Genomic DNA, 88,770 nt, shown 5'->3' with positions numbered 1-88,770 from the left:
TGAACAATCGTGATTTCGTTGTGTGGACAGGGCATTTCGTGTCCCTCCTTTCGGTAGTTGGTGGACGGGGTGGCGTTTTACCACCTCATTTTGGGCAGAAAAAAAGCAGGCAACCTTTTTCAGATTTCCTGCTTGGTGTGCCGCTGTGTGGGCGGCGGGTATTAAGTTGTAAAAGTTCAGGACAAGTTGACCCGATGTGTGGGTGGCAAACTGGAAGTTTTTTCATCCGGCTATATTAGCACTTATAATCTCTCCATTTGGCTCAACCACTATTTCAATAATATGTCCCCAAAACATATCGTCGTCGTTGTAAAATAAAGATAAACTTCCATCTGGACTAACTGTTATTGAGCTAATTTCCATACGTTTTTTAAACAATTCTCTTGTGATTTTTTCTGTATCAATTTCATCTGAATCCTCCAGCCATTCATTTGCAAGTTCTGTTAGCTCTTGTGCAGCAAATGCACGATATTTATTATCATTATCCACAATATTATCTACTAATTCCTTTAATACTTTCATTGCCTGTTCAGCGGTATCTCCATCTTCCTCATCGGTTTTCAAATATACATTTGCCTCTACACCATTCCAATTTACAATTCCCTCAAACCATGAAAATTCTCTATCCAAGTCAAAAGAACCTAATTCATTTTCCATAGAAATTGGCTTAGCATAGTATTCTTTCAAAGCTTCCAATTTTTCATTTGAAGCATGTTCTTCAAGCACATTTATAAGCATATATCTGTTGTTTATATATTGTACCTGATATGGCTGCAATTTTTTCGGTATACATTTTCTGACAGCGACACGATAAATGCCAAATTGCTCAAATTCATATCCCCACCCATTGCGTTTATTGTCATTTTTTATAAGCCATTCAATACGACCTTTCTCATGAAAGAACTGACCTGTACGCAAATCTATGGACGCAAGAAAATCAATAGATGGTTTCAGCATATCTTTTATAATTGCTGCTCCTTTACACGATGCTTGCACTAAAATAAGCATTTCATATTCTTCTGTTTCGAATTCTTTCTCAAAATCTGTTTGTACTGACATAATTCTTTCCACCTTTCTTGGTAATTTACATAATCAAATTTTCTTTATTTTCCGAAAACTTCTAATTTGTTGTTGACTTCATTATACTTTATTCGACCGTCAAAGTATAGAGAGATTTTGTAAAACTTGTCGGCTGGGAACAGCTTGCAACGCAAGGTGTCCCCAGATGGCAAGTCCACAAAAGGGTAGCTGGCGGCAGCCAGCGCAGGGGAAGCGTAGCGTCCCCTGTATGATTTGGAGCAGACCATGACTGCGGAAAATCACAGCCCTCCGGCGAGGAGCCTTCGGAGAACGCAATGCACCAACCTTTGGGTGGTGTATAATTGCGCCCTTAGTAAACTAAGGGGTTTCCGGCTTCTCCCGTTCCAGCAGTTTTTTCAATAGTTCCTGCGTGTCCTGCCTGTGAAAAATGAGTTTCAACAACAGCATGACATCATCATCTGTCAGGCGTTCCGGCTCTTGCAGAAAACTTTCCAGCATACCGCCACGAGTACAGAGCCGGTGCGTCCGTTCCTTTCGGGTAAGCTGCTTTAACTGGTGCTGCAATGCCTTTTCATCATTGATGGCTTTCCGCAGTTTCTTTTCGCTTTTCTCCAGCTCCCGGTTTATCTTTTCCAGCTTTGAGGTATCAGGCAAGGGCAGCGTCCTCCTTTCCCGGTATCAGCACATAAATCCTGTTTGGTTCTCCAACGCCCTGACGCACCCGCATGATAAGTCCGGCGGTTTCCAGTTCATTCAAAGAACGCTTGACCGTCATGGGGCTGCGGGACAAGACTGCGGCAATGGCTGTGACAGGGAAGCGGACAAACAGGATTCCGTTCTCGTCCTCCTGTCCGTTGGATAGCATAGCGTCCAACATCCGGCAGTATATGACCTTTGCGGTGCTGCTGACTGGAAATCCTGTCAACGCTCTGGGAAAGGGCATACAGGGCGGCAATGGTGTGTCTATCGTCATAAATTCAAAATTCATTCGGTGTGTTCCTCCTTTTTCTTTGCTCGTTTGGATAAATAACGGGGGCAGTCAATCACAACCGCCCGGAAGCTCTGCCTGCACCCATGCTGGCATTTCCGGCATAATTCGTTGTAAGTGACACGCCCCCGGTCATTGAGGTAAAAAGAAAGCTCATGCTTCCTCTTTTTGCTCATTCTCGGCATATTGCGCTTCCTCCCGTTTTCGTGTATGGTTTCGGGGCGATTTTCGGCAAAATTACAGCCATAGAGCCGCCTAAAATCTCCCGAAGTATCAGCGATAGGGTAGACTATCCCCCTATCAGATTGTCGTGTTTCGGTATCATTTCGGTGTCAGTTCGCCAGTTCTCCCCGGTGTCGTTCCTCCCCTGAATCTCACAGCGGCGTATCGCTCCCTTTGGTACGCTCGTTTCGGTCAGGGTTCCTCCACATCCCTGCCAAAAGTCATGGCACTACATCGCCGGGGAAGCATATCCCACACAGGCTGGTCATTCGATTGGAATAATCCATCGATGAACTACCTGTATCATAGAACATTTTTGTGCCTCGTGCGGTATGTCCACAAAGTAGGAATTAAGGGTAAAAATCAGAAATTTCCACGATTGCGGAATTGATATGGTATAATCAATTCAACGGTTATAAATGTCGTTAGAAAGGGGGAACTGCTTCAATGAACGGAGCTACTACAATACAGGAACGGCTAAAAGATTTACGATTAAACAAAGGATTAAAACTGGAAGAACTGGCTGAGCAAACGGGTATTTCAAAATCGGCTCTTGGCAGTTATGAAAAAGACGACTATAAGGAAATCAATCATGGCAACCTTATCACGCTGGCAGATTTTTATGGGGTGTCCCTCGATTATCTCTTTTGCCGGACAGAGAACCGGGCGGAGATCAACACGCCATTAAGGGAGCTGCATTTGAGTGATGAGATGGTAGCACTTCTGAAAAGCGGTCGGATTAACAACCGTCTGCTGTGCGAACTTGCCACCCATAAGGACTTTATCAAGTTTCTTGCGGACATTGAGATTTATGTGGATGGGATTGCCACCATGCAGATTCAAAACCTCAACGCCCTTGTCGATACCGTCCGGCATGAAATCATTGAACGGTATCGCCCCGGCGAAGATGACCCGCATTTGAAGGTACTGCAAGCCGCCCATATCAGTGATGATGAGTATTTCAGTCACATGGTTCTGGATGACCTCAACCTCATTATCCGGGATATTCGAGAAGCCCATAAAAAGGACAGTGAGAGTGCGCCCCAGACCACCGTTGCCGATGAACTGAAAGAAAATCTGGAAGCGGTCGAAAACTTCAAGGGCAGCCGGGATGAAAAGCTGGTTGTCCTTTACTGCAAGCAGCTTGGTATCAACTACAAAAATCTGTCAGACGAAGAATTTCGCTGGCTCATTCGTATTCTCAAAAAGTCAAAGAAAATGGGAACGCCTATCAGCCAGAGGAAAAAACGGTAAAGAAAAACCGCTGTTGCATGGTTTGTTGGCTTCCATGTAGCAGCGGTTTTTGCTGGGATTATTCAGTTGAATTTTTAGAACGACAAACTTGAAGTTGTTAGTCGCTATCTTGTTTGCGGTTAAATTCAAAAACGACAGGTTCAAATTCAACTAAATGCTTATCTTGGGTGTTAGTTCCTTTAGGGTTCTCTATGCCGGTAACTTCATAGTATTCATCACTGTATTGTATTTTACTACCATCAAAATCTTTTTGAATGGATTTGACATATTCAAACGGATTTTCTATTGGTAACAAACTTAATGCCCGCTGTAGCTGTTGTGCCGCTGTCCTCTGCTCATCGGTCAGTATTTTTTCTTCGTTTGCCATGTGTTCTTCAAATTTATTTTTATCCATCCAAACGATTTGCTCCAATGGGTTAGCAGTACCACAAGCCAAGATTAAACGGATAAAATCTTCAAAATTTGCCGCTAATGGATATACATTTTGGTCTACACAACTTTCTGGATTGCAGGCAAATACCATTTCTCCATATTCCGGCAAAAAGCAATACAGAATACATCCTTCAAATCCGATTGGCTTTGCGTTGACGGGATAGCAAAAATACGGGTCTGCAATATCTCCATATTCTAAACCTAAAAGTCCCTTATCTATGGGAAGTGCCATATACTTTTCGTAAATCGTTTCCATTGATGTGCCTCCACAAAATTCCGATTTGTCATAATCATTCTATCATACCGTTATGAATAAATCATCTCATGCAAAACAATTTCTTCTGCCCGGTTGTGGATATTATTGCACCGCTGCACCCATTCCATTTGACGGGTACGCTTCAAGTCCTCGGTCACGCCCTCGGCAGCTTTCATCTGCTCCATGATAGTGTCTAACCGTTCCTGTGCCTGTTCGTTCAGGTCTGCAAGATATGTCCACAATTCTCCGGTCAGTATCAATGTGTTCAATCTGGCTGGGTGGACTTCTCTTAAATATTCCCGGTGCATCCGTCCATACTTTCCGATGGGGCGGCGTTCTTCCGACAGTTTCAAGTCCGGGATGTAGTAATCTCCGACAAGGATATAATCAATTCCGTTTTCCGTTATACTTGGTTTCAATTCGCTCATGTTCCTTACCTCCTGTGGAAGCAGGCTCGTCTGGTACTAACTCAATCACATCGGTAATCTCACAATTCAGCGTTTCACAGATACGGGCTAATGTGTCCATGCTGATGTGCTTTCCCTCTTTGCTCATGTTGGCAATCATATTCGTTGTCATACCAGCGGCAAGCCTTAAATCTTCTTTTCTCATATCACGCTCTAACAGTGTGTGCCAGAGCGGTTTATAGCTGATGTGCATATTGCTTTCCTGCCTTTCTATCCATACCACCGGGGCGGCTGCCCCGGCAGGAACTTTTCTCTTATTATAGCACCAATCTTGTGAAATCACAATTTATTCTTGTAGCCTGCCGCTGATACCGTCTGGATTGGTTTTTCCTTTCTTTTTGTTCCCTTTAATTAGCCATGAACTGCTTCATGCCCTGGGACTTTGCGCCGGGGTTATCGTTGCCGTAGCCCTCAAGCAGATTGATTGCACCCCAGATGCCAAGACCTGCGCCCAGAGCGATAACGAGAGTCTGAAGAACGGTTACTGCGCTATTGAAAAATGCCATAATATTTTCCTCCTAAAATTTGAAATCGTTTTGAGAATAAAAAAAGCCCTCCGTACTACCGGCATCAAAACCGGACGGAAGGCTTAGTTTGCGAGAATCTTTTCAAGGAACTCCTCGACGGTTATCACGCCAAGTTTCTGTTCCATTCTGCTTCTTGCATATTCAGTTTCACAATCATATATATCACCACCACCTTTCATAAGAAACAGCCAATACATTGACTGCAACAAATCATCACGAGAAGCACAGATCGTCGGTGAAAAAACGGCAGGTGAAACCTTCAGAACCTCTGCAAATTTCGCTGTGGTTTCTGCATTAGGGGTTCGAGCGTTTTTCTCATACTGAGCAATACGGACATCCGCTGTTTTCTCGGAATACCCCATCAGGAGTCCAAGCTCTTTCTGGGTAAGGCGGCGAAATCGTCTAACGAACTTCAAACGCTGCCCAATAGAGGTATCCGTGATCCACCAAGTCATTTTTTACACCTCGCTTTCTGCAAATTCTCGATATACAACCTCATTTTTTGCTCTGCGTTTGCCTACGGCTTCACTGGGAGCAAGGTCAGGGTAGGTTGCCTGCACTTTCTGTCTGCTTCTGCGGACAGTTTCAAACCCCGGAAAGCTGCGTCTATCCAGTTCCTTCAAAAACACAGGAACCGTCATGGCATGAATGTCAATGCCACGCAGACCGGAATAGTGTTCCAGTACCATCAGGTACAAATGATTGTCGGTATTTCTTGCTTTCTGGTCGTGTTCCAAGATGTTCTTAACCAGGGCAGATACCGTTTTCAGATTTTCCAAACAGAAACCTCCTTAATCCGCATCGACTACCACAAATTCATCACCTGCCTTGAGCTTCAACCTTCGACTCAGAAACTGCTCAATGTTGAACTCATTTCTCTTATCAAAGTCTGATGTGTACTTATAATTGGGGTGCTGCGTCAGATCGTACTTGTCAGAAAGAAACGGTCTGACACCACGCAACTGCAAAATACACTTGCTGCCATCCAGAACCGCAAGCTCATCTACGCTCGCAAGGTCTTTGCCACAATGTCAAGTGATGAATTCAAAAAAGGGCAAAAAAATAACCCCTCTCCATTAAAAGAAGAGGGGATATATGTGATACGAACTATAATTTGTTTGCCTTTCAGCGTATCCATAAAATCGCCGCCAAAAGGGCATAAGAAAAGCACCGCCGAAGCGATGCTCTTAAAGCCATATTGTTAAATGTGTCACTTGTTCCGCTTTCCCGTATTCTCTGTCCCTCGGACTTCTTCATGGTAGAAATAATCTACGATGACCGGATGTCCCTGCGGCACTCTGCCATAGGGCATTTCATTGTCAACAAAGGGGCAGTCATATTTCCTGGCCATCTCCCCGGCTTTTTCTTCCAAAGCCTTGAAATAGCTGCGGTTGTGTTTGTTATAGATTTCATCATAAAGCGGCACAAGGTCAGGACGTTTTTCTGCGATATAATCCATAATCGTCTTCTTAAAACCGCCTCGCAGGTTCAGGTTTTCCAGCCAGAACAGGTCGCACTGGTCCTTCACCCGCTCAAAAATCGCCTCGAAATCCGTGATGCCCGGAAAAACCGGCGCAACAAAACAGACGGTACGGATGCCTGCATCGTAAACCTGCTTCATGGCTGCCAGCCGCCGTTCGATGCTCACAGCATTGTCCATATCCTCTTTGAAATCCTCATCGAGCGTATTGATCGACCACGATACCGTGACCTGTCCCAGCTCCTTCAGCAGATCAATGTCACGAACCACAAGATCGGATTTGGTGCAGATTAAAATATCTGCGCCACTGCCTCGAAGCTGTTCCAGCAGTTTTCTGGTATTGCCGAACTGTTCCTCCTGCGGATTGTAGCCGTCCGTCACGGAGCCGATCACAATACGCTGTCCGGCAAATTTCTTTGGGTTTTTAATCTCCGGCCAGTGCTTTACATCAAGAAACGTACCCCATTCCTCCGTGTGCCCGGTAAAGCGCTTCATAAAAGACGCATAGCAATATTTACAGGCATGGGTACACCCCACATATGGATTGACCGAATAACCGCCCACCGGCAGGTTGGATTTCGTCATGATATTCTTTGTCTCGACTTCTCCAATAAGGATGCCGTTCATCTCTACTTTTGCCATTTTCTCTGTATCTCCAACACTTGATTGAACGCTTCCGGGAATTCCTGTACCATGTTTGCCTCGCCCACGATGGGAACAAGGTCTTCTTTCATAAAGGCAGGGATACCGAGCACATGAGCCTGTTCCACAAGGGAATACGCCCATTCTGGGGCTGTCCGTATTTTTTTGCTTTGCGCCCCGGTCATCGTTCCCACCACGATCCAGTCGATACCGGCGAGATCCACTTTACCAGGATCGTCAAACAATGGCTCAAAGGTAACGTGATAGTGCTTTGCCCGGATATTGGCCTTAAGCGTGTCGATGCGCCATAGCTCTGATTTTCTTGTGACAGTGACGCCAAACCATGCGTTTTCCAAGTCTGTCTCAAAATCCAGTAGGTCGGGGCGCTTTGACAAAAACAGGAATTGGTGCTGCGGGTTTTCCCGAATCTTTGCGAATACCTTATCCCGCCACTCCGGCTGCCATCCCGCCAAATCGCTCATGCCGGTCAGCAGGAAATTCTGCGGGCGCTTCTTTTCCATCAGCCGCAGCTTATTCGGAAAAAACTCCGGCTTGCTGAAGTCATCAATCATATGGTAACGCTTTACATTATTTCGGGCATAACAGTAGGAACAGCCTACGGTACAGCCGATGACCAGATTCATGTTTTGAATATTGTCCTTAATGCAGACGCTCATCAGAGAACACCCTCCACATTTTTCAGGATGCGGTGGAGATAGTTCTCCAGCTGCTCGATTTCTTCCTCAGAAAATCCCTTATAATAAATGTTACTGATTTCTTCTGTTACTTCATTATATTCTTGTTCCAGACCTTTGGCTTCTTCTGTAAGGAAAATGAGAATCTTTCTACGGTCTTTGTCGCCACGATCACGATAAATCAGATTTGCCGCCTCCATGCGGTCAAGCATACTGGTCAGCGTGGTCGTGGCAAGACCGGTCTCTTTTGACAGCTCACTGATGGGAACGCCATCCTTCTGCCAGAGGATATATAGAATCCTTCCCTGGGAGCCATTAAAAGCATCAATGTTTTTTTCGCTCAATATGCGTTCAAAAACACGTCCTCCGACCTGTTTGATCCGGGTTATCAAAAATCCGCCTTGTGTTTTCATATTGCCACCTCAAACCGCAAGGCGGCTATCCGCAGACAGCCGCCTTGTCCTTTCTTATTTCTGCTGCGCAGCCGCTAATTCAGCGTAACCTTTCCAGCCAAATACAGCATCCACATCTTCATCGCCGTAAACACCCTTGACATCGCAGAGGTGGACAACATGATCGTCCGCATCCATCGTCTGGGCAACAGTCGCATGAATGAGCAGCTTGCAAGGAACAGGAGCTTTGATATTTGTGCCCTCCACTTCCTGCATCGTCAGACCGACCTTAGTAGCCTTATCCGTATCACGTCCGGAGCAGGTGCCACAGCCAATCAGAGCGCCGGTCAGTTCAACTCCGGGAATGGCGAGAACAACTTCTTTCTTCTCAGCCAGCAGTTCAAGACTGTAAGCCCCTTTGTTCAGGGAGAACATGATCTTTCCGGGATTGGTGGACGCAAAAGCCCAGAATGCCAGAGTCGCAAGATTGGTGCTGCCATCCGGTTTCTCTGTACAGATCAGAGTCATGGAATTGGGAGAAGTATAAGCAGGCGCATTGCTGATATTGATTTTGTTCATTGTAGAAACCTCCTTGTTTGATTTCATTTAGGATTATACCATATAGGAATATCCTTTGTCAACTCTTTTTAGATTTTATATCAATTTCCCATATTTGTCAGGAATTGCCTTTTGTGATTTTGTATATAATTAGCCCTCCCCGGCATGGGGAGGGCTTCGCTGTTCTTATGCTGCAATCTCCGGGATTTCCCCGACAAAGTTATAAACGATTCTGACTTCCTGCACCTTCTGGCCGTCCACCTTCTTGACCTCGCCAATGAGAATCCGGCTGATGAGCCGGTTCAGCACCGCCTCGTCCAGTTCCTCAATGGCGGCATAGCGCCGGATTTCCTTGATAAAGGTGCGGACTTCGCTTTCCTGTGCATCCGCCCGGCTCTGCATCACCGCCAGATCGTGCAGGCGCTTCTGGTTGGCTTCCTGCTCCTGTTCCAGCGCCGCTGTCAGCTTCATAAACCGCTGCTCGGTGAGGACACCTTTGGCCTTATCCGTATACAGGCTTAAAAACATCCCGTCAATTTCCTGATTCCGGGCTTCCAGCCGTTTCCGTTCTTTCTCCGTCTGGGAAGCGTCCACCAGATACCGGCGCTCCATCCGGCTGCTGAGCCGCTGGTAAAACGCATCAGCGTCCTTCATGACCTGCGCCGCCAATTCCTGTATATCCTTCAGCACCAGATTATACAAATCCCTTGCTTCAATCTTGTGGCTGGTACAGGCGTTCCTACCCAGCCGGTTGTAAGTCTGGCAGATATAGTATGCCTTATCAATCGGCTCCCGCATCTCGCCGGTGAAGCGGTTCTTCCCGGTTCTGCCGACCTTTTCATACCGCACCTGCATGGACTTCCCACAGGTGGCGCAGTAGACCAGCCCGTGGAACAGGTTATAGAAGGGGCAGGCGTTGCCTTTCATAATGGTTGGCCTGCGGTCAATGATTTCCTGCACCTGTTCCCATTCCTCCGGCATCACAATCGCCTCATGGCAGCCCTCAATGACCTCCCATTCCTCACGGGGGATAATGTCATAGGTATTGGAGCGGATGCCTTTCTGGTGTGTCCGGCAGACAAGATGTGCTCCTTTATAAAAGGGATTCCGCAGGATATGGCTGATCCTTGCGCTCCCCCATGAATAGTAGTTCACGTCACATTCTGTATTGCTTTGTACTCTGGTGATGGGGATTTTATCTTCCATGAGCTGCTTTGCGATCCGCATACAGCCCCAGCCGTCCAGTGCCATATCATAGATTTTTCGGATCACCGGCGCTGTCTCCGGGTCAAGGATCAGATGTCCTTTGTCCTCCGGGTCGCGCATCAGGCCAAGAGGCGGCTGCCCGCCGCAGAACTTTCCCTGCTGGGAACGGGTCATGCGTCCCGCCAGCACCTTTTTGGAAATATCCCGGCTGTACATATCGTTCAGGATATTCTTAAATGGCGTGATGTCCATTTCCTGACGGGTCAGGCTGTCCACACCGTCCGTGATGGCGATATAGCGTACATTGTGTTTGGGGAAAAAGATTTCGATATAGCTTCCGGCTTCGATATAATTCCTGCCGAGCCTCGATAGGTCTTTCGTGACCACACAGCCGACCTTTCCCGCCTCAATGTCTGCGATCATGCGCTGAAAAGCAGGGCGGTTGAAGTTGCGGCCCGTATAGCCGTCATCCACATAATACTCATACTGGAACATCCCATGCTTTTCTGCGAAGTCCCGAAGCATGAGTTTCTGGTTGCTGATGCTCATACTCTCATTGTCGCCGCCGTCATCCAGAGAGATACGGCAGTAGAGAGCGGTGATTTTTTCATAGACTTGATTTTTTCTGCTCATAGCGTTCTCCTTCTATGAACAGGGACACGATACCATTATCGTACCATGTCCCTGTCCCTGAATCAACCGTTTTTACGCAGCTTTTTCTGCCATTTCCCGCTGATGACGCCATTCCTCGAAGTGTTCGCAGGTCTGGCGCTCAATGAGCTGCTCAAAGGCTTTCCGCATGGACTTCTCCCCGGAGAACTCCCGCACCACCACAAAACGGACTTTATTCTTCTGATTTTTGCTTTTTTCCATAGGCTACCTCCATAGAGAGACAAGCCGGACGGCAGCACCGGCAACGAACCCGGCAACGGGCTGACAACCATCCCGGCAACAGACCGCTGATTTTATGCGATCCACTCCTTCGGAAGTTCCAGCTGGCGGCATTCTTCCTCGGTCAGCTCCACAAATCCATCTTCGTTGCCGGGCAGTTCGTTGCCGGAAACGTCCCGTTCCCAGCCCCGCTGTCTGCCATATCCGGCGAACATCCGGGGATTGGAGAATGGTTTCCAGCCTGTCACCACCGTGTTCATGATCTCGTTGATATTGTGCAGCTGCCACCGCTTCGGCTCGTCATAGGTGTGGCCCAGCGCCTCCTTGAAAAGCTGTTTGGAGCAGACCATGCTGCCGGTGTAGTGTTCCAGAAAGCCCTGTATCTGCCCGGCCTCCGTGTCCTCCGGCATGAAATCCTTCTGCACCTCCACAAGCTGCCGCTGGATGGACTTGCTGAATTTCATGGAGTAGTGGCCGCTGCGGTAAACCGTCATGGCCTCCGCCCAGACCTGCAACAGGTAGGCTCTGGAAGCGTCCTCGTCCTCCAAAATGTGAACCTCCGCATTCTCCGGGTAAATCATGATGGGAAGGAAACGCCGGTTCCCGGCCCGGTCAAGGGGCAGGAAGTCCAGCGTGTTGGACGAACCGCCGAACACGCACTGCCGCAGCCGGTCTTTGGGTTGGGCCTCATAGGGTGTGCGGTAGGTTTCCTTCTGGCGGCTGATGAACGAGCGGATTTCCTCAATGCTTTTGGCGCTGCTGGTGGCCAGCATCTCCGACATCTCGATGATCCAGTGGCCTTGCAGCTTCAAAAACACCCGGTCATCGTCCAGCTTTTTCAGGTCATCGGAGAACCACTCGTCCCGGATCGCCAGCAGACGGAAGAAGCTGGACTTGCCAGCCCCCTGACCGCCCACCAGACAGAGCATTTCCTCATATTTGGAGCCGGGGCGGAATACCCGCCGGATCGCCCCCAGAAGGAAGTGCTTCAGCATTTCCTCCACATAGTCACTCTCGTCCGCACCTAAGAAGTGATGGAGACAGGAGCGGATGCGGGGCGTCCCGTCCCAGACAAGGCCGTTTAGCACATCCTGGATAGGATGGTAGCAGTTCTCATTCGCCACGATGGAGAGCGCCGCTGTCATCTTTTTCTCACTGGTCAGGCCGTAAGTCTGCTCAAAATAGAGAAGCAGATATTTCACGTCTGTATCTGTCAGGGCGCTGGTATTCCTGCGCCAGCCCAAATCCCGCACAATGTCCACCCGGTCAGTTAAGAGGTTCAGGCGGATTGCCCCACGCAGGAGAGGGTCATGGCAGAACACCGTCCGGCAGTTGCCGATGGTGTTGGCGGGCTGACCCTTCTCCGTGACAGAGAGGCTTTCCCGTACTTCGTCAACGCTCTGCTCCGGCGCTAAGGCTTCGGCTGCGCTCATGGCGGCCTGCCGGGTGGCTGGCGGTAAACTCTGATATTCGCTGCTCAATTTTTCTCACCTCTTTTCCACACTCAGCGACCACGCAGGCACGTTCCTCCATGCTGCCGGACAGGAGAATATCCAGCAGATACTCCGTGTACGGTTTCTTTTGCAGGGCCTCCACGAACAGCGGATTCCACGCTTCTTCCGGCGTCTGCGGGGCGTATTCCTGTTCCCATCGTTCCAGCAGATGCAGGTAATCGCATAGCACCCGGAAATATTTCTGCTCCGCCTGCCGGTAGCGCAGTTCTTCGCTGATTTTTCGTTTGACCGGCCTCCTGCGGGGCGGGTCATGGCCTTTGGCGTCATAGCGGACAGAGAAATCCTCCGCCAGCTTCAGAGCCGCCTCCTTGCTGCTCAGCCCGAACAGACGGGCGGTAAAATCAATCACATCCCCGTCCGCCTGACAGCCGAAGCAGTGGAACCGGCGGTCAACCTTCATGCTGGGATGTTTGTCATCGTGGAAGGGACAGCAGGCCATTCCATTCCTGCCTACCGGAACCCCATAAATTTCCGCAGCCTGCCTTGTGGTGACAGACTGCTTCACCGCTTCAAATACATTCGATTTTCTCACCTCCATACAGAGAAAAAGGCACCCGGTTTCCGCAGAAAATCGGGTGCCTCATAGTTCCATATCCTTCTTTTTTGTCGGGGCAATGCGCCCCTCCCGTTCCCAACGCTCCCGGTTTTTCCGGTCAGCATCCAGCTTGCCTTTCGCCAGCTTCTCCCGGATGGACTCCCTGGCTTTCTCCTTGATTTGCTCCTTACCGGCCCGCTTGACTTCCGGCTGCATAAGGGTCTGCTGGATTTTAGCCAGAGCAGTCTGCATGACATTTTTAATCTTGTGAATAACCCCATCCAGCCGGGCAGCTGCGTACTCACGTTCCTTCTTCGGTGCCTTCCGCTCTGGCGAAAGCACCCACTTTTTCGTTTCTTCCACCAGACGAATATCTTCTTTGTGTGTCTCCTGCCGGACGGTATCGGTCACCACCTCCACCGCCTTGTCGTAGGCCACATCGGCAACATCATCCAGCAGCGTCTCCACGTCCTCGATTTTGAGCGTCAGTTCTTCCAGTTTCTGCTCCTGCGCCGCCAACTGTTCCTTCTGCTTCATCAGGATATAGTCCTGCTTTTCCAGATACTCCCGCCCGCCGTAGGACGGCTCCTGATCCAGATGCAGCCCATGCCGCTTCGTGATGTCAAGCAGGATCGTCCGACAGACTGCATCGAAGGTCTGTTTCCGGTTGTTGTGCCTGCCTTTTGGCTTGTCCGGGTTCGGGAGAGGGATGCCCAGTTCCTCCAGCGCCTTCTCCTGCTGGGGACACAGTTCCCCGTAGCGGTTTTCACAGTCGAACACATGGCGCTCATGGATGTGGGGCGTCCCCTCGTCCAGATGGAGCGCCCAATCTAAGATGTGGATATGGGAACCGAAGCGGCGCTCAAATTCCTCATAGAACTCGTTGACGATACGAAAGAGCGTTTCCGGCGGAACGGATTCTTCCAGCGTACCGATCTGGTAGATGCTTTCCTCCGGGCAGGTCTTGTTGTTTTTCAGCAAGTCCACCACAGTGCGGTTGCGCTCGGTGTGCCGGGTTTTCTCATTCCGGGCGTTCTGCGCCTCCACATGGTCAGAATAATGCTCGTAGTAGTACATCCGCTCGATTTCCTCAAAGCTGAAATCCGGCTGCTCCGGGTTCTCCCGGAAGTCATGTGTGGTAAAGCCCCGGTAGCAGTCCCAGTAGATATTTTGTCTGGCCCGCTCTGCGTCAATGTGTTCGCTGTTCTCCACATCAAACCGGCGGTCATTGTGGCGGGGATTGTAGGTGCCATGCTTGCCGGAGCGCCCGTTGTGCCTTGTCAGTTTCAAACAATTTTCCTCCTTCCTGCGAAGATGTTCCGGGGACGGGGAAGGGCGGCGAAGCCGCAAATCCTGCGAAAGTCTGCGTCAGGTAATACCCAGTATAAGTTGACGCAGGCATCAACTTTCCCTGGGCAAGGCGCTTCGCCCTTGACCCGATGGGGCGGCTGCCCTCAACCCGCCAATGGGCGTTGCCCCTTGACCCCAGCAGTGCGCTGCCGCCCCTGCACCCAGGCACAAAGGGCTGGCTGCCCTCTGTACTCCCGCCCCGGCGAAGCTGGCTTCCGTCGCTAAAGCGGTTTCCGCCAGTTTCACCGGCTCCGCATCCACACAGTTACGCCTTTCAGCGGGAAGTGGATACGGAATACGCCTGCGGGGATTGCCGGTCAAAACGCCGGGTGCAGACCCGGCATTTTTGCCGTAATCGCCCCAATTTCAGGCAATTTTTTCTTCCGTTGTCACCACCTGAAAGCCATGCTCTTTTGCGTAGGCGCTGGCGGCGGCTTTCCGTTCCTCGCTGTACGGCGGGATGAGCCGGATTGACAGCCGGGACTTGTCCAATACATAGGTCACGCTACCCTCCGGCGTGCTGCGCTCCAACCGGCACAGCAACGGATACTTCCGGCTGAAATCGGCCAGCCTGCGCTTCAAGCTGGCGTTAAAAGTGTAGATGCTGGCAAGGTTCTCCGCCTCGTTCCAGTTGATGATGGTTTCTTTCTCATACTTAGACAGCTTCGTCATACAAATCCTCCTCATAATCAGTGTAAGATTTCAGCACACGCAGGCTGCGCTTGAGACGGCGGTACTCGTCCATCTCCATACGCAGATGGTGGTAAAAAGCCTCATACCAGCTTTCGTCCACCTCCGTCTCCATCTTCCGGGCCAGCCCCAGCATCCGGCGTTTCGCCTCCGGGTCAACCGTCAGGGCCGTCAGCCATTTCAGCCGCGTCATCGTGTTGTGGTGGCTGGGACAGGTGAAAGCATAGAGAATCTTCTTTTCTTTCATGCTCAGTTTCATAATGATATTCCTCCATTTCTTTGCTGCGGAGCCATGCGCCCCGCATGATAAACTTGTTTCTGTCCGCCGGTCTGCCTGCAAGCCGCTCCTGCCCGGAATTTCTCCCGGCGTATCGGCCTCTTTGGTGCGCTCGATTTCTGTCCTGGCGTCACTTCCCCGGAGGTCATACCCCTTGCAGTCGGTCATTCGATTTTCAAGGTTCAGTGCCTGTCTGCAAGAACCATTCTATCGAAAAAAGGGGGCTGCTCCCGTATATCCAAGACGTTGGAAAAACGCTCGAAATCCGCATATTTCCACGCTTATGGAATCGTGCTATAATGGGTGTATTCACTGAAAAAACAATAATGAGAGAGGGGGCATTGGATGTACACAAAGCTGTCAATCCCAGAGCGGCTCAAAGACCTGCGGGTGGTGGACAAGCACCTGACGTTGGAACAGCTGGCAGAGAAGACCGGCCTGTCCAGATCGGCTCTGGGGAAATATGAAAGCGATGACTATAAGGACATCAGCCCGTTTGCGATTGCGACACTGGCGGATTTTTACGGCGTGTCCGCCGACTATCTGATGGGGCTAACCGATAACAAGGAGGTTCCCAACGCTGATGTGCAGTCGCTCCATTTGAACGATGAGATGATTGAACTTCTGCGGAGCGGTAAGATTAACAACCGGCTTCTCTGCGAACTGGCTACACACCCGAACTTCCGGCGGCTGATGGTGGATATGGAAATCTGTATCGACCGGATCGCCAATATGCGGATGGAGCAGATGAATCTGGTGATGGAGGCCACCCGGCAGACTGTCCTCAGCAAATATGCGCCCGGAGAAGATGACCTCTATGTGCGGACTCTGGAACTGGGGCAGGTACAGGAAAGCGACTTTTACAGCCACGTCATGCACGATGACCTGGACAGCATTGTCCGGGATATACGGGAAGCCCACTTGAAGGACAAGACCACCGCCGACCCGCAGCCCACGCTGGATGACGTCAAGGAAAAGTTTGAACAGGCGCTCGAACAGGGCAGCCAAGAGGAAATGGTAATCCACGAATTTTGCGACAGAATGCAGATACCCTTCGAGAAGATTTCCTCGGAGGATTTCTCAGCTTTCCTGCGGATACTGAGCCTGTCAAAGATGCTCAAAAATCCCAACAACATGAGGGGGAAGGCCAAGCCGCAGCCGTACTATGCGCCCAAGCGGAAGAAACGTAGGTAGTGAAAAAGCCGTCCAACCTGTACCGTTGGACGGCTTTCGCCCATGTGGGCGGAATAAAATATGTTGTTGTACATTCGTTAGCTGACCGTTTTCATCAGTTTTTTCATAAATTTCCAAAGACGGATGCCATCTTTGAGGCCCAGCCGGTAAAAGAAGCATTCGCTTTCTGCACCGGAATCGAAGATGGAATCGCAGTAGTGCCTTACAGCGTTCTTCTGTTCCTCAGACAATGCGCTGATCGCTTTTTCATACTCGGTTTCCAAGCGAAGGTAGTCAGCTTTTTTCTCCTTGCCGGTTTCTGCCTCCCGCCATTTAGCGAACTGGCTCTGCATCCGCTCCTGAATCATCAAATCAACCAGTTTTTCTATATCTGTACCCATAAGCGCCCCTCCTTATGCTGGACGGATATAATTCCGGTATGTTTCCAAGACGGAATCCGACACACCGCTTTTATATACTTTGCGGATGTCGGAGATTTCCTCTTGCTTCAGCAGTTTCAGCCATTTCAGCAGTTCAGCCCTACCGTTTGCAAAGTTACAGTAGCGTCCATCGGCGTATTCGATACGGTATCTCATAGACAGGCACCTCCTTAAACATAAATCATCTCAGACCGGATGATTTCCTCTGCCCGGATGCGGATACTGTTCATGGCTCCGACCCAGGCCAGCTGATCACAGATTTTCAGTTCTTCGCTGACGCCATCCGCCGCCTGCATCTGCGAGATGATACACGCCAGCCGGTCATCGGCCTGCTCGTTCAGATCGGCAAGATACGTCCAGAGTTTTCCCGACAGAAGCAGTTCATTGTACTGGCCGGGACGGTGTTCTTGCAGAAACGCCTTGTGCATCCGTCCCCACCGCCCGATGGGGCGGCTTTCCTCCGGCAGCTTCAAGTCCGGTATGTAATAGTCTCCGACCAGCACATAGTCCAGACCGTTGCTGTCATCATGGATACGTTTTTTCAATTCCTCCATTGCGACCTCCTGTATTCAATTTGTACGAATCCAGTTGATCGTGTCCCTGTTCATCATGAAATTCAAGGCAACTGAACTCGTCACCATGAATTATGGCACATCTTTGCCTAACTTCTGATAATTCAAGCCGTAAGACGGGCTGTTACCTCTGGTGTTGGAGGTGTTGTAGGTGTCGATAGTTTCTTTTCCCAATGCCTGATTCAGTTCTTTGAGCGTGGTTGGCTCAGAACCACCCAGGAAAATTCGGGAATCCATGTTGCCGATGATGGTATCGGCATTGTCTTTATAAATGGCTTTCAGCTGTGATTGTGCCTGGAGGACAAGGCAAGCCGATATTTCACGGCTTCGGATTGTCGCTACCAGTTTTTCCAGATTGGGAATCTGACCGATGTTTGCCATCTCATCAATCAAGCAGCGCACATGAACCGGCAGTCTGCCGCCGTACACATCATCTGCTTTCTCGCACAACAAGTTGAACAGCTGTGTGTAAATCATGGAGATCAAAAAATTAAACGTCGCATCCGTATCTGACATAATCAGAAAGAGCGCCGTTTTCTTATCTCCGAGAGTATCCAACTGCAACTCGTCATAGGCAGTCACATCTCTGACCTCCTGAATATCAAAAGGAGCCAGACGAGCGCCGCAGGAAATCAAAATCGACTTAGCGGTCTTGCCGGCAGCCAGCTTGTATTTTTTATACTGACGGACTGCAAAGTGATTCGGCTTTTTCTTTTCCAGGGCTTCAAACATCAGATCCACCGGGTTCTGGAACTCCTCATCATCTTCCCGCACCTCCATTGCGTTCAGGAACTCAATCAGGGTGGAGAAATTCTGTTCCTCAACCGGAGCTTCATAGTGGATATATCCGATCAAGGCACAGTAGAGCAGCGTTTCCGCCTTCGTCCAGAACTCATCACCGGCTTTTCCATCACCCTTTGTGTTGGCAATCAGCGTTGTCACCAGTTTCAGAATGTCTTTTTCTGAATGGATATAGGCAAATGGGTTATAGTGCATCGACTTCTGAAAGTTGATGGTGTTGAAAATCTTGATGGTGTAGCCATGCTTCAAAAGGGCGTTGCCGCACTCAATCACGATGCTGCCTTTCGGGTCAGTGACCACATAGGAACTGTGCATCTGGAGAAGGTTTGGCTTCAACCAAAAGCGAGTTTTACCGGAACCCGAACCGCCGATAATCAGAACATTCTTATTTCGGGCATTGGCAGGATTCTTCGGGCGATTGCTCATCATCAGCCGCTCCGTTTTCGTCAGGATCACATTGTCCTCGAACTTTGGTGCAATAAACGGCTCAATATCTTTTGCCGTTCCCCAACGAGCAGAACCGTACTCAACATTGTGTCGGTACTTCTTTGCGTTTTTGCCTTTTAGATAGACAGCCAGCCGAAGTCCTGCGCCGCAGAGAATACCAATCAGCAAATCCAACGGGTGAAAGCTGGGAAACGGATTGTTCAGGGCTATCGGAAGGGCATGAAAAAAGCTGAGGATTTTCGCAGATGAATCTGCCCCCTCAGCCAATCTCCATGCTTCTCCTAAATTCGTAGCGAACAACCCTACCAGAAAATACGGTAAATTCAGAATCAGGAGCTTTTTCATTTTTCTCTTATCCATCACAGATCACGCTCCTGTTTCTTCTCTCGAACCTTCTTCGGAATCGCTGCGACAATTTCCTTGAACTTCTTCAGCTGCGCCAGAACGCTCGGCTTTTCATTCTTGGTTAATGCCCTTGCCTGATGTTCCTTGCAGATTGCATCCAAAGCATCTGCATCTTTAGAACGGACAAAAACAAGAAACCGGGGAGGATCAACGGACTTATCTTTTCTTACGGCAAAGTCCACGCCATACTTCTTGGCGAGCTTTTCAAAATCACGGATACTCTCTTTGTCGATCTCAACATTCGTAGCACCCTGATTCTGTCCCAAAAGCTGTTTCACGGATTGCTTTCCATGAACGGCAGGGTCTCGTGCCTTTTTCATCTTCACTTTTTCCCGGTGCTGCAAATACTTGCGGATACCGGCAATGATAGTGCGCCCCGTCAGCTTGGTTGTGCTGATCGCCAGGTTTACTGTTCTGTTTTCAACTTCTTCCTGCATGATTCATCACCTCCTGCAAGCAGTAGAGTGAACAGATTATCGTGCCATATCTCTGTGGTCGTAATACAGATTGCCCTTGGCAACTGCGGCATGGCTGATAATCTTGATATTGCCAGCTTTCTGGTTATCCAGAGCCTTCTGATAACCCACATCGCTCAAATACAGGCGATTTCTTTCGCCTTTCCAACCGACAGGCGATTCATCGGTCAGCACATCGAAAATAATCATGTGCTTGGTGGCGTCATCAAATCGTGCCAAGTCCATATAGGTATGTCCCTGGTACTCCTTGGCACCATCCTGAATCCGCTTTCGCTCCATCAGCTCTCCAATCGTCGAATTTCTTTGCATAAGAACCTCCTTACAGAACATCTCGGTCAGGGTTACTTTTGTGGGGAACCGAATCAGCTTTGACAGGTGCATCTTCTTTCTTCACCATGTCATCCGGCAGGGGAAGCGCCATAATGCTGCGCCCCATGCGTACAAAAGTCTCAGGCTGATGAAAGTGTTCCTCAAACTGCTTCATCAGTTCCGGGGACAGAGAACAAAAATCATCCTCGCCCAATCCCACAACCAGAAAATCACCGGCGATAATGTCATAAATATCGCCGTCATCATCACGCAGCGCACGGTTCAGTTCTTTGCCTACGAGTTTACCTTCGTCGTGCATCACCAGTGCAACCGGCTCATTGAACGGATAAGTTGCCTCAATATCGCCACCTACGGCTTTCTGCAAATCCTCCAGCTCACAGCCGATCTGCACAGCCTGCGGATACATGAACGGCTTTACCAGCAACACATTCATGGTATCTGCCTGTTCTTTCTGAACCTCCCGTTCCTCGGTCGTGCCGAACGCAACACCGGTAAAGTTTTCGGAGTCCAGAATGTACTCCGAATTGTAATAAGCGGCTCTAACCTGTTCCTCTGCCGCATCGTGAGATTCTGCTTGCACCGTAACCGTTTTCTCCAAGGTTTCGGTGATCTTCACATCGTATTCTTTCAAGTTTCGATACCTCCGTTTCTTTGGAAATAAGAAAAGCGACCATCCATGAACCTGTTACAGTTCATAAATAGTCGCATCCACATCGGCTAAAAGCTCGAACAAGCAAATATCGTCCAGTTCGCAAATCAGGGAACCCATGTCGAAGAAAATATCGTCCTCGCATTCCACCGTAGTAACCACGCTGCGGTGTTCGTTAAGACAAATGGCTTCTTCCTTGTCCATCGTGATCGTAGACATACAGGACACCACATAGAATGTCATATCTTCTGCTAACCACAGCTCCTTGCTCTGAATCGTGCGAACTTTTTCATCGCCGCTCATATCTTCTACATAGGACAGAAGCCGCACGGCTCTGCTGTTCAGAAGTACCTTTCCCTGATAGTCGATACCCTCACCAGCAGAGGACAATACTCGATACTCGCTAATCATCTCGGCATTTTTCTGAAACGACTTTGCCAGAAGCGCAGGAGAAATATCATCGAACTCCTCACTGTAGTTTACGAGCATATCTACCATATAATCAGGATCGCAAAGGTCGTAGAGTTCTTCCAAAGCGCCCTGAATGTTTTTGGGTGTAAACATTTTTTACCTTACCTTTCCATTGATTTTTCTCTTTTTTTCTGCCATTGCTCCAAAAGCTGAATGATTTTATCCTCCATCTGCTTGTTGGTATAGGACTTCGGGAAGTATTTTCGCAACGAATCCGTTTTGAAGGTTACTCTGTCCAGCTCTCCCTTCTTGATTTCATTCATAATCTCGCACATCGCATCCAGCGTACACTCGCCCTCCTGTGCGAGCTTTTTAATTCGCTGTGCTTGCGAAAGGGAAGGAGCTGCTTGAGCATAATCCATTGCAGAAAGAAAATCCTTCTGTTCTTCACTTGCCAGATAGGAAAGCTCCACCGCAGGATTGAATTTGATCTGACCCGTATCTACCATATCCAGCAGTTCCGGAATCAGTTCGGTCAGACGGATATAACGGTGTACCTGATTTCTGCTTTCTCCTGCCTCCTGACCGACTATATCCATTGCCTGCAACTTCATCCCAACTTGGGATGAAGTTAAATCGGTGCGTTGACCTTGATGTTTAATCGCATCCAGCTTCATCTTATAAGCAAATGCTCTTTCACTCGGCAGGATACTCTCCCTCTGCAAATTCGCATCAACCATCAAAATAATGGCTGCATCATCGTCCAGGTCACGAACAATCGCAGGCATGGTTTCCTTACCCGCAAGCTCCGATGCCCGGTGCCGCCTGTGACCAGAAACGATTTCATAACCACCGTCGGGGTCAGGACGGACAATCGCAGGAGTGAGAACTCCGAAATCTCGGACGCTCTCTGCCGTTTTCATCATTTCTTCATCATCAACCACACGGAAGGGGTGTCCCTCAAAGGGGTGTAGCTCAGAAAGCGGAATTTCCTGCACACGCTCCTGCTGGGCTTCAGCTCTGGATTGATCGGTGGAGAAAATATCATCGTACCCCTTCAAGCTGATGTTTGCGCCTTTTTTCTGCATTGTTTAACACCTCCTTCGTCAGAATTTTATAGGCTTCGGCAACTTTGCCTTTGGGATCATGCTTGAAGATACTGGTTCCCTCTGCGCTGATTTCCTCTGCACGGACAGAGCGGGGAATGTCGGTCTTGTAAACCTTCAGCTTTCCGCCGTAGCTCTCCCGAATCAGATTGCTGATGTCTTTGGAGTAGTTGGTGCGGCTGTCCACCATCGTCAGAAGAATCCCTTCAATCCTCAGTTTCGGGTTGATTTGCCTCTTGACCTTGTTGATGGTTCCAAGCAGCTGTTCCAGACCCTTTGCAGGAAGGTATGCTGCCTGAACCGGTATCAGCACATTGTCGGCAGCTGCCAACGCATTGACGGTCAGCATACCCAAAGACGGCATACAGTCAAGAAGAATGTAATCATAATTCTGTTTGACTGTATCCAGGTATTGCCGGAGAATGGTTTCCCGGCTCATGGCATTGACCAGTGCTACCTCCATACCTGAGAGTTCGATGTTGGACGGCACCAAATCAACGCCCTCCGGATGATGAAGAATCCCTTCATCGGGAGTAATAGGGTTTTCCATCATAATCTTTCCCATCAGATCGGAAAGTGTCGGAGACAGATCATCCGGGCAGGGATTGCCCAAACTGACCGTCAGGGAAGCCTGGGGATCGGTGTCTACCAGAAGCACCTTTTTTCCTTCAAGAGCCAAGCCAACGCCCAGATTCTCGGTGGTGGTGGTCTTTCCAGTGCCTCCTTTCTGATTGACCACCGCAATGATGGTTGCTTTTTTCGACATTTATCGTCACTCTCCTTCCTCTCGCTTCATTTTCAATTTCTTAAATCCTCCTTCCAAATATCCGTGTGACATATCGTGCCGAACAAGAGCATCGTAGTAGGTGTCTATTGTCGTCGGCGCATTGTATATCGTAGTCAGCATATACTGACGGATATTTCTAATCTTTGTGGTGTTCTCCTTGAAGCAGTCCATAACATATCGAATGTGTTCGGCATTCAGTTTCATAAACCGACTGCGGACAATTTCTGCCGGACGCTCCTCTGCACCAATGCGAATCAACGGTCGCTTCGTGCAAACTGTTTCAACGATCAACTCCAGAATGTTATCCAGCATTTCGGAATCGTAAGGGTAATCCTTCTTCAACAAATCCATACTAAGCTGATCCGAGAAATAATCAAAGTATTCTTGATACCGGTCATTCTCGTCCATCATTCCACCATTTCCGGAAGGAAAGATAGAATCAGTATCACTAAATTCAGTATTTTTAATATCAGTATTATTACATTGTGATTTCGGAAGTTCTTGAGTTGTGATTTCCATTGTTCCAGAATTGTGATTTTCACAATTCAAGAGTTGTGAATCCACAGCAGAGATAAAGTTCTTCACATAGATCAGGTTGGGCTTTCCCAAACCCTGGCGCTTACGTTCAATCAATCCTGCTTTCTTCTCAAGTTCACTGAGCAGCTTGATAGCCTTTTGTTCAGCACAGTTCAGAGCCATCTTCGCTTCGTCGATTGTAAAAATGATATACACTCTACCGTTTTTATCTATCCAACCATTCTTGGCAGACAGGCTCATGCGGTCAAGCAAAATGCCATACAGCATCTTGGCATCGGCAGAAATATTCCAGAACCTCTCGTTCGTGAACAACACCTTCGGAACTCGATAGAATGTGAATAGATCGGATTGCTGACCGTAAAAATAATCAAAACTCACACGGCTTCACCACCTTCTTTCTGCGGAAAACTTTCTGTTGTCAGCGGAATGCTGCGGAAAGTCGTATCCGTCTTTTCGTAAGGACATCGGGCAAAATAGTAGAAGCGGTATTCCTGTTCATACACATCCATATCAACGAAGCCCCACTTCACGCATAACCTTCTTCGTACACCAACCAATGCACGGGTGATCTCGCCCATAGGGACAGCCATCACATTCCGACTTGGGTTTCGGCGGCAAAGAGATTAAGTAGTAGCAATTATTTCTACCCAGACGGCAGCCCTTTCTGCCATTCGTCCAGAAGTAGCAGTAATGACAGTCGCTCGGCTTGTCTGCGGTATAAACAGGCTTGCTCAAATAAAACACCTCCAATCTCTTGTATTTGCCCATGGGTTTGGGCATAAAAAAAGAGCGCCTATCCATCCCCAATGCGGGGCAAATAGACGCTCTATGTACATAACGATATTTAATTTTATCTGCTATAACTGCATGGTATTCAAAACATCCGCCTTTTTTGATTAGCTGGATTTTTGGCACGATTTTGGGGCTGATTAGCAGGAAGGGCATTTTCATTAGCAAGAACAGCCCGTTTTCTGCTAAAAATTAGCTGGCGATTTTGTCTTATAACAACCGTTCGATTCTGGAGGGGTTGTCAAAAATCAAATTTTGGAGTAGAATTTTATCTCATACAGTGAAAGAGCTTTTTCGTAGCTTTTTATATAAGAAAAGCCGAAAACCCTTGAAAACAAAGGCTTTCGGCGTTGTTCACTGGCGTCCATAAGAGGATTTGAACCTCCGACCCCACGCTTAGGAGGCGTGTGCTCTATCCAGCTGAGCTATATGGACGTGTCTGATATATGATTATAGCCCGATCAAAGTCGAACTGCAATCCCTTATTTAGTTTTTTTTGAGGTGGCCGTTGTAACGCAACCTTAGGAGGCGAACGCTCTATCCTGCTGAGCTACAGAGACTTATATTAAATTGAGACTGGCAACGATCACTTTTCCCCGTAAGGCAGCTGGTAGAGCACAACCTTAGGAGGCGTGTGCTCTATCCAACTGAGCTACTGAGACATGGCTGGTTTTATGACTAAGCCCGAAGAAACTCGAACTTGAATCCTATATGAAGTTTTTCTAAGGTGGCCGTTGTAACGCAACCTTAGGAGGCAGTTGCATTATCCTTTGTGCTACGAGGACATATATTCAATTTTAAAAGAGATTTGCTAATCAATTGGGCTTAGCTGAGCTTCCCCTTAGGAGGATTCCGTGATATCCATTTCACCAAGAGGGCAAGTTAATTGCGACTTCGCACACGCATTAAACATTATACCATAATGATTTCAATTTTAAAGGCTTTCATTCAAAAAAATCCAAGAAATTAAAGTACTTTCATAGTATTGCCAGAATAAAGAAAATTAATCATATAACGGTATAATTTCAACATTTTCCTGAATTAAGGTATAATAAGAGAAAACGGAGGGTGTATATGAAAAATGAAACGATGGAACAATTGAAAGCAAGATTAAATTCTTCATCTATGTATCTACAAAGCAATGATATGCACGTTGTAGAAGTAAAAGAAGGATATGCAAAGGTGGAAATGATTATTGATGAACAAATTTTAAATGTACATGGCTTTGTACATGGCGGTGCATTATATTCTTTAGCTGATACAGCAGCTGGCGCCGCAAGTTTTGCGACTGGAAGAGATAGCGTTACCTTGTCAGGGACGATAAATTATATCAAGCCTGGAAAAGGTGGAAAACTTATTGGAATTGCTCAGGAGATTAGTGCAGGAAGAACTACAGGGGTTTATGAAGTGTTTATTTTCAACGATGCAGAAGTACTTTTATCAAGAGCAACATTTACCATGTTTTTCTTAGATAATGATCGATATCAAAAGAATAAATAAATTCGCATATTTTTTCTAAATATAAAAACTATAAGATATAATGAAAGTAGTATGTGAAAGAGGCGAAGTTATGAGCATGAAACAATATCATCTAATGGATCTTAAAACGTTAGAAGACTTTTCTCCAGATGGATTTCTATGTATTTATATCGGAAAACAATGGGATATTGCTTGGATTAGTACCATATTGCAGGATATTATACAACATGGAAATGTCAAAGAAATTGATATTTTTGCGATGGCAACATTGAGAAAAGCTTGTGAAACACAGATGAAAGAAGTGTATCTATTCGATACATGGTTTCATATATCCCATAAAAAGATTCAACTTGAAAACAAAGAAGCTATGCTGATATACTTACGCAATATCAATGATCTGATGGAAACAAAACTTGCTTCTCAGGTGAATAAACTCCGCACAGAAGGAATCCCTTGTGGACTGTTTTGTATCAGAATGCAAAATGGTGCATTTGAATTATTATATACGAACAGTTATATATACCAGTTTTTAGGGTATAAAAAAGAAGAGTTACAACTACAGGATATTATCGAAGAAAAAATAGTCGATCGTGAGGACCTCATTAGAATAAAAGAAGAAATCACAAATTATATCCAGCAGGAAAGCATCTTGTTTGAAGTAGAATATCGTGTGAAACGAAAAGATGGAAAAGTACGCTGGATGTCAGCACGTATTGTGCCAGATACAATAGAACACCAATATGTTGCTGTTGCATTTGATAGTACAAAAATGAAACAGATGATGCATGATCTTCGTATTAGTGAAGAAGAAAAGAAAATTGCATTAGAACAGGGAAATATTGTCATACTTCGATATGATGTGAAAAATAAAGTTTTATATTATACAAATGATGGAAAGAAAACCACAGAACCAAAGAAGATGATGGAAAATATCCCACAATCCGCAATTGAACAGCATTTGATAAAAGAAGAAACACAAAAAGAATATTTAGGTTTTTTCTCAAGTATGCTGGAAGGGAAACCAAAAGGTGAGGCTGTATTTTTAAGAAGAAATTCCACCTCTCAGAAATATATCTGGATCAAAGGTAAATTTACCATGATTTATAATGAAAAATCAGAGCCAACCACCGCAATCATCTCTTATCAGGATTATTCGGAGGCCTATGAGCGAGAACTTGCTTATGAGCGATGGAAACAAGATTTTGAGCGAAGAAAAAAAGACAGTATTGCATATTATGAATATGATCTGACACACGATGTTTTTGAAAAGCTGGAAGGTGCATTAAATGATGAACTGCCAAAAAATGCAAGAAATTCGTTCACTTACATTGCACATTATGCAGCAGAACATTTTGTATCACCAAAAGATCGTAAAAAATATTTGAAGGTATTCTCCCGGGAATATCTGCTTGATCAATATCAAAAAGGCAGACATCACTTCACTTTACAGCATCGTCGTATAGACAGTCAGGGCAATGAATTTTGGGCTTATGGAGAAATACAGCTTGTATGGGATCCTTATGCTTCCCTTGTTCGTGCAAGTGTATTATTGCATGATATCGATAATGAGAAAAAAGATAAGATACGTATGAAACGTTTATCAGAAACAGATGCATTAACCGGGTTATATAATCGCTCAACCTTATTTCATCGCATAGAATCCACATTACAACATAGTGGAAAACACGTGCTGCATGTTCTAGTATTGATTGATTTAGATAATTTTAAATTATTAAATGATACCTATGGACATCAATATGGAGATGATGTTTTAATCAATGTCGCAAAAAGTATGCGTAGCGCTTGTCGAAGTGAAGATTATTGTGGCAGAATCGGTGGAGATGAATTCGTGATATTCTTACGTAATTTATCTTGTGACTATGATATACTGCCAAGAATTGAAGCAATCCGTTTAGCCATTTTAAATTGTATGGATGATCGTGAAATCGTCGCAAGTTTTGGTGTGGCATGTTATCCAAATGACAGCCATAATGTAGATGAATTATACCGTCATAGTGATGAAGCGATGTATCGTGCAAAGCGAAGTCAGAAACATAAGATTCAGTTTTATGAAAAAATTTAAAACACTTATTGACGAGTAAAATAAAAAATGATAAAGTGTAAGCAGTTATACGACTGACGGAAGTGGAATTGACCACATGAAGTATAATGTAAAAGAGCCGACCGTCTGGGCATAGAGTCTGGATTGGTATAGGCTCTTTTCTTGTGCTTATTCGTACATGGATTATAAATGGTTTTAATTGCACAGGACGATAACATTCGCTATACTTAACATGTGAACAGGAGGTAAGGATTATGAGCAATGAACGCAAAGAATGGGAAGGATTCAGCGGAAGAATCTGGAAAGAAGAAGTAAATGTCCGCGATTTTATTCAAAACAACTACAAGCCTTATGATGGGGATGAAAGCTTTTTAGCGCAACCTACAGAAGCTACAAACAAATTATGGGATGCATTACAGAAGCTTCAAAAAGAAGAACGTGCAAAAGGCGGCGTTCTGGATATGGAAACAGAAGTTGTTTCTTCATTAACTTCATATGGTCCTGGATATATTGATGAAGCATTGAAGGATTTAGAAAAGGTTGTTGGTATTCAGACAGATAAACCTTTAAAACGTGCCTTCATGCCTTATGGTGGTATCAAAATGAGTGAAGAAGCTTGTACTACATATGGTTATGAACCAAGCGAAAAACTACATGAAATCTTCCACGATTACCACAAAACTCACAATGATGCAGTATTTGACTGTTATACACCAGAAATGCGTTTAGCACGTCGTAATAAAATTGTAACAGGTTTGCCTGATACATATGGCCGTGGACGTATTGTTGGTGATTATCGCCGTGTTGCTTTATATGGTATCGATTATTTAATTGAAATGAAAGAAGCTGATAAAGCAAACTGTGGCTGTGGCACTATGACAGATGATATCATTCGCCAGCGTGAAGAATTAGCTGAACAGATCAAAGCATTAAAAGGAATGAAAAAAATGGCGGAAAGTTATGGCTATGATATTTCAGGTCCTGCAAAAAATGCAAAAGAAGCTGTACAATGGTTATACTTCGGATACTTGGCAGCTATTAAAACACAGAATGGTGCGGCAATGTCTGTTGGACGTGTTTCCACATTCCTTGATATCTATATTGAAAGAGATTTAGAAAATGGTACATTAACAGAAGTAGAAGCACAGGAATTAATTGACCACATGACAATGAAATTCCGTATGGTAAAATTTGCACGTATCCCTTCTTATAACCAGTTATTCTCAGGTGATCCTGTATGGGCAACACTTGATTTGGCAGGATTAGGAATGGATGGACGTCATATGGTCACAAAATCTGACTATCGTTTCTTACACACATTAGAAAACATGGGACCTGCGCCAGAACCAAACTTAACAGTATTATATTCTAGTCACTTACCAGAAAACTTTAAGAAATATTCTGCACGTATCTCTATTGATACAAGTTCTGTACAGTACGAAAACGATGACGTTATGCGCCCTGTATGGGGTGATGACTATGCAGTTTGCTGTTGTGTAAGTGCAACACAGACGGGTAAAGAAATGCAGTTCTTTGGTGCTCGTGCAAACTTAGCAAAATGTTTATTATATGCCATCAATGGTGGTATCGATGAAAAAACCAAAACACAGGTTGGTCCTGAAATGAGAGGTATCACTTCTGAGTACCTTGATTATGATGAAGTTATGCATAAATATGATATCATGATGGAATGGTTAGCAGATCTTTATGTAAATATCTTAAATCTGATTCAGTACATGCATGATAAATATTACTATGAAGCAAGCCAGATGGCATTGATCGATACAAATGTACGTAGAACATTCGCAACTGGTATTGCTGGTTTCTCTCATGTAGTAGATTCCTTGAGTGCTATCAAATATGCAAAAGTAAAAACTATCCGTGATGAAGAGGGATTGGTTGTCGATTATGAAATTGAAGGAGATTTCCCTCGTTATGGAAACGATGATGATCGTGCAGATGATATCGCAGTATGGTTGTTGAAAACATTCATGGGCAAGATTGAAAAACGTCACACATATCGTAATTCTGAACCAACAACATCTATCTTAACAATCACAAGTAATGTTGTTTATGGTAAAGCTACTGGAGCACTTCCTGATGGACGTAAAGCTGGAGAACCATTGTCACCAGGTGCAAATCCTGCATATGGTGCAGAAACAAACGGTTTATTAGCGTCATTAAACTCTGTGGCAAAATTACCTTATGAATATGCATTAGATGGTATTTCTAATACACAGACAATCAATCCAGGTGCACTTGGACATGATGAAGCAGAACGAGTAAATAATTTAGTACATGTATTAGATGGTTACTTTGATCAGGGCGCTCACCACTTGAACGTTAATGTTTTCGGTATCGAAAAATTAAAAGATGCAATGGAACACCCTGAAAAAGAAGAATATGCGAACTTCACAATTCGTGTTTCTGGATATGCTGTAAAATTCATTGACTTAACTCGTGAACAACAGTTAGATGTTATTTCTAGAACTTGCCACGAAAGTCTATAGAAATAAAGAAAGGTCTGTTTACGCAGGCCTTTTCATTTAAGGAGGTTATACTATGTCACCAGTAAAAGGAAGTATTCATTCAGTTGAAACCTTTGGTTCTGTGGATGGTCCAGGTGTACGTTTTGTGATATTTTTAAAAGGCTGTGCAATGCGTTGTAAATATTGCCATAATCCAGATACATGGGAGATGACAACGGCTGATACAAGTAGTGAAGAATTGTTGAAAAAAGCATTGCGATATCGTAGTTACTGGGGTGAAAAAGGTGGCATCACAGTGAGTGGTGGCGAACCTTTGCTTCAGATAGATTTTGTGATTGATTTATTTACCAGAGCGAAAAAACTAGGTATTCATACAACCATCGATACCAGTGGAAATCCATTTACCAGAGAAGAACCTTTCTTTTCTAAATTCCAGCAGTTGATGGAAGTCACAGATTTATTGCTGGTAGATATCAAACATATAGATGATGCATGCCATCTTGCTTTGACGAAACAGCATAATACAAATATTCTGGATATGTTGAAATATCTGGATGAAATACAGAAGCCAGTGTGGATTCGTCATGTATTGGTGCCAGGAATCAATGATCAGGAAATTTACCTGATGAATTTATCTAAATTTATTCAACAGCTGCATAATGTAAAACGTGTAGAAATCCTGCCATATCATACTTTAGGAGTTTATAAATGGAAAGAGTTAGGAATTCCATATGAGTTAGAAGGTGTGGAATCTCCAGATCAGGCTTCCATTGAGAAGGCACGCAAGATATTACAATGTGATCAATATCAGGATTATTAGTATAGGCAAACAGGGATTTTATCATCGCTTTTAAGGTAAAGTCCCTGTTTTATGTAAAAATCAAAGAAAATCCTTTGAATTTTTGTAAATATTTTAAAATAAAACAGGAAAAATGCCCATTATAAACAGATTTGTGATATGATAATCATAAGATAAAAGGGGTGTTTTTTAATGTCTGCAAGAGTAAGTGATTATGTAAAGGCGATACAGAAAATGAAACTGGAAGCTGGCAATCAGAATAAAACTGAACTGATTATTCGTGCCGGGGACCTGCACAGCCAGGTCAATAAGGGAACTCCTACACTGGTTACATGCTGTATGGCAATGAAGAAAATGATGCTGGAAGATGACGAATTTCTGAAAAATCCAGAAAACAAGAGTGGCGCAAGTGCTAATCTAACCATCAAATATCAGCTTCATGATCTGGAACATCGTCTACCTTTATTAAGACCAAAACAACGTGGTCGTAAAAAGGGCGTACAAATGAAAAAGAAAGAAGAAGCAAAAAGCAGTGTTCAGATAACATTGGAAGAATGGCTGGCTAAGATACCATTGAGCTTCACAGAAAATAAGGGAACCTTTGATGTACAAGGAACTTATGGAATCTGGAAAATCAAAGTCGCAGTGCCAAGAGGCAGAAGGCCATTTGATTTAGATGATGTTGTCTATTCTTTATTGAAATATGCAGATGAGAAAACGGATAAGTATTCTGTCTGTATGAATGACAGTAAAGAAAATCGTAGACAGTGGGAACATATTTCTCCTGTTTTACGTAAAAAAATGAATATTACCGCAATCTTTGTGAAAAACGGAAATGTAGAAGAGTACTAAAATTTACAGATGTAACGTTTTTACTCAAATGTGGGTAAATAAAAAGATGGAATAATGATTGTATTAATCAATCAAAATATTCCATCTTTTTTTCATCAAATTATTCTATAAATGCTGATTCATCCAGTTTGTGATTTCCTCCAAGCGTTTGATACGATGTTTTGGTTTACCTCCACGACTTAATTCGTGATTTTCTCCTTTAAACATACATAGACGGGTATCAATGCCATGCATACATAAAGCACTATACATCTGTAATCCTTCACTATATGGGCAACGATAATCCTCATTGCTGTGGATAAACAGGGTTGGTGTCTTACAACTATCCACATAACGCAAAGGAGAATGCCACCAAAGTTTTTCATGATTTTGCCAGATATCGCCAGATTGCTGATCCTTCGTAAATTCCTCACCAATATCGGAGGTTGTCATAAAACTGATCCAGTTGGCAATAGAACGTTGAGAAGCTGCAGCCGCAAATCGATTGGTATGAGTAATGATCCAATTGGTCATAAATCCACCATAACTTCCTCCAGTTACTCCTAATCTGGCAATATCAATACAAGGATACTTTTCTAAAACAGTATCTGTAAACTTCATCAAATCATCATAATCGATGGTGCCATACTTTCCACGGATATCCGCAAATGCATTGCCTCTGCCATCTCCACCTCTTGGGTTTGCGAAGAAAACAACATATCCCATATTTGCCCATACCTGCATTTCATGATAATAGACCTGCCCATAAACCGTTTTCGGTCCACCATGTATATCCAGAATTGCTGGATAATAGGAATGTGGATTAAAATCATGAGGCGTTAATACCCAGCCATAAATGGTTTCTTCTCCCTGTGTGATTGTGACAGGCTCTGGCATGCGAATATCTTTTGATTGATAGAAATCATCATGAAAGCCAGTTAATCTTGTGGAAGAATGATCTTTGAAACAATAAGCATATAATTCCTGTAAACGCATATCATGCATTGCAATATAATAAATAGTACCATTGACAATAGTAAAATCATCAATGCTGCCTTCTTTTTCAATCACTGTAGAAAGGTTGCCTGATTTATCTAAGCGATACAGAACAGAAGAATTTAAGATTGTTGCGATAAAGTAACAAGCATCCTCATAAACCATCACAGAGCGTGTCTTTCCAAAGCGACAATCACTTCCCACAGTATTGCCAATGGCTTCATCAAAATCATATAATTTAGAAACTTCGCATGTTTCCTGATGCATTAAGTAAAACTTAGGATTTTCATTAATTCCATATCTTTCCTGTTTACTAGCGGCAAACAATATATCATTGCCCCAGTTCTCCAAATGCATGATACTATAAGTTTCCGTGTTGATACATGTGGATAAACTATCTTTTTTGATATCATACATAAACAGACCATTTTTCATTGGCTGAACCTGCGCATAGGATGCACCAGTAAAATAGATCTTTGTTTTATCATCATTAATGATAAAGGTATCCATTTGGAAAAGGGGAAGACTGACTCGTTTTAATTTACCGCTTGTTTCTTCAAACAAAAACAAGGAACGACGTGTTTTATTCGTATAACCAGCACCATTAAAATAAAATGGTAATTCATCCAGTACTTCATAATCCTGCATTTCCATTTTTTCTCTTACGCGTTTTTTCTTTATCTCTTCCGTTTCAAATGGCATACTAGAATAACGCAGATCAAAATTTACACAAAGGGCAAACACATGTGTACTTACCATTTTGATATCCAAAACTGTTAAAGGAATTTCAAATGCTTTGACTGCTTCACCACCACGTGTATCTAAACGATAGAATACAGTTTTTTCTTCACCATTTTCTACTGCTTTTTGATCTTGTGGATCTCGCATATTCGCAAATAACAGGGTATGCTCATCTTCCCATAGATATAAGCTTTCCTTTCCACTTTGTGTCAGTGTTACGTCTTGGTCGTTTTTCCACATATGCAGTTTTTGATCATAAGAATTATCTTTTTCATTACATCTGGACACAACATAAGCGATATCTTTTCCATTATCTTGAAGGTTTGACAGATAGGAAAAATCTAAAAAATCTTTTAATTGAATTGTTTCTTTCATAAGGTCACCTCAGTTTCTTAATTTCATGATACCGCAGCAGAAAGAAAAAAGCCAGTCATATCTCTAACAACTGGCTTATAATCGTATACGGCAATTACCTTTTTTACACATAAAGGCAACATAATCACGCTCCATAATACGGCTGGATAAACGGTTTTTCTGTTTTTCATTACGGATATTGTACATATAAACAGGTAAACGATCAATTTCATTTCCCTGATCATCATAAATCGGACAAATGATTTTATCATATTCATTATCCATATGTAACTCCCCAAGATATCCTTCCAATTCATCCAGTTCATCAAATATCTGATCATCATCCACTTCCATGATCTCCCCGGCAATCATATCATCACCTTCAATCAAAGCAGGATAAATCACACCTTTGATTTCATGCAGACTACCTTTCACATAGGCAAGCTCGCTTTGTATAATCTTGTCTTTTAAATATTTTTCATAATTGTACATATCTGTTCTTAGCGTCCCATACACAAATATTCTTTTCACGATGACTCACTCCTTATATCGTCAATATCATAGCATGGTTTATGGAATAAGCACAGGAAGTTGCCTGAAAACAAATGATTATTTGTCTAGAAAAGATACTTCTATCGTATAATTATCCTTTAATTCCGGGATCATTTCCAGAAATTTCCTAATCGCAGACTGTGCTTTTGTTGCGGCTTCACTTAAGAAACCATTTTCAATAGCTTCCTCTTCTACCTTATCTTTTTGTTGTGTGGCAAATGTTGTGTAGTCTTTGATACTGATTGGATTAAAGATATTTTTGGTTTCATCATATACTTCAATACTTTTTTCATCTATCACATTAGAGAAGATGGCAACTTCAGGAATCTTTACAGAGATGGTATGATCCTTTACATTGACTTCGGCTTTACTCATATCTACACCGGCAGATAATTTACCGGAATATGTCAATAAAAAGCTTTTTGTTGTTAAAGGGATATCCCAGCCATTCAGCTGTAAAGAATTTTCAAATTTACCTACTTTTGTATAATTGTATTCCATTGTCACAAGATCATTTACTTCCTGTAACTGCTGTGTTAATGCTGTTGATGTAATAGTTGGCTCACCACTTTTTCCACCAAAATGCATGCCAGCAAAAAAAATCAGGGCACAGACAATCAAAATGGCTACAATTCCACCAATGGCTTTTTTTGTTTTTCCCAATGTATCTAATATTTTCATGAGCTACCTCCAGAATTTGTTTTTATTATAGCATAAAAAAGCCTGTAAACAGCCTGATTTTAGAATATTGTAAGATTTCTTTATGTTTTATTTACGGATAATCTTTCTTAACAAAAAAATCCTTTTTACCTCTTACAAAGGAAGTGATATACTTAATGTATAAGAAAGGAGTTATGAAAATGGAGAGCCAGCGATTGTATCAACAATTTCGTCGAACAGTGGAAAAATCTGCGTGGATTCTAATATTGTTAATCTTCATCATAGAAGTAATTGTGGCTGTTTTGATGATAAATGAACAACTTCTGGATGTAAATCAAACGCCATTAGAATATAGTCTTTCCTATGTTGTTTTACCAACACTTATCAATATGGAATGTGCAGCAGTTTATCATTATATTGAATTTAAAACAACATTCTCAGAAAGTAAAAAAAATTATTTTTTGATTCTTGTGTTTAATACATTTTGTTTAAGTACATCACTTGTACATAATGCGTTGCCATTAATCAGTTTAAGCTTTATTTTACCAATATTTTTAAGTGCTATATTTGGAAACAAAAGGATGACAGATCGTTCTTTCTGGTTATCTTTTATATCTTATATCATTACATCTTCTGTGGGAATCTATTATACTAAACAGCTAACCACAATGGTCTATTTAAACTATACCGCAGGCGCTATATTGGTGTGTGCAGGTTATTTAATCGCAAAAAATACGATTATTTATCAAAAGAAAAATCATGATGTGTTGATTTCCTTCAATGAACGTCAGAAAATTATGATTGAAGAATTGAAAAAGGATTCCTTAACACAGTTGTATAATCATCAAACATTTTATAATGAATTAAATGAACAGATTCAAAAAACTCGAGTAAATCATCAGCCACTGGTGCTTGCGATTATTGATATTGACGATTTCAAACGTGTAAATGATACGTTTGGACATGTGAAAGGCGATAAAGTTTTACTTGAGTTAAGCAATCTGATGAAAGCATATAAACAAGATAATATGATGTTAGCAAGATATGGCGGAGAAGAGTTTTGTATATTATTTGAAAATACACAATTACATGATGCATATAGCTTTATGGAAAAAATGCGTTTGGATTTTTCACATATTGAATTTGTGGAAATGCCATCCACACGTATTACTTTTAGCGTAGGTCTTGTGGAATTGACATCCGATGCAGACAATGCGGTATCACTTGTGGAAAAAGCTGATTTGGCAATGTATCAGTCAAAGAAAGAGGGCAAAAATAAAATAACAGTATATCAGAAGAACAGAGCTTAAGGATAACATAAAGTGAAAAATTAGATAGACTTTCATTAAACAATGGCGTATCATAGTATCAGACTATTGGGAATAGGAATGAAAAAGAGGTAAAAGATATGGATGTTTTTCGTAAGAATCGTATCAATACGATCGTTCAAATGACCTTATGGCTGATTATGGGACTGGTATTATTTATCACAAATCATGCGACAGGCAGAGTATACTGTACGGTTTTAGGGATTGTATTGATTGTACAGGGATTTCCCCAGCTGATATTTTTTATACTTGAAAGAAAAAGATATTTATATAGCTTCATGATGCTTGTTTTTGGTTTCTTTACATGTATTTTTGGTGTGTTGGAAATCAAAACAATCGAAGAAGCAGAACTATGGCTTCCTTTGATTGTATCCTGTATGACATTAATTCATGGCTTTAAAGAAATATTGATGGTTTTTTATATCCATCGGCAGAACAACCCTTTCTGGCGATATTTTCTGAATTTAGCTATTGTGACTATTGCATTTGCGATCATTATGATTATTTACACCATGATGAGCCGTGGAAATGATTTACGACTCATTGGAAGTGTGATGATCATAGATTCCATGATAGAAGGATGTATCTGGTACATTGGAGAAAAGAAAGCTGATTAAATAAACAAAGCATTGTCGAATAGACAATGTTTTTTATGTTTTTAGCAATCTAATACTTAAAATTGATATATCAGAAATAGATGATGAATGATTTATTATGAAATTATACATTATATTTTATAAAACAATTGTAAATACATTTATAAAATAATAATCTTAATAATGTTTTAAAATTTAGTTTCTGAATATGTTAAAATGGACTCAATAAATGAGGTGTTCATATGATGAAAAGAGATTCATATCTAAATGATTTAATTAGTTTTAAGGATAAAAACTTGATAAAAGTAATTACAGGAATTAGAAATTGTGGAAAATCTACTCTGTTTGAATTATATAAAGACTATCTTTTGCAACGAGGAGTAAAACAGGAATGTATCATATCTGTTAATTTAGAGAAGGCAGATTTTATAAAAAATTCAGAACAATTATATACATATGTAAAAAAACAGATGCTCGAAAATCAAAAGCATTATATTCTATTAGATGAAGTACAGCATGTGGAAAACTTTCAAGAAGCCATTGTTTGGCTATATACAGATAAAATGATAGACTTATACATCATTGGATCTAATGCCTGTTTATTATCTGGAAAATCAGCTACATTATTGTCTGGAAGATATGTAGAGATTAAAATGATGCCTTTATCCTTTAAGGAATATTGTTCAAATTTTCCTAAACAAAGTAATACTTCACACTTATATTTGGATTATATAACGAATAGTTCTTTTCCTAGAACATTAGAATTGCCACATGAAGCAGATATTAGATTATATTTAGAAGGCATTTATTATACAGTTTTAATGGAGGACATTCTAGCAAGAAAAGAAATCAATGAGTCAAGTTTATTGAAAAGCATTGTAGAATTCATATTTGATAATATAGGAAATGTAATTTCATCTAATGAAATCGCAAACATATTGGCATCAAATGGTAGAAAAATCAATGCATCAACCATAGAAGCATATCTTTCTGCTTTATGCGATAGTTATATAGTATATAAAGTGTATCAATATGATGTAAAAAGAAAACAATATTTAGCCAATAGTGTAAAGTATTATATTTGTGATATTGGTTTGCGATATTATTTATCAGGTATAAGACTATTAGATATGGAACATGTTTTAGAAAATGTAGTTTATTTGGAACTTTTAAGAAGAAGGTATAAAGTCTATATTGGAAAAATAGGTGATATAGAAGTTGATTTTATTGCGATTAATATAAAAGGTGTGGAATACTATCAAGTTACACAAACCGTATTAGATCCAAAAACTTTGAAACAGGAATTATCTTCATTAGAAGCAATAAAGGATCATAATCCCAAATATCTATTAACGATGGATTATACACCGCTTACTTCTTATAATGGAATAAGACAAATTAATGTTTTAGAATGGTTATTAAAGTGATAAATATAATGTATAAAATAACTTGTATGAAAGTTTCATCCTTTTGTAAAAACAAAAATGAGTTGTTATGTTACAATAAAAAGGTAGAGGAAAAAGGAGGTATTTTATGCCATTTAGAAAAGATTTTTTATGGGGTGGGGCAACTGCAGCCAACCAATGTGAAGGTGCATATCAAGAAGGAGGTAGAGGCCTTGCAAATGTGGATGTTGTGCCACATGGAAAGGATCGTTTTCCAGTAAGTATGGGAAAACTAAAAATGACAGAATTAGACAATGAACACTACTATCCTGCATTAGAAGCTATTGATTTTTATCATCATTATAAAGAAGATATCGCATTGTTTGGAGAAATGGGATTTAAGACATATCGTATGTCTATCGCATGGAGTAGAATCTTCCCTAATGGAGATGAAGAAGAACCAAATGAAGAAGGCTTAAAATTCTATGAAGATGTATTTAAAGAATGTCATAAATATGGTATTGAACCACTTGTAACGATTACACATTTTGATTGTCCAATGCATTTGATTACAGAATATGGTGGATGGAAAAATCGTAAACTAATTGATTTTTATAAACGTTTAGTAACGGTATTATTCACAAGATATAAAGGTCTGGTAAAATACTGGCTGACATTTAATGAAATCAATATGATTTTGCATTTGCCATTTATGGGTGCCGGCTTGATTATTGAAGAAGGCGAAAATGAAGAAGCTGTAAAATATACAGCAGCACATCATGAATTAGTCGCAAGTGCCTGGGCTACAAAAATTGCACATGAAATTGATCCGGAAAACATGGTAGGATGCATGCTTGCGGCAGGTAATACATATGCAAACACCTGTGCACCAGAAGATGTATGGAAATCTATGGAAAAAGATCGTGAAAACTATTTCTTTATTGATGTACAATCACGTGGTGCTTATCCAGCATATGCAATAAAAGAATTAGAGCGTAAAGGCATTGAAATTCCTTTTGCGGAAGATGATAAAGAAATGTTGAAAAACTACACTGTAGACTTTATCTCATTCTCTTATTATTCATCAAGACTTACTAGTGCTGATCCAGAAGTAAATAAAGAAACTGCCGGCAATGTATTTGCAACATTAAAAAACCCATACTTGAAAGCTAGTGAATGGGGATGGCAGATTGATCCATTAGGACTTCGTATTACAATGAATGCTTTATATGATCGTTACCAAAAACCATTGTTTATTGTTGAAAACGGCCTTGGCGCAAAAGATGAATTAGTAAATGGTTTTGTAGAAGATGATTATCGTATAGATTATCTACGTGAACATATCAAGGCAATGAAAGATGCTGTAGAAATCGATGGTGTAGATTTATTAGGTTATACTTCATGGGGATGCATTGATTTAGTAAGTGCTTCTACTGGGGAAATGAGTAAACGTTATGGCTTTATCTATGTGGATAAAGACGATGCTGGACATGGTGATTTAAAACGTTATAAGAAAAAATCTTTTGACTGGTATAAGAAAGTTATCGCCAGCAATGGTGAAGATTTAGATTAGTATAAAAATGACTGGTATATAGGGAATTGCCCTAAATATACCAGTCTTTTTTCAATTATTATGATGTTATTCATATGAAAATCCTAAAAATGTATAAATAATTAAAAAGGCTTATATGTAGTTTTAAAATACCTGTGAATATACGTGTTTTTTAATATCTTTCTTGTATTTTTTTGATGCGATGTTATACTTTGTTTGAAGAGGTATCAGAAAATGAAACATAAAGGCAGGATTATCAAAATCATAATAAGTGTTTTCACAGGAATCTGTGTTTTATTGATTGCCATAATCGCAGGGATAACCATTTACATCTCCTCCTCAACAAATCATTATTATCACGATGCAGGACAAGTTGCTTGTTCAATGGTATCTGATACATATGGTATACATGTAAAGGATCATATGACATGTACACGTGAAGATGACAGTAATGGAAATTTATATGCAATTAGAGTTATGGATGAAAATATGAATTATTTATATTTCACAAAAAACACGTCATATGAAAATATTCTGACCAGTAAACATCATAAGAAAGATTGTATCAAAACGGAAACCATTCCATATCATCAACATGATCTGACGATTCAATATTTTGCTTATGATGGTACGAAATCAGCGGATAATGGGGAAACCTTAGCACTTTTATCTATTTATGCCGTATTTGATTATCTTATCGATGATGTTCATGTTTACTCAAGCTACATAGGGGTTTCCACAGATCTTCCTGGTAAAGTGGAAGATATGAAAGAAGGCTCTTATGAGCATACATTACAAAAACAAATTACTGATATTTTAGATAATGTCATGGATTAGCTATGATATAAAAAAGACGAGATTTGATTTTCTCGTCTTTTTATCATTATGCGGTCTTTGTTGCGTTTGTTTTCTTTTTAGATATCATTGCATAACACCATAAACCAATGACACTAATGACAAGAGTGAAGATGAATGAAGCAATGGCAACCCAATAATTTTCTTCACCTAAGGCATGTCCACTAAATGTAGATGTAATTACACTGGGGATACGTGCAATAGTAGAAATCAGAATAAATGTGGTTAGCTTCATATTCGTTAAGCCTATCGCATATGTCATAACATCTTTTGGACTACCGGGAATAAAGAACGCAATGAAGGTCCAGAAGTTAAGCTTTTTTTCATCTTTTAATAACCATAATTCATCCAGTTTATCTTTTGAAAAGAACACATAGATTAATTTGGTACCCCATTTTTTCACAAGCACCATGACCAGGGCAGACGCTAATGCAGAACCAATTAAACATAATAGGGTTCCCTGCCAGAAACCAAAAGCATAGCCAGCTGCAATCTCAAATGGTTCTCCAGGTATAAAAGCCACAACGATTTGAAGAAAGATAATGGCAATCATATATAGAAAGGAAAAGATGCCTTGATCATTTAGCCATGCACGGAATTGTTGAGGATTGTTACAGAATTTCACAAGTGGCATTCCAATCTTTAATGTCAATAAGGCAAATACCAGTAATACCCCACCTAAAATCAGTATCGTTTTCCATTGTTGTTTATTTAATTTTTTCATGTTTATCACTTCCTGTCTATATCATATCCAAAAAATCAAAAAGAATCCTTGTGATTTCCTAACGATTGCGTGACAGTTTTGTAAGAAGCACTTTATAAAATATTTAGAAAATTATAAGTATTTTGAAAAATTGTGATACAATATAGCTTAACAAAAGGGGAGATAATATATGATTACGTTTTATATCGTTCGTCATGGCGAAACTTTATTTAACCAAAAACATTTAATGCAAGGGTGGTGTGATTCACCATTAACCAATCAAGCAATAGAAAACGCAAGAGCATTAGGGAAAAGACTTCAAAATATTGAATTTGAAGGTGTATATGCTTCCAGCAGTGAACGTGCATGGCGCAGTGCAAAATATATAATGGAGGATCGTCATCCTAATGATGTGCAGCTGTGTGATGAATTAAAAGAAATCAATTTTGGTATAATGGAAGGCGAAAATGAATTCGTTGGAAGAATTGCCAAACAACAACATCATCGAGAGTATGGCTGGGTAGATGAAGACGGTGAAAATATGGATATGGTAAGAGCAAGAGTTTATCGTATCTTGAAGGAAATCGCAGAAAAACATCAGAATGGCAATGTCTTAATTGTGACACATGGCGTGGTCATGATGTCGTTATTAGATGATTTAAAGCCTGGCTATATGGAAGCACAGGGACCAGGTTTTCATATCAAAAATTTAGCTGTAATGAAAATCAGTTATGAAGCAGAACAATTTAAAATCATAAAGGTGAATGGGTGATCAATATGAAAAAGTTTATACAAATATGTAGTTGTATCTGTCTGGTTGCGATGATGTTATGTTCTTTTGTCGTGCCTGTCAAAGCATCAGCAGGATATGAATATGAATCTTTAGATGTACATGTAGAAGTAAATGATCGTCGAGAATATAAAGTGAGTGAGAAGATGGTCATTCATTTTATGAGCCCAATGCATGGAATTATTCGTGATATTCCTATGAACAATGGATATGAAGCATGGAATGTAAAAGATATATCCGTTACAGGGATGCCATTTACGAAGGAAATCACTGCGGATGGCTTTGCGATAAAAATTGAGGATCCAGATAATGAAATTCAGGGAACAAAAGAAATCACACTTACCTATACACTTGCGCATTATCAGGATGATGATCCCAAGGAAGATTTCATTCATATCAATTTGTTGGGAACGGATTATGATGCAGATGTTAAAGCATTTCATGGAGATATTGAATTCCCAAATAAAGAAAAGCTGAAAGATATTCAGGTAACATCAGGGGAAAATGGCAGTACGGATAATGAATATACCACATTTACTCAGCAGGGAAATCACCTGATTGTGGATAGTCAGCGATATGTTGGAAGTGGCATCGGCATTAGCGCAAAACTTCATTTTGAAAATGGAATCTTTCCCAATGCTCCACAATATGAGTATTCTTATGTGATACGTGATCAATCAAAACATATCACCATAGATGAAAAACAGAATATACAGGTGGAGGAACAATTAACATATGACACATCAAAATCCCTTGCAAATATACAGATACCATTTATTTGTGATGACTGGGAGGTGGCAGATTATGATGTCACAGATGTAAAAATAGAAACAGATGGGGATTATGATTATACAGATAGTGGCGCATGGATCAGAACACAGAAAAGTAGTGGCACGGTGAAGCTGTCTTATCGCATTCATCCACATCGTGTATATAAAAATGAGCTATATCTGAAGCTGAACAATGAGGAACAGGATACATATATTGAGCATTCTAAAATCGCAATTACAACACCGGATACACCGAATGCAGCCATCCTATTAAAACGAGATGGTTCTGATTTGGATACTTCATTTATCAAAACAAGTGTGAACGATCATACAATGGATGTAGAAACAACAGATGTAATCAAACATGGGGCAAGCTATGGCATTATGTTGAAAATAAACGATGGTGTATATCAGCGCACATCTTCTATGATGCGTATTCTCATGCTTGGATTATCCGCAGGTTTATTGATTTTATATTTATTCCTTCGTTTTGTGAAATATCGTAAAGAAACACCAATCGCTCCTGTAAATTTCTATCCACCAAAGGGTATGAACAGTGCGGAAGCAGGTTATGTCATTGATGAGAAATTAACTTATAATGATGTCGCATCATTAATATTTTATTGGGCAGATAAAGGGTATTTAAGCATCCATTATAGTGAACATGGCTATTTGTTTGAAAGAAACGCTGCCCCATCCACAAGTGCGCCATTTTATGAAGTAAAATTATTTGAGAAAATGTTCTCTTATGGAAAAGGCGGACTTGTAGGAAAGAGTGATCTGAAATATCGTTTTTATCGTGATGTGGAACAAGCAAGCAGAGAACTTATGGATATCTATGATGGAAAGAAAGGATTGGATGATCCAAAAGCATATGCTGTTCGTTCTTTATGTATTACCACAAGTATTTTTCCATTAAGTTTATATCTTTATGATTGTGTTAAGCAGATAAGTGAAAATCATACATTGGCAATGGGTATTCTTGCGATCAGTGTAATTCCATGGATTTTGTCGTTATTGATGGTGTTGATTAGTAAAAAACCTCATAAGCCATATAAAATAGATGTTCCTGTAATGACATATTGGCTAGAATTGTTTATTTATGTGATTGGTGGTATTTTCTTTGTGATCGTTTATGATTTTGACATGATGATGCTGGCAGCACCTATTTTATCTATTGTTTTATTCATGATTGCGAAAGGTATTCGTAAAAACAGCGATTATCGTTCAGAAATGTTATCTTCACTCCTTGGTTTCCAGGAATTCTTAAAGACCACAGAAAAAGACCGATTGGAAATGTTATTGGAAGAAGATCCAGAATATTACTATCATATTCTTCCATACGCCCAGGTATTGCATGTCAGTGATATGTGGATTCATAAGTTTGAAAATATCGTTGTGCCATCGCCAACATGGTATGATGGGGATGAACGATATGAGCATCGTATGATGTATGATATCATGAAAGATATACAATCCGATATGAAAGATGCATGTGCAAGCCCTGAAAATAATCATACTTCTTCTACATCTTCTTCATCAGGTGGTTCTGGTACCGGAAGTGGAAGCGGTGGTGGTGGAAGCCATGGCTGGTAAGAAATTATATCGTATTATCATTTGTTTTCTATTATGTCTTTTCTCTATTGAATTTCCAATCATAGAAGCAAACGAGGAAGCTGGATATGTATATGATGAATTAAATGTTATCGTTACGATTAATGAAGAAAAAGAATATCATGTAGAAGAACATATGGTGATCGATTTTCAAAAAGAAATGCATGGAATCATTCGTGATATACCGAAAGAAAGTCAAGTAGAAGATGTAGGAATCAAAGATGTAAAAGTAGAAGGAATGCCTTATCATATACAGCAAAGCTCAGATCTTATGCAGGTAACGATCGGAGATCGTGAACAACTGGTAAAGGGTAAAAAAGAAATTGTATTAAGTTATACATTAACACATTATCAGGATGATGATCCTCTGTATGATGATGCATATATAAATGTATTGGGAGATAACTATGATACAGAAGTGAAGAAATTTCATGCCCAGATCAGTTTCCCTAAAGAAGAACAGCTGGAGGAATTCCACGTTACATCTGGAAAGCGTGGCTCTACAAGTAATCCTTACACCACAGCAACGACATCAGGTAATCAACTAATCATTGATGCATCACAAAAGCTGGATGCTCAAATGGGTATTACTGCCCATTTAAGATTTCAGGAAGCTACATTTTCTAAAGCCCCTGTTTATCCATATCCTTTCACCATTCAACAAATGAAAACAGAAGTGAAAGTAGATGAAGCAGAGGATTTTAATGTAACACAGACATTTACTTATGAAAGCATTATCGATCATCAAACATATCGTATGCCACTTATTCATCAGAAATGGAAAAACAATACGTATAGTATAAAAGATTTAAGTGTTGAGGGTGGAAAGTATAGTGACTTTATAAATCAGATAGACCTTTATTTAGAAAAGGGAACACACACCATTACGATACGTTATCAAGTACATCCTTACCATTTAATGAAAAATGCGCAAACACTCACCATGAACGATCAGGATATGCATACCCGTATTAATGAATATATATGTGTATTGGATATGCCATATATTCCAGATATTTCTATGCGCATCCAGCATAATGGTTCAGGAAATAAGGCTGATATGATTCAAAAAGAAGAAAAAGATGGTACCTTAATCCTAACAACAACCCAACCACTCATAAATAACGATTTATATACAGTGCTGGTACCTATGAATACAACATATTTTCACAGAGATACCTTTACTTCTAATATGGGATTATATCTTGCAATCCCATTATTGATAGGTATGATCATCTTACGTTTTATATGTAAAACAAGAAATCTGATTACCCCAATAAACTTTCATCCCCCTGTTGGTTTAAACAGTGCACAGGCAGGATATGTAATTGATATGAAGCTCTCAGAAAAAGATATTACCTCTCTTATATTTTATTGGGCAGATCGAGGATATATAAAAATCTATCAAACGAAGGATTCCTATGCATTTGAAAAAGTAAAAGATATAGATGCACAGGCCTTGCCTTATGAACAAAAACTGTTTCAGCGTATGTTCTCACATGGACATGATGGATATGTGAAAAAAGAAGATCTGACTTATCATTTCTATGATGATATCATGAACGCAAATGATGAAATTATAAAGTATTATCAAGGGAAATACGCCTTACGTGATCCTAAAATAGAGGTAGTAAGAAAACTGTGTATTTGTTTATCCTTTGTGCCGCTTATCATCTATTTGTTTTTTAAGATTTATGATGTATATGGAGATATTTCAAAGGTTATACAAACATTAATACCATTTATGGTAATACTTCCTTTATTATTGAGCTTTTATCTATTAAGTCGAAGGGCAAAGAAAAATCATAAACCATTACATAGAAGATTCTTTTTCGCATTATTTATCTTTATGATTGTATTATTGATATGGAGTCTTGCTGTGGAAATAAATATGATGCTTTTGATTATGTGTCTTGCAACCCTGATCTTATGGTTTATCGCAAATGGTATCCATAAGGATAGTACGTATCGTAAACAGTTGTTATCTTCTTTGCTGGGATTTAAAGAGTTCATAGAAACAGCGCAAAAAGATCAATTGGAAATGATGCTGCAGGAAGATCCTGCATATTATTACCACGTATTGCCTTATGCACAGGTATTACACGTGAGTGATATCTGGATGGATAAGTTTAAAGATCTTACCTTGCCAAAGCCTGATTGGTATGAAGGTACACAGGCATTCCATTATATGGCGATAGCACATATCGTACAAAATATGGAGTATGATATGAAAAAGACAATGCATTCCTCATCCACAGGAGTTACTTCTGGTTCATCTGGATTTCATGGTGGTTCTGTTGGTGGAGGAAGCGGCGGTGGTGGAAGCCATGGCTGGTAATTTTAAAAGGAGAATATTATGAATTTTGATCAACAAATATATAAAGCGATGATCCTTATGGATAAAGGAAGAGAAAACGATGCAATCACTTGTTTAAAAAACTGTATCGAGCAGGCTGGTGAAAATATGCTTGCCTGTGCAAGAGCACATGGTATTTTAGGGGAAGTATATTGTGAACTAGAAGATTATGCATCAGCAAAAGAACATTTTGAATATTTGGTAGAACATCAAAACACATTGGAAACATTGTATGATGATGCTTTATCTGAAGAAATAGAAAACGCAAAAAAGAATTTACAAAATATGAATTCCTAAGAAAAAAAATACTGTATACGTTGATATGTATACAGTATTTTTTATGATACAGGGTGTTTAGAATATATAAAATCATGAACGTCATCACGTTTAATATGAAGACATAAAGATATTTCATCAAATAATAAATTTTCACCTCGATCAAAGAAGAACTTATCACGTTCGGAAATGTTTTTCTTATTTATTTCTTTCTGTTTTTTCATTTCGTATATCGTTTTGGACATTGTGGCCCATTGTCTGATATCTCCACTATTTAACATCTTTTCAAAACGATCTTCACGAACATGTCGATCATCACTCCAGACCGTTTCTAATGTGGGCATATCTTCGATCAACTGCAGAATGTCTTCTTTACTCATCATCAATCGAAGGTTTGGATTTGTGACAGGGGTTGTAATACTTGTTTCTACATCGTTATTGATACTGTGCAATACATACCAGCTTTCTACTTCTCTTTTTCGATTGCGTTTGTTTATAATCTCTTTAACTTGGAAAATGCCTTTGTTTGTATAAGATATTTCATCGCCAATTTGAAACATACATCCACCTCCTGCTTTATTTTTTAAATGAAGCCCTGTCTTCATTGTAACATTTTTATATGTTTTTTGTAAGAGGAAGTTTTTTTGATTGGATATATGCGCATCGTATTTACTAACGTGCAAGCTTTAATAATGAAATCGTCAAGGTACCTTCCGTACTATTCACATTACTGTTATAAGTGAGCGTGAAATTTGATGGTTGTGAAACAAAAGCAATTAATGAAGCAGAGCCGATTGCAGTTTGTGCGTTGTCTGTTGTCTTAAAATAAAACCCAGTTTCAATATGGGATTGACCGTTATAAGAAGGTGTGATCTGCATAAATCCCGGGGTCGCAAGAATCGCAGATACATGATAATTGATTAGATAATATCCAGGCTGTAATATAAGTGTTGTATCGGAAGTCTGTGTTATATTGTCTGTGATATCAGTTACTAATGGTCGCATGGGAATCAAAGCACCATTAGTGTATAAATCCTGAATATCAAAATATGAAGCAAAGCTTTGTTGGGGAAGGGTACCTGTAGCACCCGTTACACCTGTATTTCCAGTAGGCCCTGTATTTCCAGTAGCACCTGTATTTCCTGTTGGCCCTGTATTTCCCATTGGACCAGTAGGTCCGGTATTTCCATCTCTTCCAGTAGCTCCAGTGACTCCGGTTGCACCAGTGATTCCATCTCTTCCGGTAGCACCTGTAGCACCAGTATTACCTGTCGCACCTCGTTGCCCATCAGCACCAGTTGCGCCTGTATTTCCAGTAGGACCAGTATTGCCCATTGGACCAGTTGGCCCGGTTGGACCTGTGATACAACATGGGGTACAGCACCAGCAATCACGATAACATGTTGTCATTCTATCATCTCCATTGTAAGATATGAAAGAAAAACAACCAGCGTATAGTGTGAAAAACTATATTTGTTCAAAGGCCTGATGCAGATCCTCTATGATATCGTCAATGTGTTCTGTACCAATGGATAAACGAATGGTTGTTGGCGTTATTCCTGCTTTCTTTAAGTCTTCTTTACTCATCTGAGAATGCGTGGTAGAGGCAGGATGAATCACAAGCGATTTCACATCTGCGACATTGGCTAACAGGGAAAACAGCTTCAATGATTCACTGAATTTTTTTGCCTGTTCCTCAGTACCGTTAATTTCAAAAGTAAAAATAGATGCACCACCCTGTGGATAATACCGCTCATATAATGCTTTTTGATATCCTGTAGATTGGGAAGGATGATGTATTTTTTTAACCATTGGATGTTGAGAAAGATAGTTTACCACCTTGCATGCATTTTCCACATGACGTTCCACTCTTAATGACAATGTTTCTAATCCCTGCAACAATAAAAAGGAATGAAAAGGTGATATACAAGCACCCTGATCACGCATTAAGGTTGTACGGATTTTCATAATATAAGCAATATCTCCACAAGCTTCATGAAAGATTACACCATGATAAGATGGATTTGGTTGTGTAATACCAGGAAATTTATCATTTTGACTCCAATCGAAGTGACCACCATCAATGATGACTCCACCCATGACTGTGCCATGACCACCAATAAATTTAGTGGCAGAATGTACAACAATGTCTGCGCCATGTTTTAATGGCTGAAAAAGATATGGAGTCGCAAAAGTGTTGTCCACAATTACGGGAATACCATGTGCATGTGCAATCTCACTTACGGCTTCTAAATCAATGATATCAGAATTTGGATTTCCAAGGGATTCCAAAAAGATTGCTTTTGTGTTTTCCTGAATTGCCTTTTCAAAGTTATCCGGCTGTTGTCCATCCACAAAAGTTGTGGTGATACCACCTTCGGTTAAGGTGTTGGCAAACAGGTTGAAGGTACCACCATATACCGTATTACTGGAAACGATATGATCACCTGCTTTTGCGATGTTTCTTATCGCAAGATCAATTGCCGCAGAACCAGAAGCCGTCGCCAAGGCTGCTTTTCCACCTTCTAACGCTGCCATTCTTTCCTCAAAGACACTGGAAGTTGGATTCATTAAACGAGTATAAATATTTCCCTCCTCCTTCAGATTAAATCTTGCGGCTGCCTGATGAGAATCTTTAAAAACATAAGAGGTTGTGGCGTAAATAGGTACCGCTCTGGCATCGGTATAAGGATCAGGATGTTCTTGTCCTGCGTGAATCTGTATAGTTTCAAATCGATAGGTATTTTTCATATATAAGCCCCTCACTTTCTATTTATCCTACTGTTTTAATAGGTTATTGGAATTATATTCCTATCAACCCACCAAGTCAATAGGTAATTAAAGAAAAATAAAGATTCCTATATATTTCATAGGAATCTCATAGCTTTTCACAAGGATAATCATCCATGGTATCTGACAATGCATCAATATCAGTTCGCTGATTTAACAGACTTTGTAGTGTAATACCATCAAAGTAGGAATTTATCATTTGATAAAGCTCTTCCCACATGGGAAGGGTTTCACAAGACTTTGCACGGGGACAGGTGTTTTCTTTACTTTCCAGACAGGATACAGGAGCAAGACTGCCTTCCACAAGTCTTAAAATCATCCCTGCTGTGTAATGATCTGGTGCCATTGTTAGACGATAACCGCCGCCTTTTCCACGTATTCCCTGTACATATCCCGCATCCACAAGTTTCTTGATAATGCTTTCTAAATACTTCTCAGATAAACATTGATTTTTAGATATTTGCTTCAAAGGAACATATACATCAGGGTCTTTCTTTGCCAGCTCCAGCATGATACGTAAAGCATAACGTCCTTTTGTAGAAATTTTCATAACATCACCTAATCTTCATTATACAGGAGAGAATCCTACTTGCAAAGACCATCTTCTTTGAATTCACTTAATGCCCCGCGTTTTCGATGCTTAGAATCATATAAAGCAATATCTGCCTGTTTTAACCATACATCTATCGTATCGTTTTGATTACACCAGGACAGTCCTGCAGAAATACTGATTGCTTTTTTTGTGCCATCAGGGAAGGTAATCAGTTTCATAGATAAATCATGATAGAATTGATGCATTATTTCTCGAATCATTGCCTGATTCTCAAAATGATAAAAGAAGATACAGAATTCATCTCCCGAACGACGTGCTGTTATACAGTGATCATTCTCTAATGCATTCAATGCCATAGCAATTTTCTGTAAATAAATATCGCCCCAATCATGTCCAAAGGTATCATTGATATTTTTGAAATGATCCAAATCCAGCATAATAAGTGCTTGTTGATGGTGCTTTTGATACGTAATACGTGAAATCATTTCTTTAAAATGATGCATATTATTTAATCCTGTTAGATTATCATGATCACGCTGATATTCGATATTTTTCTTTTCTTTGATTTCTTTTGTCACATCCGTAATAATCCCATAGAAGCTGTCATCATCACTGCTGAAATACAATCTGACCCAAAGATCTGGTGATTTATGTATACGATAAGCATCATCCAGTTGTTCATGGTTTGTGATTTCTTTCAGCTTTGATAAAAAGAGTGCCTTATCTTTAAAGTATGCTTCAGCTTCTTCATCACTCCACAGCATAATATGCTTCAAACGATCGTTCACAAGTACGATGTCGCCTTCTTTTCGCATTTCAAAAACACCGATAGGCATATCAATGATATCAATGATTTTAGATACTTTGACGGTGGTATTCAAAATACTTTGTACCATTTTATTGATATCACTGCTGATCTGTTGAAATTCTGGTGTAGTATCAACGCTGACTACGGTATCCAGTTCACCGTTACTGATACGGTGAAGGTTTGAGGATAATTCTTTAATTCCATTAGTAATATTCTTTTTTATCAATAAATTTAATACAAGGATGGTAATGATAGAAACAACGACCATACAAATAACAATGATCCCCATTTGAGAGTTTCTGTCCGCAAATACTTCATGTTGGGGCATCATCGCAAAAATTGCCATATCATCATAAGTGGTACTCATAACATAATGTTTTTCATTATTCCATGTATAGGTACCTCCATCATTGAATTGTTCATGTGCGTCATAAGTAAGCTTCCATGTAGAGGCTTCTTTTTCATCCATTCCAGTATAAGCAATTTTTTCATTATCTTTATTTACACAAACGATATTCAAATCATGTCCTAATTGTAGATTGTCAAGAACATAAGGGATTTCATTACGCTTTTGTGCTTCCAGCAATGTGGTAGGAGATATCCCAATCTGTATGATTCCTTCTTCATCCTGTCGTCTAACACCGATATATTGAAAGACTTTCTTTTCAGCGCCATTAGGTTGTATCTTTTGAATTAACTCATCTGTTTTATGATCTAATATCTGAAGAAATTCACTTGTTTGCTTGGTACTGCGAAAATCCATCCCGATATATTTTGGAATGCTTCCTGCTATCAGAATTCCGTTTTTATCTATAACATGTAATTCATCCACCTGAAGTAAGTCTTTGATTTTTTCTAATTCCGATAAACTGTTAATGACCTCAGGATTTTTTTGAACGATATAGGCAAAAGCATATGCACGGGTAAGATAATCTTTATGTAGATTATTTGTTAAAGTTTCCAATTCATTCTTGTTGCTGTCAAATTTTTCACATAACTGAGTTAAACGCTGTTTCATGGTATTTTCAGCTGTAACGATTTCGATACTTTCTAAAGACTGCCATGCGATGATCGAGATGATCACACTGGAAATCATAATTACAATACTGATATAACGTGTAAACAGTTTCTGCATGACAATCCCCCCTATCCTGTGACATATATATTATATTATATCGTAATTTGGATGAAATTTGTAAAATAATCCAGATATAAATGGTGGAAAAGTGAAATCTATTAGAATTTTTTGATTAATGTAGTTATTTCAATCAACTATATGTTACTATAGAGTTAGAAAAAGCCTAATACAGGGAGGGATTCAAATGAAAATAAACAAATATGTACGGACTTTGATATTTTGTATTGGTTGCTTTGTTATATATTGTGCGATGGATTATATAGTAAAAAGATGGCTTGTCATACCAAATTTTGAATACATGTATATCATAGAAGCTATTGTAACGGTACTTGTATGCAGCTTGTTGGAACATGTTTTTTATGACTTTGATCCTTCACATAATGGAGATGTTACCTTGAAATCAAAATAATATATGTAAGAAAACAGACTGAATATTCAGCCTGTTTTTATTCTATGCCTGCATCATCTAATCGCTTTACTGTTAAGGTGACACTTACACCTGTTCCCAGCGTTAATGTTAATGCTAATAAGGCAGAAACAGCCATCGTAATGACATCTCCTGCACTTAAGCTTTCAATAACACTGCCAGAGTAAATGGATTCTATACCAACAGCAAGTAAATGTGTTTCCTGTGTACTGGCAATGGCAGCACCATTTCTTCTTACAGCTAAAGTAACTGCTGCCCCTAAAGAAGCAGATGCATTAAACATATAGTTGATTTCATAAACTCCGGTTTCATTGATGGTTAAGGCATTCGCAGTTGATGTTGTTACATTGTTTGCTGGCATCGTCACAGGTAATGGAAGGGTTGTAGTAGAACCAACAATCAGACTTAAGGTCTGTGGTGTAGCATTGTATTTTCCACCATATGCCAATAAACCTCCACCTGCTCCTGCCGGCCCAGTAGCACCTGTCGCACCTGTTGCACCAGTGATTCCTGTAGCACCTGTGATGCCTGTAGGCCCGGTTGCCCCATCTAAACCAGACGCCCCAGTATTTCCGGTAGGGCCTGTCGCTCCCGTTAAACCAGTTGCGCCTGTTGGTCCTGTATCACCAGTTAATCCGGTAGATCCAGTATTACCTGTAGGCCCTGTGGCACCTGTTAAACCAGTGGCACCGGTTACCCCTGTACTACCTGTAAGTCCAGTAGGCCCCGTTGCCCCCGTATTTCCAGTAGGCCCGATTTCACCCGCAAGCCCTGTTGCACCTGTAGGCCCAATTAAGCCAGCTGGTCCTGTTGCCCCAGTATTGCCATCTGCTCCTGTACTACCTGTCGCACCTGTTGGTCCTGTGGCACCAGTTGCTCCCGTTACTCCAGTTGCCCCTGTTGCCCCTGTGATTCCTGGCAAACCATCTGCTCCGGTATTTCCTCTAGCCCCCGTTGGACCCGTTGCACCTTGGATACCAGTAGCCCCAGTATTACCTGTAGCCCCCGTTGGTCCAATGTTACCCTGAATTCCTTGAACACCCGTAGGCCCCGTTGCACCATTTGCGCCCGTTGCACCTGTTGCCCCAGTGATACCAGAAGCTCCAGTTGCCCCTGTTGCTCCCGTGATTCCTCTAGGTCCTGTTGGCCCCGTTGCTCCATCAGCCCCCGTAGGCCCAGTCGCCCCAGTGGCACCAGTGTTTCCTGTAGGCCCTGTCGCACCTACACCAGGACCCGTTGCGCCAGTGGCACCGGTTGCTCCTGTGGCACCTGTTGCTCCTCGAAATCCTCTTGGTCCTCGACAACAGCCGCAACAATCATCATTGCGTACTGCACATGGTTCACAACATTGCGAAGCATTTTCATCATAATATGGTTCGTTATCATAGTCGTTTTCATCATAATATGCATCATCAAAATTCATATTTTCACCTCATTTATTTCAGTCTATGATATGAATCAGATTTCCTAAGAGAGCAGGCAAACACCCAAAAAGAAAATAAAAAATAAATTTTCATTGTTACATTTCTCCTCATTTGAACGAAAACATATAGAATAAAAAAGTTTATAGTAAAATCTGCAAAAAACTTTTTTAAATTTATACACACCACTCAAAATAGTGGTAAAATTATTATAATAAGAAACAGTGATGTAAATGTGACATAGGGAGTTGTAAGCAAATCATAATCTAGAATTAAAGACCAGAACGGAGGCCTATATTATGGGTAAGCAGCAGTACAAGGATTTTCAAGAGGGTGTTTTTGTAATCAATGAAGATTACCATATCGTGTATATGGATGAGGGGATAAAATATAATTTTCCTCTTTGTAGAATGGGGGAACAATGCTTTAGCTCTTTACGTATGCAGCATACGCCTTGTCGGGATTGTCCAATTCATCTAAACCATCTCATTCGTACACAGACAACCAGTAATTTTATGTTGTACTATCCTGAATTAAAACGCTGGCTGATCTATAATATGATTCATGTACAATGGCCAAAAGAGGGGAACTGTGTTTTAATCTCATTAAAATCCGTATTAAATGCACAGCATATCGTAAATCTGAAAATGAATAAAGAAGCCAATTACGAGGAAGCTTTTGAATTAAATTTAAAGAAGCATACATATACGTCTTTATATTTAGAAGAAGATAATAAAATCGCTACAGAAGGAAATCTGGATAACTTTATTCAGACGATATGCTATAAATCTATACATCCACATGACCAGAAGGAGTTTATGGACTTTTTTTATCTTGCCACAATGAACCAGCGCTTAGAACATATGGGCTTTATCAATAAAGAATTCCGTGTTTTATACAATAAAGATGAATATCGCTGGATGTCTTTTTATATCACACCGGTGACAAAGCTGTTAGAACAGCAGATGTGCTTATTATTTGTAATTGATGCGGAAAGGCAATATGTCGTTGAACAAACAACTGCAGAAAATGCTTTATATCAGATGCTAGATCCACTAACAGGTCTTTATAATGCATCTACATTTCACAAAATGGTAAGAGAACGTTTAAAAGAAGAAAAAGATCAATCTTATGGTATCGTGAATATCGATATCGAACATTTTAAATTATTCAATGACTGGTATGGTACAGAAGAAGGCGATAAGCTGTTGATTTATATCGCAGAAAAAATTAAAAGTAAAACAGGAACCTGTCGTGGAATTGGGGCACGCTTTGGCGGCGATGATTTTATGATGTTACTGCCTGAAAAATATTGTAATGTGAAAGTGATAGAAAAAGAAATCTTTGCATGGATGCAGGGATATGCAAGTGATGTAAAATTCCTTCCTACAGGTGGCATCTATATCATCGAAGATCATGATATATCCGTCACATTAATGTGTGATCGAGCTACTTTGGCATTAAACAGTGTTAAAGGCAATTATGCAACACGTGTAGCTTTTTATAATGGGACGATGAAACAGAAACTGGAAAATGAACAGGAGATTTTGTTTGGGGTAAAACATGGCTTAGAAAATGAAGAATTTGAAGTCTATTATCAGCCACAATGTAACGCAAGAACCAATAAAATCATTGGTGCGGAAGCCTTAGTCAGATGGAATCATCCTCAAAAAGGAATGCTTGCGCCATTATCATTTATTCCAATATTAGAATCCAGCGGCTTTATATCCAAGCTGGACTATTATGTGTGGGAACATGTTTGTAAGCTGCTGCATGAGCGTATCAAGGCTAATCTGGAAGTAGTGCCAATATCTGTCAATGTTTCCCGTATGGATATTTATCAATATCATATTACGGAAGTATTTTTAGAATTAATAAAAAAATATGAATTGCCAGCCAATATTTTAGAAATAGAAATAACAGAAAGTGCATATACAGAGAATTATGATTCTCTGATTGAATCAGTGACAGAATTAAGAAAAGCAGGCTTCATTGTATTAATGGATGATTTTGGTAGTGGTTATTCTTCCTTGAATATGTTGAAGGATATGGAAGTAGATGTCTTAAAAATTGATATGAAATTTCTGGAGATGAATGAAATTAGTGAAATGAAAGGTTCTGGCATATTGGAATCTATCGTTCAAATGGGAAAATGGCTTGGTCTACGTTTAATTGCAGAGGGTGTGGAAACACAAAAACAAATTGAGAATCTATTAAGTTTGGATTGTGAATATGTACAAGGCTATTATTACTATAAACCTATGTCTACCAAAGATTTTATCAGCTTATTAAATCAAAAAGACAAAATAGATACACGTGGCATATTAGCAAAGAAACTGCCTACGATACAGCTGGATGATCTGTTTCATAAGGATATTACCAGCGAAGCGATGTTAAATAATTTACTGGGTGGTATTGCTTTATATGAACTGATTGATGGAGATAAGTTAGAAATTCGTATGGTCAATAATACGTATTATCATATTACCGGTTGTAATTCCGTCGATTTAAATGAACGAAAAGAAAATATCTTAAAACAGATTCATCCTGATGATGTGCCAATGGTGATGGAAATATTCCATAATGCGGAAAAATCACCAATGCTGGGCGCAAGCGGCGTATTCCGCCGTTACCGTTTAAATGGCGAACTCATGTGGATGCATATGCGCTTATTCTTCCTGCGTACCCAGGGCAACAGTAAGTTATTCTATGGCGCAATCTCTGATTACAGTGAAATGGTAAATCTGAAAAATGGAATGCTGCGTCTTTTAGATACGATTCCAGGCGATGTGCTTGAATTTAAAGTCAAAGACAACAAGATCGTTTCCCGTCATGTGGTATGTGCGGGCTTAGCAGCGCAACATGGCTATGATAAAGCAGAGTATCGAGAACTGATTGCGGTAGATGGCAGTCATACCCTGATTTATGAAGAGGATCGTAAACGGGTAATGGATATCATGACAAACCCTATGAAATGGGCGGAGCATGAAGGCATAGAATTTAGAGATGTCGCAAAAGATGGCAGTATTCTATGGCTGGAAATCAGTGTACACTATGCTGGCTCTGAAGAAGGTGTGGATATCTATGATACCCTGTGTACAGATGTGACGGCCATTAAGAAGCAAGAAAAAGAACTGTTGGATTCACAAAATGTACTTCAAAGTATTTTGGGTATTTCCAATGCAAAAGGCTCTAAAGTATCCTTAGCAATGAAAAATAAAGAATATGCAGCTTATCTGTTCGCAAATTCTATGAGTGGTGGTATTATCGCTGGTTATTGTGATGAAGGTTTTACCCTGTATTTCGCAAATGATGAAATCATCAGTTTACTGGGATTTGATTCCTATCAGGATTTTTATGATGGGATCAATGGTAAATTAATGAACACAATCTATATAGAAGATCGCAACCGGGTAAAAAGAGATATTGGGGATAACTTTTATGAAGGCTACGAATATACAGTAAACTATCGTATGGTACGTAAAAACAATTCCTTATTATGGGTCATTAATAGAGGAAGGGTGATTAAGGCTGAAAATGATCAGCTTGCGGTAATTTCTTATTGTATCGATATCAGTGAAAAAATGAATACACAGATGGAATTAAGAAAAGCCCAGGAAGATATCAACCTTTTAAATTCTCTGGTACCAGGAGGCTATCATCAATGTTACGATAAACCAGATTTTCCAATTAAACATGTATCTGATCGATTCCTTGATATGATTGGATACACCAAAGAAGAACTGGAGCTAAACTTTGATAATAAATACATCAATCTGATATATCCTGCCGATCGAGAGCTCATGCGTGAAACAGTACGTTACTCTCGTGGCAATCAAGGATTATTTACGGGAGAATACCGATTATATACAGCCAATGGAATTATCTGGGTACGTGATCAAACACGAATCATCATCGAAGATAACGAATGTTTCTTTGCAGGTATCATTGAAGATATCACAGACATTATCAATATGAAACAGAAACTGGAAACCATTGTCGCAAATACACCAGGAGATGTTTTCTGTATAGAGAATAACGAAATATATTTCTATAGTTTTAACCTTTCAAAAACCATGGGTTATTCCCATGAAGAATATAAACAGCAGATCATAGAAACCAAAGGTACCTGCTTTACAGATCCAAGAGATAAAAAGATGGTTCATGAAGCAATTTTCAACGCAAGAAAAACCAAACAGGATATTGATCTGATGTTTCGCAGTATCACGAAAAACAAAGAAACCCGCTATATTCATATGATTGCGATGAACAGAGGATTATATGAAGGAGATCTTTTGTATTATGGAATTATGATGGATGCGACAGCACTTATCAATAAGGAACAAGAATTAAATATCACCCAGCAGATGTATGAAAGCATTATCCATCAGGCAAATCTAAGTGTTTGGGAATATGAAGCGAAACGAGATATTCTGACAATCAATGAAGATGGATTAAAACAAATCTGTACGATGAATCCCAATAACGCAGTAAAGAATTATAATAACTATATTCTGAGTGATTTCTTAAAACGTGATTATAATCGATATTCTGGATGTAAAAGTCTGGAATTGTTGAAAAATAAAATCTTAAAACATAAATTCAACGAAGAAATTATAGAAGTCATGTTATTTAGCAATCTTCATCGCTGGGTAAAATTAACCTGTGAGCCTATCTTTGATGAAAATGGTGAATTGATCAAAGTAATAGGATATCTTCAAAATATCAGTAAACAAGTAGAAAAGGAAACACTGGCAAAAGAAGAAAAAAAATATGCACAGTTTGATTCTTTGACAGGTATTTATAATCGTCGTATGGGTGAATTAATGATGCGTAATGCACTTGTGTTATGCAGCAGTAAGCAGAAATATGCATTGATGATGATTGATCTTGATGATTTTAAACAAATCAACGACCAATATGGGCATTTACAGGGAGATCGTGTATTACGTGAAATCGCCTCCGTGATTATGACGCATATGGGTAATGGAGATATCTTCTGCCGTTATGGTGGAGATGAATTCTTAGTTCTGATGAAATATCAACAATTAGATGCCATTAAACAAAAAATCAATGCTATTCAAAACAGTCTTGCGAAATGCTGTACCCTTCAGGGAAATGAAAATGTTTATATATCCATTGGCGTTGCCACAGCACCAATGCATGGAATGAATCTGCAAGTCTTATATGAGAAAGCAGATAAAGCTTTATATCGTGCAAAATTAAATGGAAAGAATCAATATTATATTTACGCAGAATAGTATATTGTAAAATTTACATTGACTTATTGGTTTATGTATGGTCTAATAAATACGTACAAAAAATGGGGTGCCAATGATGGCTGAGATTGGATCAATAAAGATCCTGACCCACTGAACCTGATACGGGTAATGCCGGCGAAGGGATTTTATTGTGACGAAAGTGTAATCCACGATATAAATTTACTAAGCAAAAGCTGACACCGTAGCAGGCGTTCAGCTTTTTTTAGGAGGAAGAAAATGGAATACACAACACAAATGAACGCTGCTAGAAACAACGTGATCACAAAAGAAATGAAAGCTGTCGCAGCCTATGAACAGATGGATGTAGAAGAGGTACGCGATTATGTTGCGAAAGGACAAATTGTCATTCCGGCAAATAAAAACCATACCTGTTTAAAACCTTATGGAATTGGCAGAATGCTAAAAACAAAAATCAATGTCAATCTGGGCACAAGCAAAGACTGTTTAGATTTGGATATGGAAATGGAAAAAGTCAAAAGTGCCGTAAACATGGGCGCAGAAGCTATCATGGATTTAAGCTCTTTTGGGGATACACAAACATTTAGAAGAAAGCTGACAAAAGAATGTCCAGCAATATTAGGAACTGTGCCAATTTATGATGCAGTCGTTTACTACAATAAGGCATTAAAAGATATCACAACACAGGAATGGCTGGATGTATTTCGTATGCACGCAGAAGATGGTGTAGATTTTATGACCATCCATTGTGGAATAAACAAACGTACAGCACAACGCTTTAAAGACAATAAACGTATCACAAACATTGTATCCAGAGGCGGCTCTATCATTTTCGCATGGATGGAAATAACAGGGAATGAAAATCCATTCTATGAACGATTTGATGAAGTGCTGGATATCTGCCAGAAATATGATGTTACTTTAAGTTTAGGCGATGCATGTCGCCCTGGCTGTATTGAAGATGGTTCTGATATTTCTCAGATCGAAGAACTTGTGACATTAGGGGAACTAACAAAACGGGCATGGGAAAAAGATGTTCAGGTCATGATTGAAGGACCAGGTCATATGCCTTTAAATCAGATTCAGGCAAATATGGAAATTCAGAATACCATTTGTAAAGGCGCACCATTCTACGTATTAGGACCTATTGTTACAGATGTTGCACCAGGTTATGATCATATCACGGCAGCGATTGGTGGTGCCATTGCGGCTACTTATGGCGCAAGTTTCCTATGTTATGTAACACCGGCTGAACACCTGCGTTTACCAGATGTGAATGATGTAAAAGAAGGTATTATCGCAAGTAAAATCGCAGCACATGCGGCAGATGTTGCCAAAGGTGTTAAAGGTGCGATTGACTGGGATCACAAAATGGCAATGGCAAGAAGAAATCTGGATTGGGAAACCATGTTTGAAACAGCGATTGATCCTGAAAAAGCAAGACGATATCGTAAAGACAGCACACCAGAAAGAGAAGATACATGTACAATGTGTGGAAAAATGTGTGCAATTCGTAATATGAATAAGATACTAAATGGGGAAAACGTGGATATCATGGAAGAAGAATAATGAGAAAACATCGTCGATTTCGGCGATGTTTTTCTATAGAATGTTATAGGGAAGTGAATTAAAATATTTGAATTAATCATTTTTTTTATGATTAAACGTGTTATACTATTGAATATAATGTAAGTCGTCGATAAGTCGTCGATAAGTCGTCGATAAGTCGTCGATAAGTCGTCGATGAAAAAATATGGTTATCGGTCAAAAAGCCTTTAAAATAGCGTATTTTGATAAAAATTAGTCGTTGATAAGTCGTTGATAAGTCGTCGATAAGTCGTCGATAAGTCGTCGATAAGTCGTCGATAAATCGTTTAAAGAAATTAAAAACGGATGGGAGGAAATTATGTCAATACCAATTACAATTGATTCTTTAATGGAGAGAAATATTGTTGAATGGGCCAGGATTGAATTTAAGGAAGGCTGGAATCCAGACACAACCTTAAAAACTATAAGTGCATTTGCTAATGATATAGATAATTGGGGTGGAGGCTATATTATTATAGGAATTGAAGAAAAAAATGGTGTAATTAAAAGACCAATTAAAGGATTGAATCCAGATTCTATTGATTCAATTCAAAAAAGTATTTTACAATTTTGTAAATATATAAGACCTGTTTATATTCCTGTCACGCAACCAGTCTATTATGAAAATGCTTTGCTTTTACTTATTTGGGTACCTGGTGGTTATGAAAGACCATACCAATGTCCCAAAGTTCCTACATCAAAAAACAGTGAAAAATTATATTATATTAGAAAATTATCTAGTACAATTGTTGCTTCTAATGCTGATGTAAAAGAATTAATATCATTATCCCATAACGTTCCCTTTGATGATCGTATGAATATGAATGCTGAGATAAGCGATTTAAAACGTGAAATTATTAAAGACTATTTAAGAGAAGTAGAAAGTTCTTTAATAGAAACGGTTGATACTATGGAATTAGAGAAGTTAGCAAATGATTTGAGAATTGCAAACGGGCCTAAAGAGTATTATAGACCCTTAAATGTTGGCTTGTTATTTTTTAATGATGCACCAGAGAGATTTTTTCCCTATACACAAATCGAGGTAGTAAACATACCTGATCCAACAGGACAAGGTATGGAGGAAAGGATTTTTAAAGGACCAATACATCAACAATTAAAAAGTGCTTTGGCATACATAAAAAATAATGTTATTGCTGAAAAGGTATTTAAGGTTGAAGATAAAGCTGAAGCAGAACGATATACCAATTATAGCTACTCAGCGATTGAAGAATTTCTTTCAAATGCAGTATATCATAAATCATATCAAATAAATGAACCGGTTACTGTGAGGATTGAAAAAGAATCGATTGAAATAACAAATGCTCCTGGTCCCGATAGGTCAATTAGTGATAAAGACATAAAAACATTTCATATGCGAACACGTAGATATCGAAATAGGCGAATAGGAGATTTTTTAAAGGAATTGCATTTGATTGAGGGAAGAAATACTGGTATTCCTACAGCATTAAAGGCGATAAAAGCGAATAAATCGCCATTGCCGATTTTCCTAACCGATAAAGAACGATCATTTTTTTCCGTGATTTTACCAATACATGAAACTTTTAAAGAAAGAAAATCGGATGCTTTAGATAATGGTGTGCAAATTGCAAAAACGAAAAGAACCAGAGAAGAATTAGAAAAAGCAATATTAAAAGAATTAGGTACGGATATCATGTCTTTAAAAGAACTTTATAAGAGTTTAGGATATACAGGAAATCCATCAAAAACATTTAAAGAATGTATTAATGATTTAATTACGAAAAAAAAGATATCAAAAACTACTATTTCAAGAACAATATTTTTAGAACGAAAAAAGCAATGAATTATCGCCATTGCTTTTTTTTGTTGAAAAAAATGTAAAACTGTTGGAGTGCCAACAGTTTCTGTAAAAGCTTACAAAGAAATGATAAAACGTTTTGTCAAAAGTATTGACAACGCTTTCATCACGTGTTAGGATAATTGTGCAAGATAGATAAAACGTTTTATCAAACTGAGGTGAGAACATGAATTTAGAAATAAGAGATAACGCTTTAACACCAGATATCTATATCAGCTTAAGAAAAAAAGTAGACTTTAAAGAATATGCGTATGATGATGTTGTTGTAGCACTTCATAACTCTATCTATACAGTTGTCATTTATGATGATGACAAACCAATCGCAATTTCAAGAATTGTTGGGGATGATCGTATCGTTTTCTTCATTAAAGATGTGGTTGTTGATCCAGACTATCAGAAGATGAAGATTGGAAAGCTTTTAATGAAAAGCATGTTTCAATACATCGCAAAGAAGGCATGTCAGGGGGCATACATTGGTCTGATGTCTACGCCATGCTGTGTGGAATTTTATGAAAAATATGGATTTGTGAAAAGACCAAGTGAAGGCTTAGGACCAGGCATGTTAAAATATTTTGATAAGAATGAGGTGATCGCATGAAAAAGGTAATCGTACTTGGAAGTTTAAATATGGATTTAAGTATCAACAGTGATTATATGCCAAAGAAAGGGGAAACCATCAACGGATATGATTTCTTGATCAATCCAGGTGGAAAAGGTGGCAACCAGGCAGTCGCAGCCGCAAAACTTGGCGCCGATACAAGAATGATTGCAAATGTTGGAAATGATATCTTTGGTCAGGAGATTTTAAATAAATTAAAGGAATATGGTGTGTGTACAGACGATATCAGTATTTCTAAATTTGATTCTACAGGGGTTGCGGTGATTATCTGTTGTGATCATGATAATCGTATCATCTTAGGAAATGGTGCGAATCATACTTTAACCTTTTCTATGGTAAAGGAACGTTTAGATGCAATCGCAGAAGAAGGAGATATCTTCTTAACACAGTTGGAAAATGATTTTCAGGTAGTAGATGCTTCTATTCGCTATGCGAAGAAAAAAGGTTTATATACGATTTTAAATCCAGCACCGGCAAGAGTATTGGAAGAGGATTTATATAACTACTTAGATCTGATCGTGGTAAATCAAAGTGAATGTCAGTTATTAACTGGTATCTATCCTAATGATGATGAGTCCTGCATCAAAGGTTTACAAGCATTTGAAAACAGAGGCGCTAAAGCAATTATCACATTAGGTGCTCATGGAAGTATCACCCAAATGGAAGATACGCCAGTATTTGTGGATAGCCGTAAAGTTGAAACAGTGGATACCACAGGCGCAGGCGATTCTTATATCGGTGCTTTGTGTGCATGTCTTGCGAAGGATATGCCAGTAAAAGAAGCACTGGAATTTTCGACAAAGGTAGCTGCCATCACAGTCACAAGACGTGGCGCGCAGGTATCCATTCCGTATACAGAAGAAGTTGAGTCATATTTCAAGGAGGAGAAAAAACATGAATAAAAGACCGATAATTATTGACACAGATCCAGGTATTGATGATGCATTAGCAATCGCAATTGCATTATTCTCTGATGAACTGGATGTGAAACTGATCACGACCGTGGCAGGTAATGTAGGCCTGGATAAAGTAACCTATAATGCATTACGTTTATTGAAATATTTTGAAAGAGAAGATATCCCTGTCGCAATGGGTGCGGATAGTCCATTGATTCGTCCTTATGAGGATGCCAGCAACGTACATGGAAAGAGCGGTATGGAAGGCTTTGATTTTGAAGAGCCAACGATAAGCGCTATCAAAGAAAATGCAGTAGATGCAATGCGTAAAGTCATTATGGAAAGTGCTGAACCAGTGACACTAGTACCAATTGCACCACTTACCAATATTGCATTATTGTTGAAAACATATCCAGAAGTAAAGAAAAACATTCGTGAAATCGTTATGATGGGTGGAAGTGCCAGCAGAGGAAATAAAGGGGTTATGTCTGAATTTAATGTAGCACTGGATCCTGAAGCTGCACATATGGTTTTCCACAGTGGAGTAAAACTTACCATGGTAGGTTTGGATGTTGGATTAAAGGCATTGGTATTGCCACAGGATAGTGAACGTATTAAAGATATGAATAAGACAGGTGCAATGGCATATTGTCTGTTTAAGAAATATCGTGGGGGAAGTTTCAATACGGGATTAAAAATGTATGACAGCAGTGCGATTGCTTATCTGTTGGCACCAGAAATGTTTACCGCTGAAGAAACATATCTGGATGTTGAGCTTGCGGGCAGTATGACAGCTGGATGTACAGTAGTAGATTTGAAAGGGTACTTACACCAAGATGCGAATGCGACCGTATGTCTGGATATTGATCAGGATGCATTCCGTCAATGGTTTGTGGACTCTATACAGAAGTGTATTTAATCAAAAGAGGAGGAAATTAAAATGTTAGAAGTTATTATTTCATTAGTCGTTGTACTTGCGGTTGTATATTTGATTACCAAAAAGTACAATGCAACCATCGCTTTGGCGTTAGGTGGTATCGCACTGTTATTTGCAGCTGCAGCACTTGGTCATCCAATCTTATCACCAGAGGAAACAACTGGTATTATCTGGTTAGATCCATTCAAAAAAATAGAATTATCATTCTTAAGTAATTTAGGCAACATTGGTTTAACCATCATGGTATTATTCGGTTATTCCAGCTATATGAATTTGATTGGCGCTAATGAAGTGACTGTCAATATTATGACAAAACCACTTGGCAGAATCAAAAGTAAATATATCCTGATTCCTATTATCTTCTTATTAGGTAACTTGTTATCTTTAGTTGTACCTAGTGCAAGCTCTCTAGCTGTATTGTTGATGGCTACCTTATTCCCAATTCTTACAAGAATTGATGTATCACCACTTGCGGCTGGTGCTGTTATCGCAACGACTGCGACAATTATGCCAACACCACTTGGTGCTGATAACGTTATTGCTGCCAATACATTTGGTATGAATATCATGGATTATGTTATTGCTCATGCGAAGATTTCTATTCCTGCATTGTTGTTAATGGCAGTTGCACACTATTTCTGGCAGAAATATCTGGATAAAAAAGATGGCACAAATGCTGAAATTGATAAGAGTAAGATCGCAGAACTGAATACAAATCTGCCACCTGCTTATTACGCTATTCTTCCAATCTTACCATTGATTCTGGTACTGGTATTCAATTTAGCATTAAAAGGCTTAAACTTGAACATTGGACTTGTAACGATTACCTTTATTTCTTTGATTGCATCTATTATTGTAGAATTAATTCGTAAACATGAATTTACACAGATCACACACGATATCCAGGAATTCTTCAAGGGTATGGGAAATGGTCTTGCTATGGTTGTATCCTTATTGGTTGCTGCTAACCTGTTAATTGAAGGTTTAAAAGTATTAGGTGTTGTAGATATGTTAACAAATTCAGTTACTGGTATTGAAGGTGCTGGTACCCTGATGATGCTTGCATTCTCTGGTGTTACATTCTTGATTGGTTTGATTTCTGGTGGTGGTTTAAGCGTATTCTATGCTACCGTAGATATGCTTCCTGGTATTGCACATGCGGCATCAGTAACCGGACCTATGATTGCACTTCCTATGCAGATGATTGCCAACCTGGTACGTTCTATTTCTCCAGTAGCGGCGTGTATCATGATTGTATGTTCTACAATGGGCGTTACACCAATGCAGCTGATTAAACGAACAAGTGTTCCAGTATTAGTTGGATGCGTTGCCTGTATGGTACTTGCTGTCGTATTATTATAATGAAAAGAAACAGAAAAGAATCTGGAGGCTCAGATTCTTTCTGTTATAAAATTTGAGGTGAATGTATGAATACAGTTGTTATGCTGATCACAACCGTTTTGGTGTTTGGTATTGTGATCTATATGCTGATTAAAAAAATGGATATTAAGACAACGCTGTTTGCAATGGGAATTGTTTTAATGTATGTTGCGATATTTATGGGGAATGATATTGCAATCAAAGACTTTACATCTACCGGAGTCAAATGGTTAGATCCTCTGGCTGCCGTAATTTCACAATTCAAAACAACCATATCGGGTGCAGGATTGATTATTCTGGTATTAGGTGGTTATTCTTCCTACATGTCTAGCATTGGAGCCAACGATGTTACGGTTCATGTATTAACCAAACCGGTTATGAAGATTAAATCCGTTTATATTCTGGTACCGTTCGTCTTTGTATTGGTCAATGTATTATCCCTTGTTATACCAAGTGCTTCTAATCTTGCGATTATCCTTCTTGCGACTTTATATCCGGTATTAAGAAGTGCTGGTATGTCCTCTATGACAGCTGCCGCAATTATCGCAACTGCCGCAACTGTTATGCCAACACCACTAGGCGGAGATAATGTTGCCATTGCCAATGAATTAGCAAATTATCCACAATATGCTGGATTAACTGTTACGGATTATGTCATTCAATACCATGCGATTATTTCTGTGCCTACCCTGCTGGTAATGGCAATCGCTCATTTCTTCTGGCAAAAGCATATGGATAAACATATGCCAAAAGAAGAAGGGCTGCCTGTGGCAAATGCCGAAGTACAGGCGATTGAAGGCAGTAAACTGTTTAAAATCGTATATGCCATTTTACCAGTATTTCCGATTTTATTGTTGATTGCGATCTATATCATGCAGACAATGCTGCACATGCAAATCAATATCAGTGTAGAAGTTGCTTCTATCTTCTCACTCATCATCGCTATTTTCTGTGAATTGATTCGTAAAAAAGGAACATCCAGCGTACTAGCACAAACAGAAGAATTCTTTAAAGGAATGGGGAATTCTATGTCTATTGTGGCATTATTAGTCAGTGCATCTGTATTTGTATTAGGTTTAAATTCTATTGGATTGATTTCAACCCTTCAAAATATGATGACAAGCATCAAAGGTAATGGTCTAGGATTTATTCTGCCACTCATCTTAGTAGGATTATCCTTATTAATCGTATTCTTAAGTGGAAGTGGGACAGCGCTGTTTTATGCTATGGTACCATTGATGATGCCACTTGCAATTGCAGCAGGAATTAATGCGACCGCAATATCTGTACCGATGGCATTAGCTGGCAACCTGATGAGAGCTGTATCGCCAGTAGCTGCTGTAACAGTCATCGTCGCAGGTTTTATCAAAGTAAATCCATTGGACCTAGTCAAAAGAACGAGTGTCCCAATGTTATCCGGAATCATCTTTATGTTTATCTTTTCTATGATGATTCTGTTGTAAAGGAGAACAAACGTATATGAATAAAGAAATGTTAGAAAAAAGAGCCAATCATATTCGTCAAAATATTGTTCGTATGGTATATGAAGCCAAATCAGGACATCCTGGCGGTTCTTTATCAGCGACAGATATCTTAACATATCTATATTTTGAAGAAATGGATATCAATGAAAAAAATGTAAGTGGAATAAAGCGTGATCGTTTTGTGTTATCCAAAGGGCATGCCAGTCCTTTGTTATATGCTGTATTATCAGAAAAAGGATTGCTGCCGGAAGAAGAATTATCAGGTTTTCGTAAAATCCATTCCCGTCTACAAGGACATCCAAATATGAATTATATAGATGGTGTGGATATGTCCACAGGATCTTTAGGACAGGGGATTTCCGCAGCTGCTGGTATGGCACTTGCAGGAAAGATAGATGAAACACCCTATCGTATATATACACTATTAGGTGATGGAGAATGTGAAGAAGGAGAAGTTTGGGAAGCTGCCATGTTTGCGGCACATTATCATTTAGATAATCTGTGTGCAATAGTAGATTTCAATGGTCTTCAAATTGATGGAGATGTACGTGATGTCATTGATCCTACACCGATCGATCAAAAATTTGAAGCATTTGGCTGGTATGTGGAGCATGTCAATGGACATGATTTTGAAGAATTATCAAAAGCTTTCACAAAAGCCAGAGAAAACAAAGGCAAACCAACAATGATACTTGCCCATACCATCAAAGGAAAAGGGGTTTCCTTTATGGAAAACAACTATGCATGGCATGGCAGTGTACCAAATGATGAACAATACATACAGGCAATGAATGAATTAAAGGAGGAAAGCGTATGAGTAAGATGGCCACAAGAGAAGCCTATGGGAAGGCTTTAGCACAGTTAGTAGAGAAACGAAAAGATGTCATCGTATTAGACGCAGACCTCAGTAAATCCACAAAAACAGCAGATGCCAAAAAAGCAGCACCAAACCAACATTATAATATTGGTATTGCAGAAGGCAATATGATGGGTGTAGCCGCAGGACTAGCCTCAAGTGGAAAAGTTGTATATGCATCAAGTTTTGCGATGTTTGCGGCAGGAAGGGCTTATGAACAGATACGAAACAGTATTGCATATCCAAAACGCAATGTAAAAATATGTGCGACACATGCAGGAATCAGTGTAGGCGAAGATGGTGCATCTCATCAATGTATTGAAGATATCGCATTAATGCGTGTCATACCAGGAATGAAAGTATTTCAGCCATGTGATGAAGCAAGTACCAAAGCTATTATCGCAGCGATTGCGGATATTGATGGACCATGTTATGTAAGACTGGGACGTTGTGCAGTAGAATCGATATATCAGGATTACACCTTTACACTTGGCAAAGGACATGTTCTTCGCAAGGGAAAACATATCGCATTGATTGCAAGTGGACTGATGGTGCATGAAGCATTAAAAGCAGCGGATATGCTGGAGGAAGAAGTTACAGTGATTGATATCGATTGTATCAAACCAATCGATCAGGAGCTGATTGTGGAAACTGCAAAAAATCATGATGTGATATATACCATAGAAGAACATAATGTCATGGCAGGTCTTGGTAGTGCTGTGGCGGAAGTATTGGCACCACTTGGATTATCCTGTAGACAAATCATGATTGGTATGCAGGATCAATTTGGGGAAAGTGGGACACCACAAGAATTATTAAAAGCTTATGGATTAGATGCAGAAAGTATTGTGGAAAAAATCAAACAAACAAAATAACAGTCGAAGGACTGTTTTTTGTACTTACTTTTAGAAATTGAAAAATTCATTGTAAGAAATAATTCATTCATGTTACAATATGCTATATAAAGAAATCAATAAAGGGGATGTAACGTATGAAAATCACAATCAAAGATATTGCCAAAGAGGCAAATGTCAGTGTTACCACGGTATCCCTTGTCTTAAACCATAAACCATGTCGTGTAGCACAGGAAACAAGAGATAATATCATGGCGATAGCGAAAAAACATCATTATCGTGTTAATCAGTCCGCTAGAAGTCTGGTCACTAAAGAATCCAAGCTGCTAGGTCTAATTATTCCTGATATTGAAAACATATTCTTTTCTTCCTTATCAAAAAACATTGAAGAATACTGCCGTAAAAAAGGTTATGCCTTAATGATCATGAATACTAATGATAAAGCTTCTGATGATCTAATGTTGTTAGACTTACTCGTATCACGTGGTGTAGATGGCTTATTTATCACCGTCAGTAATGAATCCTTTGAAGATGCGAAACAGATGCAGGAGGCATTAAAAAATCTAACGATACCTTATGTGATGATAGATCGTTTCTATCCAGAAATAAATAGTAATCGGGTATATTTCGATAATGAAAAAGGTGTTTTCCTTGCCATACAGCACTTTGTAGAACGTGGGCATACCAAAATTGCCTGTATTGGTGGTCCGGAAAGCAGTAAAAACGGCTCTTCTAGAACTATCGGTTATAAAAAAGCTATGCAGTACTTCCATTTGCCAATCAAACCAAAATATATAGAAATCGGAGATTATCGTTACCATAGTGGCTATGAAGCAGGACAGAAGCTGATTCAGACAGATGCAGAAGCAATCTTTGTCAGTAATGACATGATGACCTTAGGCTTGATCAAATGCCTGAGTGAACATCAATTGCGTATTCCAGAAGATTATTCCATTATCAGTTACGATAACTTGTTATACCCTTATATGCAGGGTTCAGAAATCACTTCTGTTGATCAGAATGTAAAAAAACTTGCGATTGAATCTTGTAAGGTCTTGTTATCCCACATAGAAAATGAAGATTTACCATGTGAAGATGTTCGTTTAGAGCCACACTTGATTATCAAAGACAGTGTACAATTTAAAAAGTAAAAAAAGTATATGAGAACAACCCATATACTTTTTTCATTAATTTATTTATATTTTTCAATCACACAGGTATGTTTCTTTATTTCCTTATCATAGTTGATACCTACCAACAACAAATTATCTAAATACTTTTCTAAGCCAAAGAAATATTTTTTTCTTTAATCTGTTTAATCGCAGTATCAGCATCTTTATCATATTTAAGTTCAATAATCATCGCTGGCTTATCATATCGTGGAATAAACACGACATCCGCAAAACCTTTTCCACTTGGAAATTCTCTTACCATTGTATAATCATTTCTTGCCATGATATATGCTAGATAAATCGTATAAACATATTCTTTTATAACAACGCATAGGAAAATATATAACTCTATCATATATGGATATTTAATTATCAAAGAGAAAATGGTCACATCCATGGAAATTCAAATTGTAACCGTGTGACTATTTTGTTACTTCACTTCTATATACTTTGAGTAGGATGAAATTAGAATCTTTATGATGAGAGGAATGATCGTATGAAAAAAATAGTGATGGTATTAACAGCAGCTGTTTTACTTGGCTTCTTAGTATATCAAGGATCAATGGCATTCTTTCATGCGGAAACACAGGTTGGTGCTAAAATCAGTGCTGGAAGCCTGGGTATAGACTTGATTGAAAGCACTAATGAAACAAATGCTGAAAAAACAGAAAATGGATATAAATTTATGTCAGTTCTGCCAGGCGCAGAAATCAAAAGCAGCGTACATGTGGAAAATGTAAAAGAACATACTTTATATGTTCGTGTGACAGCAACCAAATATTGGGAAGATGGAAATGGAAATAAACTGCCAGATGCTGATGCATCTTTGATTAAGCTGGTTACCAAAGATCCTGCAAACTGGATCATTATGGATGATGCAGCAAATTCTAATTCAGAAAACGTTTATTTCTATTATAGAAAACCAATGAAATCTGATGAAGTATCTACGAATCTGATGGATGCAATTCAGATCAGTCCTGAATTAAAGGATACAAACTATTCTACATATCAAGTACATTTATCTTTTGATGCCGAAGCTGTACAGAGTATTTCAGGGAAAGATGCTGTATTGTCAGAATGGGGCGCAGAAATTGAATTTGATGAAAATGGAAACATCATCTCTGTTGAAGATTAGCGTATAAAGAAGGAGGAAACCTTTATGAAAATAAAAAAAATATTCCTATGTTCCGCTTTGTTAGCAATGATGATGGGGAGTGCATCCATTCATGCCGCTGATGGCGATATGGGATTGACATTTGAAGGTGACAGTGAAAAATTTATAACATATGAACAAAGCAGTGCTTATGAAAATATGGCACCTGGTGAAGAAAGAATTCAACAAATTACATTATCTAATGATGATTATCGTGAATTAAAGTTCTATGTTAGAAGTGAATATACCAATCCATTAGGTGAAGGTGTCGCAAATAACCAGATTGCCTATGATATTGAATTCTCTAATAATGGAGAAACATTCTATACTGGGAAAATTGGTGGTATGACACAAAGCAATATGGATTCATTAGATCAGAATTATTTATTAAAAACATTAAAAAAAGGTGAATCTACAACTGTATTGATGAAAATCAAAGTAGATGGAGATTCCATGGATAACACATACCAGAATACAGAAGGATACTTAAATCTGATATTCTCAGTAGAACATGAAGATAACACACCAGTGGAAAAAGTTGTGACAGTCATTAAAAAAGTCCCAGTGATCAATAAGATTCCTGGCGTACAGACTGGTGATACGACGGTTATTGGAACAATTCTTGGAATGTTTGTGGCAAGTTTAGCATTGATTATCGTGATTATTGTAATGAGGGTTAGAAACAGAAAGGGTGAAAGAAATGAAAAAGCGTAATAGATTTTTAACAGCTTTATCAGGCATTGTGATGGCATGCTTATTCCTTTTACCTATTTCCACTACAGATATTAAAGCAGCAGAATATGAAATCGTATTTAAGGCTGGTGCACACGGCAGTGTAGATGGTCAAAAAGAAGTATCTTATCATTTAAGTACAAATGATGTATTCCCTAATGAACCTACAGTATCAGCAGAAGAAGGTTATGTCTTTAAAGGATGGAGCAAACAGCTTCCTTCTGTTGGTTCAAAGGTAACAGGTAAACAAGTATATGTCGCAAAATATGGCGTATTGATCGATGGTGTATCATACACTGTACGCTATGTTGATGAAAATAAAACGGATATCGCTACACCTAAAACAATGTTAGGGGAACGTGGTACACAGATTGTGGAACGTGCAAAAACAGTTCCAGGTTATACCTATCAGCAAGCGGAACAGACATTCACATTAAAAGATGGAATGGAAATTCAATTTGTTTATACATTAACAAATCCTAACGAAGTTATTCGTTATGAAACGATAACACAGGAAGAAGTAGTTAATCAGGTTGTTCCACAGGAAAATGGCAACCAGAACAATGTAACACCTACTCCTAATCCAAATCCTACTCCAGCACCTAATCCTGATGTTGTTATCCCTGATGATAATCAGCCAAATGGTGATGGTAATAACGATAAGGACACGGATAAAGATAAAGACCAGACAGATATCAATGATCAGGAAACACCAGAAGGCGATGGTAAAGGCAATGATTATGCAATGTTAGCTGGCGGTTTGGGTATCCTGGTTGTCGCAGGTATCGCAATTATCTTCATGTATTGGAATAAAAAAAGACAAAACAATGAAGCCAATTCATAAATAAATAACAGAACATAGCCATCCTGATGCAGTGTGGCTATGTTTTCTTTCCAACCTATGGTCACACGAAAAACTTTTTTGTTACCACTATGTGACTTGACATTGGTAAGATATAGACGATAAAAGGAAAGTAAAATATTTCAAACAAAGGAGGATTCCTATGAAAAAGAAATTTTGGAAAATAACAGCGTTCTTTATGGCAGTTGCGTTAACAGTGACTTGTTTTAATCTTGAAAGCTTATATGTTCATGCTGTAGGTATTGATGAAGCTGTGGCTGCTGTTTATATGGATGATCATGGTGTAAGCAATGAAGGAACATCAAATCCAACACTATATCCAAATGAACAACCATCATCATTAGAAGATGGACAAGTGTGGATTGGAAAGGATATTGTGGATAATGATAACCAATCTTTTACTATAACTTTAAAAGCAATTGGGAAAAAATTCAAAGATATTTCAAATAATAATGAAGAAAAAAATCCATTAAAATCCGATACGAGCTTAATTGTTAAAGAGCCTATTCAAGAACAATTTGATATTTTAGGTGATTTACCAGAAGGCTTGACATATGATGCGAATACAAAGACAGTCATTTGGTCTTTAACATCTGAACAGTTGACTTCTGATATGAATGGTAACCCTATTGATAATGAGATTACATTTACAGTAAAATGCAAAGCTACATCTGCAGGAACATACCGTTCAAGTGATACTGATGTATCTTTTACACCTGATGAAATGAATACTTATTATTATTCAGTAGAGAAAAAAGTAGAAACAGCTGAAAATATAGAGAAATCTGCACAACCATTACAAGTAGCAACTAATAACGCTTTGACGATAACGAATAAAGAAACAAATAAAGATTTGAATCTAGCTGAGAAAAAAGAAACGATTAATTCAACAAAGAAAAAAATATTTGGCGAAACAGCAGGAGTTACATTTCAATTGAAATCTTGTGGATGGTTAACATTATCTCCACAAGAAGATACATTTAAAATAAAAAAATCTTTAGATTCAAATGTTACATCTTCTGATAATACATGGTGGATCAAATTCTCAATGAGTGGAGATAGTTATATACAAAAACAAATTCCTTTGAATTTAACATTAATTATTGACACATCTGGTAGCATGGCTGGTCAGAGAATGAATGATTTAAAAACTGCACTTAATAATGAAAATGGATTAATCAACACAATATTAAAGGCAAATCCGCTGAATAAAATTTCTGTTGTTACATTTAATAGTGAATCTACAACTAAAATAAATTTTACAAATAATAAAGAAACATTAATTGGGTAGTAAATGGTTTAAGAGCTTCTGGAGGTACTGCAACATTTAAAGGAATTGATTTAGCAACAGGATTATATGATGATAGTAATTCAAATTTGAATGCAGATGGGAAAAATGTTGCAATATTATTAACTGATGGGTTACCTGGTGGTTATCAGGGATGGAAACAATCTGCATCATATGCAGATGGAAAAAAGGCAGATGAGTCTGCGACAAAATTAAAAGAGAAAGCTGATTTATATACAATATCTTATGCAATGGGATTAACTGATGATAAAGTAACTTTAGGGCAAAACAAAAGTGGTACAGTGTTTGGAAGCTTTGCTTATAATAATGGAACTAGTTATTCAATAATAGGTGAGAAAAATAACTATAAAGATAGTTATTTTGGAGCAAAAGCTTATTATACGAACCAGTATGACAGTTACCGAGGATATTATATTGATGGCGCAGATTTTGCAGATGCATTTTTAACAAAAGTAGCAACTAGCGCAGATTGTTATTTCAATTCATCAGATACAAATGAATTGCAAGAAATTTTAAAGAAGATTTCAGAGCAAATCAATCGTACAACTGTTGCTACAAACGTAACTGTAACAGATGTTGTAGAACATACGAAGTTTAAATATGTTGATGATCTTGAGGTACAGTATAAAAAGTCAAATGAATCAGAATGGAAAAATTTGCCACAAAAGACAAACGATTTTGCTGATTATTATGAGATAATTCAAGAAAAAGGCAATGAAATTGGAGGTACATTAGCATTTCATTTTGCAACCATTACTTCAGATGGTATGGATGTCCGTTTTAAAGTAAAAGCAAATGATGGTGTATATAGTGCTATGGGTAGTAGTGAGAATAATCCAGATTTACCTACAAATGATGCTGCTAGTGTGATCTATACAGATGTACAAAATCAAAATAAAAAATTGGAAAATGGTAGCTATCCGGATTTGAATACACCTTATGTTTATATTCCAAATCCTGTAAATGATGTAAATTTGAATAAAACTTCTACTGTAAAAGATTGGGAAAACAGAACCTATACAGTCAATTTAGATGCTAATGCTACTGGAGAAACAATTATTCCAGGTAAAAGTAGTGTTTATGATATTGTAATGGTTTTAGATGAATCCGGTAGTATGGCAGACAATATGTACCAATATCAAGAAATTGAAAAAGGTTCAATAATGAATAAAAATACTACTTACTATATAAGAACAGAAAAAGGTATATATAGAAGTCTTGGAAGAAATTCATATTTAAACTACTGGTATTATGAAAATGCTGATGGTAAAACGGTAAAAGTAGATAGTACCCAAAATACAATTTATCAAAGAATTAAGGATACTAATAAGAGCAAGAGAGATATGCTTGTTGAAGCATCAAAGACTTTTGTTGATCAAGTACAAAAAAATTCACCTGATAGTAGAATAGGAATAATTGGCTTCTCTAGTGATGCATCAATAAGAACCAATTTAAGTAAAGGAAACAAAGATTACAATTTATTGAGGGTAGGTAATACTGATTCATTTAATGCAATCAATAGTGCGTTAAATAATATTAGAAATAATGGTGCTACTGGTGCTGATTATGGATTTAATAAAGCGATAGAGTTGTTTAACGATAGTAATGCAGCAGAAGAAGTTGAAAATTCTAAAGATAGAAAGAAATTAGTTATATTCTTTACAGACGGTGAACCCAACCATTATTCTGGTTTTGATAATGATGTTGCTGCAACAGCTATTGAAAAAGCAAATGTTTTAAAAAATTCAAATACTTTAATATATTCTATCGGAACATTTGGAAGTTATAATTATGATGAAGATGGTGCAGAAAGAGTAGAAAAAATTGAAAACTACATGAGCAATATTGCTTCAACAGTTGATGGTAAAAATTTAACCTATACTGCGAATAATATGGATGAGTTAAATGAGATTTTTAAAGAAATTGGTGAACAGGTAATTTCTCATTCTTATACGGGAACAATTACAGACATTATTGATAAACGATTTGAACTAGCACCTGGTGAAAAGGAAAAACTGGAGGCTAGCGGTGCAACAGTAGTAACGAAAGATGGTATTACAACAATTACTTGGAAAAATAAAAAAATCAATAAAGATGGTTGGAAAGCAAGCTTTGATATTGTAGCAAAATCAGATTTTGTTGGTGGTAATGTAACTCCAACAAATGATCCTGATTCAGGAATTCACTTTGAATTTGGAGATATTCCATTCCCTAAGCCAACTGTAAATGTAAAAACATTATCTTTAAATTTAAAAGATGATGAAAAAACATATTTCTTAGGCGATATCATTAATGTTGATGAACTTTCTGAAGAATTGATTAAACTAAATAAATCAGAGTTATTGTTAAATGACGCACAAATTAATGAATTGATTAAAAATAAGAAACTAACTGATGTAGAATATAGTTATCCTGGAACAAATGATGTTGTCGGAACTTTAAATTATGAAATTAAAGTAGTGAAGCCTACAGACATGAGCTTAGAAAATCATAAAGCTGATAAAAAAGGTGAAAAAGTAGAGCAATATCAATTAGTGATGACATATCTTCCATATGACAAAGCAACAAGGGAAAATATGATGAATGAAAAGTTGCCTGGATATGTTAAGCCAACAGAAGGAAATGGTGATGCAGCAAGTCAATCAGCTAATGGTAATATGTATGTTAATGTAGTAGCTGGAGAAATTGATTTAACTAAGTTTATTGATAAACAGTATACTGACACTGAAATTGTTAATGCAAATCAATCATTTGTATTTGAAATTACAAAATATAGTGCAACTGATTCTAATAAAGTAGTTGATAAATTTTATCAGACGATATCCTTTAGTGCTAATGAAAATAAAACACAAAAAACTGTGAAAATAAAAAATTTAGAGAAAGGCTATTACACTATTAGAGAAGTTAGTAACTGGTCATGGAAATATGATAAAAATTCAGATGATAGTAACTATGAAGCGAATGGTAAAACAAATGAAAAAATCTTTATTGGTGATATGCAAAATGAAAGAATCTTTGGTGTAGAATCAGATACGAAGATAAATGGAAAAGATTATAGTTTTGTGGCTATTTCAAATTTCCACAATGTGAAAAATTCTAATAACATTGTAAGTGATGTAGCTAGTGCTATCAACAAGTTCAACAATTAAGATTAAACTTGATCATTAGAGAATGCAGATAGCTTGCATTCTCTAATACCTAAAATAAAAAGATGCTGATGTAAAGTCGGAGGTGAAGCATGATGAAATTTAATTTAAATAAAAAAACGTTGATGCTTGGAGGATTAGTGGTAGCATTAGCAGCAACAGCTGTAACATATGCTTTGCTTTCAACTAGTTCACAGCCAAACGTTAACACTTTTAGCGGTGCTTACGGGCAAGTAAATATCGCTGTAGTAGAAAACAGTGATGGAAAAAATCGTGAAGATGAAGTAAATAATAACAATACAGTTGTATTTGATAAAATTACAGATACTGATATTGAAAAAGAAGTAAAAATAAAAAATGTAGATTTAGAAAACTATAAAACAACAGATACTTATGTAAGAGTCAAACTTGTTCCACAAATTGTAAGTGATACAGACGAAACAATTGTTTATGGAGAATCTGTTAAATTAACTTATACAATGAATACAACAGCAGATAATAATGGTGGAATGTGGAAATATGATGATACAACAGATACGTTCTACTATACTAGGGCATTAGCACCTAATGAAGAATCTGCAGCATTACTTCAAAAAGTTAAATTAAAAGAAGGCGAAATTCCTGACGGTTATCATTTAGAATTAAATGTATTAACAGATGGTATTATTGCAAATCCAAAAGAGAATTTAAATGATGCTTGGGGATTAACTGAAGTAAATAACGATTATTTTGGAAATCTTGAAGCAGTAACTTCTTCCATGAGTAATAAATAAAAAGATTAGGATCTCTATCATGAGGTCCTGTTTTTCTTGAGTTGTATATAAAATGTAGTAAAATAGAGATAGAAAAAAATGAAGGAGAAAATTTATGATTAAAAAAGTATGGGATATTATAACAACGATTGTTGTCATTATTGTTGTTATATTAGCAGGCATCTTCTTTGTTCCAAAATTGTTTGGAATTACACCAATGGCGGTATTAAGTGGTAGTATGGAACCAACTTATCATGTTGGTGGATTAGTATTTATAAAAGATACGAATCCAGAGGATATCAAAGTCGGTGATTCAATCACATTTACAATGGGATCAGGAGATACTGTGGTTACACACAGAGTCATCAAAATCAATGAAAATGAGAAAACATTTGAAACAAAAGGTGATGCAAATGATAATGCTGATGGTGGTGCAGTAGCGTTTGGTAACGTAAAAGGAAAGGCTATGGATTTCACGATTCCATATCTAGGATTCTTGGCAGTCTACTTAAATTCAACTACAGGAATCATTATCATGGTGGCATTTATATTGATTATGTTCCTTATCTCTTTTATCATTGATACCTTGTCAAAAAAAGATGATAAATAAATAAGGGGCTCTAAATTAACATAGGGTTTTCTTATGAAGAAGGTAGGCTCTAAATTATTGTAGGGTTTCAAAAAGGCAGTAGAAATGTTAGAAAATGAACATTTCGCTGCCTTTTATAGTAGTCAAACAACAATTATCATTTTTTTATATTTTCCTCGTTTATGTCCTTTCATTTTTAATGATACATCATAGCCAGCCATATTAGGTTAGGTATTTTTATTCATACAATCAATGGTTTTTAAATCAAGCAAAACCAACTTATCCAATACCTGTTTTCTTAATGAGTTTAACGATAGAATTTCAAGATTCCTTGATTCAATTTGATAAACGCTTACCATTTACTACGATAAATGAATTAATAATTTTATCACGTCAATTATTCATATTTTGATTATCTCGATCATTTCAAGAATTTTAAAATCTTTTACTTCTTTCATGAAATCAAGAAAGTTATGCTCCTTATTATCAAAATCACTTACCATATTGAAACATAAGTATAGATCTTTAAATTTATACGCTGTTCTGAGTCTAGGCGATATGTTTAATAATAGATCAAGAAACTGTGGGTATTGGAAAAACTTTTTTGCTAAAAGTTATTTGACGATTACATTGTACAGCAAAAGGTTTTACTTTTATAAGAATGAACAAAAAGATTGACCCTACAATAATTTAGAGCCAACCTTTTACTAAACCCTATGAAAATTTAGAGGCATCGTTTATCCCTATGATAATTTAGATATCCATAAATAATAATAATAAATCAGAAAATAACGATTATATGATAGTCATTATTTTTTTTATGTTGGTGTGACGATTTGTTTTTTTTGTTACCAGTATGTGACTGCTGAGTTAGATAATATATGTGTAAAAGGAAAGATGAGAAGGGAGGCATATTATGAAACCAGTAAAAAAAGTATCATTGCTGGTAATCGCTTCTGCATGTATGTTAACAGTTTGTGTCACATTAGCCCTAATGTCTAAAGTAACAGAAACTGCAACAAATACATTTACCTCAGATAGAAGCATTTCATTAGCATTAAGAGAGGATAAATGGGATGGATTTACATTCGATGATTCATATGAAAAAGAACCTGGTACTGTCGCAAAAGATGGATTAACTGAGGATCAAAAAAAAGAATTAGGAATCACAAAAGCAATGAATTATTATCCAGGTGATGTTATACCTAAGAACCCAACATTAATGAATACTAGCATAGAGGATGAATATGTTGCGATTAAGGTTACTTATCAAAATAATGATGGAACGGCGATTTCTAAGGAGTTATTTGAAAGTACATATGGAAAGATTGGAAATCTATCAAATGATTTTGTAAGAGTTGTAACATCAGATGAAGGTGAAAATAAATATGATTTATATATTTATACAAAAACATTATTAGCTGGATCTAAAGCACCTGCTTTATTTGATAGAGTAGTGGTAAATCAAAATATCAATACAGTTAATGGAAAATGGCCAACCTTCAAAATAAAAGTTCAAGGATTTGCTGTACAAGCAAAAAATGTAACATTAGATACTACAAATCTTAATAACGAAGTAGTTAAAGCTTTAAATGATTTAGCAAAAAGTAATTAAAAAATATAAAAGGAGAAAAGATTATGAAAAAGAAAGATTATTTGAAAATGGCTGGTGCAGTAGCATTAACAGCAGCAATCGCAGTATCAGGAACATGGGCATTTTTAAACAAAATTACAGAAACAAAAACGAATACCTTTACATCATCAAAGGATATCAGTACTGAATTAGTAGAAGAAAACTTTGATGAAGAAATTGCAGAAAATTACATTCCAGGACAAGTAATTGCAAAAGATCCAGTTATGAAAAATGATGCAAAAGAAAACGAAGGACTTCCAATTTATGTTGGTGTTAAATTAGAGTATATTGATAATAATGGTAAGCATATTTCAAGAAATGAATTTATCGAAAATTATGCTGAAATCATGAATAATGGCGAAGAAGGATTTAATAATTTGTGGAAAGAATTTGGTACTTATAATGATGGTTCAGAATTTTATGTTTTTAAGAACGTCGTTCAACCAGGAGCTAGCAGCGATCCTATCTTTACTGATATTAAAGTTATAACTGGTATTAAAGAAGTTATCAAAACTGAATATTCTAGTAAAACATTATATCGCATTGATAAAGACGAAAATGGAAACGATAAAGAACCAGAAATTATTGATAAAACAGATTCAACAAATAGCTCAAGAGTTTTATATGAAAAAATTGGAGATAAATATGTTCCAATCGAAGGCGATGCTTATACATTACCAAAATTTGAAATTAAAGTAACAGGTTATGCTGTACAAGGAAATGATGAAGTAAGTCAGGAAGAGGCAATTGATGAATTAGTTAAATTGGCCGAAGCTACTTCAATTAAAAGATAAATAAATTTGGAAAGGTGAAATAAAATGAAAAAAAGTAAATTATTAGCATGCCTTGCAATGGCAGGAGTATTGGCAATTGGTGCAGGAACTTATGCAATTTTCTCAGATAAAACAGTTGAAAGGAATAATATCTTTACAATTGGTACAGGAATTGATGGAGAAATCTTTGAACCAAATTGGGAAGGTACAGAAGAAAAGGGTGTAGAATACAGACCAGATAGCACTATTTCAAAAGATCCACAGATTAAAAATAACAGTGATGCTGAAAGTGCTTATATTGGTATTCAGCTGAGATATTCTTTACCTAAAGATGCATATGTGACTTATAGTAATAACAATGATAAGCAGTATAAAAGTAATGCAGAAGTATTAAAAGATTTAGGATATAATAATGAAGAAGAATATATTAAAGCTTTAACTGCTGAAACAGAATTTAATTTAACTCTTGATAAATTTACTGCAGAAAGTACAACAAATGGAGAAGAAGCTGAAGGTTATTGGGTACCATTAAAAAATGGAGATGTCACTGTTCCAAATTCATATATGTATGTAGGAGATAATGGTAAAGCATTAGCTGTTGAATATGGAATGTTAACAGAACCAATTTTTAAAGAAGTGAAGATTGTAAAAGATATTGATATTAAAGATATGATGCCTTTTGAAATTCATGTTCAAGGTTATTTAGTTCAGAGTACAGAAGGAATTAACGCTGCTGAAGAATTAACAAACCTAATGAATGCAAAATAAAAATAATAGTGAGGAGATAACTTATGAAAAATAAAAAACTTATTGCATTAGCTATCGCAGGTGTACTGGGAATTGGAGCTATTGCTGGTGGCACACTGGCATATTTCACAGATAGTGATAACAAAACCAATGTGATCACTATGGGACATGTTGATGTTGATTTAGAAGAACCAGGATGGGAAAATCCTAATAACGTACAACCTGGTAATAAATATCTGAAAGATCCACAGATCAGTGTTGTTGATGGATCAGAGGATGCTTATTTAAGAGCAAAAGTAACTGTTACATTGAAAGACAAAAATGGAAATGATGTCATGGTTGATGGTGAACAGTTGTTACCTGCATTAAGTGAAGTTGTTGATATCAATGATGGTTGGAATCCAACACCAGATGCTGATGGATATTACTATTACAATACGAAAGTATCTGCACCTACAACAGTAAGTCTGTTTAAAGTAAAAGGTGAAGGCGATAACAAGTACACAGTAGAAATTCCTATGGAATGGGGAAATGCATATGCTGATACTGTATTAACAATTGATATCGTTGCTGAAGGTATTCAGGCAGATAATTTTACTCCACAAATGGATGGAACTAACATCATTGGATGGAATGGCGTAACTGCTGAAACTTATAACAAATAAAGAATTACAAGAAATGAGTGGTCAATCAGATCACTCATTTTTGGAATTAAGAAAACTTTTGATTTTCAAGAAAAGTGTTGTGTTATACTAAGCTTGAAAGGCAGTATATAGTAAAAATGTCTTATATTTGTTTGACAGAATATTTGGTGTTACCAATATGTTACTATCATAAAGTATACTTGGAATGGTGATAAAAAATGAAGAATATAGAAAAGGAAAATCTAACAAATACACCTACTTTTCTAGTAGAGATAAAAAGTTGTAAAAATCAAAGCTGGCAAGGTAGATTAACATGGGTTGAAAAAAATCAGACAACGAGTTTTCGTAGTGCTCTGGAATTGATGAAAATCATGGATTCTGCGGTATCGAATGATGAAGAAGATTAAGTATTGTAATATCCTTGCTTATGTTATGCTGATTGCCTTGATTCTTGTTGTATCACCTTTTGTAGTACCAAAGCTTTTTGGTTATGAACCTTATGGTATTTTAAGTAATAGTATGGAACCAGATTATCCAGTAGGCAGTGTAGTCTATGTGAAATCACAATCACCGGAATCCATCATGAAAGGTGATGTTATCACATTTAAAACGAGTGTGGTAAATGATAGTGTCGCAACACACAGAGTAATGATCAATGATGCAAAAAAAAGATCTTTTGTGACCAAAGGAGATCATAATGATGATGTGGATGCAACTGCAGTCGCATATGAACGATTACTTGGAAAGGTTGTTTTATGTGTACCAATGCTGGGTAATATATACTTATGGCTAGTATCAATGTTTGGTGTAGCAACGTGTACATTTACATTGATTATGGTGATTACATTGTGGCTTCATGTCGCAAAGTGGAAAAAAGAACTTGGTATAAAAAAATAGATTTTAAAGGAATGTTTAACTGAAATAAAATGTTCCTTTTTTTGATTTGCTTTTCATAAAGAAAATTTTGGAAAGATTTCTATAATTTACTAGAAAAGTTCTATGATGGTCATTGATAATCAAGATATGATAAGTTTGCTAAAGAACAATTCAACAATTCAAAGGAAAAAACTATATAGAAAAGTAAAAGATGTAAAAGAATTTGTTGGCATCAATTATGATCGAAAAAAGTAATAAACATGATTGTTTGATTGAAAATTTATACATAGAAAAAACGCAAAGAATTGCTTTTTTTTTTGATGGATGTGCTATTTGTGTATGCCGATTATATTTTGGATATCTTTATAACGTTCTTTCCCTATAGGAAGAACCGTATCATCTAGTAAAATTGCTTTATAACGATATATTTCTTTAATAAAACTGATGTTTACTAGATATTTGCTATGGATACGGACAAAATGAGGATGTTCTTGTTCACGTAATGTAGTCCTAGCAACAAAGCTTCCATATTTATTGAAACAAGTGGTTAATTTATCATCGCTACGAAAATAAATAATTTCTTCTGGAAAAAGGAAATGCACATTTCCATTGATATCTTTAATTTGTATTTTTTGAATTGCTTCTCTCATAAATGTATCAGTTGGAATTTGGTCAAATACTCTAGCTTGCATTGCTTCTTCGAGCTGTTGCTGAGCATCAATGACATGGCAAGCATTCGCATGTAATAAAAAGAGGCCATCTTTATCTTCTTTCCAAACAAAAGTAAAGTGAATTTTACTAGAATACAGTTCTCTATCTTTTCCATGTGCATTGACAGTAAATCTACCATAAGTAATCCATGTTTTTTTCTCATGTGTTAATACGGCATATTCTTCTTGAGATATATCTAAGGGAGGAAGTGAACTTTCCAGTTTAATTGTTTCTAAAAAGGCCTCTTTACCTCTAATATATTGATTAGAATAATCTCCCAACCAAACAAAATAAGGATCTAATAAGTCTTGAAAAGATTCAATTTCACGTTTTATAAACGCATGAATAACTTCTCTAGATTTATCAAATGTAAATTGATGATGATATAATTTAAACAGCAGTAATTCATTGTGAAAATGATACCATAAAATAAGGGTGGATAGCAAGTTATAAAGTTTAATGTTAGATATCCTTATATTCACAGAAAGGAAACTTATTATGTTGAAAAAATTAAAATATACATCTACTAATCTCTGGTATGTTGCAGGTATAGGTAATGGTCTTTCTGATACTACAGAAAATACCATCATTACTAATGGAATAAAGGCAAGTTCTATAGGAGATGTTCTTCCTATCAATGGAAAAAATACTGTTTAACTTGTAAACATACAGTTTGTGTAATATTCTCAAAAAAGAGAGAAAACAATAAATGAATGCTATATTAATATTGTGGTTTGTGCTATAATAAAGGCATAAATTAATCTTAATATGCATTATTAATGCGATAAAACCAAATGAAAAAGTAAAAATTAGATATTTTAAAAATATTGGATAAAAAAAAGAGGGAAATCTTAGAAATTTACAATTTTTTCATTATAAAAACTTACTAAATTTCTGATTATCTTTTCATAAGTTGGTAAATGCCGATATATCCCGTATTTTAGGGCTTTATCGGTATTTTCTTTTTGGAAGATACCTTGCATAAGCTGGCATTTACCAGCATGAAAATGCAACCAAAAGTAGTAAATGAGTAGTAAATATAAGCTCCGATATTAACAAGCCAGTCTTTCCAGTTCCGCTTTTGCAGATTGAAATGTACCGTGTGCGTAATAGCCAAGTGTCATGGTTATGTTAGCGTGTCCCATGAGATATTGCAGGGTGTTTGGGTTCATTCCTCTATTTGCCATATTCGTACAATAAGTATGCCTGAATGAATGTGGTGTGATGTTCGGTAACTTATCCGTGTGATACTTGTTATATTTCTTAATCAATCCTCGCACCATACCCTCATAGTTTCCTGCAACTTTAGGCAAGCCCTCACGGTTTAAGAATAGGAAATTGCTGTAACCACCTACAATCAGCGGTTGTGCTTTTCCTCTGCTCTTTAGTATTCTTTGGATTGCTTGATAAGCCCGTTCTGTCAATGGAAGTTCCCGTTTTCCGTTTTTGGTCTTTGGTGTTTCAATATAGTAGCCTATTTCGCTATCTTTCAATAGCTGGTGGTCTATATTGAGTATTCTGTTCTGCATATCAATATGCGTCGTCAGTCCGCAAAATTCAGAAATACGAAGTCCCGTTTCCAGCAGAAGCACAACCTCATCATAATACTTGCTGTAAATCTTGTCCTTTTCCATAAAGGCAAGCAGGCGTTCTTCCTGCTCTGGTGTAAGGATAACTTTCTGCTCCGTATCATCTTCCAGAACATCACTTAGCTTAAATTCAAACGGGTTCTTTCTGATACAGTCGTCTTGTATCGCCATGTAAAATGACGCTTTCAAGGAACGCTTATAGTTATCAATCGTTTTATAGGCATATCCTTTTTCACTCATTCTGATAGCCCATTCTTTAGCGTCCGATTGCTTCACAGTATCAATCGCCCTCATACCCAACGGGTCGTTTTTCAGAGCGTTCATAAGATACTGTCGTCCTTTTTCAGTAGCCCTTTTGATGTTCTTTCTTTGGCTGTTCTTCTTGTCGTAGAGCTGGCAGACTGTCATTTTACCGCCGACTGTGTCGATACCGTCGTTAAGGTCTTTTTTTATCTGTGCTTCTTTTTCCCTCAACGATATATCATCACGCTTTCCAGCAGGTGTCTTGTCTGTCGGTACAAGTTTCCAAGAATAGACAAATTGTGGCTTTCCGTATATATCGGTATATTTATAAACGTATCTTCCGTCTTTTCGCTGGCTCTCTCCATTACGCAAATTGCGATTTTTACCGTCTTTTCGTTTTACATTAGACATAGTGTAAAGCTCCTTTCCGTCATGGAATGAGCCGTGATACGCTATATTTATTATACCATATCTACGGCTCAATGACATTAGATTTCGTCCAATGTATCTATGATTTTTTCAAATTGTTTTCGCTTAATCTGAATACGGTTACCGTTCACGATAACCCAGCCAGCGTCAATATTTTCTTCGGCTAATTTACGCAATTTCTTTTCGCCAATGCGGAAGTATTTGGACGCTTCTTCAATCGTCAGCGTATATTTTTCCCAGATAGGCACATCAGTATTGTTCATAATCTATGCACCCCCTTTACTGTGTGTCATTTTTTACAAGCAGGCAGACGGCTTTGGAAAGCTCCGTTAGTATCTCAACTATTCCCATTCTTGTGGGCAGAACCGCACCATGCGGACGTATCATTATTCTGTGAGAATAGGTCGTGGCAAAACGACTTTTCCAACAGTCGCTCTCGGATCACTGCGTGGGTCGCTCGCTTTCTTTTGAAAAGGTCGTGGCGTACAGTCCCCGTGGCTCGCTATCTCACAAACGTATCTGTCTGCTTTATTCAGTTGTCAAAGAGCTGTGGCGAAAGCGTGTTGCTTTCATGTAAAAGCAGGGGCAGAGCAGGAAAGAGGGGATTGAACAAATCATGCTCTGCGGTTACTGCTAGTTATTCTTCGGTTTCTAAAGGAATATCAAAGTCCAAAATCATTTTGATAAGTGCTTCTCTGATACGTCCTTTTAATTCCATGTCTACGACTATGCAGACATTACCATATTTGTCGTAGAACGGACGCAAACAACATTTTGATATGTACGGGTCATACAATGCCAGTATCTTTTCAATCGCATTTACGTTGCCGTCCACAGCCGACGAAATAAGGTAAAATGACGGGCGTGTGTTATTCATCATTCATGTTCTCCTTTAATTTTTTCTTGATTTCTTCAAGTGAGTTCTTCCTACTGCGGAACGACGTTGAACGGTTAATCTTTAATCTGTCGCCGATTTCTGTATCGCTCATGCCTAAGAAGAAATACATCAACAAGATTTCTCTGTCTTTTTCAGACAGATACTTAATCGCTTCTGC

The 88,770-nt window shown here is 38.7% G+C and carries 88 protein-coding genes, 1 tRNA gene, 3 pseudogenes and 2 riboswitches; of the genes and pseudogenes, 41 read left to right on the top strand and 51 right to left on the bottom strand.

All coding sequences use genetic code 11. From position 1 onward, the window contains the following. Positions 1 to 239, top strand: a 239-nt coding sequence (locus tag DW761_RS21530; RefSeq protein ID WP_233513129.1) for a hypothetical protein, incomplete at its 5' end; no start/stop codon positions are given. Here the strand turns inward: DW761_RS21530 and DW761_RS18360 are convergent. From DW761_RS18360 to DW761_RS18345, 4 genes are all read right to left on the bottom strand, one after another. Beyond that, positions 223 to 1,059 (bottom strand): DUF2262 domain-containing protein, encoded by an 837-nt coding sequence (locus DW761_RS18360; protein ID WP_117519017.1) that lies wholly within the window; start codon positions 1,057 to 1,059, stop codon positions 223 to 225. The genes DW761_RS21530 and DW761_RS18360 overlap by 17 nt on opposite strands. Positions 1,060 to 1,398: 339 nt before the next feature. Beyond that, positions 1,399 to 1,695 carry a DUF3847 domain-containing protein gene (locus DW761_RS18355; protein WP_117519016.1) on the bottom strand — a complete coding sequence of 99 codons (297 nt, stop codon included), beginning with the start codon at positions 1,693 to 1,695 and terminating at the stop codon, positions 1,399 to 1,401. Next, the gene (locus tag DW761_RS18350) at positions 1,688 to 2,029 is read right to left on the bottom strand and encodes a DeoR family transcriptional regulator (RefSeq protein WP_117519015.1); all 342 of its coding nucleotides are present in this window, start codon (positions 2,027 to 2,029) and stop codon (positions 1,688 to 1,690) included. The genes DW761_RS18355 and DW761_RS18350 overlap by 8 nt, the downstream gene beginning before the upstream one ends. After that, positions 2,026 to 2,214 (bottom strand): hypothetical protein, encoded by a 189-nt coding sequence (locus tag DW761_RS18345; RefSeq protein WP_005930722.1) that lies wholly within the window; start codon positions 2,212 to 2,214, stop codon positions 2,026 to 2,028. The genes DW761_RS18350 and DW761_RS18345 overlap by 4 nt, the downstream gene beginning before the upstream one ends. Positions 2,215 to 2,698: 484 nt before the next feature. Here DW761_RS18345 and DW761_RS18340 point away from each other — a divergent pair, with 484 nt between their 5' ends. Then, entirely contained in the window at positions 2,699 to 3,505 is an 807-nt protein-coding gene (locus tag DW761_RS18340; RefSeq protein ID WP_117519014.1) for a helix-turn-helix transcriptional regulator, read from the top strand. Positions 3,506 to 3,602: 97 nt separating this feature from the next. On the opposite strand, the gene DW761_RS18335 is transcribed toward DW761_RS18340, so the two are convergent. The 18 genes and pseudogenes from DW761_RS18335 to DW761_RS18250 form a co-directional block, all read right to left on the bottom strand. Next, positions 3,603 to 4,193: a hypothetical protein gene (locus DW761_RS18335; protein WP_117519013.1), complete on the bottom strand. Its 591-nt coding sequence runs from the start codon at positions 4,191 to 4,193 to the stop codon at positions 3,603 to 3,605. A gap of 50 nt (positions 4,194 to 4,243) precedes the next feature. Continuing rightward, positions 4,244 to 4,621, bottom strand: a complete 378-nt coding sequence (locus tag DW761_RS18330) for a TnpV protein (protein WP_117519012.1) — start codon at positions 4,619 to 4,621, stop codon at positions 4,244 to 4,246. Then, positions 4,581 to 4,853 (bottom strand): helix-turn-helix domain-containing protein, encoded by a 273-nt coding sequence (locus tag DW761_RS18325; RefSeq protein WP_117519011.1) that lies wholly within the window; start codon positions 4,851 to 4,853, stop codon positions 4,581 to 4,583. Before DW761_RS18325 ends, DW761_RS18330 begins: the two co-directional genes overlap by 41 nt. A 160-nt stretch (positions 4,854 to 5,013) precedes the next feature. Continuing rightward, positions 5,014 to 5,166 (bottom strand): annotated as a pseudogene (locus DW761_RS18320) (Maff2 family mobile element protein); the annotation flags it as partial. A gap of 83 nt (positions 5,167 to 5,249) precedes the next feature. Then, positions 5,250 to 5,642, bottom strand: a complete 393-nt coding sequence (locus tag DW761_RS18315) for a helix-turn-helix domain-containing protein (RefSeq protein WP_117519010.1) — start codon at positions 5,640 to 5,642, stop codon at positions 5,250 to 5,252. A 3-nt stretch (positions 5,643 to 5,645) separates the two neighbouring features. Further along, positions 5,646 to 5,966 carry a hypothetical protein gene (locus DW761_RS18310; protein WP_081032342.1) on the bottom strand — a complete coding sequence of 107 codons (321 nt, stop codon included), beginning with the start codon at positions 5,964 to 5,966 and terminating at the stop codon, positions 5,646 to 5,648. 12 nt (positions 5,967 to 5,978) lie between these two features. Next, positions 5,979 to 6,212: pseudogene (locus DW761_RS18305) on the bottom strand (type IV secretory system conjugative DNA transfer family protein); the annotation flags it as partial. A gap of 185 nt (positions 6,213 to 6,397) precedes the next feature. After that, positions 6,398 to 7,309, bottom strand: coding sequence for a radical SAM mobile pair protein B (locus tag DW761_RS18300; RefSeq protein WP_117519009.1), 912 nt, complete (start codon positions 7,307 to 7,309; stop codon positions 6,398 to 6,400). Beyond that, positions 7,297 to 7,986 carry a radical SAM mobile pair protein A gene (locus DW761_RS18295; RefSeq protein WP_117519008.1) on the bottom strand — a complete coding sequence of 230 codons (690 nt, stop codon included), beginning with the start codon at positions 7,984 to 7,986 and terminating at the stop codon, positions 7,297 to 7,299. Before DW761_RS18295 ends, DW761_RS18300 begins: the two co-directional genes overlap by 13 nt. Beyond that, a complete protein-coding gene (locus DW761_RS18290) occupies positions 7,986 to 8,417 on the bottom strand; it encodes a MarR family transcriptional regulator (protein ID WP_117519007.1) in 432 nt (143 codons plus the stop codon). The genes DW761_RS18295 and DW761_RS18290 overlap by 1 nt, the downstream gene beginning before the upstream one ends. A gap of 54 nt (positions 8,418 to 8,471) precedes the next feature. After that, positions 8,472 to 8,975 (bottom strand): flavin reductase family protein, encoded by a 504-nt coding sequence (locus DW761_RS18285; protein ID WP_158553849.1) that lies wholly within the window; start codon positions 8,973 to 8,975, stop codon positions 8,472 to 8,474. Between the two features lie 165 nt (positions 8,976 to 9,140). Further along, a complete protein-coding gene (locus DW761_RS18280; RefSeq protein ID WP_117519005.1) occupies positions 9,141 to 10,793 on the bottom strand; it encodes a recombinase family protein in 1,653 nt (550 codons plus the stop codon). Between the two features lie 72 nt (positions 10,794 to 10,865). Next, positions 10,866 to 11,033, bottom strand: a complete 168-nt coding sequence (locus DW761_RS21230) for a hypothetical protein (RefSeq protein ID WP_199485659.1) — start codon at positions 11,031 to 11,033, stop codon at positions 10,866 to 10,868. 92 nt (positions 11,034 to 11,125) lie between these two features. Beyond that, on the bottom strand, positions 11,126 to 12,484 hold the full coding sequence (locus DW761_RS18275) for a virulence-associated E family protein (RefSeq protein ID WP_117519004.1): 1,359 nt from the start codon (positions 12,482 to 12,484) through the stop codon (positions 11,126 to 11,128). Then, positions 12,444 to 13,103: a CHC2 zinc finger domain-containing protein gene (locus DW761_RS18270; RefSeq protein ID WP_054338971.1), complete on the bottom strand. Its 660-nt coding sequence runs from the start codon at positions 13,101 to 13,103 to the stop codon at positions 12,444 to 12,446. Before DW761_RS18270 ends, DW761_RS18275 begins: the two co-directional genes overlap by 41 nt. Before the next feature lie 42 nt (positions 13,104 to 13,145). Then, positions 13,146 to 14,390, bottom strand: a complete 1,245-nt coding sequence (locus DW761_RS18265; RefSeq protein WP_117519003.1) for a serine/arginine repetitive matrix protein 2 — start codon at positions 14,388 to 14,390, stop codon at positions 13,146 to 13,148. A gap of 426 nt (positions 14,391 to 14,816) precedes the next feature. Continuing rightward, positions 14,817 to 15,122, bottom strand: coding sequence for a molecular chaperone (locus DW761_RS18255; RefSeq protein WP_117519001.1), 306 nt, complete (start codon positions 15,120 to 15,122; stop codon positions 14,817 to 14,819). After that, positions 15,106 to 15,399, bottom strand: coding sequence for a hypothetical protein (locus DW761_RS18250; RefSeq protein WP_117519000.1), 294 nt, complete (start codon positions 15,397 to 15,399; stop codon positions 15,106 to 15,108). Before DW761_RS18250 ends, DW761_RS18255 begins: the two co-directional genes overlap by 17 nt. A gap of 363 nt (positions 15,400 to 15,762) precedes the next feature. On the opposite strand from DW761_RS18250, the gene DW761_RS18245 reads away from it, so the two are divergent. Further along, entirely contained in the window at positions 15,763 to 16,611 is an 849-nt protein-coding gene (locus DW761_RS18245) for a helix-turn-helix domain-containing protein (RefSeq protein ID WP_117518999.1), read from the top strand. Between the two features lie 77 nt (positions 16,612 to 16,688). Here the strand turns inward: DW761_RS18245 and DW761_RS18240 are convergent, their stop codons facing one another. The 13 genes and pseudogenes from DW761_RS18240 to DW761_RS18175 all read right to left on the bottom strand — a co-directional run bounded on the left by DW761_RS18240 (position 16,689) and on the right by DW761_RS18175 (position 24,775). Next, a complete protein-coding gene (locus tag DW761_RS18240) occupies positions 16,689 to 16,991 on the bottom strand; it encodes a hypothetical protein (RefSeq protein WP_117518998.1) in 303 nt (100 codons plus the stop codon). A 12-nt stretch (positions 16,992 to 17,003) separates the two neighbouring features. After that, positions 17,004 to 17,186: a hypothetical protein gene (locus DW761_RS18235; RefSeq protein ID WP_055219873.1), complete on the bottom strand. Its 183-nt coding sequence runs from the start codon at positions 17,184 to 17,186 to the stop codon at positions 17,004 to 17,006. Between the two features lie 14 nt (positions 17,187 to 17,200). After that, positions 17,201 to 17,584 (bottom strand): TnpV protein, encoded by a 384-nt coding sequence (locus DW761_RS18230; protein ID WP_117518997.1) that lies wholly within the window; start codon positions 17,582 to 17,584, stop codon positions 17,201 to 17,203. A 96-nt stretch (positions 17,585 to 17,680) separates the two neighbouring features. Next, a pseudogene (locus DW761_RS18225) lies at positions 17,681 to 19,210 on the bottom strand (VirD4-like conjugal transfer protein, CD1115 family); the annotation flags it as partial. Continuing rightward, a complete protein-coding gene (locus DW761_RS18220) occupies positions 19,210 to 19,692 on the bottom strand; it encodes a PcfB family protein (protein WP_002304320.1) in 483 nt (160 codons plus the stop codon). The gene DW761_RS18220 and the pseudogene DW761_RS18225, both read right to left, overlap by 1 nt. A 36-nt stretch (positions 19,693 to 19,728) precedes the next feature. Then, entirely contained in the window at positions 19,729 to 20,040 is a 312-nt protein-coding gene (locus tag DW761_RS18215; protein ID WP_002304317.1) for a DUF5720 family protein, read from the bottom strand. Positions 20,041 to 20,050: 10 nt separating this feature from the next. Continuing rightward, positions 20,051 to 20,692 carry a DUF3846 domain-containing protein gene (locus DW761_RS18210; protein WP_002588969.1) on the bottom strand — a complete coding sequence of 214 codons (642 nt, stop codon included), beginning with the start codon at positions 20,690 to 20,692 and terminating at the stop codon, positions 20,051 to 20,053. 54 nt (positions 20,693 to 20,746) lie between these two features. Beyond that, positions 20,747 to 21,274 (bottom strand): hypothetical protein, encoded by a 528-nt coding sequence (locus tag DW761_RS18205; RefSeq protein WP_002304315.1) that lies wholly within the window; start codon positions 21,272 to 21,274, stop codon positions 20,747 to 20,749. An 8-nt stretch (positions 21,275 to 21,282) separates the two neighbouring features. Next, positions 21,283 to 22,209, bottom strand: coding sequence for a ParB/RepB/Spo0J family partition protein (locus DW761_RS18200; protein WP_002304314.1), 927 nt, complete (start codon positions 22,207 to 22,209; stop codon positions 21,283 to 21,285). After that, positions 22,166 to 22,993 carry a ParA family protein gene (locus tag DW761_RS18195; protein ID WP_002304313.1) on the bottom strand — a complete coding sequence of 276 codons (828 nt, stop codon included), beginning with the start codon at positions 22,991 to 22,993 and terminating at the stop codon, positions 22,166 to 22,168. The genes DW761_RS18200 and DW761_RS18195 overlap by 44 nt, the downstream gene beginning before the upstream one ends. Positions 22,994 to 22,999: 6 nt before the next feature. Continuing rightward, positions 23,000 to 23,929 (bottom strand): DUF6017 domain-containing protein, encoded by a 930-nt coding sequence (locus DW761_RS18190; protein ID WP_002304312.1) that lies wholly within the window; start codon positions 23,927 to 23,929, stop codon positions 23,000 to 23,002. Further along, positions 23,926 to 24,129 (bottom strand): hypothetical protein, encoded by a 204-nt coding sequence (locus DW761_RS18185; protein ID WP_223385014.1) that lies wholly within the window; start codon positions 24,127 to 24,129, stop codon positions 23,926 to 23,928. The genes DW761_RS18190 and DW761_RS18185 overlap by 4 nt, the downstream gene beginning before the upstream one ends. Before the next feature lie 569 nt (positions 24,130 to 24,698). Next, positions 24,699 to 24,775, bottom strand: a tRNA-Arg gene (locus DW761_RS18175). A 639-nt stretch (positions 24,776 to 25,414) separates the two neighbouring features. On the opposite strand from DW761_RS18175, the gene DW761_RS18170 reads away from it, so the two are divergent. The 5 genes from DW761_RS18170 (at position 25,415) to DW761_RS18150 (ending at position 32,021) form a co-directional block, all read left to right on the top strand. Continuing rightward, positions 25,415 to 25,840, top strand: a complete 426-nt coding sequence (locus DW761_RS18170; protein ID WP_117518995.1) for a PaaI family thioesterase — start codon at positions 25,415 to 25,417, stop codon at positions 25,838 to 25,840. 70 nt (positions 25,841 to 25,910) lie between these two features. After that, positions 25,911 to 27,902 (top strand): sensor domain-containing diguanylate cyclase, encoded by a 1,992-nt coding sequence (locus DW761_RS18165; RefSeq protein WP_158553848.1) that lies wholly within the window; start codon positions 25,911 to 25,913, stop codon positions 27,900 to 27,902. A 39-nt stretch (positions 27,903 to 27,941) separates the two neighbouring features. Then, a riboswitch (ZMP/ZTP riboswitch) is annotated at positions 27,942 to 28,020 on the top strand. Positions 28,021 to 28,135: 115 nt separating this feature from the next. Then, positions 28,136 to 30,391, top strand: a complete 2,256-nt coding sequence (gene pflB, locus DW761_RS18160; RefSeq protein ID WP_117518993.1) for a formate C-acetyltransferase — start codon at positions 28,136 to 28,138, stop codon at positions 30,389 to 30,391. Positions 30,392 to 30,443: 52 nt separating this feature from the next. Continuing rightward, positions 30,444 to 31,190, top strand: a complete 747-nt coding sequence (pflA, locus tag DW761_RS18155) for a pyruvate formate-lyase-activating protein (protein ID WP_117518992.1) — start codon at positions 30,444 to 30,446, stop codon at positions 31,188 to 31,190. A 171-nt stretch (positions 31,191 to 31,361) separates the two neighbouring features. Next, positions 31,362 to 32,021, top strand: coding sequence for a hypothetical protein (locus tag DW761_RS18150; RefSeq protein WP_117454716.1), 660 nt, complete (start codon positions 31,362 to 31,364; stop codon positions 32,019 to 32,021). Between the two features lie 105 nt (positions 32,022 to 32,126). On the opposite strand, the gene DW761_RS18145 is transcribed toward DW761_RS18150, so the two are convergent. The 3 genes from DW761_RS18145 to DW761_RS18135 all read right to left on the bottom strand — a co-directional run bounded on the left by DW761_RS18145 (position 32,127) and on the right by DW761_RS18135 (position 35,324). Beyond that, positions 32,127 to 34,112: an alpha/beta hydrolase family protein gene (locus tag DW761_RS18145; protein ID WP_117518991.1), complete on the bottom strand. Its 1,986-nt coding sequence runs from the start codon at positions 34,110 to 34,112 to the stop codon at positions 32,127 to 32,129. A 75-nt stretch (positions 34,113 to 34,187) separates the two neighbouring features. After that, positions 34,188 to 34,622: a gamma-glutamylcyclotransferase family protein gene (locus DW761_RS18140; protein ID WP_117454714.1), complete on the bottom strand. Its 435-nt coding sequence runs from the start codon at positions 34,620 to 34,622 to the stop codon at positions 34,188 to 34,190. Positions 34,623 to 34,700: 78 nt separating this feature from the next. After that, complete coding sequence (locus DW761_RS18135) at positions 34,701 to 35,324, bottom strand: DUF4230 domain-containing protein (RefSeq protein WP_117454713.1); 624 nt, start codon at positions 35,322 to 35,324, stop codon at positions 34,701 to 34,703. Positions 35,325 to 35,479: 155 nt separating this feature from the next. Between DW761_RS18135 and DW761_RS18130 the strand changes: the two genes are divergently transcribed. The 5 genes from DW761_RS18130 to DW761_RS18110 all read left to right on the top strand — a co-directional run bounded on the left by DW761_RS18130 (position 35,480) and on the right by DW761_RS18110 (position 41,001). Continuing rightward, positions 35,480 to 36,613, top strand: coding sequence for a GGDEF domain-containing protein (locus tag DW761_RS18130; protein ID WP_117518990.1), 1,134 nt, complete (start codon positions 35,480 to 35,482; stop codon positions 36,611 to 36,613). 98 nt (positions 36,614 to 36,711) lie between these two features. Further along, the gene (locus DW761_RS18125; protein ID WP_117454711.1) at positions 36,712 to 37,248 is read left to right on the top strand and encodes a DUF308 domain-containing protein; all 537 of its coding nucleotides are present in this window, start codon (positions 36,712 to 36,714) and stop codon (positions 37,246 to 37,248) included. A gap of 221 nt (positions 37,249 to 37,469) precedes the next feature. Beyond that, positions 37,470 to 38,654: an ATP-binding protein gene (locus DW761_RS18120; RefSeq protein WP_117518989.1), complete on the top strand. Its 1,185-nt coding sequence runs from the start codon at positions 37,470 to 37,472 to the stop codon at positions 38,652 to 38,654. A 106-nt stretch (positions 38,655 to 38,760) separates the two neighbouring features. Continuing rightward, a complete protein-coding gene (locus DW761_RS18115; RefSeq protein ID WP_117518988.1) occupies positions 38,761 to 40,185 on the top strand; it encodes a 6-phospho-beta-glucosidase in 1,425 nt (474 codons plus the stop codon). Positions 40,186 to 40,398: 213 nt separating this feature from the next. Then, a complete protein-coding gene (locus tag DW761_RS18110; RefSeq protein WP_117518987.1) occupies positions 40,399 to 41,001 on the top strand; it encodes a hypothetical protein in 603 nt (200 codons plus the stop codon). Positions 41,002 to 41,047: 46 nt separating this feature from the next. On the opposite strand, the gene DW761_RS18105 is transcribed toward DW761_RS18110, so the two are convergent. Beyond that, on the bottom strand, positions 41,048 to 41,743 hold the full coding sequence (locus DW761_RS18105; RefSeq protein WP_117454701.1) for a TVP38/TMEM64 family protein: 696 nt from the start codon (positions 41,741 to 41,743) through the stop codon (positions 41,048 to 41,050). A 169-nt stretch (positions 41,744 to 41,912) separates the two neighbouring features. Here DW761_RS18105 and DW761_RS18100 point away from each other — a divergent pair, with 169 nt between their 5' ends. Genes DW761_RS18100 through DW761_RS18085 form a run of 4 tightly spaced genes read left to right on the top strand, consistent with a single transcriptional unit; the run spans position 41,913 to position 47,549 of the window. Beyond that, a complete protein-coding gene (locus DW761_RS18100) occupies positions 41,913 to 42,494 on the top strand; it encodes a histidine phosphatase family protein (protein ID WP_117518986.1) in 582 nt (193 codons plus the stop codon). Positions 42,495 to 42,499: 5 nt separating this feature from the next. Then, a complete protein-coding gene (locus DW761_RS18095; RefSeq protein ID WP_147323336.1) occupies positions 42,500 to 44,878 on the top strand; it encodes a DUF2207 family protein in 2,379 nt (792 codons plus the stop codon). Next, positions 44,868 to 47,234: a DUF2207 family protein gene (locus DW761_RS18090; RefSeq protein WP_158553847.1), complete on the top strand. Its 2,367-nt coding sequence runs from the start codon at positions 44,868 to 44,870 to the stop codon at positions 47,232 to 47,234. The genes DW761_RS18095 and DW761_RS18090 overlap by 11 nt, the downstream gene beginning before the upstream one ends. Before the next feature lie 18 nt (positions 47,235 to 47,252). Then, entirely contained in the window at positions 47,253 to 47,549 is a 297-nt protein-coding gene (locus DW761_RS18085; protein WP_117454697.1) for a hypothetical protein, read from the top strand. Positions 47,550 to 47,590: 41 nt separating this feature from the next. Here DW761_RS18085 and DW761_RS18080 read toward each other — a convergent pair whose 3' ends face one another. The 6 genes from DW761_RS18080 to DW761_RS21080 all read right to left on the bottom strand — a co-directional run bounded on the left by DW761_RS18080 (position 47,591) and on the right by DW761_RS21080 (position 54,667). Beyond that, on the bottom strand, positions 47,591 to 48,088 hold the full coding sequence (locus tag DW761_RS18080; protein ID WP_117454696.1) for a CarD family transcriptional regulator: 498 nt from the start codon (positions 48,086 to 48,088) through the stop codon (positions 47,591 to 47,593). Positions 48,089 to 48,200: 112 nt separating this feature from the next. Then, positions 48,201 to 48,938 carry a collagen-like triple helix repeat-containing protein gene (locus DW761_RS21780; RefSeq protein ID WP_147323335.1) on the bottom strand — a complete coding sequence of 246 codons (738 nt, stop codon included), beginning with the start codon at positions 48,936 to 48,938 and terminating at the stop codon, positions 48,201 to 48,203. A 57-nt stretch (positions 48,939 to 48,995) separates the two neighbouring features. Then, the gene (locus DW761_RS18070) at positions 48,996 to 50,279 is read right to left on the bottom strand and encodes an O-acetylhomoserine aminocarboxypropyltransferase/cysteine synthase family protein (protein WP_117518983.1); all 1,284 of its coding nucleotides are present in this window, start codon (positions 50,277 to 50,279) and stop codon (positions 48,996 to 48,998) included. Positions 50,280 to 50,406: 127 nt separating this feature from the next. After that, positions 50,407 to 50,868: an RrF2 family transcriptional regulator gene (locus tag DW761_RS18065; protein ID WP_117518982.1), complete on the bottom strand. Its 462-nt coding sequence runs from the start codon at positions 50,866 to 50,868 to the stop codon at positions 50,407 to 50,409. Between the two features lie 35 nt (positions 50,869 to 50,903). After that, positions 50,904 to 52,814: a diguanylate cyclase domain-containing protein gene (locus DW761_RS18060; protein WP_117518981.1), complete on the bottom strand. Its 1,911-nt coding sequence runs from the start codon at positions 52,812 to 52,814 to the stop codon at positions 50,904 to 50,906. A gap of 449 nt (positions 52,815 to 53,263) precedes the next feature. Continuing rightward, entirely contained in the window at positions 53,264 to 54,667 is a 1,404-nt protein-coding gene (locus DW761_RS21080; RefSeq protein WP_158553846.1) for a BclA C-terminal domain-containing protein, read from the bottom strand. A 297-nt stretch (positions 54,668 to 54,964) separates the two neighbouring features. On the opposite strand from DW761_RS21080, the gene DW761_RS18045 reads away from it, so the two are divergent. The 11 genes from DW761_RS18045 (at position 54,965) to DW761_RS17995 (ending at position 71,506) form a co-directional block, all read left to right on the top strand. Continuing rightward, on the top strand, positions 54,965 to 59,926 hold the full coding sequence (locus tag DW761_RS18045; RefSeq protein ID WP_117518979.1) for a diguanylate cyclase domain-containing protein: 4,962 nt from the start codon (positions 54,965 to 54,967) through the stop codon (positions 59,924 to 59,926). A 53-nt stretch (positions 59,927 to 59,979) separates the two neighbouring features. After that, a riboswitch (TPP riboswitch) is annotated at positions 59,980 to 60,087 on the top strand. Positions 60,088 to 60,163: 76 nt separating this feature from the next. Then, positions 60,164 to 61,474 (top strand): phosphomethylpyrimidine synthase ThiC, encoded by a 1,311-nt coding sequence (gene thiC / locus DW761_RS18040; protein WP_117518978.1) that lies wholly within the window; start codon positions 60,164 to 60,166, stop codon positions 61,472 to 61,474. Between the two features lie 337 nt (positions 61,475 to 61,811). Next, positions 61,812 to 63,314: an RNA-binding domain-containing protein gene (locus tag DW761_RS18035; RefSeq protein ID WP_117454478.1), complete on the top strand. Its 1,503-nt coding sequence runs from the start codon at positions 61,812 to 61,814 to the stop codon at positions 63,312 to 63,314. 181 nt (positions 63,315 to 63,495) lie between these two features. Beyond that, entirely contained in the window at positions 63,496 to 63,927 is a 432-nt protein-coding gene (locus tag DW761_RS18030) for a GNAT family N-acetyltransferase (protein ID WP_117454477.1), read from the top strand. Further along, positions 63,924 to 64,850, top strand: a complete 927-nt coding sequence (gene rbsK / locus DW761_RS18025) for a ribokinase (protein ID WP_117518977.1) — start codon at positions 63,924 to 63,926, stop codon at positions 64,848 to 64,850. The genes DW761_RS18030 and rbsK overlap by 4 nt, the downstream gene beginning before the upstream one ends. Continuing rightward, the gene (gene rihC / locus DW761_RS18020; RefSeq protein ID WP_117518976.1) at positions 64,843 to 65,763 is read left to right on the top strand and encodes a ribonucleoside hydrolase RihC; all 921 of its coding nucleotides are present in this window, start codon (positions 64,843 to 64,845) and stop codon (positions 65,761 to 65,763) included. The genes rbsK and rihC overlap by 8 nt, the downstream gene beginning before the upstream one ends. Positions 65,764 to 65,784: 21 nt before the next feature. After that, positions 65,785 to 67,143, top strand: coding sequence for a C4-dicarboxylate transporter DcuC (gene dcuC, locus DW761_RS18015; RefSeq protein WP_117454474.1), 1,359 nt, complete (start codon positions 65,785 to 65,787; stop codon positions 67,141 to 67,143). Between the two features lie 65 nt (positions 67,144 to 67,208). Then, positions 67,209 to 68,624 carry a C4-dicarboxylate transporter DcuC gene (gene dcuC / locus DW761_RS18010; protein WP_117454473.1) on the top strand — a complete coding sequence of 472 codons (1,416 nt, stop codon included), beginning with the start codon at positions 67,209 to 67,211 and terminating at the stop codon, positions 68,622 to 68,624. A 16-nt stretch (positions 68,625 to 68,640) separates the two neighbouring features. Next, positions 68,641 to 69,462 carry a transketolase gene (locus tag DW761_RS18005; protein WP_117518975.1) on the top strand — a complete coding sequence of 274 codons (822 nt, stop codon included), beginning with the start codon at positions 68,641 to 68,643 and terminating at the stop codon, positions 69,460 to 69,462. Further along, on the top strand, positions 69,459 to 70,376 hold the full coding sequence (locus tag DW761_RS18000) for a transketolase family protein (protein ID WP_117518974.1): 918 nt from the start codon (positions 69,459 to 69,461) through the stop codon (positions 70,374 to 70,376). Before DW761_RS18005 ends, DW761_RS18000 begins: the two co-directional genes overlap by 4 nt. Positions 70,377 to 70,492: 116 nt before the next feature. Further along, a complete protein-coding gene (locus DW761_RS17995; protein ID WP_117518973.1) occupies positions 70,493 to 71,506 on the top strand; it encodes a LacI family DNA-binding transcriptional regulator in 1,014 nt (337 codons plus the stop codon). A gap of 130 nt (positions 71,507 to 71,636) precedes the next feature. On the opposite strand, the gene DW761_RS17990 is transcribed toward DW761_RS17995, so the two are convergent. Continuing rightward, positions 71,637 to 71,882: a PD-(D/E)XK nuclease domain-containing protein gene (locus tag DW761_RS17990; RefSeq protein ID WP_233513128.1), complete on the bottom strand. Its 246-nt coding sequence runs from the start codon at positions 71,880 to 71,882 to the stop codon at positions 71,637 to 71,639. A gap of 141 nt (positions 71,883 to 72,023) precedes the next feature. On the opposite strand from DW761_RS17990, the gene DW761_RS17985 reads away from it, so the two are divergent. The 13 genes from DW761_RS17985 to DW761_RS17925 all read left to right on the top strand — a co-directional run bounded on the left by DW761_RS17985 (position 72,024) and on the right by DW761_RS17925 (position 84,764). After that, positions 72,024 to 72,662 (top strand): hypothetical protein, encoded by a 639-nt coding sequence (locus DW761_RS17985; protein ID WP_117454468.1) that lies wholly within the window; start codon positions 72,024 to 72,026, stop codon positions 72,660 to 72,662. 24 nt (positions 72,663 to 72,686) lie between these two features. Further along, on the top strand, positions 72,687 to 73,394 hold the full coding sequence (locus DW761_RS17980; RefSeq protein ID WP_233509543.1) for a hypothetical protein: 708 nt from the start codon (positions 72,687 to 72,689) through the stop codon (positions 73,392 to 73,394). Further along, complete coding sequence (locus DW761_RS17975; RefSeq protein WP_117518972.1) at positions 73,381 to 74,256, top strand: MucBP domain-containing protein; 876 nt, start codon at positions 73,381 to 73,383, stop codon at positions 74,254 to 74,256. The genes DW761_RS17980 and DW761_RS17975 overlap by 14 nt, the downstream gene beginning before the upstream one ends. 160 nt (positions 74,257 to 74,416) lie before the next feature. Continuing rightward, entirely contained in the window at positions 74,417 to 75,565 is a 1,149-nt protein-coding gene (locus tag DW761_RS17970; RefSeq protein WP_117518971.1) for a VWA domain-containing protein, read from the top strand. A gap of 86 nt (positions 75,566 to 75,651) precedes the next feature. Then, positions 75,652 to 78,732 carry a vWA domain-containing protein gene (locus tag DW761_RS17965; protein ID WP_117518970.1) on the top strand — a complete coding sequence of 1,027 codons (3,081 nt, stop codon included), beginning with the start codon at positions 75,652 to 75,654 and terminating at the stop codon, positions 78,730 to 78,732. Positions 78,733 to 78,821: 89 nt separating this feature from the next. Further along, positions 78,822 to 79,502, top strand: a complete 681-nt coding sequence (locus DW761_RS17960; RefSeq protein WP_117518969.1) for a hypothetical protein — start codon at positions 78,822 to 78,824, stop codon at positions 79,500 to 79,502. Positions 79,503 to 79,596: 94 nt separating this feature from the next. Further along, complete coding sequence (locus DW761_RS17955; protein ID WP_117518968.1) at positions 79,597 to 80,091, top strand: signal peptidase I; 495 nt, start codon at positions 79,597 to 79,599, stop codon at positions 80,089 to 80,091. Between the two features lie 895 nt (positions 80,092 to 80,986). Continuing rightward, a complete protein-coding gene (locus DW761_RS17950; protein ID WP_117518967.1) occupies positions 80,987 to 81,685 on the top strand; it encodes a hypothetical protein in 699 nt (232 codons plus the stop codon). A 23-nt stretch (positions 81,686 to 81,708) separates the two neighbouring features. Then, positions 81,709 to 82,497, top strand: coding sequence for a hypothetical protein (locus tag DW761_RS17945; protein ID WP_117518966.1), 789 nt, complete (start codon positions 81,709 to 81,711; stop codon positions 82,495 to 82,497). A gap of 24 nt (positions 82,498 to 82,521) precedes the next feature. Then, the gene (locus DW761_RS17940) at positions 82,522 to 83,244 is read left to right on the top strand and encodes a SipW-dependent-type signal peptide-containing protein (protein ID WP_117518965.1); all 723 of its coding nucleotides are present in this window, start codon (positions 82,522 to 82,524) and stop codon (positions 83,242 to 83,244) included. A gap of 23 nt (positions 83,245 to 83,267) precedes the next feature. Then, positions 83,268 to 83,888, top strand: a complete 621-nt coding sequence (locus DW761_RS17935; RefSeq protein ID WP_117518964.1) for a TasA family protein — start codon at positions 83,268 to 83,270, stop codon at positions 83,886 to 83,888. A 197-nt stretch (positions 83,889 to 84,085) separates the two neighbouring features. Then, positions 84,086 to 84,274, top strand: a complete 189-nt coding sequence (locus tag DW761_RS17930; RefSeq protein ID WP_117454459.1) for a hypothetical protein — start codon at positions 84,086 to 84,088, stop codon at positions 84,272 to 84,274. Further along, positions 84,258 to 84,764, top strand: a complete 507-nt coding sequence (locus DW761_RS17925) for a signal peptidase I (protein WP_233509542.1) — start codon at positions 84,258 to 84,260, stop codon at positions 84,762 to 84,764. Before DW761_RS17930 ends, DW761_RS17925 begins: the two co-directional genes overlap by 17 nt. A 308-nt stretch (positions 84,765 to 85,072) precedes the next feature. Here DW761_RS17925 and DW761_RS17920 read toward each other — a convergent pair whose 3' ends face one another. From DW761_RS17920 to DW761_RS17890, 5 genes are all read right to left on the bottom strand, one after another. After that, positions 85,073 to 86,092, bottom strand: a complete 1,020-nt coding sequence (locus tag DW761_RS17920; RefSeq protein ID WP_147323334.1) for a LytTR family transcriptional regulator DNA-binding domain-containing protein — start codon at positions 86,090 to 86,092, stop codon at positions 85,073 to 85,075. A gap of 414 nt (positions 86,093 to 86,506) precedes the next feature. Continuing rightward, on the bottom strand, positions 86,507 to 87,697 hold the full coding sequence (locus DW761_RS17915) for a site-specific integrase (protein WP_009271880.1): 1,191 nt from the start codon (positions 87,695 to 87,697) through the stop codon (positions 86,507 to 86,509). 77 nt (positions 87,698 to 87,774) lie between these two features. Continuing rightward, the gene (locus tag DW761_RS17910; protein WP_004613735.1) at positions 87,775 to 87,978 is read right to left on the bottom strand and encodes an excisionase; all 204 of its coding nucleotides are present in this window, start codon (positions 87,976 to 87,978) and stop codon (positions 87,775 to 87,777) included. Positions 87,979 to 88,352: 374 nt separating this feature from the next. Next, positions 88,353 to 88,595: a helix-turn-helix domain-containing protein gene (locus DW761_RS17895; RefSeq protein WP_008787631.1), complete on the bottom strand. Its 243-nt coding sequence runs from the start codon at positions 88,593 to 88,595 to the stop codon at positions 88,353 to 88,355. Further along, positions 88,585 to 88,770: sigma factor-like helix-turn-helix DNA-binding protein (locus DW761_RS17890; RefSeq protein ID WP_147323333.1), on the bottom strand; the 186-nt coding region annotated here is incomplete at its 5' end. The genes DW761_RS17895 and DW761_RS17890, both read right to left, overlap by 11 nt.

The organism is Absiella sp. AM29-15, assembly GCF_003434225.1.
Classification (GTDB): Bacteria; Bacillota_I; Bacilli_A; order Erysipelotrichales; family Erysipelotrichaceae; genus Hoskinsella; species Hoskinsella hominis.
The sequence above is the reverse complement of the archived record's forward strand: the minus strand, read 5'-3'. Positions and strand labels throughout refer to the sequence as shown.

What these genes read in the sequence shown, in the direction of transcription:
- DW761_RS18005 (WP_117518975.1), top strand. Translation starts at nt 68,641, where the DNA reads ATGAATAAAGAAATGTTAGAAAAAAGAGCCAATCATATTCGTCAAAAT.
- DW761_RS18200 (WP_002304314.1), bottom strand. Translation starts at nt 22,209, where the DNA reads ATGCAGAAAAAAGGCGCAAACATCAGCTTGAAGGGGTACGATGATATT.
- DW761_RS17935 (WP_117518964.1), top strand. Translation starts at nt 83,268, where the DNA reads ATGAAAAATAAAAAACTTATTGCATTAGCTATCGCAGGTGTACTGGGA.
- DW761_RS21230 (WP_199485659.1), bottom strand. Translation starts at nt 11,033, where the DNA reads ATGGAAAAAAGCAAAAATCAGAAGAATAAAGTCCGTTTTGTGGTGGTG.
- DW761_RS17990 (WP_233513128.1), bottom strand. Translation starts at nt 71,882, where the DNA reads ATGATAGAGTTATATATTTTCCTATGCGTTGTTATAAAAGAATATGTT.
- DW761_RS18085 (WP_117454697.1), top strand. Translation starts at nt 47,253, where the DNA reads ATGAATTTTGATCAACAAATATATAAAGCGATGATCCTTATGGATAAA.
- DW761_RS18325 (WP_117519011.1), bottom strand. Translation starts at nt 4,853, where the DNA reads ATGCACATCAGCTATAAACCGCTCTGGCACACACTGTTAGAGCGTGAT.
- DW761_RS17985 (WP_117454468.1), top strand. Translation starts at nt 72,024, where the DNA reads ATGAAAAAAATAGTGATGGTATTAACAGCAGCTGTTTTACTTGGCTTC.
- DW761_RS18275 (WP_117519004.1), bottom strand. Translation starts at nt 12,484, where the DNA reads ATGAGCGCAGCCGAAGCCTTAGCGCCGGAGCAGAGCGTTGACGAAGTA.
- DW761_RS18065 (WP_117518982.1), bottom strand. Translation starts at nt 50,868, where the DNA reads ATGAAAATTTCTACAAAAGGACGTTATGCTTTACGTATCATGCTGGAG.
- rbsK (WP_117518977.1), top strand. Translation starts at nt 63,924, where the DNA reads ATGAAAAAGGTAATCGTACTTGGAAGTTTAAATATGGATTTAAGTATC.
- DW761_RS18285 (WP_158553849.1), bottom strand. Translation starts at nt 8,975, where the DNA reads ATGAACAAAATCAATATCAGCAATGCGCCTGCTTATACTTCTCCCAAT.
- DW761_RS17895 (WP_008787631.1), bottom strand. Translation starts at nt 88,595, where the DNA reads ATGATGAATAACACACGCCCGTCATTTTACCTTATTTCGTCGGCTGTG.
- DW761_RS18240 (WP_117518998.1), bottom strand. Translation starts at nt 16,991, where the DNA reads ATGGGTACAGATATAGAAAAACTGGTTGATTTGATGATTCAGGAGCGG.
- DW761_RS21780 (WP_147323335.1), bottom strand. Translation starts at nt 48,938, where the DNA reads ATGACAACATGTTATCGTGATTGCTGGTGCTGTACCCCATGTTGTATC.
- DW761_RS18340 (WP_117519014.1), top strand. Translation starts at nt 2,699, where the DNA reads ATGAACGGAGCTACTACAATACAGGAACGGCTAAAAGATTTACGATTA.
- DW761_RS18090 (WP_158553847.1), top strand. Translation starts at nt 44,868, where the DNA reads ATGGCTGGTAAGAAATTATATCGTATTATCATTTGTTTTCTATTATGT.
- DW761_RS18205 (WP_002304315.1), bottom strand. Translation starts at nt 21,274, where the DNA reads ATGTTTACACCCAAAAACATTCAGGGCGCTTTGGAAGAACTCTACGAC.
- DW761_RS17925 (WP_233509542.1), top strand. Translation starts at nt 84,258, where the DNA reads ATGATGAAGAAGATTAAGTATTGTAATATCCTTGCTTATGTTATGCTG.
- DW761_RS17960 (WP_117518969.1), top strand. Translation starts at nt 78,822, where the DNA reads ATGATGAAATTTAATTTAAATAAAAAAACGTTGATGCTTGGAGGATTA.
- DW761_RS18030 (WP_117454477.1), top strand. Translation starts at nt 63,496, where the DNA reads ATGAATTTAGAAATAAGAGATAACGCTTTAACACCAGATATCTATATC.
- DW761_RS18290 (WP_117519007.1), bottom strand. Translation starts at nt 8,417, where the DNA reads ATGAAAACACAAGGCGGATTTTTGATAACCCGGATCAAACAGGTCGGA.
- pflA (WP_117518992.1), top strand. Translation starts at nt 30,444, where the DNA reads ATGTCACCAGTAAAAGGAAGTATTCATTCAGTTGAAACCTTTGGTTCT.
- DW761_RS18195 (WP_002304313.1), bottom strand. Translation starts at nt 22,993, where the DNA reads ATGTCGAAAAAAGCAACCATCATTGCGGTGGTCAATCAGAAAGGAGGC.
- dcuC (WP_117454473.1), top strand. Translation starts at nt 67,209, where the DNA reads ATGAATACAGTTGTTATGCTGATCACAACCGTTTTGGTGTTTGGTATT.
- DW761_RS18165 (WP_158553848.1), top strand. Translation starts at nt 25,911, where the DNA reads ATGAGCATGAAACAATATCATCTAATGGATCTTAAAACGTTAGAAGAC.
- DW761_RS17940 (WP_117518965.1), top strand. Translation starts at nt 82,522, where the DNA reads ATGAAAAAAAGTAAATTATTAGCATGCCTTGCAATGGCAGGAGTATTG.
- DW761_RS18280 (WP_117519005.1), bottom strand. Translation starts at nt 10,793, where the DNA reads ATGAGCAGAAAAAATCAAGTCTATGAAAAAATCACCGCTCTCTACTGC.
- DW761_RS18080 (WP_117454696.1), bottom strand. Translation starts at nt 48,088, where the DNA reads ATGTTTCAAATTGGCGATGAAATATCTTATACAAACAAAGGCATTTTC.
- DW761_RS18230 (WP_117518997.1), bottom strand. Translation starts at nt 17,584, where the DNA reads ATGGAGGAATTGAAAAAACGTATCCATGATGACAGCAACGGTCTGGAC.
- rihC (WP_117518976.1), top strand. Translation starts at nt 64,843, where the DNA reads ATGAATAAAAGACCGATAATTATTGACACAGATCCAGGTATTGATGAT.
- DW761_RS17930 (WP_117454459.1), top strand. Translation starts at nt 84,086, where the DNA reads ATGAAGAATATAGAAAAGGAAAATCTAACAAATACACCTACTTTTCTA.
- DW761_RS17950 (WP_117518967.1), top strand. Translation starts at nt 80,987, where the DNA reads ATGAAACCAGTAAAAAAAGTATCATTGCTGGTAATCGCTTCTGCATGT.
- DW761_RS18350 (WP_117519015.1), bottom strand. Translation starts at nt 2,029, where the DNA reads ATGAATTTTGAATTTATGACGATAGACACACCATTGCCGCCCTGTATG.
- DW761_RS17970 (WP_117518971.1), top strand. Translation starts at nt 74,417, where the DNA reads ATGAAAAAGAAATTTTGGAAAATAACAGCGTTCTTTATGGCAGTTGCG.
- DW761_RS18345 (WP_005930722.1), bottom strand. Translation starts at nt 2,214, where the DNA reads ATGCCGAGAATGAGCAAAAAGAGGAAGCATGAGCTTTCTTTTTACCTC.
- dcuC (WP_117454474.1), top strand. Translation starts at nt 65,785, where the DNA reads ATGTTAGAAGTTATTATTTCATTAGTCGTTGTACTTGCGGTTGTATAT.
- DW761_RS18150 (WP_117454716.1), top strand. Translation starts at nt 31,362, where the DNA reads ATGTCTGCAAGAGTAAGTGATTATGTAAAGGCGATACAGAAAATGAAA.
- DW761_RS18270 (WP_054338971.1), bottom strand. Translation starts at nt 13,103, where the DNA reads ATGGAGGTGAGAAAATCGAATGTATTTGAAGCGGTGAAGCAGTCTGTC.
- DW761_RS18100 (WP_117518986.1), top strand. Translation starts at nt 41,913, where the DNA reads ATGATTACGTTTTATATCGTTCGTCATGGCGAAACTTTATTTAACCAA.
- DW761_RS21080 (WP_158553846.1), bottom strand. Translation starts at nt 54,667, where the DNA reads ATGAATTTTGATGATGCATATTATGATGAAAACGACTATGATAACGAA.
- DW761_RS17955 (WP_117518968.1), top strand. Translation starts at nt 79,597, where the DNA reads ATGATTAAAAAAGTATGGGATATTATAACAACGATTGTTGTCATTATT.
- DW761_RS17995 (WP_117518973.1), top strand. Translation starts at nt 70,493, where the DNA reads ATGAAAATCACAATCAAAGATATTGCCAAAGAGGCAAATGTCAGTGTT.
- DW761_RS18115 (WP_117518988.1), top strand. Translation starts at nt 38,761, where the DNA reads ATGCCATTTAGAAAAGATTTTTTATGGGGTGGGGCAACTGCAGCCAAC.
- DW761_RS18245 (WP_117518999.1), top strand. Translation starts at nt 15,763, where the DNA reads ATGTACACAAAGCTGTCAATCCCAGAGCGGCTCAAAGACCTGCGGGTG.
- DW761_RS18360 (WP_117519017.1), bottom strand. Translation starts at nt 1,059, where the DNA reads ATGTCAGTACAAACAGATTTTGAGAAAGAATTCGAAACAGAAGAATAT.
- DW761_RS17915 (WP_009271880.1), bottom strand. Translation starts at nt 87,697, where the DNA reads ATGTCTAATGTAAAACGAAAAGACGGTAAAAATCGCAATTTGCGTAAT.
- DW761_RS18215 (WP_002304317.1), bottom strand. Translation starts at nt 20,040, where the DNA reads ATGCAAAGAAATTCGACGATTGGAGAGCTGATGGAGCGAAAGCGGATT.
- DW761_RS18250 (WP_117519000.1), bottom strand. Translation starts at nt 15,399, where the DNA reads ATGAAACTGAGCATGAAAGAAAAGAAGATTCTCTATGCTTTCACCTGT.
- DW761_RS18060 (WP_117518981.1), bottom strand. Translation starts at nt 52,814, where the DNA reads ATGCAGAAACTGTTTACACGTTATATCAGTATTGTAATTATGATTTCC.
- DW761_RS18335 (WP_117519013.1), bottom strand. Translation starts at nt 4,193, where the DNA reads ATGGAAACGATTTACGAAAAGTATATGGCACTTCCCATAGATAAGGGA.
- DW761_RS18095 (WP_147323336.1), top strand. Translation starts at nt 42,500, where the DNA reads ATGAAAAAGTTTATACAAATATGTAGTTGTATCTGTCTGGTTGCGATG.
- DW761_RS18120 (WP_117518989.1), top strand. Translation starts at nt 37,470, where the DNA reads ATGATGAAAAGAGATTCATATCTAAATGATTTAATTAGTTTTAAGGAT.
- DW761_RS18220 (WP_002304320.1), bottom strand. Translation starts at nt 19,692, where the DNA reads ATGCAGGAAGAAGTTGAAAACAGAACAGTAAACCTGGCGATCAGCACA.
- DW761_RS18255 (WP_117519001.1), bottom strand. Translation starts at nt 15,122, where the DNA reads ATGACGAAGCTGTCTAAGTATGAGAAAGAAACCATCATCAACTGGAAC.
- DW761_RS18110 (WP_117518987.1), top strand. Translation starts at nt 40,399, where the DNA reads ATGAAACATAAAGGCAGGATTATCAAAATCATAATAAGTGTTTTCACA.
- DW761_RS18070 (WP_117518983.1), bottom strand. Translation starts at nt 50,279, where the DNA reads ATGAAAAATACCTATCGATTTGAAACTATACAGATTCACGCAGGACAA.
- DW761_RS17975 (WP_117518972.1), top strand. Translation starts at nt 73,381, where the DNA reads ATGAAAAAGCGTAATAGATTTTTAACAGCTTTATCAGGCATTGTGATG.
- DW761_RS18145 (WP_117518991.1), bottom strand. Translation starts at nt 34,112, where the DNA reads ATGAAAGAAACAATTCAATTAAAAGATTTTTTAGATTTTTCCTATCTG.
- DW761_RS18170 (WP_117518995.1), top strand. Translation starts at nt 25,415, where the DNA reads ATGAAAAATGAAACGATGGAACAATTGAAAGCAAGATTAAATTCTTCA.
- DW761_RS18300 (WP_117519009.1), bottom strand. Translation starts at nt 7,309, where the DNA reads ATGGCAAAAGTAGAGATGAACGGCATCCTTATTGGAGAAGTCGAGACA.
- DW761_RS18330 (WP_117519012.1), bottom strand. Translation starts at nt 4,621, where the DNA reads ATGAGCGAATTGAAACCAAGTATAACGGAAAACGGAATTGATTATATC.
- DW761_RS18135 (WP_117454713.1), bottom strand. Translation starts at nt 35,324, where the DNA reads ATGAAAATATTAGATACATTGGGAAAAACAAAAAAAGCCATTGGTGGA.
- DW761_RS18315 (WP_117519010.1), bottom strand. Translation starts at nt 5,642, where the DNA reads ATGACTTGGTGGATCACGGATACCTCTATTGGGCAGCGTTTGAAGTTC.
- DW761_RS18000 (WP_117518974.1), top strand. Translation starts at nt 69,459, where the DNA reads ATGAGTAAGATGGCCACAAGAGAAGCCTATGGGAAGGCTTTAGCACAG.
- DW761_RS18045 (WP_117518979.1), top strand. Translation starts at nt 54,965, where the DNA reads ATGGGTAAGCAGCAGTACAAGGATTTTCAAGAGGGTGTTTTTGTAATC.
- DW761_RS18295 (WP_117519008.1), bottom strand. Translation starts at nt 7,986, where the DNA reads ATGAGCGTCTGCATTAAGGACAATATTCAAAACATGAATCTGGTCATC.
- DW761_RS17980 (WP_233509543.1), top strand. Translation starts at nt 72,687, where the DNA reads ATGAAAATAAAAAAAATATTCCTATGTTCCGCTTTGTTAGCAATGATG.
- thiC (WP_117518978.1), top strand. Translation starts at nt 60,164, where the DNA reads ATGGAATACACAACACAAATGAACGCTGCTAGAAACAACGTGATCACA.
- pflB (WP_117518993.1), top strand. Translation starts at nt 28,136, where the DNA reads ATGAGCAATGAACGCAAAGAATGGGAAGGATTCAGCGGAAGAATCTGG.
- DW761_RS18185 (WP_223385014.1), bottom strand. Translation starts at nt 24,129, where the DNA reads ATGGGCGAGATCACCCGTGCATTGGTTGGTGTACGAAGAAGGTTATGC.
- DW761_RS18235 (WP_055219873.1), bottom strand. Translation starts at nt 17,186, where the DNA reads ATGAGATACCGTATCGAATACGCCGATGGACGCTACTGTAACTTTGCA.
- DW761_RS18035 (WP_117454478.1), top strand. Translation starts at nt 61,812, where the DNA reads ATGTCAATACCAATTACAATTGATTCTTTAATGGAGAGAAATATTGTT.
- DW761_RS18105 (WP_117454701.1), bottom strand. Translation starts at nt 41,743, where the DNA reads ATGAAAAAATTAAATAAACAACAATGGAAAACGATACTGATTTTAGGT.
- DW761_RS17945 (WP_117518966.1), top strand. Translation starts at nt 81,709, where the DNA reads ATGAAAAAGAAAGATTATTTGAAAATGGCTGGTGCAGTAGCATTAACA.
- DW761_RS18130 (WP_117518990.1), top strand. Translation starts at nt 35,480, where the DNA reads ATGTATAAGAAAGGAGTTATGAAAATGGAGAGCCAGCGATTGTATCAA.
- DW761_RS18125 (WP_117454711.1), top strand. Translation starts at nt 36,712, where the DNA reads ATGGATGTTTTTCGTAAGAATCGTATCAATACGATCGTTCAAATGACC.
- DW761_RS17910 (WP_004613735.1), bottom strand. Translation starts at nt 87,978, where the DNA reads ATGAACAATACTGATGTGCCTATCTGGGAAAAATATACGCTGACGATT.